General features: G+C 40.3%; 98 protein-coding genes, 1 tRNA gene and 1 other annotated feature. Of the genes, 65 read left to right on the forward strand and 34 right to left on the reverse strand.

Annotation, left to right across the window (positions count from 1 at the left end; all coding sequences use genetic code 11):
- Window positions 1-865: 865 nt before the first annotated feature.
- The 4 genes from idi to PSF42_RS03085 all read right to left on the reverse strand — a co-directional run bounded on the left by idi (window position 866) and on the right by PSF42_RS03085 (window position 5244).
- Entirely contained in the window at window positions 866-1381 is a 516-nt protein-coding gene (gene idi / locus PSF42_RS03070; RefSeq protein ID WP_248467574.1) for an isopentenyl-diphosphate Delta-isomerase, read from the reverse strand.
- Between the two features lie 143 nt (window positions 1382-1524).
- The gene (narL, locus tag PSF42_RS03075) at window positions 1525-2181 is read right to left on the reverse strand and encodes a two-component system response regulator NarL (RefSeq protein WP_125891849.1); all 657 of its coding nucleotides are present in this window, start codon (window positions 2179-2181) and stop codon (window positions 1525-1527) included.
- A gap of 18 nt (window positions 2182-2199) precedes the next feature.
- Window positions 2200-3957, reverse strand: coding sequence for a nitrate/nitrite two-component system sensor histidine kinase NarX (narX, locus tag PSF42_RS03080; protein ID WP_125891850.1), 1758 nt, complete (start codon window positions 3955-3957; stop codon window positions 2200-2202).
- Between the two features lie 372 nt (window positions 3958-4329).
- On the reverse strand, window positions 4330-5244 hold the full coding sequence (locus tag PSF42_RS03085; protein ID WP_125891851.1) for a DUF808 domain-containing protein: 915 nt from the start codon (window positions 5242-5244) through the stop codon (window positions 4330-4332).
- A gap of 318 nt (window positions 5245-5562) precedes the next feature.
- On the opposite strand from PSF42_RS03085, the gene PSF42_RS03090 reads away from it, so the two are divergent.
- On the forward strand, window positions 5563-6549 hold the full coding sequence (locus PSF42_RS03090) for a glycosyltransferase (RefSeq protein WP_272679429.1): 987 nt from the start codon (window positions 5563-5565) through the stop codon (window positions 6547-6549).
- A 44-nt stretch (window positions 6550-6593) separates the two neighbouring features.
- Here PSF42_RS03090 and uriH read toward each other — a convergent pair whose 3' ends face one another.
- Window positions 6594-7538 carry a uridine-preferring nucleoside hydrolase UriH gene (uriH, locus tag PSF42_RS03095; RefSeq protein WP_125891853.1) on the reverse strand — a complete coding sequence of 315 codons (945 nt, stop codon included), beginning with the start codon at window positions 7536-7538 and terminating at the stop codon, window positions 6594-6596.
- Between the two features lie 265 nt (window positions 7539-7803).
- Here uriH and PSF42_RS03100 point away from each other — a divergent pair, with 265 nt between their 5' ends.
- From PSF42_RS03100 to PSF42_RS03115, 4 genes are all read left to right on the forward strand, one after another.
- The gene (locus tag PSF42_RS03100; protein WP_125891854.1) at window positions 7804-8547 is read left to right on the forward strand and encodes a helix-turn-helix transcriptional regulator; all 744 of its coding nucleotides are present in this window, start codon (window positions 7804-7806) and stop codon (window positions 8545-8547) included.
- 323 nt (window positions 8548-8870) lie between these two features.
- Window positions 8871-10175 (forward strand): NAD(P)/FAD-dependent oxidoreductase, encoded by a 1305-nt coding sequence (locus tag PSF42_RS03105; RefSeq protein ID WP_125891855.1) that lies wholly within the window; start codon window positions 8871-8873, stop codon window positions 10173-10175.
- Between the two features lie 49 nt (window positions 10176-10224).
- A complete protein-coding gene (locus PSF42_RS03110) occupies window positions 10225-10593 on the forward strand; it encodes a cupin domain-containing protein (RefSeq protein ID WP_272679430.1) in 369 nt (122 codons plus the stop codon).
- A gap of 28 nt (window positions 10594-10621) precedes the next feature.
- Complete coding sequence (locus PSF42_RS03115; protein WP_213913005.1) at window positions 10622-12115, forward strand: aldehyde dehydrogenase family protein; 1494 nt, start codon at window positions 10622-10624, stop codon at window positions 12113-12115.
- 76 nt (window positions 12116-12191) lie between these two features.
- Here the strand turns inward: PSF42_RS03115 and PSF42_RS03120 are convergent, their stop codons facing one another.
- Window positions 12192-12851, reverse strand: a complete 660-nt coding sequence (locus tag PSF42_RS03120; protein WP_213913004.1) for a helix-turn-helix transcriptional regulator — start codon at window positions 12849-12851, stop codon at window positions 12192-12194.
- 398 nt (window positions 12852-13249) lie between these two features.
- Between PSF42_RS03120 and PSF42_RS03125 the strand changes: the two genes are divergently transcribed.
- From PSF42_RS03125 to PSF42_RS03150, 6 genes are all read left to right on the forward strand, one after another.
- Complete coding sequence (locus PSF42_RS03125; protein WP_272679431.1) at window positions 13250-14740, forward strand: APC family permease; 1491 nt, start codon at window positions 13250-13252, stop codon at window positions 14738-14740.
- The gene (locus PSF42_RS03130) at window positions 14715-15329 is read left to right on the forward strand and encodes a DUF3156 family protein (RefSeq protein ID WP_272679432.1); all 615 of its coding nucleotides are present in this window, start codon (window positions 14715-14717) and stop codon (window positions 15327-15329) included. Before PSF42_RS03125 ends, PSF42_RS03130 begins: the two co-directional genes overlap by 26 nt.
- A 58-nt stretch (window positions 15330-15387) precedes the next feature.
- Window positions 15388-16956, forward strand: coding sequence for an alpha/beta hydrolase-fold protein (locus tag PSF42_RS03135; RefSeq protein ID WP_272679433.1), 1569 nt, complete (start codon window positions 15388-15390; stop codon window positions 16954-16956).
- Window positions 16957-17137: 181 nt separating this feature from the next.
- On the forward strand, window positions 17138-18577 hold the full coding sequence (gene phoA / locus PSF42_RS03140) for an alkaline phosphatase (protein WP_125891859.1): 1440 nt from the start codon (window positions 17138-17140) through the stop codon (window positions 18575-18577).
- Between the two features lie 205 nt (window positions 18578-18782).
- Complete coding sequence (locus PSF42_RS03145; RefSeq protein ID WP_272679434.1) at window positions 18783-19310, forward strand: GNAT family N-acetyltransferase; 528 nt, start codon at window positions 18783-18785, stop codon at window positions 19308-19310.
- Between the two features lie 118 nt (window positions 19311-19428).
- A complete protein-coding gene (locus tag PSF42_RS03150) occupies window positions 19429-19683 on the forward strand; it encodes a DUF1435 family protein (RefSeq protein WP_125891861.1) in 255 nt (84 codons plus the stop codon).
- Window positions 19684-19869: 186 nt separating this feature from the next.
- Here the strand turns inward: PSF42_RS03150 and PSF42_RS03155 are convergent.
- Both PSF42_RS03155 and rsmC read right to left on the reverse strand, forming a co-directional pair.
- Window positions 19870-19955, reverse strand: a tRNA-Leu gene (locus tag PSF42_RS03155).
- Window positions 19956-20148: 193 nt separating this feature from the next.
- Window positions 20149-21162: a 16S rRNA (guanine(1207)-N(2))-methyltransferase RsmC gene (gene rsmC / locus PSF42_RS03160; RefSeq protein ID WP_272679435.1), complete on the reverse strand. Its 1014-nt coding sequence runs from the start codon at window positions 21160-21162 to the stop codon at window positions 20149-20151.
- 134 nt (window positions 21163-21296) lie between these two features.
- On the opposite strand from rsmC, the gene PSF42_RS03165 reads away from it, so the two are divergent.
- Entirely contained in the window at window positions 21297-21707 is a 411-nt protein-coding gene (locus PSF42_RS03165) for a DNA polymerase III subunit psi (protein ID WP_125891863.1), read from the forward strand.
- Window positions 21676-22128, forward strand: coding sequence for a ribosomal protein S18-alanine N-acetyltransferase (rimI, locus tag PSF42_RS03170; protein WP_272679436.1), 453 nt, complete (start codon window positions 21676-21678; stop codon window positions 22126-22128). Before PSF42_RS03165 ends, rimI begins: the two co-directional genes overlap by 32 nt.
- Before the next feature lie 87 nt (window positions 22129-22215).
- Here the strand turns inward: rimI and PSF42_RS03175 are convergent, their stop codons facing one another.
- Window positions 22216-23775 (reverse strand): BCCT family transporter, encoded by a 1560-nt coding sequence (locus PSF42_RS03175; protein ID WP_213913000.1) that lies wholly within the window; start codon window positions 23773-23775, stop codon window positions 22216-22218.
- Window positions 23776-24095: 320 nt separating this feature from the next.
- Between PSF42_RS03175 and PSF42_RS03180 the strand changes: the two genes are divergently transcribed.
- Genes PSF42_RS03180 through PSF42_RS03190 form a run of 3 tightly spaced genes read left to right on the forward strand, consistent with a single transcriptional unit; the run spans window position 24096 to window position 27678 of the window.
- Complete coding sequence (locus PSF42_RS03180) at window positions 24096-25223, forward strand: aromatic ring-hydroxylating oxygenase subunit alpha (RefSeq protein ID WP_213912999.1); 1128 nt, start codon at window positions 24096-24098, stop codon at window positions 25221-25223.
- 36 nt (window positions 25224-25259) lie between these two features.
- Window positions 25260-26708, forward strand: a complete 1449-nt coding sequence (locus tag PSF42_RS03185; RefSeq protein ID WP_272679437.1) for an NAD-dependent succinate-semialdehyde dehydrogenase — start codon at window positions 25260-25262, stop codon at window positions 26706-26708.
- 16 nt (window positions 26709-26724) lie between these two features.
- Entirely contained in the window at window positions 26725-27678 is a 954-nt protein-coding gene (locus PSF42_RS03190) for a PDR/VanB family oxidoreductase (protein WP_272679438.1), read from the forward strand.
- Window positions 27679-27723: 45 nt separating this feature from the next.
- Here PSF42_RS03190 and PSF42_RS03195 read toward each other — a convergent pair whose 3' ends face one another.
- On the reverse strand, window positions 27724-28635 hold the full coding sequence (locus PSF42_RS03195) for a helix-turn-helix domain-containing protein (RefSeq protein WP_125891868.1): 912 nt from the start codon (window positions 28633-28635) through the stop codon (window positions 27724-27726).
- Window positions 28636-28669: 34 nt separating this feature from the next.
- Window positions 28670-29584, reverse strand: coding sequence for a LysR substrate-binding domain-containing protein (locus PSF42_RS03200; protein WP_272679439.1), 915 nt, complete (start codon window positions 29582-29584; stop codon window positions 28670-28672).
- Window positions 29585-29686: 102 nt separating this feature from the next.
- Between PSF42_RS03200 and PSF42_RS03205 the strand changes: the two genes are divergently transcribed.
- The 14 genes from PSF42_RS03205 (at window position 29687) to PSF42_RS03275 (ending at window position 44945) form a co-directional block, all read left to right on the forward strand.
- Entirely contained in the window at window positions 29687-30751 is a 1065-nt protein-coding gene (locus tag PSF42_RS03205; RefSeq protein ID WP_272679440.1) for a tartrate dehydrogenase, read from the forward strand.
- 501 nt (window positions 30752-31252) lie between these two features.
- Window positions 31253-32089, forward strand: coding sequence for a type IV toxin-antitoxin system AbiEi family antitoxin (locus PSF42_RS03210; protein WP_125891871.1), 837 nt, complete (start codon window positions 31253-31255; stop codon window positions 32087-32089).
- 8 nt (window positions 32090-32097) lie between these two features.
- Window positions 32098-33012: a nucleotidyl transferase AbiEii/AbiGii toxin family protein gene (locus PSF42_RS03215; protein ID WP_213912995.1), complete on the forward strand. Its 915-nt coding sequence runs from the start codon at window positions 32098-32100 to the stop codon at window positions 33010-33012.
- 438 nt (window positions 33013-33450) lie between these two features.
- The gene (prfC, locus tag PSF42_RS03225) at window positions 33451-35040 is read left to right on the forward strand and encodes a peptide chain release factor 3 (protein ID WP_125891873.1); all 1590 of its coding nucleotides are present in this window, start codon (window positions 33451-33453) and stop codon (window positions 35038-35040) included.
- A 194-nt stretch (window positions 35041-35234) separates the two neighbouring features.
- Window positions 35235-35645, forward strand: coding sequence for a BON domain-containing protein (locus tag PSF42_RS03230; RefSeq protein WP_125891874.1), 411 nt, complete (start codon window positions 35235-35237; stop codon window positions 35643-35645).
- A 141-nt stretch (window positions 35646-35786) separates the two neighbouring features.
- A complete protein-coding gene (locus tag PSF42_RS03235; RefSeq protein WP_248467630.1) occupies window positions 35787-36884 on the forward strand; it encodes a patatin-like phospholipase family protein in 1098 nt (365 codons plus the stop codon).
- Entirely contained in the window at window positions 36877-37662 is a 786-nt protein-coding gene (locus PSF42_RS03240; RefSeq protein WP_248467632.1) for a TatD family hydrolase, read from the forward strand. Before PSF42_RS03235 ends, PSF42_RS03240 begins: the two co-directional genes overlap by 8 nt.
- 305 nt (window positions 37663-37967) lie before the next feature.
- Window positions 37968-39251 carry a NupC/NupG family nucleoside CNT transporter gene (locus PSF42_RS03245; RefSeq protein ID WP_185746900.1) on the forward strand — a complete coding sequence of 428 codons (1284 nt, stop codon included), beginning with the start codon at window positions 37968-37970 and terminating at the stop codon, window positions 39249-39251.
- A gap of 493 nt (window positions 39252-39744) precedes the next feature.
- Complete coding sequence (gene deoC / locus PSF42_RS03250) at window positions 39745-40524, forward strand: deoxyribose-phosphate aldolase (protein ID WP_094962728.1); 780 nt, start codon at window positions 39745-39747, stop codon at window positions 40522-40524.
- Between the two features lie 48 nt (window positions 40525-40572).
- Window positions 40573-41895: a thymidine phosphorylase gene (gene deoA / locus PSF42_RS03255; protein ID WP_125891879.1), complete on the forward strand. Its 1323-nt coding sequence runs from the start codon at window positions 40573-40575 to the stop codon at window positions 41893-41895.
- A gap of 53 nt (window positions 41896-41948) precedes the next feature.
- Window positions 41949-43172 carry a phosphopentomutase gene (gene deoB / locus PSF42_RS03260; RefSeq protein ID WP_004905728.1) on the forward strand — a complete coding sequence of 408 codons (1224 nt, stop codon included), beginning with the start codon at window positions 41949-41951 and terminating at the stop codon, window positions 43170-43172.
- Between the two features lie 244 nt (window positions 43173-43416).
- A complete protein-coding gene (gene deoD / locus PSF42_RS03265) occupies window positions 43417-44133 on the forward strand; it encodes a purine-nucleoside phosphorylase (protein ID WP_004914779.1) in 717 nt (238 codons plus the stop codon).
- A 135-nt stretch (window positions 44134-44268) separates the two neighbouring features.
- On the forward strand, window positions 44269-44574 hold the full coding sequence (locus PSF42_RS03270) for a type II toxin-antitoxin system HigB family toxin (RefSeq protein ID WP_125891880.1): 306 nt from the start codon (window positions 44269-44271) through the stop codon (window positions 44572-44574).
- Window positions 44575-44576: 2 nt separating this feature from the next.
- On the forward strand, window positions 44577-44945 hold the full coding sequence (locus tag PSF42_RS03275; protein WP_125891881.1) for a helix-turn-helix domain-containing protein: 369 nt from the start codon (window positions 44577-44579) through the stop codon (window positions 44943-44945).
- A 47-nt stretch (window positions 44946-44992) separates the two neighbouring features.
- On the opposite strand, the gene PSF42_RS03280 is transcribed toward PSF42_RS03275, so the two are convergent.
- Window positions 44993-45487 (reverse strand): GNAT family N-acetyltransferase, encoded by a 495-nt coding sequence (locus tag PSF42_RS03280; protein WP_185746901.1) that lies wholly within the window; start codon window positions 45485-45487, stop codon window positions 44993-44995.
- Between the two features lie 366 nt (window positions 45488-45853).
- On the opposite strand from PSF42_RS03280, the gene PSF42_RS03285 reads away from it, so the two are divergent.
- Window positions 45854-47533 (forward strand): hypothetical protein, encoded by a 1680-nt coding sequence (locus PSF42_RS03285; RefSeq protein WP_125891882.1) that lies wholly within the window; start codon window positions 45854-45856, stop codon window positions 47531-47533.
- Window positions 47534-47602: 69 nt separating this feature from the next.
- Here PSF42_RS03285 and PSF42_RS03290 read toward each other — a convergent pair whose 3' ends face one another.
- The 5 genes from PSF42_RS03290 to PSF42_RS03310 all read right to left on the reverse strand — a co-directional run bounded on the left by PSF42_RS03290 (window position 47603) and on the right by PSF42_RS03310 (window position 56551).
- On the reverse strand, window positions 47603-50392 hold the full coding sequence (locus PSF42_RS03290) for a M16 family metallopeptidase (protein WP_272679441.1): 2790 nt from the start codon (window positions 50390-50392) through the stop codon (window positions 47603-47605).
- Window positions 50382-52088 carry an ABC transporter ATP-binding protein/permease gene (locus PSF42_RS03295; protein WP_272679442.1) on the reverse strand — a complete coding sequence of 569 codons (1707 nt, stop codon included), beginning with the start codon at window positions 52086-52088 and terminating at the stop codon, window positions 50382-50384. The genes PSF42_RS03290 and PSF42_RS03295 overlap by 11 nt, the downstream gene beginning before the upstream one ends.
- 69 nt (window positions 52089-52157) lie before the next feature.
- Window positions 52158-54911 (reverse strand): secretin and TonB N-terminal domain-containing protein, encoded by a 2754-nt coding sequence (locus PSF42_RS03300; protein ID WP_272679443.1) that lies wholly within the window; start codon window positions 54909-54911, stop codon window positions 52158-52160.
- A gap of 117 nt (window positions 54912-55028) precedes the next feature.
- Window positions 55029-56015 carry a FecR family protein gene (locus PSF42_RS03305; RefSeq protein WP_272679444.1) on the reverse strand — a complete coding sequence of 329 codons (987 nt, stop codon included), beginning with the start codon at window positions 56013-56015 and terminating at the stop codon, window positions 55029-55031.
- Window positions 56015-56551, reverse strand: coding sequence for an RNA polymerase sigma factor (locus PSF42_RS03310; RefSeq protein ID WP_125891887.1), 537 nt, complete (start codon window positions 56549-56551; stop codon window positions 56015-56017). The genes PSF42_RS03305 and PSF42_RS03310 overlap by 1 nt, the downstream gene beginning before the upstream one ends.
- A gap of 179 nt (window positions 56552-56730) precedes the next feature.
- Between PSF42_RS03310 and PSF42_RS03315 the strand changes: the two genes are divergently transcribed.
- Complete coding sequence (locus PSF42_RS03315) at window positions 56731-57513, forward strand: energy transducer TonB family protein (protein ID WP_272679445.1); 783 nt, start codon at window positions 56731-56733, stop codon at window positions 57511-57513.
- A 26-nt stretch (window positions 57514-57539) separates the two neighbouring features.
- On the opposite strand, the gene PSF42_RS03320 is transcribed toward PSF42_RS03315, so the two are convergent.
- Window positions 57540-58310 (reverse strand): AhpA/YtjB family protein, encoded by a 771-nt coding sequence (locus PSF42_RS03320; protein WP_213912984.1) that lies wholly within the window; start codon window positions 58308-58310, stop codon window positions 57540-57542.
- Between the two features lie 192 nt (window positions 58311-58502).
- Here PSF42_RS03320 and serB point away from each other — a divergent pair, with 192 nt between their 5' ends.
- From serB to nadR, 3 genes are all read left to right on the forward strand, one after another.
- Window positions 58503-59480, forward strand: coding sequence for a phosphoserine phosphatase (gene serB, locus PSF42_RS03325; RefSeq protein WP_213912983.1), 978 nt, complete (start codon window positions 58503-58505; stop codon window positions 59478-59480).
- A gap of 234 nt (window positions 59481-59714) precedes the next feature.
- A complete protein-coding gene (radA, locus tag PSF42_RS03330; protein WP_272679446.1) occupies window positions 59715-61100 on the forward strand; it encodes a DNA repair protein RadA in 1386 nt (461 codons plus the stop codon).
- A 28-nt stretch (window positions 61101-61128) separates the two neighbouring features.
- Window positions 61129-62364 (forward strand): multifunctional transcriptional regulator/nicotinamide-nucleotide adenylyltransferase/ribosylnicotinamide kinase NadR, encoded by a 1236-nt coding sequence (gene nadR, locus PSF42_RS03335; RefSeq protein ID WP_125891891.1) that lies wholly within the window; start codon window positions 61129-61131, stop codon window positions 62362-62364.
- Window positions 62365-62455: 91 nt separating this feature from the next.
- On the opposite strand, the gene ettA is transcribed toward nadR, so the two are convergent.
- A complete protein-coding gene (gene ettA / locus PSF42_RS03340) occupies window positions 62456-64123 on the reverse strand; it encodes an energy-dependent translational throttle protein EttA (protein ID WP_004914750.1) in 1668 nt (555 codons plus the stop codon).
- 457 nt (window positions 64124-64580) lie between these two features.
- On the opposite strand from ettA, the gene sltY reads away from it, so the two are divergent.
- Complete coding sequence (gene sltY / locus PSF42_RS03345) at window positions 64581-66494, forward strand: murein transglycosylase (protein WP_272679447.1); 1914 nt, start codon at window positions 64581-64583, stop codon at window positions 66492-66494.
- Window positions 66495-66718: 224 nt separating this feature from the next.
- Window positions 66719-67036, forward strand: coding sequence for a trp operon repressor (trpR, locus tag PSF42_RS03350; RefSeq protein WP_125891892.1), 318 nt, complete (start codon window positions 66719-66721; stop codon window positions 67034-67036).
- Between the two features lie 329 nt (window positions 67037-67365).
- Here trpR and yjjX read toward each other — a convergent pair whose 3' ends face one another.
- A complete protein-coding gene (yjjX, locus tag PSF42_RS03355; RefSeq protein ID WP_004914743.1) occupies window positions 67366-67902 on the reverse strand; it encodes an inosine/xanthosine triphosphatase in 537 nt (178 codons plus the stop codon).
- A 52-nt stretch (window positions 67903-67954) separates the two neighbouring features.
- On the opposite strand from yjjX, the gene gpmB reads away from it, so the two are divergent.
- Window positions 67955-68602 carry a 2,3-diphosphoglycerate-dependent phosphoglycerate mutase GpmB gene (gene gpmB / locus PSF42_RS03360; protein WP_125891893.1) on the forward strand — a complete coding sequence of 216 codons (648 nt, stop codon included), beginning with the start codon at window positions 67955-67957 and terminating at the stop codon, window positions 68600-68602.
- A gap of 43 nt (window positions 68603-68645) precedes the next feature.
- On the opposite strand, the gene robA is transcribed toward gpmB, so the two are convergent.
- Window positions 68646-69560, reverse strand: a complete 915-nt coding sequence (robA, locus tag PSF42_RS03365) for an MDR efflux pump AcrAB transcriptional activator RobA (protein WP_125891894.1) — start codon at window positions 69558-69560, stop codon at window positions 68646-68648.
- Window positions 69561-69745: 185 nt separating this feature from the next.
- Between robA and creA the strand changes: the two genes are divergently transcribed.
- Window positions 69746-70222 (forward strand): protein CreA, encoded by a 477-nt coding sequence (gene creA, locus PSF42_RS03370; RefSeq protein ID WP_272679448.1) that lies wholly within the window; start codon window positions 69746-69748, stop codon window positions 70220-70222.
- A 62-nt stretch (window positions 70223-70284) separates the two neighbouring features.
- Here the strand turns inward: creA and arcA are convergent, their stop codons facing one another.
- Complete coding sequence (arcA, locus tag PSF42_RS03375) at window positions 70285-71001, reverse strand: two-component system response regulator ArcA (RefSeq protein ID WP_004905684.1); 717 nt, start codon at window positions 70999-71001, stop codon at window positions 70285-70287.
- Window positions 71002-72079: 1078 nt separating this feature from the next.
- Here arcA and thrL point away from each other — a divergent pair.
- The 4 genes from thrL to thrC all read left to right on the forward strand — a co-directional run bounded on the left by thrL (window position 72080) and on the right by thrC (window position 76924).
- Window positions 72080-72148 (forward strand): thr operon leader peptide, encoded by a 69-nt coding sequence (gene thrL / locus PSF42_RS20795; protein WP_071548816.1) that lies wholly within the window; start codon window positions 72080-72082, stop codon window positions 72146-72148.
- Window positions 72087-72208: a sequence feature (Thr leader region), on the forward strand. It overlaps the preceding gene by 62 nt.
- Window positions 72209-72232: 24 nt before the next feature.
- Entirely contained in the window at window positions 72233-74692 is a 2460-nt protein-coding gene (gene thrA / locus PSF42_RS03380) for a bifunctional aspartate kinase/homoserine dehydrogenase I (RefSeq protein ID WP_125891896.1), read from the forward strand.
- 3 nt (window positions 74693-74695) lie between these two features.
- A complete protein-coding gene (gene thrB, locus PSF42_RS03385; protein WP_125891897.1) occupies window positions 74696-75625 on the forward strand; it encodes a homoserine kinase in 930 nt (309 codons plus the stop codon).
- Window positions 75626-75628: 3 nt separating this feature from the next.
- Complete coding sequence (gene thrC, locus PSF42_RS03390) at window positions 75629-76924, forward strand: threonine synthase (protein WP_125891898.1); 1296 nt, start codon at window positions 75629-75631, stop codon at window positions 76922-76924.
- A 126-nt stretch (window positions 76925-77050) separates the two neighbouring features.
- On the opposite strand, the gene PSF42_RS03395 is transcribed toward thrC, so the two are convergent.
- The 6 genes from PSF42_RS03395 to PSF42_RS03420 form a co-directional block, all read right to left on the reverse strand.
- Window positions 77051-77704 (reverse strand): hypothetical protein, encoded by a 654-nt coding sequence (locus tag PSF42_RS03395; RefSeq protein ID WP_248467646.1) that lies wholly within the window; start codon window positions 77702-77704, stop codon window positions 77051-77053.
- 61 nt (window positions 77705-77765) lie between these two features.
- Window positions 77766-77996, reverse strand: a complete 231-nt coding sequence (locus PSF42_RS03400) for a hypothetical protein (protein ID WP_125891900.1) — start codon at window positions 77994-77996, stop codon at window positions 77766-77768.
- A 444-nt stretch (window positions 77997-78440) separates the two neighbouring features.
- Complete coding sequence (locus tag PSF42_RS03405; RefSeq protein ID WP_125891901.1) at window positions 78441-78635, reverse strand: hypothetical protein; 195 nt, start codon at window positions 78633-78635, stop codon at window positions 78441-78443.
- A gap of 199 nt (window positions 78636-78834) precedes the next feature.
- Window positions 78835-79299: a hypothetical protein gene (locus PSF42_RS03410; RefSeq protein ID WP_125891902.1), complete on the reverse strand. Its 465-nt coding sequence runs from the start codon at window positions 79297-79299 to the stop codon at window positions 78835-78837.
- Window positions 79300-79406: 107 nt separating this feature from the next.
- Window positions 79407-80798: a Cu(+)/Ag(+) sensor histidine kinase gene (locus PSF42_RS03415; RefSeq protein ID WP_125891903.1), complete on the reverse strand. Its 1392-nt coding sequence runs from the start codon at window positions 80796-80798 to the stop codon at window positions 79407-79409.
- Entirely contained in the window at window positions 80791-81474 is a 684-nt protein-coding gene (locus PSF42_RS03420) for a heavy metal response regulator transcription factor (RefSeq protein WP_125891904.1), read from the reverse strand. The genes PSF42_RS03415 and PSF42_RS03420 overlap by 8 nt, the downstream gene beginning before the upstream one ends.
- Window positions 81475-81628: 154 nt before the next feature.
- Here PSF42_RS03420 and PSF42_RS03425 point away from each other — a divergent pair, with 154 nt between their 5' ends.
- Genes PSF42_RS03425 through PSF42_RS03445 form a run of 5 tightly spaced genes read left to right on the forward strand, consistent with a single transcriptional unit; the run spans window position 81629 to window position 88268 of the window.
- Window positions 81629-83023 carry an efflux transporter outer membrane subunit gene (locus PSF42_RS03425; RefSeq protein ID WP_125891905.1) on the forward strand — a complete coding sequence of 465 codons (1395 nt, stop codon included), beginning with the start codon at window positions 81629-81631 and terminating at the stop codon, window positions 83021-83023.
- Between the two features lie 8 nt (window positions 83024-83031).
- The gene (locus tag PSF42_RS03430; RefSeq protein ID WP_254879804.1) at window positions 83032-83373 is read left to right on the forward strand and encodes a copper-binding protein; all 342 of its coding nucleotides are present in this window, start codon (window positions 83032-83034) and stop codon (window positions 83371-83373) included.
- Between the two features lie 17 nt (window positions 83374-83390).
- Window positions 83391-84659 carry an efflux RND transporter periplasmic adaptor subunit gene (locus PSF42_RS03435; RefSeq protein WP_125891907.1) on the forward strand — a complete coding sequence of 423 codons (1269 nt, stop codon included), beginning with the start codon at window positions 83391-83393 and terminating at the stop codon, window positions 84657-84659.
- Window positions 84660-84662: 3 nt separating this feature from the next.
- On the forward strand, window positions 84663-87800 hold the full coding sequence (locus PSF42_RS03440) for an efflux RND transporter permease subunit (protein WP_125891908.1): 3138 nt from the start codon (window positions 84663-84665) through the stop codon (window positions 87798-87800).
- Window positions 87801-87845: 45 nt separating this feature from the next.
- Window positions 87846-88268 carry a DUF411 domain-containing protein gene (locus tag PSF42_RS03445; protein ID WP_272679449.1) on the forward strand — a complete coding sequence of 141 codons (423 nt, stop codon included), beginning with the start codon at window positions 87846-87848 and terminating at the stop codon, window positions 88266-88268.
- 48 nt (window positions 88269-88316) lie between these two features.
- Here PSF42_RS03445 and PSF42_RS03450 read toward each other — a convergent pair whose 3' ends face one another.
- The gene (locus PSF42_RS03450) at window positions 88317-89309 is read right to left on the reverse strand and encodes an aldo/keto reductase (RefSeq protein WP_125891910.1); all 993 of its coding nucleotides are present in this window, start codon (window positions 89307-89309) and stop codon (window positions 88317-88319) included.
- A gap of 199 nt (window positions 89310-89508) precedes the next feature.
- Complete coding sequence (gene yaaA / locus PSF42_RS03455; protein WP_272679450.1) at window positions 89509-90285, reverse strand: peroxide stress protein YaaA; 777 nt, start codon at window positions 90283-90285, stop codon at window positions 89509-89511.
- 349 nt (window positions 90286-90634) lie between these two features.
- Here yaaA and tal point away from each other — a divergent pair, with 349 nt between their 5' ends.
- Together tal and mog are read left to right on the forward strand one after the other, a co-directional pair.
- Complete coding sequence (gene tal / locus PSF42_RS03460) at window positions 90635-91588, forward strand: transaldolase (RefSeq protein WP_125891912.1); 954 nt, start codon at window positions 90635-90637, stop codon at window positions 91586-91588.
- 190 nt (window positions 91589-91778) lie between these two features.
- Window positions 91779-92360 carry a molybdopterin adenylyltransferase gene (gene mog, locus PSF42_RS03465; RefSeq protein WP_125891913.1) on the forward strand — a complete coding sequence of 194 codons (582 nt, stop codon included), beginning with the start codon at window positions 91779-91781 and terminating at the stop codon, window positions 92358-92360.
- A gap of 79 nt (window positions 92361-92439) precedes the next feature.
- On the opposite strand, the gene satP is transcribed toward mog, so the two are convergent.
- Window positions 92440-93006: an acetate uptake transporter gene (satP, locus tag PSF42_RS03470; protein WP_272679451.1), complete on the reverse strand. Its 567-nt coding sequence runs from the start codon at window positions 93004-93006 to the stop codon at window positions 92440-92442.
- Between the two features lie 335 nt (window positions 93007-93341).
- Between satP and dnaK the strand changes: the two genes are divergently transcribed.
- Together dnaK and dnaJ are read left to right on the forward strand one after the other, a co-directional pair.
- On the forward strand, window positions 93342-95258 hold the full coding sequence (gene dnaK / locus PSF42_RS03475) for a molecular chaperone DnaK (protein WP_125891915.1): 1917 nt from the start codon (window positions 93342-93344) through the stop codon (window positions 95256-95258).
- A 111-nt stretch (window positions 95259-95369) separates the two neighbouring features.
- Window positions 95370-96506, forward strand: a complete 1137-nt coding sequence (gene dnaJ, locus PSF42_RS03480) for a molecular chaperone DnaJ (RefSeq protein ID WP_112307826.1) — start codon at window positions 95370-95372, stop codon at window positions 96504-96506.
- A gap of 67 nt (window positions 96507-96573) precedes the next feature.
- Here dnaJ and PSF42_RS03485 read toward each other — a convergent pair whose 3' ends face one another.
- Both PSF42_RS03485 and PSF42_RS03490 read right to left on the reverse strand, forming a co-directional pair.
- Window positions 96574-97974, reverse strand: a complete 1401-nt coding sequence (locus tag PSF42_RS03485) for an amidohydrolase (protein ID WP_213912967.1) — start codon at window positions 97972-97974, stop codon at window positions 96574-96576.
- A gap of 115 nt (window positions 97975-98089) precedes the next feature.
- Window positions 98090-98938 (reverse strand): EamA family transporter, encoded by an 849-nt coding sequence (locus tag PSF42_RS03490; protein ID WP_125891917.1) that lies wholly within the window; start codon window positions 98936-98938, stop codon window positions 98090-98092.
- A 388-nt stretch (window positions 98939-99326) separates the two neighbouring features.
- Between PSF42_RS03490 and nhaA the strand changes: the two genes are divergently transcribed.
- Complete coding sequence (nhaA, locus tag PSF42_RS03495) at window positions 99327-100502, forward strand: Na+/H+ antiporter NhaA (protein ID WP_213912965.1); 1176 nt, start codon at window positions 99327-99329, stop codon at window positions 100500-100502.
- 189 nt (window positions 100503-100691) lie between these two features.
- Window positions 100692-101612, forward strand: a complete 921-nt coding sequence (gene nhaR / locus PSF42_RS03500) for a transcriptional activator NhaR (RefSeq protein WP_125891919.1) — start codon at window positions 100692-100694, stop codon at window positions 101610-101612.
- Between the two features lie 55 nt (window positions 101613-101667).
- Here nhaR and rpsT read toward each other — a convergent pair whose 3' ends face one another.
- Window positions 101668-101928, reverse strand: coding sequence for a 30S ribosomal protein S20 (gene rpsT / locus PSF42_RS03505; RefSeq protein WP_004914688.1), 261 nt, complete (start codon window positions 101926-101928; stop codon window positions 101668-101670).
- Between the two features lie 588 nt (window positions 101929-102516).
- Here rpsT and ribF point away from each other — a divergent pair.
- From ribF to PSF42_RS03560, 11 genes are all read left to right on the forward strand, one after another.
- Window positions 102517-103455, forward strand: a complete 939-nt coding sequence (gene ribF / locus PSF42_RS03510) for a bifunctional riboflavin kinase/FAD synthetase (protein ID WP_102138982.1) — start codon at window positions 102517-102519, stop codon at window positions 103453-103455.
- 28 nt (window positions 103456-103483) lie between these two features.
- On the forward strand, window positions 103484-106294 hold the full coding sequence (ileS, locus tag PSF42_RS03515; protein ID WP_272679452.1) for an isoleucine--tRNA ligase: 2811 nt from the start codon (window positions 103484-103486) through the stop codon (window positions 106292-106294).
- The gene (lspA, locus tag PSF42_RS03520; protein ID WP_125891921.1) at window positions 106294-106797 is read left to right on the forward strand and encodes a signal peptidase II; all 504 of its coding nucleotides are present in this window, start codon (window positions 106294-106296) and stop codon (window positions 106795-106797) included. The genes ileS and lspA overlap by 1 nt, the downstream gene beginning before the upstream one ends.
- Before the next feature lie 82 nt (window positions 106798-106879).
- On the forward strand, window positions 106880-107350 hold the full coding sequence (gene fkpB / locus PSF42_RS03525) for an FKBP-type peptidyl-prolyl cis-trans isomerase (RefSeq protein WP_125891922.1): 471 nt from the start codon (window positions 106880-106882) through the stop codon (window positions 107348-107350).
- Complete coding sequence (gene ispH / locus PSF42_RS03530; RefSeq protein WP_272679453.1) at window positions 107331-108284, forward strand: 4-hydroxy-3-methylbut-2-enyl diphosphate reductase; 954 nt, start codon at window positions 107331-107333, stop codon at window positions 108282-108284. Before fkpB ends, ispH begins: the two co-directional genes overlap by 20 nt.
- 1323 nt (window positions 108285-109607) lie before the next feature.
- Window positions 109608-110153 (forward strand): type 1 fimbrial major subunit FimA, encoded by a 546-nt coding sequence (gene fimA / locus PSF42_RS03535; RefSeq protein WP_125891923.1) that lies wholly within the window; start codon window positions 109608-109610, stop codon window positions 110151-110153.
- 77 nt (window positions 110154-110230) lie between these two features.
- The gene (locus PSF42_RS03540; RefSeq protein WP_272679454.1) at window positions 110231-110767 is read left to right on the forward strand and encodes a fimbrial protein; all 537 of its coding nucleotides are present in this window, start codon (window positions 110231-110233) and stop codon (window positions 110765-110767) included.
- A gap of 64 nt (window positions 110768-110831) precedes the next feature.
- On the forward strand, window positions 110832-111530 hold the full coding sequence (locus tag PSF42_RS03545; RefSeq protein WP_125891925.1) for a fimbria/pilus periplasmic chaperone: 699 nt from the start codon (window positions 110832-110834) through the stop codon (window positions 111528-111530).
- Between the two features lie 92 nt (window positions 111531-111622).
- A complete protein-coding gene (locus tag PSF42_RS03550; RefSeq protein ID WP_442959219.1) occupies window positions 111623-114265 on the forward strand; it encodes a fimbrial biogenesis usher protein in 2643 nt (880 codons plus the stop codon).
- A gap of 12 nt (window positions 114266-114277) precedes the next feature.
- Window positions 114278-114817: a fimbrial protein gene (locus tag PSF42_RS03555; RefSeq protein ID WP_413776241.1), complete on the forward strand. Its 540-nt coding sequence runs from the start codon at window positions 114278-114280 to the stop codon at window positions 114815-114817.
- 12 nt (window positions 114818-114829) lie between these two features.
- A complete protein-coding gene (locus PSF42_RS03560) occupies window positions 114830-115342 on the forward strand; it encodes a fimbrial protein (RefSeq protein WP_125891927.1) in 513 nt (170 codons plus the stop codon).
- Window position 115343: the final 1 nt, after the last annotated feature.

The following is a 115343-nucleotide window of genomic DNA, read 5'->3' on the forward strand; positions in this document are numbered from 1 at the left end:
GTATTTTTTAATTAAGTGAATATAACTCAATAAAATGAAATGGATATAGTTTGTTGGTAATTATCTATTACTCCAGAGAATGTAATCACTTGAGCCAAAGTAGTAAGTAACAACTCACGTGTTGAAGAGCGCGCGGAGATAAGTGATGGCTTTGTTTGGGGTAAAAAGAGTTAAGAGAGCTAGGTTAGGCAATCGATAGGTGACTCTTAGTGGTATTAGTTCTGTGAATGAAAATTCTGGATATAAAGTAGTGAGTAACAACTCGCTTGTTGAGGTGTGACGGTGGCTGCTGGCGATGGTGGTGGGGTGATAGGAACTAAAAAGTAATGGAAGAAAAGCGTTTGTATTGGTGTGACGGGTGGATATTTTAGACGCAAAGTAGTGAGTAACAGCTCACTTGTTCCTTAACTAAGTATAGTTAATTTCAATAAAATCAAATAAGTATATTGAGCCGACAATTATCTATTGTTGGGGTGAATGTACTTGCTTGTGGTAAAGCAGTAAGTAACAGCTCACTTGTTATGGAAATATAAAAATATAGCTGGAAGGAAAGTAATAAAATGTAGAAAATAAGGTGGTAGTAATTTTCTAACTGATTAATTGTTATATAAAAACATGAGTCAGATTTATTGATAAAGAGAGTGGGTTAGATAAAAGTTATCAATAATATTTATTATTGAAGATAGGCCGGGAGAGAATATTAATCTAACTTAAACTTAAATCAATACTATTGCTAAGTGGAGTTTAATAATATTACGTTTATTATTTGAGTATTTATAATTTTACAAATAGATATAAATGTTTTTCAAAATTAAAAATGAAGATTAGAAAGTTAAATTATCAATATAAATGTTATAAAACATATTTATTTAAAATCCAATAAAGTAAATTCTTCTAATATTTTTTTGAACCACGGTGTGAAAATATCAGGATTAAGAACGATCTCTTGTTTTAATTGAGGAAGACTTACCCACCTTATAGATGAGACTTCATCTCTATTCGGTTGAATATATTGGTTATAATAACCAATAAAAATATGGTCATACTCATGTTCAATTAAGCCTCCTTGAACGTCAGCCTTATAAATTAAGGAACCTATATGAGTCAATGGAGTGACAAAACCTAATTCCTCTTGAAGCCGACGTTCAGCAGCTTTCTGAGTCTCTTCATTTGGTCTAGGGTGACTACAGCAAGAATTTGCCCATTGTCCTGCTGAATGATATTTATGAAAAGCACGTTGTTGAATTAGTAGCTCATTTTGTTCATTAAAGATAAATACTGAGAATGCTCGATGTAAGTGACCGAGCTGATGTGCCAATAACTTTGGCATAACTCCAATAGGTTGGTCATGCTCATCGACTAAAATTAATTCATCTTCCATTTATATTATTTTCCGTCATTAAATGATTGCTTTAGTTTAGTATAATTAAAAATATAAGTTTGCATATTAGAGCTGTTTAATTATAAATATAATTATTTTTAACTCACAGCTATCATAAGGTGATATGGCTGTGAGAATAAAAATTATTTTTGTTGTAAAACCCAAACCGCAGCTTCAACTCTTGATTTTAAATTGAGTTTTTTTAGTAAATGTTTAACATGTACTTTTACTGTGCTTTCTGCAATATCGAGTTTACGAGCTATCATTTTATTTGATAAACCCTGAGAGATCAGTTCTAAAATATCGGCCTCTCTTGGTGTCAATGAGGCAATATTATTATCATCCTGTGTGGTGTTATCTCTTAGTGATTCAGCAAGCACAGAGGCTAATGTTGGGCTGACAACTAACTTACCGCTTGCAGCTTCTTTAAGGGCTACGATAAGCTCTTCAGGCTCCATATCTTTTAGTAAATAACCATCGGCACCTCTTTTTAGTGCATTGACTAAATCATCACTATAATTAGAAACGGTAAAAAGAATAATTCTACCTGATAGCTCTCGCTTCCTAAGTTCATCGAGAGTTTCAAAACCATTCATGCCTGGCATGTTGAGATCAAGTAAGATAAGGTCAGGATCTTGCTCTTCAGCGATCTGTATGCCAGTTTTACCGTCTCCAGCCTCACCGATAACTTGCAATGAAGACTCCAAACTAATCAATTGTTTGACTCCATTTCTTAGCATCGGATGATCATCAATAAGTAGAATGGTTGATTTTTCGTTCATTATATTTGTGTTTTCCATAGATGATTTTCCGGTATGTTAAGCGTCAGATAAAGGGAAGGTAACTTTTACCTCTGTTCCACCTTGAGGCCTAGGTGTAATACAACAATTTCCATTAAGGCTTAATGCTCTTTCTCTCATAATAATAAGCCCATAATGGTTAAGTTTATCAGTATTTGACGTGATCCCTGAGCCATCGTCAGTCACTGTAATTGTAACAATACCATTATACTGGTTTAATGAAACCTCAGCCCATTTTGCATTAGCGTGTTTTAAAATATTAGTTAATGCCTCTCGGACTATTTGTATTATATGAATAGATTGATGCGGTGAAATACTTTTCGCGGGTAGATCGTAATTTAAGTCTATTGTATACCCTACACGTTCACTAAATTCACTAATGGTACTTTCTAATGAGGGAAGTAAGCCAGGCTCCATTAATTTAAGCCTAAATGTGGTTAATAATTCTCTTAACTGGCTATATGCGGTATTAATCTCGCTACGCATTTCTGTTAACAGTTGCTGAGGTTTTTCTGGTAATGGTTCTGGCTGTAATTGCAGATAGCTAATTTGCATTTTCAGACAGGATAAAGATTGAGCAATAGAGTCATGAAGTTCGCGTGCAATTGCAGAACGTTCATCCATGATAAGCAACTGTTGCTGTTGTTCTATCTGGTGCTCCATGGCTAGCATACCAGAGATTTGTTTAGCTAAAACAGAAACGAGACTGTTTTGCTCATCTGAAAGTATTTGGTTATCTTCAATCTCTCCAATAATAATGCCATAACGATGCATATTGTCTGATAAATCCCACTGTAAACTGAGTGGTTTTTCGATTGAAGCTTGTTGTTCTAGCTGCGTTGTATTCACTTCAGATAACCCGGTTGAATGGCAGCATATTTCGTGAAAATATGTTTCGTTGCTTTCTTCATACAACCGTAAACTGAGATTTTTGAGTATGGTAATATTTTCTAGTTCAATAAGGACTTTTTGTAATCGCAAGTAGAGAGGATCTGATGAATGAAGGATTTGGCTTGATTGATATAAATATGATAACACTTTATTTTTTGTGATTAAGTCTGCAGTTTTCTCAGCAACCCTTTCTTCAAGCTGATGATAACTTAATGCTAATTCATCCGACATTTGGTTAAGTGTTTCTCCGAGCGCATTTAATTCATCTTGCCTATTATTTTTAGGGTAGCGTTGGCTAAAATCTTTTCGTCCAATTGCATTGACCATTGATAATAATTTAACCCATGGATAATAAATTTTTCTGCGCAGGTGCCAGATGGTTCCAGCGAGTAATAAGAATACTAAACTGATAAAAATCAGTTGTGTCATAGCAACATAAGCAATCTTACTTTCCGTTTTTTCATCAATATTATGAACTAATTCATCAAGTTTACTGACAAATGATATAACTTCGTATCTTGCATCATTAGGGGTATTTGCTTTTATTAATGAAGGCTTTAAGACATGTAACCAATAATTGTAAAGCTCATCAAATTGCGGCGTTAAATTTTCGATTTTTACAACTTGAGTCAGTTCAGGGCTGATGAGGTCAGATTCTAATGCATCGAGATAACGCTGATTTTGAGTATTTAAAGGAACGAGAGAAAGTAACCTGTAGCTCTGCATTCGCAGTGAACCTGATTTATTTATTGCATGGGCATTACCTTGCACACTTATAATCATTCGATTGGAAATCGTCATCCCAATAATTCCTAAGATCGCAATAAGTAGCATTAGACCGATCACTTGGTTAATGATTGAAAATCGACGATACAACGTGGGCATGTGTCACTTCCTTAAAGAGTCGTACTAGTGAACTTAAAATGCATATTTCTCGTATTGTTCATAAAGGGTTGAATATTAAATATACTACTTTGGTAGTATATTTGGGGATTTATAACAAAATAGTAAATAGAAAATAAAATTCTTCGTTGAGTTTTATCGTGTTATATATTGATATATAAGATTAAATTTTATTTGACCGTGAGTGAATTTACGTATTATAGCGTAAATTAAAGATGAGTTTCTTTTGATTTAGATCAGTTTAAATATCGAAGTAAGTCAGTGTATAGAATAATACATATCGAAAGTATTTTTGATAATCATATCAATGATAGAAAGAAGGGCAGCCCTAATGGATAGAACTACCTTTTTGTTTTAAACTTTTTTTAATTTTTTGAATAGTGAGATTATCGCAACAAGGATTAGACCTGTTACTAGCCCAAAAAATAAATTAATTATAGTTGGTAGGATAAACTGCATAGTACTACCAATGATCGGTGTTAAGGTCGCAGTAAACGATATTTCTGTAATCCACTCTGAAATATAGCTAATTCCATGCGTTAGAATACCACCACCGACCATAAACATCGCGGCTGTTCCAACAACAGATAATGTTTTCATCAGATAAGGTGTTGAATAAATTAAGGTATTACCGAGTTTCTTTAATAAAGAAGACGTTTTCTTTTGTAAATAAAAGCCTAAGTCATCTAATTTTACAATACCTGCAACTAAGCCATATACACCGATAGTCATCACAAGAGCAATGATTGAGAGTACAGCGACTTGGTTGATAAAAGTGGTAGTGGAAACTATGCCTAATGTGATGGCAATAATTTCAGCTGATAAAACAAAATCAGTACGAATCGCCCCTTTGATTTTTTTACTTTCAAACTCCTTCAGTTGTTCTGCTGATAATTCAAGTTGGTTTTGGGGGATAGAGCCTTCTACGTTAGTAAAGAATAGCTTATGAGTAATTTTTTCTGCGCCTTCAAAGCAAAGGTAGGCCCCACCAATCATGAGCAGTGGTGTGATAGCCCAAGGAATAAATGCACTAATTAGCAATGCTAAGGGCACGAGTATTAATTTATTGATAAATGACCCTTTAGCAACAGCCCAAACAACGGGAATTTCTCTATCCGCGCGAACACCAGTAACTTGCTGGGCGTTTAGTGCGAGGTCATCACCTAAAACTCCAGAGGTTTTTTTGGCGGCCATTTTTGTCATGACGGAAACATCGTCTAGTACAGCGGCAATATCATCAAGTAATGTGAGTAAGCTACTTCCAGCCACAAGAATATCCTCAATATTTTTAAGGTGTCATTAATGTTTATTAGGCCAATTAATGGATAATTAGTTCATTACAATATAAACCATACTTACAAATAAGATGATTCCAATAAGATAATGTCATTGCTGTAGATAAACCTGAATTTTGAATTATTAAATTTTTATGACAATGGAACCAATATGTTTTTTTAGTTTCTAAATTATTAATTTTAGTAAAGTAACATACAGTTATCTACTATTTTATTTTATATTTTTTTTATTTATTTGGTTTAATTATTTGTTTTATGAATAATTTTTAATGGATTGGTATAGGGTTAATACATGTCTTCTCAGCCAGTTTTGAGTATTGTCGTTGCTGTATATAATGGTGAAAAATTTTTACCTCAGTTTTTTGATAGCTTAATCGCTCAAAAGTTAGAAAATTGGGAATTGATTGTTGTTAATGATGGCTCTAAAGATAAAAGTGAAGACATCATTAAGTCTTATGCGGATAAATTTGCACATTTGAAAGTGCTTTACCAAGAGAATCAAGGGGTTTCAGTCGCTCGTAATACGGGGATGGTTGAGGCTACTGGAAAATACATTACATTCCCTGATATTGATGATGAAATTAGTCCGCAAATGTACGGGCGTTTATTAGAAATCGCACTATCAAATGACCTCGATGTTGCAACCTGTAATGGGACTTATGTTTACACTAATGGTGATGCACCAAAAGCAATTTTTCCGCCGAATAAAGTTCCATCAACTGGGGTGATTTCAGGCCCTGAGTGGCTTGAAATTGGCTTAAGTTCACGCAAGTTTTTGCATGTAACTTGGTTGAATTTATATCGTTTAGACATGTTGCGCCAACACAATTTTTTCTTTGAGCCCAAATTACATCACCAAGACATTCCTTGGACGACTGAAGTGTTACTCGTGGCGAACCGCGTACAATTTATTAATGAACAATACTACCGATATTTAATCCATAACCAATCTGTTTCACACTCATTGAGTGGTGATGAACGCGCAGTCCGCAAGATAAAAACCTATCTGAAGATTATTGATATGCTGTTAAATATTTACCAGCGGTATCCTGAGCAAGTAAAACAAGCACCGGCTTGTCTATGGCAGGTAGGAAAAGAAGGCTTAGGGGTGATTCAAGCGCTATTAGCTATCAAATCACCAGATGTACAGAAGGAAATGGTACAACTATTTTTTGATAAGGGTTATTGGGAAATAGTGTGGGCACATGCAACAACAGTAAAATTAAAATGGCGATTAATTAGGCGCTATACGAAGCTAAAAGAAATTATCAAATCATAATTTACTGAAAAGGTAGCTATTTTTATAGGCTACCTTTTTTGTTTCTATTTTTCTAATTGCTTTAGAGAAGCGATGAACATGTCCCATAACAAAGGGTTATTTAACTTTGTAGCGACTTGTGTATGGCATTCTGGTTTAGCGGGGTGGCGGAAGTCAGTCACCGTCATACCCGTTGTTAAAGCGCCTTGCAGTTCGATATCAATCGGAGCTTTAATCGTTTCCATTATGGATGGGTCGATAACATAAGCAACGGCACATAGATCGTGAACAGGAGCATGGTCGGTATAGCCATTACGTCTGCGGTAACCTGCAGTGTAGTAATTTAGGGATTCAACAACAAAATCACTTACAGGTGTGCTTAACGCGGCAATTGTTTCCATTATTTGGTCGTCTGGCCTTGCTTGATGTGTAAGATCTAGTCCAATCATAGTGATAGGCCAAGTTTCATTAAACACAATATGAGCCGCCTCAGGGTCTATAAGGATATTAAATTCAGCGACTGCAGTGCGATTACCGGTATGGTAGCCTCCTCCCATTAATACCACTTCTTTGACTAACTCTACAATTTCAGGTGCTTTTCTTACTGCCAAAGCAATATTTGTAAGCCCTCCAATCGGTACGAGAGTCACCGTTTTAGGGGGGTGTGACTTGAGCGTATCAATAATTAAGTCAACAGCATGGCGTGGATCAATAGGTAGTTTGGGTTCGGGGAGGTGAGTGCCGTCAAGGCCTGTTGTCCCATGAACTTCTGGAGCAGTTTGAATTGTTCTCACAAGTGGTCGAGCGCAACCCGCAGCGATAGGGATATCATTTACACTCGCGAATTCTATAATTGCGCGTGCATTATGGGTGACTTTATCTAAAGTTTGGTTTCCGACGACAGTCGTTACTGCAAGTAATTCTATATTTGAATTGCCTAATGCTAAGAAAATTGCCATTGCATCATCATGGCCAGGGTCACAATCGATAATAATTTTATTTTTAGACATTATTTATCCTTTTCTTAAATTATTCTCCTTTAATTAACATAATATAGGGATAAATTTATTTTTATGTGATGTAAGTTCTATTTTTATGAATGCTAATGTAATGAAATTATTCATCAGGGTAACTAACGAGGAGTGATGTGATTAACATATTAATAACAATCGTGTTGAGTTTATAAAGATAATGTGTTCTTTATGTAGTTTTAAGCAATATAAATGAAACCGCCTAGATGGTTTTTATTAACGAGTTAATGATTGAGGAGGCAGAATGGAGAACTATCTAGAAAGATTACCTGATGTTATTGATTCTGTTGCAACTAATCAGTTTTACCCTAATTTATTATCATGGTTGTCTTCACTTATTGCATTTGATAATGCGATTGTTTACTCCTTTGAAAAAGGATCTCCTCCCCGATTTCTTTCCAAAGTAGAGCGCCGTAATAGCGATAGTATTAACAGAATCTATCAACGAGGTGCTTATTTAATGGACCCATTCTACCAAGAAATCCAAAGAGGGGGGGCTTCCAAAGTGTTAACACTAAAAGAACTCGCGCCTAAAGGATTTTATCATACAGATTATTATCTCAATTTTTATCGTAAAACAGGGTGGTGTGATGAGGCTGGGTTGCTATTAGATATTTCAGATGATAGCCAATTAGGTATTTTTTTTGGTAATGAAAATAGACCTTTTTTCTCGGAAAAATATATGCAGGCACCACTTAAAGATGCTTTCGATATCATTCGTAGTATGGTCAAACTTCATAAAGATGTTTCTCCTTCTTCGGTGTCGAATTACCACCAAAATACAGACATGCAAACACGATTTGGGCTAACACCGAGAGAGTGTGAAGTTGTCGAGTTAATCCTAGCGGGTAAAGGTTCACCACAAATAGCACAGGCACTTTTCATTAGTTTAGGGACAGTGAAAAATCACCGTAAGAATATCTATCAAAAATTGAGTATTAACTCACAGGTTGAATTGTTTAACTTATTAATGAATAGGCTAAGTTAAATGCAATTAATCAATAATATATTGATTTAATAAGGTTTTGTGGGCATTTTCTTTTTTGTTACTATGTTATTTCTTTCGATTTTATCTAAATAGTTTTAGTGAACTAAAATTAATAAATACGATTGTTAATATAAGAATGATTTTTCAATCCATTGATTTTTAATGCTTTTTATATTTTATTGTAAATTTTGTTATTATTTAAATATTCTACTTGGCTCACAATTGTTAACTTTATGTTTCGAATGTCCCTAAAGGGATATGTAATTGTTAATGCAAGGTTAAGATAATCGAGTTATCCAAAGATACTAAATAGGGTATCCATAATGAATAACCAAGTAGAATCATTAACTTACTATGCTGCAACTAAGAAGTATGACTTACGTTTTCCGACGCTAAAGGAAGATCTTGATGTTGATGTGGTGATTATTGGTGGTGGGTTTTCTGGGATCCATACCGCTCTAGAGCTGTGTGAGAAAGGGATCACTAATATCGCTATTTTGGAAGGACGGTATCTTGGTTACGGTGGTTCAGGGCGTAATGGCGGGCAAGTCATGGCAGGCATTGGCCATGACATCGATGCAATTAAAAAATATGTCGGGCCAGAGGGTTTAGAAACGATTTTTAAACTCAGCAATATGGGCGCGGGGATCATGCGTGACCGTATCGCTAAATATGATATTGATGCAGACTTTTGCCGTGGCTATGCATACTTAGGAAGTAATAAGCGCCAAGAAAAGACCTTACGTAGCTGGTTAAAAGACTTCAAATCAGTTGATCCTGAAGAAGAAATTGAATTTTACAGTGGTTCAGAACTAAAACAGATTATTGGTTCTGATGCTTATACCTGTGGGATCAAACACATGGGTGGCGGGCATGTTCATTCATTGAACTTATTATTAGGTGAAGCGAAAGCGATTAGTGAAATATATGGCGCTAAAATATTTGAAAATAGCCAAGTATTAAATGTGGAATATGGTAATACCATCAAAGTTAGAACTGCGATGGGAACTGTTAAAGCACAGAAAATGCTGTGGGCTTGCGATTCATTTTTAAATGGCCTTGAGCCGACGATTTACCCTAAAACGATTAATACTTACGCATATCAATTAATGACGGAAGAGCTGCCTGATGAATTAATCGAGCAAATTAGCCCAATCCGTGGTGCTTATAGTGATATTCGTCCTGTAATAGATTACTACCGGGTGACGAATGAGAATCGCCTATTATTTGGCAGTTCCACTCATTTTCTTGAATACATTCCATCTGACCTTAAAGCATGGAATCGTAACTTAATGCTAAAAGTCTTTCCTTACCTCAAAGATGTCAAAATTGAATTAGCTTGGGGTGGACCAATGGCATGTAGCGCAAATTTATTTCCACAAATTGGCTCATTACCACAACATAAAAATGTGTTTTATGCACAGGGCTATTCAGGTTTCGGTGTTACGCCTAGCCAAATTGTGTGCAAAGTCCTTGCAGAGGGGATGGTAGAAGGTTCTCATCGTTATGATTTAATGAGTTCCATTCCTCACGCCAATATTATCGGCAAAGATAGCATGCGTAATGTGATTGTTTCACTGGCAAAAATAATGCATCAAACATCCGGTTATTGGCAAGGTCGTCGCTAATTCGTTATCCACCTAACTAGTTTATTTAAATCGATTAAAGGTAAAAATTATGATCAGTCCATTATTGTTAAACAAACCACTGCCAGAACTATTAAATATTGGTAGCGTGACAAATTTAGGCTCTGTGGTTGTTGAAGGCGATCCTCAAGCGAGTGTTGCGATGATCCACGGTGAACCAACGGATAATCTAACCTGTGGTATTTTTGCTTGCACTAAAGGTAAGTTCAAAATGGTGTATCCATTTGATGAAATGGCGACAGTCCATGAAGGTTCGGTGAAGTTAACGGATGTGCAAACCGGTGTGACGGTTGAATACCATAAAGGTGATACCTGGTTTGCCGCGAAAGGTACCGAAGTTTTATGGGAAATTGAAACGCCACGCTTCGTAAAACACTACTTAGCTTGTGTAAATGCCTAATTAATTTCTATTTAGTGGAGTGATAACAATGAGTGAGTTAACCCTATTACCAGAAGTCAGTGAGTTTTTGAAGCGCCAGCACGGCCATTTTATCAACGGGTTACCGGTTTCTGGCAAGGGCGATACTTTTTTTGATGTTGTTAACCCTGCCACTGAACAGGTTATTGCTAAAGTAAAAGAAGGGACTTTAGCAGAAGTGGATGCCGCAATGGATGCGGCTCATACCGCATTTAAAGGGGTTTGGGCAAATACCACACCAATGGAAAGAGGGAATTGCTTAAACCGCCTTGCTGATCTACTTGAAAAACACCTTGAAGAATTAGCCCAGCTAGAGACGTTATGTTCAGGTAAAACCATTCAATTATCTCGTTTTCTTGAAGTGGGCTCATCTGCCCAGTTCTTGCGTTATTTTGCCGGTTGGGCGACAAAAATCAGTGGAGAGACATTGAATGTCTCATTGCCTTCTTTTAATGGTGAGAAATATTCTGCATTTACTCAGCGTGAACCCGTTGGCGTTGTCGCCGGTATCATTCCTTGGAATTTTTCGATCATGATTTCCATTTGGAAATTAGCTGCCGCTTTAACATGCGGTTGCACGATTGTGTTGAAACCAAGTGAATTTACGCCACTAACCATGCTCAGAGTGGTGGAATTAGCAAAAGAGGCAGGGATCCCTGACGGTGTCATTAATATCGTGAATGGTGGTGGTCGTGAGGTTGGGCCTGCACTGATCCATCATCCACTTTGTTCTAAAGTGACATTTACGGGGTCTGTACCGACTGGGCTGGCGGTAGGGCGCTCAGCGATGGAAGGTAAATTAACCCGAGTCACACTTGAACTTGGTGGGAAAAACGGCGCTGCATTCTTAGCTGACCTCCCGGTTGAAAAAATTGTTAATGGGATTATTGAAGCGGGATATCTAAATCAAGGGCAAATTTGCGCAGCTGCTGAACGGTTCTATATTCCCTCTAAATTAATGGATGAAGTATTAGCGCAACTCAAAACACGTTTGTCTGCGATGAAAGTGGGTTCTCCATTAGATGAAACAACTGAGATGGGGCCGTTGGCCAATAAAGCGCATTATGAAAAAATCTTAGATTTGTTTGAAAAAGCTCGCCTAGATGGCAGTGAAATTATTTATGGTGGCCAGCCAGTTGCAGGCGCTGGGTATTTTGTGCCACCGACCATCATTCGTGCTAATAGCCCAGATGATGTATTGATGAAAGAGGAAACTTTTGGGCCAATAGGGACTTTCTTGGGCTACGATGATGAAGAAGAACTTATTGAGATGATGAATAGTACTCCGTTTGGTTTAGCGGCGAGTCTATGGACAAATGATCTCAGTAAAGCAATGCGTATGATTTCGCGCATTGAAGCGGGAACGGTATGGGTGAATATGCATACTTTCCTTGACCCCGCCGTGCCATTTGGTGGCGTTAAGTCATCCGGTATTGGTCGTGAATTTGGTAGTGCCTTTATTGAGTATTACACAGAGTTAAAATCTGTCATGGTGCGTTATTAGTGTTCGATTTATATTTAATTAATCCACATTTCCCGGCCATCGTGCCGGGTTTTTTGTATTTTATAGCTAGCGTTGCTTATTCGTGGTGAATGATAAACCCTGATGAAACAAGTTCGGTTCGGTTAGTTACATTCGCTTTAGTGAAAATATTACGTAAGTGAGTTTTTACTGTTGATAGCGAAACCCCCAGTAATAGTGCAATTCGCTTGTTGCTCGCGCCTTCTCGTACTAAGTGGATAATCTCTTGTTCTTTAGGGGTATAAGCCACTAACGAATCGGGGAGTACATCGAATGTCATTAGTTCAGCGACAGGCAAGATAGCATTTAATCGCATGATTTCTTGCTGGCTAAATGGGCTGTCTCGCAGCACCGAAATCCCCGCAATAATTTTATTTTTACGACGAATAAATATTTCTGCCATATCAGTTATGTCATTCGGCTGCATAAAATCATGGAAAAAAGCCTGATTTTGCTGGCGTATTTCAGGATCCATTCTCACTAAGCGTAAGTCATCACTGCGAAAATGCTCAGGGTGCAAGGGATCAAATTGGTGAAAGTAAGCCAGATACTCTTCATGCATTTTGGCCGGGATCCCATGAAGAACATAGTTACCTGGCTGGCAATGATCATTCACGAGGTAATACACCAAAGCAGAAACTGGAATAATATGTGCAATAGTATTTAGGCAGCAATCAATTAATGTTTGTTGATGAGGCTCGAATAATGGTGAAGTCATCATATTCCCTTGCGTATTAATCGAATTATTATCATGCCTCCTAATGAAATTAACATAAAATAAACATATTAATAACGTGAGGTTGATAACAGTATTTAAAATGGATAAAGACGACGCAAATATTGATTAGTGGCTTTTTGGTATCTTTAGAGAGTTATTTGTTAATATATTAATGAGCTAGTTGTTCACTACATGTTGATATTACATTAATTATTTTTCTTTTCTCTCAGTGTGTGGGTACTTTTCGCGAGTTGTATTTTATTTCCCCCTCCCTCTGGGTATCGTTCTTTAGAACGATAGCAGCCTTCTTAGGGTTATTTCTATAGTGACTATGCAGTTACTTGGTATTTACAAAATATTCACATTCATGGCTGGGTAGAGAGTGAGAGGGATGTAAAATGAATTTATCCTCAAAATTGTCGACACATTTAGAAAAAGGGAAAGTTGGCTTTCCGACCACACTGGCAAGTTCTGCCGGCTTGATTATGGCCAGCCCTGTTATTTTAACTGTTACGAGTGGATTCGGTATTGGTGGCGATACATTCGCCCTAGCGGTGTTATTCAGCTTTATTATGATGCAAGCTCAGCTCACCACGTTTTCGGAGGCTGCGGCTATTCTACCAACCTCAGGATCGGTATATGACTATATATCGTGTGGAATGGGGCGTTTTTGGGCGATAACTGGCGCGCTTTCGGCTTATTTGATTGTGCATGTGTTTGCAGGAACTGCCGAGACCATTCTTTCAGGGATCATGGCGCTCGTTAACTTTGAGCATCTCAATACAGTTCTAGAGACCAGTAATTCATCTTGGATGGTCGGTGTTGGGCTGGTTGTCACGTTTGGTATCTTAAATGCATTTGGTATTGAAGCCTTTGGTAAGGTTGAGGTGGTACTGACATTTGCCATGTGGTCAACATTAGTGATTTTTAGTGTGAGCGGTTTGATGTTGCCGTTTCATGTCGATATGGAAGGCTGGTTTGGGCAGCCACTCAATACCGACCCAACATTGATTCTCAGCTTTGTGGGTATGGCGATGTTCATGTTTGTTGGGTGCGAGTTAGTCACGCCAATGGCGCCTGAAATTAAAAATTCCGCTAAGGTGATCCCTCGTGCGATGACAACGGGCCTATTTTGTGTCGCACTCTGTATGGTGTTATTTGGTGCAGCGCTAGCGAACCAAGTAGAAAATGTGGTCGTTGACCCGCAGACAGGCACACGTTTATTGGAAACCCCGATGGCAATCCCTGCATTTGCCGAAATTGTTATGGGCGAGTTTGGTAAATACTGGATAGGTATTGCGCTATTACTCGCGGGTGGGGCGACCATCAATACACTCATGGCAGCGGTTCCCCGTATTCTCTATGGAATGGCGCTTGATGGGGCATTACCACGCATCTTTGCTTATTTACATCCACGCTTCAAAACCCCAGTATTCGGCATTTTAGTGGCCGTGATGATCCCTTGTTTGCACGCTTTTGCTATTCAAGGCGACCTTGACCGTATCATTCCTTTGGTATTGGCGGCGGTGTGTTCTTGGGGAACGGCTTACTTGCTGGTGACCATTTCAGTGGTTTTATTACGTATTCGCCGTCCTGACTTACATCGTGCCTATCGTTCTCCTTTTTTCCCTATACCGCAAATTATTTCGAGTGTCGGGATTATTTTAGCGATTGTGTACATTACACCACCGGGTATGAATAAGTCGGATGTCTATATTCCCTTTGCCATTATGTTAGGTTTAACAGCAGGGTATGCTTTAATTTGGACTGTGTTCGTACAGAAAGTTAACCCATTTAAACCTGTAGATGTTGAATCCGTTTTATCAAATTCCTTTGCTGATGAAGAAATGGAAGGAGGCCAACTTGAGCCATTACGTCACCTCGCCTAAACCGTCTTTGCGGGCAAGGCTCGGTAAGCTGACTCAGCAACGCTTGCCTGCCGGATATCAAGTAGGATTAACACTTAACCGCGTTGAAAAGGACATGGCACCTTATCCATGTGAGTGGGGAGCACCTGGAGTGCTCCTTGTACAACCTCAACCTGAATTAACCATTGAGGTGACAGAGCGGCCAAGAAAGTTGTTTCTCGCTTTTATTGTGTATAGCCGTTTTGCGGTGTCAGGCCAATGTGCAGATAATATCAATGCAAAAATTGAAGTAAAAACCCGTGGAAGTATAAAGAAAAAACATATCCATTTCGCCTCAAAACAAATGGATGGGCAGAAGGTTATTGAATGGCTGAATGAATACCCCATTATTAGACAAACATTAGAAGAGCTGGAATTTAATCATTGCGAGATAGCGTTTAGCCACGGTCGTTGGCGCTGTGAAATTGAGCCTTACACCGCATCAGAAATGGTAAGTCGTATTCCTGCGACTCGCCGTTATTTGAGATTAGTACAAAAACAACGCTATTATTTATTGAGTGCGCTGCAGTTAATTAACCAACTGATGGAAAAACGTGCTGTGAGCCATTGAGTTTAAAAGAGTTTTTTGATAGTAATAATTATTATCAATTGACTCATTGGAATTCGATGTGAAATCTTTGCCTCTTTTAGGTTGTATGTTGTTTTCTTCTACGGTAATGGCAACACACACTGACTGCACGCGTTTATCTGAGCTTTCCTTTGCTGAAGGGGTGCATGATAGTGAGGGTCATAGTTGCTTATCTTTTGAAGCATCACAGCAAGATTTTATAAAACAACGTGGTGAAGGCCTTTCCAAGGTCCTGTTATTGAATTCCAATAAACAGCCAGTGCGTGCATTGCAAGAGTATGGCTCAGTACAAGAACCCCATAGTGCGGATTATGTCGTATCAAAAAATGGGGTTTATTATCTTGCATTGAATGGTGAGCCGGGTAAACCTTGGCAATTAAAGTTTGATGTTAGCCCATACCAGCCTTTAGTCATTAAAAAGGAGAATGAACCCGTTAGCCCCAAGCTACAAAGTTTACTTGATGAACATTACCAAAAAGGGGATACAAGCGCATTTTGGCAAGCTGTCGCCGCGCAAGGCACGCCATTGGTTGAAGATTTTTCAAACAGACAAAAACGGGTGACATTCCTTTGGCGTGGCGCGAAAGCAAATGCTTATATTCTAGGGGCACCATCTGGTAATCACGAAAGAATGGCTCACTTGGCGGGAACGGATATTTGGTATCGCTCTTTTATCATTCCTAATGATACGTTATCGCAATATAAAATTGCACCGGATATTCCTTCAGTGCCTGAAGGCGGTTTTGCTCAACGTAAGGCGATTTTAGTCACTGCGCAGTCTGATCCCTATAATTCACACGTTATTCCTTCTCTGAGCATAGATAAATATAACCGTTTTTCATTGTTATCATTGGTACCGAATATACGCCAATGTCATTTCTCTGATGTAGCAAACTGGCAGGTTAAAGGCCGTTTAGAAACATTTGTGTTAACGAGTGAAGTGCTAAAAAATGAAAGAAAAATAACGGTTTATCGGCCTAATATACCAATGGAAATCCCTGGGTTATTGGTGCTATTGGATGGGCAAATTTACTTGCAAAACTATCAAATGGATAAATTCTTTGATAAGTGGATGGCGCAGGGGAGTTTCCCAGCGATGAATATTGTGTTTGTCGATAGCATCAATTCAGCGCGCCGTGGCGATGAACTTCCTCCTAATGATGCGTTTCCTCAGTTGCTGGCGGATGAACTCATGCCTGAATTAGCGAAAATGGGAATTCAAGCACCAGCAAGCCATACGATTATTGCAGGTTCCAGTTATGGAGGGCTTGGGGCGACATGGAATGCGTTACAGCATCCTGAAATTTTTGGTAATGTTATTAGTATGTCAGGATCTTATTGGTGGGCTCCAAAAGATAAAGACCCCGAGTGGTTGATCCGTGAAATCGAAATCATGCCAACGCAACCGATCCGTTTTTTCCTTGAGGCTGGCTTATTCGAACAACGCGGTAGTTGGGGAGGAATTATTCAAAACCACTATCGGTTATTCGATGTTTTAAAACATAAAAATTATCAAGTTGATGCCATTGAGCTCCCTAGTGGGCACGACTACGTTTCTTGGTGTGAAACACTTTATGAGGGAACAAATCAACTTGTATCACAATGGTAAATCGCCATAACGCTAATTCACAAAAAGCAGCTGATATTTAGCTGCTTTTTCACATTTATGACAAACGTCTTCATTTCGCCATAAAAGCGTCATTCAACTGTCATCTGGCTCCTTTAGCATGCCTGTCATTATTTGAAATACACATTTTCTCTTTTCATTATTGATTGGCAAGGAAACAGTTATGACTGGTAATTTTATGAAATCCCTTTTAGCTGTCACGGTAAGTACTTTAATTTTAGGGAGTACAGTCCCTGCCTATGCAGCTGATAAAAATGATGCAGTGTCAGAAAATCGTGCCGCGCAAGGCGACATCACCAAATTTGGTGGTGCGCGTCGTTTAGCGACAGAACAAACTGATATCATGAAAGCAGCACTTCACAATGGCCAAGCCAAAAATGTGATCCTATTTATTGGTGATGGTATGGGTGACTCTGAGATAACCGTTGCTCGTAACTATGCAGAAGGCGCTTCAGGGTTCTTTAAAGGTATTGATGCCCTGCCAATCACTGGCCAATATACCCATTATGCGTTAGATAAAAAAACACAAAAACCTGACTATGTGACTGATTCTGCCGCATCTGCCACGGCGTGGTCTTCCGGTGTGAAAACCTACAATGGCGCATTGGGGATTGATGTATTTGGTAACGACCATGAAACATTAATTGAGATAGCTAAACGTAATGGTAAAGCGACGGGTAACGTCACGACTTCCGAGATCCAAGATGCAACACCTGCTGCACAGTTTTCGCATGTCAGTGCGCGTAAATGTTATGGCCCAGAGGAAACCGCAGAAAAATGTGCGGCTAACGCGCTAGAAAATGGCGGTCGTGGTTCAATTTCAGAGCAACTGTTGGTAACTCGCCCAGACGTCACACTTGGTGGTGGAGCTAAGAGCTTCAAGCAAGAAGCAAAGGCGGGTGACTACAAAGGTAAAACGTTGGAACAACAGGCAATTGAGCGTGGGTACAATATTGTACGTGATGCGAAGTCATTAGATAGCATTACAGTTGCAAATCAAGATAAACCCGTTCTTGGCTTATTCCATGATGGCAACATGACTGTTGCATGGGAAGGCCCGAAAGCGGTTCATTACGGTAATATCAACAATGCGCCGTTAGAATGTAAACCGAATGCTAAGTTAGACCCGAATGCACCAACATTAGCTCAAATGACGAAAAAAGCGATTGAGCTGTTAGAAGTCAATCCAAATGGTTTCTTCTTACAGGTGGAAAGCGCTTCTATCGATAAGCAAGATCATAAAGCAAACCCATGTGGCCAAATTGGTGAAACAGTTGCTCTCGACCAAGCAGTACAAGTCGGCTTAGATTTCGCTAAAAAGCATGGTGATACATTAGTTATCGTGACTGCTGACCATTCACATTCAAGCCAAATTATACCAGAAGGCACAAAATCAACGGGCTTAACGCAAGCGTTGATTACGAAAGACGGCTCCGTGATGGTCGTGAATTACGGTAACTCTGAAGAAGATGATTCTCAAGAGCACACTGGTGCTCAGTTACGTGTGGCGGCTTATGGCCCACATGCGGCAAACGTAATGGGTCTAACTGACCAAACTGATTTGTTCTTTACCATGCGCGATGCAATGGGATTGAAGCAATAAACCAACCCTGTAGTAAAAATTCTCCGCGATAGGATGTCGCGGGGGATTTTTTTATTTACGGCTCTTTTTCTCCTTATCTTTCAACCATTCTTCAATCAAATTATTAAATATTTGCACTTCTTTTTTTATTCGTTATCTTGAAAACTGATTTATTAGATAACAATAAATGTGCTTATTCATAGGCACAAATAATGAGAGTGACATAATGAGAGAAGTTCGCGAACTGCAACGAGAGGAAATTCCATCTGTTTGGTCTATCGACCGCACTGAATTAATTGAAAACCTTTATCTATATCAAAATGGCGAGTTGGTGCTATCCAAACAACGGTTTGATATGAAAGGTTGGCCAGAAGGTGAGCCTGAAGCCTATACCCCCCATTTGTTGGAAAGTTATGACCAAGGTGCGGTATTTCTTGGGGTTTTTGAGCTGGGCAAGTTAATTGCTGCTGCAAGTTTAGATAATGTGTGGCGGGGAGAGCAAAAAGATTTATTGCAATTATCTTTTTTGCATGTGAGCCACGCGTACCGTGGAGAAGGTTTGGCAGGAATGTTATTCCAACACTGTGTTGAAATGGCGATACAAAAAGGGGCAAAAGGCTTATATATTTCTGCGACGCCTTCAGAAAATACCGTGCATTTTTATCAACATCTAGGCTGTACTTTAATTGCACAACCTGACTCTGAATTATTTGCATTAGAGCCTGAAGATATTCACTTTATTTATCTATTTTAGTAAGTTTTTATTTTGTAAAATAAGTGTTAATTTATAGGGCGGTGGAATAAAAAAGCATTGAAATTTACTAAAAACCAGATATTATTGATAATCATTATCATTTAAGGGTGAGATCACTATGCCAACTAGCATATCAAAAACCACAGGTTTAAAGCGTATAGGCGCTGGCCTTTGGGGTGTCTTTGCTGTGATATTGTTGAGCATTGCTTACGTACTCAATAATATGGGCTTGGATAATATAAAAATCATTATGATTGTCATGATGGTCGCAACCGCAGGGATGTTGTTCAACCGAGGTTCTCGCCGCTTATTGATTATCCCCGCTGTGATTTCGCTCGCATGTTTTCTGATGGCCTTTGTACTACAAAGGTAGCTTTATAATTTAATAATTAAATAGAACAGAAGAAAGTGGTATCGAAAGATATTGATAATTAAAGGTATTCAATATAGCGGTTTATTTAAATGATTTACTATTGTTTTATAGTAAATAGGCAAATAAGACAGCATTAGTAGTACAGGAAAGGCCGAATGGGCAGGATATTATAAAATGACTGACCAGTGGTGCGAAAGGGGGGACTTGAACCCCCACGTCCGAAGGACACTAACACCTGAAGCTAGCGCGTCTACCAATTCCGCCACCCTCGCAATACCTAACTAAACTTTGGCCATCAATGCCTTTCACCAGCAATAATGTGGTGCGGATTTTAGGCTAATTTCGACGAACGTCAATAATTTTTTTATGAAGTATTTTTTGATTGATGAAAAAATGGCCGGTGATGGGTCACTGGCCATTGAGCAGGACGAAAAATTGTATTTTAGTCTAATTTGGATAAGTGAATTAGCGTTTAACTGCTTGGTAAACCTTAAATTTCCCCGTTTTGGCGAGTACTTCATGGCTACCAAATGCTTTATCGAGTAAATCAGGATACGGTAAGAAAGCATTCGCGACTATCCGCAAGCGTCCCCCTTTTTTCAGGTATTTAGGGGCTTGATAAATCATATTTTCAACCGCTCGATAACTGGTGTTTAGGCCATCATGGAATGGTGGGTTAGAAATAATCCAATCAAACTTATCGTTAATATCTGAGTAGGCGTCACTAGCGATGACTTTACCAGTCAGTTTATTGGCTTCAAGAGTGGATGCTGCGGAATCTAGTGCAGACGCACTGACATCACTTAAGGTAAGTTTGATCTCTGGATTTTGTGAGCCGATCACCGCGGCAATCACCCCGTTACCGCAAGCGAGATCAAGCAGATCACCACTCATTGGATCGGTTAATGTTGATAATAGTAGGTCACTACCGATATCAAGCTCATTATGGCTAAATACCCCTGGCAGTGCGTTAATTCTAACATTATCAATCTGATAATGACGCCACCAGCGAGCAATATCAAAGGTTGTCGGTTGTTCTAATTCACCATAGTACAAGCCACAGCGGCGTGCTGAGTCAATTTTTTGTAAGCTAGCGATCCCTCCCATAATGGATTCGGCGCTTTTAACACCACTGCGATTCTCACCGACGATAAAAATTTGGCTACCCGCAGCAAGATGAGTACAAAGGTCATCGAGCTGGAAACAGGCTTCTTGCTTGTTTTTTTGCCAAAAATAAATGAGGGTATCGCAAGGCTGGATAAATTCCGCGGGCGTAGTGGCAGAGAATAACGCCATATCTCCCATTAACGGCTGTAAACGCTGCCAGTGGTGATACTGGTTGGTGATGACACGAACACTAGCCGCTTCTAAGGTTGCAGCGAGCTCATCCTGAATGTCACCGGCCAAAATGACATGACGATCTGTAAAATGTTCGAGATGGCGTTGAATAACTTCGCTGGCAGGTGTCAGTAATGACATATTCTGTCAATCTCCTAAAATAATAAAAAAAACCGATGACATCTTACCAAAGATAAGAGAAATAGCATTGCTCTGTTGGCGCTATTGATCCCCTTTGATAAGATGTGGTTGTAAAATTGCGACTGGAAAATCAAATGACACGACGTGACAGGCTTTTAGAACAACTGGGGATCACTCAATGGATGGTGAGAAATCCTGCCGTGTTACGTGGTGAGCGTGGTGTGAGGATCCCAGCGTCGACTAAGCTTATTATTATTACTGATGAGAACCTTGATTTAAATAGCCAATTGCTAAAAGATATTTTTCTTTCCATGAATATTGCACAGGATGATGTGGTTTGTGTAAATTCAGAGCAATTAGGTTTAATCCCAACACCAATAATAACACCATGTTGGGTATTAGGTGATGAAATTCAGCCTGAAGGTTCAAAAATCATATTTACTTCACCTGTTTTGTCTGAGCTAAGTACAAGCTGTAGCGCTAAACAGGCACTATGGAAACAAATTTATCAATATGATGAAAATTTCAACACTAAAGCAATCTGATCTCGCGACTGCGTACTTAATTGAGAAATTGAGCCATGATTTTCCATGGACTGAGCGAGTTTTTTATGGGAACCAAGGGGAAAAGTACCATAACATAAAAATATCTGTTAATAATCAAATTGTTGGTTATGCAATAACACAGTATGTTCTTGATGAAGCGACCTTATTTAATATTGCCATACATCCTGATTACCAAGGGAAAGGCTATGGCCGCTTGTTGTTAGAACAGCTCATTGAAGAACTCGTAAAGAAAGGCATTCTCACGTTATGGCTAGAGGTTAGGGAATCAAATGCATCTGCTTTGCATCTATATGATAAGCTGGGTTTTCACCAAGTGACGGTACGTAAAGATTACTATCCAGCTAAAAAAGGTAGAGAAGATGCTTTAGTTCTTGCTTTGACGCTATTTTCTAATGAATAAATTTAAGTAACAAATAATTTATTACTAATATAGTTAAAACCCCAATATGCGTCATAACATATTGGGGTTTTGTGTTTTTATGGACGACTATTTTTCAATTTCAGGAAGAATAGGTTTATTCATTATTTTGATATTATCTTTTAACGCTTTTTTTTCCGCAGCTTCTGCATTAACTTCTTCATTGAGCCCTTTATATGTGGAATAACACATAATGAGCATCATGATGGATAGTGGTACTGCCATGGCGACGAGTGCAGATTGCAAACCGGATAATCCACCAGTCATAATTAGCACAATCGCGATTGCCGCAATAATGACTCCCCAAATGGTTTTCGTGACATGAGAAGGATTTGGGTTGCCATTTTCGCTGACCATTCCCAGCACAAATACCGCTGAGTTAGCTGATGTGATAAAGAAAATCAGCACCAAAACAATCGCCAAGACACTAATAAATGTTGATGCAGGGAAATAGTCTAAGAACTTAAATAATGCGGATGTTACATCCGTTTTTACAGCATCGGCTAGTGCTGTTTGGCCGAGATTTTGAATAATATGGATTGCTGATCCACCCATTACCGCAAACCAAGTAAAAGCACTTAATACAGGGATAAACACTGCGCCAATCATAAATTCTTTAATTGTTCTTCCTTTTGATATACGCGCTACAAAGCTACCCACTAATGGTGCCCATGCTATCCACCAGCCAAAGTAAAACAGTGTCCAGTTAGCAATCCAAGTGCCGTCATTATAGGGCTCAGTGCGAAATGACATACTGACAAAATTTTGGACGTAGTCACCAATACCTTGGAATAACACTTTTAAGATAGTTTGGGTTGGGCCAGATAAAAATATAAATGCCATCAATCCTAGGGCAAGTATGATATTTAAGTTTGATAGGTACTTTATCGCCCCTTGTAATCCAGAGATCGTCGAAGCAACATAAACAACGGTAATTATTGCGATCAATCCAACTTGTACATAAATACTAATAGGCAGTCCCCATAAGTAATTCATACCACTGTTAACTTGTAGTGTACCGAAGCCTAATGATGTGGCGATACCAATGACGACAGATAACATCACCAATATATTGATCCACTTCCCGACAGAGCCGTAAATCCGATCCCCGATTAAGGGATAAAAAACCGAGCTGAGTGAGGATGGTAGCTTTTTTCTAAATTGGAAATAGGCTAAAGCCACACCGACGAGTGCATAACATGCCCATGCGGAAACCCCCCAGTGCAGATAGACATATTGCATCGCTGCTTTGGCTGACTGTTCTGTTAAGCCTTGCCCAACGGGTGGGCTGATATAATAGGAAACTGGCTCTGCGACCCCCCAGAACATCAAGCTAATCCCAATCGAGGCACTGAATAACATCGCAATCCAGGTGACCGTGCTGTATTCCGGTTTGTCATTGTCATCGCCGAGGCGTATGTGACCAAATTTGGAAAAACCGAGAAACATACAGAAGCTGAAAAAGATAAAAACGGAACCTAGGATAAACCAACCTAGATTGTTATAGATAAAACTTAAGGCGGAATGTGAAAATGCTTCCAGTTTATCAGGAATAAATGCACCAAAACTGATTAACGCCAGACTAAAGGCTAGCGACACGTAAAATACGGATTTTTTGTGATTCATCATACCTCTTCTCCAGTTGCTCACTTATTTTTTGTTTTATGAGAGTTGGCTTGCAGGGAATACTCGTTGTGTTTTAAGGGTACTTTTTTGTTGGTTGCTACTTTCGGTTTACAGAGAATAGCCATGCAAATATTGTGTAGTCAACAAGTAATTAACCAATTATTAACAGCCGAGATAATTGTTATTTCTGTAACTTCTTGTTATAGATACATTAAATGTTTTTGAATGAATTTTTATCAATATTTCGTTTGATCATTAATGGGATCTGCATTAACATTCTCAAAAAAGATGTTAACTATAAGTTTACATAAGTGAGGGCAATTATGAGCAATGCAGCTAAAGTCATTTCGATTAATGATCACCTTGATATTGATAACGCATGGACAATCCCTGCACGTTATTACACGTCTAATGATATTTTTGAGTATGAAAAAGAAAAAATATTCGCTAACTCATGGGTTTGTGTCGCGCATATCAGTGAAGTAAAAGAAAAAAACTCCTATATCACTCGTGAGCTCATTGGCGAAAGCCTTGTGATTGTTCGTGGTCGTGATGATGTATTACGTGGTTTTTATAATGTATGTCCACACCGTGGACACCAGTTAATTAGCGGTGAAAGTGGCAAAGTCAAAAATGTGATTACTTGTCCTTACCATGCATGGGCATTCAAGTTAGATGGCCAATTAGCACATGCGACTAATTGTGAAAATGTGAACAATTTTGAAGCTGATGCAATGACATTAAGTAGCTTCCATGTTACTGAACATGCAGGGTTTATTTATGTAAATATGACCGTAGGCGAACCGCAACCTATTGAAGAGCAACTTCCAGGTCTAGCGGAAAAAATGCAAGAAGCTTGTGCAGTAATTAGCGACTTAAAATTGGCCGCTCGGTTTGTTAGCCATACACCAGCCAATTGGAAAACTATCGTTGATAACTATATTGAATGCTATCACTGCCCAACCAACCATGTGAGCTTCGCAAGCTCTGTGGATGTCAACGTATACGAACACCAATTATTGGATAATTGGACTGTTCAAATTGGTAAGGCAAAACCTTCCGAGTCCTCCTATCAATTTGATGAATCTGTTTTAGATCCGCGTTTCTTTGGTTTTTGGATTTGGCCTAGCACCATGTTCAATATGCCTCCAGGCGGCGATTTCATGACGGTCATTTATGAGTTTCCTGTGAGCGCAGGGGAAACCTTGCAGCACTATGATATTTATTTTCTCAATGAAGAGTTGACTGAATATCAGAAAAACTTAGTGGAATGGTATCGCACGGTGTTCCGTCCAGAAGATTTACGGTTAGTAGAAAGTGTACAAAAAGGGTTGAGATCGCGTGGTTACCGAGGCCAAGGCCGTATCATGGCTGACAGGCAGCGCAGTGGGATTAGTGAACATGGCGTTGCGCATTTCCATAAAATCATCGCTGGCGCGCACACTGAGTAATTACGTTAACCATAAAAATAAAAGGAGAAGTCACAAATGCATCATTTAACTCACCCTGCACTATTTCGTCAGTCCTGTTACATCAATGGGCAATGGGTTGATTCAGACAATAAAATCCCTGTGACTAATCCTTTTGATCAATCTGTGCTGGGAACGATCCCCAGCCTGTCGGCCACACAAGTGGATGAGGCGATTGAATATGCTCATTCTGCAATGGAAGGTTGGAGTAAGCTGACTGCTAAAGCGCGTTCTATTATTTTACGCCGCTGGTTTGAGTTGATTGAAGCCCATGTTGACGATCTCGGGCGTTTAATGACTCTTGAACAAGGTAAGCCACTGCATGAGGCAAAAGGTGAAATTCGTTATGCCGCGTCATTTATTGAATGGTTTGCGGAAGAGGGAAAACGTGTTTATGGGGAAACCATTCCTCAAACAGTGGGTAGTAACCGCCTTTCGACAATCAAGCAACCCATTGGTGTTTGTAGTGCGATTACCCCGTGGAATTTTCCCGCAGCGATGATCACCCGTAAAGCGGCTCCAGCACTGGCTGCGGGTTGTAGTATTGTTATCAAGCCCGCGACAGAAACGCCTTTTACGGCGCTTGCATTAGCGCAGCTGGCGGATGAAGCCGGTATTCCTGCTGGGATATTCAACGTCATTACTGGGGACTCTCGTGTTCTTGGAGAACGTCTAACTAAACATGCGCTTATCAGTAAATTTTCGTTTACTGGTTCAACACAAGTTGGCCGAATATTGTCCGAGCAGTGCGCATCAACAATTAAGAAAACCTCACTCGAACTGGGGGGGAACGCGCCTTTTATTGTCTTTGATGATGCGGATATTGATAAAGCGGTAAAGAGTGCGGTTCAAGCGAAATTTCGTAATGGTGGGCAAACTTGTGTTTGTGTGAACCGTTTTTATGTTCAAGATGCGGTTTTCGATGAATTTCAGACCAAGTTCGTTGCTGAAGTCGCCAAATTGCAAGTCGGTAATGGTCTTGATGCCAGTACCGACATTGGGCCGATGATCACAACACGTGCTATCGATGGGATGAATGAGTTATTGCAAGATGCATTAGCGAAAGGCGCTCGCCAATTAACCTTAGGGAATGAAGTGGCGGAGTATGGCAATTTCTTTAATCCCAAAGTCCTTGTTGATGTTGATGACTCAATGAAGATTGTTCATGAGGAAATTTTTGGTCCTATTGCAACATTGATTCGTTTTAGTGATGAAAATGAAGTGATTACTCGCGCCAACAATACGATTTATGGCTTAGCGGCTTATTTCTTTTCTCGTGATGTAGGTCGTGTATATCGTGTAGCTGAAAAGCTACAAAGTGGCATGGTCGGTATCAATACAGGCTTGATTTCTAATGAAGTTGCTCCTTTTGGAGGTGTGAAGCAATCAGGTTTAGGAAAAGAAGGCTCTCGATATGGTATTGAGGATTATTTAAGTACTAAGTATCTGTGTTTAGATATTGAATAATAAGAGAGGCACTGTGATGAACCAACAAAAAATTGCAGTCAATATTAGTCGAATTGAGCAAATTAGCCCAAATATTAAAATGTTTGAATTCGTCGCGCAAGATGGTGCTTTTGTGCCTTTTAGTGCAGGTAGCCACGTTACCGTTCACATGGATGGGCAGACTGGTTTACAACGCGCTTATTCGTTAATCAGTGATCCACAGCAGTGTGGCAGTTATTGCATCTCTGTATTGCGTGATGAAAATTCGAAAGGCGGCTCTGCATTTATGCATGAGCAGCTATCGCCAGGGGATAGTTTGTACCTGTCCCCAGCGCAGAATTTTTTCTCGTTGGCACCGGATAACCAATGTAAGCATATTTTGATCGCTGGCGGGATTGGGATCACGCCTTTTCTCTCTTATCTCTATGAATTAGAAGAAAATGGAATGGATTTTGAGCTCCATTACTGTTTTCGTGATAGTGCAACAGCGGCATTTCTTGAACATTTGCAACAGCGTATTGGTTCGCGTTTATTTCTCTATGACGGCAGCCAAGGGCAACGAATGTCTGTTGAACAGCTGGTTCAAGCACAAGCGAGCAATAGCCATCTGTATGTATGTGGTCCCCAATCATTAATTAATGAGGTGATTGAGAAGGGCCATCAGCACCTTGGTGAATCACAGGTTCATTTTGAAAATTTTGGCGAAGTTGCCAGCGAAGGGGATTCATTTGAGGTCTATTTTCAACGTTCAGGCTTTAGTTTGGAAATCGGTAAAGATGAGTCTATTTTGCAGGTAATCGAAGCAGATAAGCGCATTAACGTGGAATGTTTATGCCGTAATGGGGTTTGTGGAACCTGCGAAACGGCAATACTTGAGGGAGAGGCTGATCATCGTGACCACTACCTCGATGATGATGAAAAAGCTGAGCAAAAAACCATGATGTTGTGTGTTTCGCGAGCTAAATCTAAACGGTTAGTCCTTGATTTATAATTAAATTTGCCCCGCTTAGACCACAAGTGGGGCAGAATACCTGTTTTAAATATCGTTTAATTCAAACATTAAAAAAGGCTGTTTTTCATCATTCAAGTGTTGATAAGCGGTAATTTGCTTGTCTTGAAATACGATTTGCCCCCGCCCAGTCCGAAAGACTTCATCTAACCATGGCTTATGGTTGATCACTAATTGATATAATAAACGTTGTAGTTCAAGGTAATCTATTTCTGTCGATTGATTGTGTAAGTTGCTGGCTAATATTTCGCCTGCTTTATCTGTGAATACGACTAAGTGATTGAAATGAGATAATAAAACATCAAAATAGCATTTTATTTTACGCAGGCGCAGTTCAGTATTTTTACGTTCCGTGTTGTCTAAGCTGATCCCAACCAGTTTTGTCACTTTGCCATTAGGGCCTTTGACTCCTGTGGCCCGGGATGTGATCCAACGGTAATCGCCTTCCCAGTTAATTTTAAAATCCATTTCATGGGCACCCCCTTCACGGATAATTTTGGAATATCCATTAACCAACTTTTCCTTGGAGTCATGGCTCATTAAGGCCCAGAAATCTTCATTACTGGTGATTTTGATGCCATATACGGCCTCAACGTTATCGGAGTAGTTCAATTCCCCCGTTAATAAGTCCCACTCCCAGGTCACGATGTCTGCGGATTCTTGAAGATGGACTTCATTGATATTGCGCATGACGCCTGAATGGCTAACAGTGATTTGGTTATTGGTATATTCACCGTATTTCAACCATATCTTGTCGACATCCAATAACGTGGCGAGCTTTTCAAGATTATCTTCATCAATCATGCCGCCTTTCGTCCACTTGTTGACTGCCGTTCGGGAAACACCAAGGGCTTCAGCTGCCTTTAATTGACTCATTTTTTTCTGTTTTAGCAATTTCAACAAACGTTCTTTGAATGTTTCTGTCTCTGTTTCTGCCATCAATTCATGTTTACCTTATAACTTATGGAGTTAACTAAAAGCCATGTGATAAGTGAGTCGCAAGGTATTGCTCTAGATTTTCGATAAAGACTCTAAGATTAGCACTCGTTCGGAGACTTCTCGAATATACAGCATAAACATCCGCGGTTTGATGCCATTGCGGTAATACTCGCACTAATTGGCCAGACTGCAACTCAGGCAGCACACTCCATTGGGAGCGCAATAAGATACCTTCGCCACTTAAGCACCACTGCTTGGCGACTTCACCATTATTGACGGTTAATTTACTATTGGGGGTGACCGTCATACTTTCTTGCTGGTGTTCAACCTTCCATACCGCGGGGGCTTGATTACGTTCTTTAATCGCAATACAAAAGTGCTTTTGTTCCAGTTCTTGTGGATATTTTGGGTAGCCGTGTGTTGCTAAGTAGCTCGGTGAAGCGCACAGGATACGTTGGTTTTGTGCTATCCGCCTAGCGATAAACTGTTCGGCTATCGTACCGCCAATACAGATATCAACATCAATGTTTTCACTAATAATATCGACAGACTTATCGGTTAAAGTGAGGTCAATGCCTAATAAAGGGTAGTTTCCCCGCAATGTCAGTATAAACGGGTTAATATAAGCACTGCCAAACCCTGTGCTGCAGCTGATACGCAGAGAGCCGCGGATCTCTTCGCGACAGGCGTTGAGTTGCTGTTGCATCTGTTCCAACTCAGTTAGCATCACTTCACTGCTACGTAAAATAATTTGCCCTTCATGAGTGAGCTTAATTGCGCGAGCGGTTCTAAAAAATAAAGTTTGTCCTAAATTTTCTTCTAGCAACTTAATGCGTTTAGAAACATAAGCTGGGGATACCAACAGCTGTGAAGCGGCTTGAGAGAAACTCATCAAACGGGCAACCGTGACAAAAACGCGGATATCCTCTAACGAAGGAAGTTTGTTCATAGTTTGTAAACCTAAGGATTACACTTCATATCTATACTTTATCACAGCAACCCCTAAACTGGAGAACAAACAGACATAATTCATTTATCAGAGGTTTTCACAATGTCACAATTTAACATAGCGGTTATTCCTGGTGATGGTATTGGTACCGAAGTGATCCCTGAAGGGTTAAAAGTATTAGAAGCAGCGGCAAATAAGCACGGGATAAAATTGCAGTTTACCCATTTTGATTGGTCGTGCGAAACCTATCACCGCACGGGGCGTATGATGCCTGAAGATGGCTTAGAACAATTGAAAAAATTTGATGCGATTTTCTTAGGCGCAGTAGGGTTCCCGGGTGTTCCTGATCATATTTCATTATGGGGGCTGTTATTACCTATCCGCCGCGCTTTTAACCAATATGTAAATCTGCGCCCTGTCCGTTTGTTTGATGGCATTAAGTGTCCGTTAGCAGATAAAAAACCGGGAGATATTGATTTTTATGTGGTGCGTGAAAACGTAGAAGGGGAATATTCGGCGATTGGCGGTATTCAGTACGAAGGCACTGATGAAGAAATGGTGCTGCAACAAAGTATTTTTACCCGTAAGGGAACCGACCGTATTTTAAAATATGCTTTTGATTTGGCACAGTCGCGTGAGAAAAAACATTTAAGTTCAGCGACGAAATCAAATGGACTATTTCATTCAATGCCTTATTGGGATAGCCGCGTAGCCGAAATGGCGAAGCAATACCCAGATATCAAAGTTGACCAATTCCATATTGATATCTTTGCAGCCAATTTAGTGAGAATGCCAGAGTTCTACGATGTGATTGTCGGGTCAAACCTGTTTGGCGATATTTTGTCTGATTTAGGGCCTGCTTGTACAGGAACGATTGCGATTGCGCCATCAGCCAATATTAACCCAGAAAAGCAATTTCCATCGATGTTTGAGCCGGTTCACGGGTCAGCACCGGATATCGCAGGGCAAAATATTGCCAACCCGATTGGCACGATTTGGGCGGCAGCGATGATGATGCAGCACTTGGGGTGCCCTGAGATGCATGATTCGATTATGTCTGCGGTAGAAACCGCGATTAAACAACGTCAACATTTGACTCGTGATATGGGCGGCAATGCCAGTACGCAGGCGTTGGGGGATGAAATAGCCCGTTTGGTCAGTGCTTAGTTGATGCATAAAGACGCTGTTTATTGAGTCAATTTCGTGAGCCATCGGGGGACTGTTTTGCCTGTTCCTCGATGCTTTGCTTTTCAATGATGTTCAAGCGTGATTTCGGAAAGTGTGTACAAACTTGAGTACAAATTCCGTTTTAGGGGCTTCTGGCGAAATCCCATGACATAAACCGTCTTATATCCCTTGTTATTCATAGGTTTGAGCTAAAAACTTCCATCTTCGGATGGGACTTGTTCTTTTATTACTTGATCTAGTAACTGTACAAAGCAAACACACCAAAACATTGCAGATATTACTCGCGGACTGGGCAAAGTAAGTTTTCTAAGGTTCGGTAGATTGGGTTTAAAAGTTCGAAATAATACGGCGATATTCGCCGTGAATAGAAAGAATAGTAAACCACGCCTTGTTGTGATAGTTTATTAAGGCTAGGTTTTACGGCGATATTCGCCGCGAAATAGCAAAGAGGTAAACTAGAAAAAGGTTTGGTGTTTAAAAATGGTTAGTCATTCCCAGCGCGAAACGGTGAAAGAGTCTTATAAGCAGTCTCTTAAAACTCTTTTACCTTATGGTATGTTAGCGACAAAAAAATGGCTTGCAGAGCAGGGCTTGAGTGCTCATGCGTTGGATAACGCTGTCAAAACCGATACGTTATTGCCGCTAGCTATAGGTGTTTACAGCCAGTATTCTCGAACAGTCACTTGGGAAGGCGTAGTCGCTTCTATGCAGCGTATGATGAACAAAAGTGCAGATGAACAACTTCCGCCTGTCGTAGTCGGTGGGTTGTCAGCGCTTTCCATATCTGGTTTGTCGCAATATTTGTCATTAGGAAGTACCCCTCATATTCATTTATATGCAACGGGAAAGCTGCCTTCCTGGCTTGAGAGGCTGTCATTGCCAATTAAGTTCGAAGGACATAGTACAAGTAAACTTTGGCCTGAGAGCTTATTCAAAGATAGAGCATTTGTTAAAGAGCATGAATGGGGAGAGCAATTACCACCTGTATATTTTTCATGTCCTGAAAAAGCCATATTGGAAGTGTTGGTGGATTTGCCTGAAAGTGTGTCATTTGAACATGCCGATGAGCTAATGCAGGGGTTGGTGAATTTATCTCCAAGAAAACTAGATTCGCTCTTAAAAGCGTGTAAAAGCGTAAAGGCCAAACGATTGTTCTTTTGGCTCGCAAAACGCCAAGCTTATCCTTGGTTTGATAAGTTAAATGTAGAAAATTACGATTTAGGCTCAGGTAAGCGTGTTGTTGCTAAAGGTGGAAAATTGGATACAGAGTATCTAATAACAGTACCCCAGCATATGGTGCTGGCAAGTAAAGGATAAGTTCAGCGATGGATAGAAACAGTATTTATTACAAGCAAGTACAGCTTTTGATACAGGTATTGCCTTTCGTTGCCAAACAGGAATGCTTTGCGCTCAAAGGTGGTACAGCAATCAATTTATTTGTCAGAGACTTTCCTCGTTTATCGGTCGATATTGATTTGGTGTATCTGCCAATGAAGAGCCGTGATGATGCCTTGCAGGAAATCTGTGATGCACTTGATGCTATTAGCGTGGATTTAAAAATAACATTTAAAGATGTCGAGCTAACGGAAGCTTATCGGTCAAAACGCGATGCTCTAAGGTTGATCATTGCTCGCAACGGTGTGCAAATCAAAGTCGAGTTATCACCTGTATTGCGCGGTACTGTTTATGAACCAAAGCTGATGGAAGTTTGCGCAGTCGTAGAAGACGAATTTGGTTATGTTGAAATGCCTGTTATTGATTTAGCTGATCTTTATGCTGGAAAGATATGTGCAGCATTGGATAGACAGCATCCAAGAGACTTATTTGATGTGAAGTTGCTTTTGGAGAATGAAGGGCTAACGGATGAAATTCGTAAAGCATTACTCGTTTATTTATCAAGCCATAATCGGCCAATGGCAGAATTGCTCAGTCCGCAATTTAAGGATATTACTGCCACCTATGAAGGTGAGTTTACTAACATGGCCGAGACGGATGTCCCGTTGGTGGAACTGGAAGCCGTAAGGGGACGCCTAGTAGACCTCATTCACCAAGGACTGACCGATGTTGAAAAGGCTTTTTTGCTATCCTTTAAAAATCGAGAGCCTGACTGGTCTTTACTCGGCCTGAATGGAGTCTGTGAGCTTCCTGCCATCAAATGGAAACAAATCAATTTAGCAAAAATGCCGAATGACAAACATACACAAGCCTTAGAAAAGCTGAAAGATGTTCTCAGTATGTGATTTCTAAAAAATAGATGTTTTGCTGCTTTGAGTTGTTGGTTCGTCACATTGGTATCATACAGCAGCTAATCAGCCAGATTTGCTCTGGTAAATCGACTAGGTCTCGTTACACCATGCAATACCGAACAACGGCAATTGCAGCATTATTGGCGTAGTACGACAAGCTATCATCGATTTTTGGTAGCGAAGGAATTTGTGGTTTAGAGACAGTTGTTTATGGGCTGAAGAAGCAATGATTACAAACAGCTACAACTGAGTATTGGCGCACACTGAGAGTAAATGGTAACAGATTAGATAGCCTTTGATTGTTAATACCCCCAAGATCTGCGAAAATAACCGCCAATTTTGATTAACAAGACGGATTTGCGACGCCAAGAGCCACATTGAGCCTCTTCGAATGCTTATACAAATCTGTATATAAACGAAAAGAACGGTTAAATGACAGATCAGAACTTTCTCCATGAAGTTAGCACACGCAGAACGTTTGCTATCATATCCCACCCCGATGCGGGTAAAACCACAATAACCGAAAAAGTGTTATTGTTTGGGCACGCTATTCAACGTGCAGGTACGGTAAAAGGCCGTGGCTCTAATCAACACGCTAAATCTGACTGGATGGAAATGGAAAAGCAGCGTGGTATTTCGATTACCACCTCTGTCATGCAGTTTCCTTATAATGATTGTCTTGTTAACTTACTGGATACCCCAGGTCACGAAGACTTCTCTGAAGATACTTACCGTACATTAACGGCAGTTGACTGCTGCTTGATGGTGATTGACTCGGGTAAAGGGGTTGAGGACCGGACACGTAAACTGATGGAAGTTACCCGCCTACGTGACACTCCAATCTTAACCTTCATGAATAAGTTGGACCGTGATATTCGTGATCCAATGGAGTTAATGGATGAAGTGGAAAATGAGCTAAAAATTGCTTGTTGTCCAATCACATGGCCTATCGGTTGTGGTAAGTTATTCAAAGGTGTTTATCATTTATTACGTGATGAAACGATCCTATACCAAACAGGTCAAGGGCATACAATTCAAGAAATCCGTATTATTAAAGGGCTAAATAACCCAGATCTCGATGCAGCGGTAGGCGATGAACTCGCTGCGCAGTTACGTGATGAGCTGGAATTGGTTAAAGGGGCATCCCATGAATTTGACCATGAGGCCTTCTTGCAGGGGGAATTAACCCCAGTCTTTTTCGGAACCGCGTTAGGTAACTTTGGTGTTGACCATATGCTAGATGGTTTAGTGGAGTGGGCTCCGCAGCCGCAACCACGCCAAACAGATTTGCGCCAAGTTAATGCGACAGAAGAAAAATTCACTGGCTTCGTGTTTAAAATTCAAGCCAATATGGACCCGAAACACCGTGACCGTGTTGCGTTTATGCGTATTGTTTCAGGTACTTATGAGAAAGGTATGAAACTGCGTCAAGTCCGTATCAAAAAAGACGTGGTAATTTCCGATGCGTTAACCTTTATGGCGGGCGATCGTTCTCAGGTCGAAAATGCCTATGCAGGGGATATCATTGGGTTGCACAACCATGGCACTATCCAAATCGGTGATACCTTCACACAAGGTGAAGAACTCAAATTTACGGGTATTCCAAACTTTGCCCCTGAATTGTTCCGTCGTATTCGTTTACGTGACCCGCTAAAACAAAAACAACTGCTAAAAGGCCTCGTTCAGTTATCTGAAGAGGGGGCGGTACAGGTTTTCCGTCCTTTAACTAACAATGACTTAATTGTTGGTGCGGTAGGGGTGCTGCAGTTTGACGTGGTCGTTTCGCGTTTGAAAAGCGAATATAACGTTGAAGCTATCTATGAAGCTGTTAACGTTTCTACTGCGCGTTGGGTTGAGTGTGATGATGCGAAGAAATTTGAAGAGTTTAAGCGTAAAAATGAGCAAAACTTAGCCCTCGATGGTGGCGATAACTTATCTTATATCGCACCTACAATGGTGAACCTTAACCTCACCAGTGAACGCTACCCTGACGTTAAATTCCGCAAAACACGCGAACACTAATTGTGTTTATGACCCACGGCTAACAGGGTTAGTAGTGGGTCATCTTATTTCGAACTTCATTTAAAGTTACTTTCCCTATTTTTTGGTGCTTCTCATCAAGAATATTCTGTGTTTATTACCTTTCTCTTTATTTTTTATGTTTTTTTACTTAGGCTATATTATTCGTTGTCTATTGCAGTGAAAGGAAGGTTTTTATGAAAAATGCAAAACTATTGAGTTTGTTAGGAGTTATTGGGTTGAGCTGGGCGCTTGCGGCTTGTAGCTCATCATCAGATAGCGCTTTGAAAAAACAAGCCTCAGAAACCTGGGACAGTGCATCTAAGACCGTTGAAATGGCTGGTAAAGATACTGGAAATGCTATTTCGAGTGGTGCTAAAAACACCGGTGATTATATTGATGACTCTGCGATTACGGCGGATGTAAAAGGAAAATTACTGGGTACGAAAGGTATTTCGAGTAACAGTGTATCAGTAAAAACCGTCAATGGTGTTGTTTACTTATCAGGTTTTGTTAAATCAGCCGATCAAATGGATAAAATTACCCAAGTGGCATCGCAAGTTAATGGGGTCAAATCGGTACAAAATGGTTTAGTGATTTCTAACTAAGCAGTAAATAAATGTCTCAATAGCTCGTATTGCTGAGTATTTATTGTACAATGTCGATAGAATGGGCTTTCTAGGGGAGGCTCATTCTGCTTTTGAGCTATTTAAAGTGAATTAAGAGAACTTCTGTTATTCAGAGGCATTATGGGAAAACACGTTTCAGTTACACTCGGCACGATTGAGCCGCTTGCATTCTTTGATAATATCAACTCGGGAAAAACGGCTCTGATATGTGAAGGAGGCGGTCAACGAGGGATTTTTACTGCCGGTGTACTGGATGAGTTTCTTATTTCTGATTTCAATCCTTTTGATCTGATGATTGGTACTTCTGCTGGCGCCCAGAACCTTTCTGCGTATATTTGTGGGCAAGCGGGCTATGCACGTCGCGTGATCACTCGCTATACAACCAATTCAGCATTTTTTAATCCCTTACGCTTTATTCGAGGTGGCCATCTGATTGATTTAGATTGGCTAGTCGAAACCACTGCAAAAGAATTTCCATTACGTATACAAGCAGGGCTCGATTTATTAGATTCAGGCCGTGAATTCTATATGGGAGCAAGCCGCAGTGATGATTTTTCTGCGGCCTTCTTACAGCCTGATGCCGACACTTGGTTGGATATCATTCGTGCGTCCAGCGCTATTCCCGGTTTTTATCGGGAAGGCGTTGATCTCGATGGCACTTTATATCAGGATGGCGGTATTAGTGCTGCGATCCCAGTTGAAGAGGCATACCGCCGCGGTGCTGAGACTATTGTGGTGATCCGTACCGTTCCTTCCCAAATGTATTTTACCCCTGAATGGGTGAAAAGAATGACTCGGTGGCTGGAAGGGGAAAAGAATGGCTTACAACGTATGGCTGCCATGCTTAAAGTTCATCTGAAAAGTTACCGTAGAACACAAGAATTTATTGAAAACCCACCAGAAGATGTACAGGTCTTTGAGATTTATCCACCTGTTCCACTGAAAAGTAGTGCGCTGGGTAGTAAAGTATCTTCGCTTAATCAAGATTACCATACGGGCCGTCGGTGTGGCCGCTATTTTATTGCAGCACTGGGTGGTGCATTTGACCACAATACAAATCGCTTTAGACATACCTTGGCTCAGAAAATTGAGTCGAACCCATTAGACATTCAGCTTGAGCCTCAAGTACCGAGCGAACTCATTCCTGAATTGGTGACTGAGCCTGTCACTTCAGTGCCTTTGGCAGCGATACCAGCAAATGAGACTCGTGATGGCTAAATGTCAATTTATTGATACTCATTGCCATTTTGATTTCCCACCTTTTAGTGACTCTTTGACTGAAAGTTTGCAGCTTGCCCAGCAAAGTGGCGTGAGCGATATTGTCATTCCGACAGTGAGTGTGGATAATTTTGAGCGGGTTTGGCAATTGGCACAGCAGTACCCGCAGCTCCATGCTGCTATGGGGTTTCACCCATTATATTTAAGTCAGTTTCAAGAGCAACATATTGATATATTGACTGATTATCTAACTAAAAAAAATAAAAAATGTGTGGCGATAGGCGAAATTGGGCTTGATCTCTATATGCAAAACCCGCAATTTGAACGCCAGCAAGAGGTGTTGTCTGCACAATTAAAGTTAGCGAAACAGTTTGATTTACCGGTTATTTTACATTCACGAAAAAGCCATGACCCATTAGCTGCAATGCTACGTCGTTTTGAGGTCCCTGCTCGTGGCGTCGTACATGGCTTTGCTGGCAGCCTATCTCAAGCACAAGCCTTTGTTAAACTTGGTTATTATATTGGTGTGGGGGGAACCATTACTTATGAAAGAGCGAATAAAACTCGCCATGTGATATCCCAACTTCCTTTGGCTTCATTATTATTCGAAACGGATGCCCCCGATATGCCTGTTTCAGGTTTCCAAGGCGAGCCAAATCGGCCTGAACGTATTGAGTGGGTTTTTCGTTCATTATGTGAGCTTCGCCACGAATCCCCTGAAGAAATAGCCCAACAACTTTACAACAATAGCTTGTCGTTATTTAATCTCACCAAATAAAACTGCATGCCAATTCATAAATTATATTTATATAATTTCGCAAATTAGCTATTTAAATCTATTTAGTTTTTATTGTGATGAATTGGGTCTTTAGTCCCTTTCCAGATTAAACCGAGTTAATTTTGTGACTTTTATCACATTGTGTGAATTTTTGTTGTTTATTGCACTCAGTATTTGTGATGAGTATTGCGGGTTATTGGTGATGACTAGGTATAATCATAAGATCAAAAATCAAGGTGACTTACACGTTTCCTTATATATCAACCTAAAATAAAGTGAACAGGGATCCTTCCATGCAGCTCATTATGAGTATTATCGGAATGGCGGTACTTATCGGGATAGCTATTCTATTTTCCAGCAATCGCCGAGCTATTAAACTACGCACAGTGGGTGGTGCATTTTTAATACAACTAGCCATTGGCGCGTTTGTTCTTTATGTTCCTGCGGGGCGTAGTGTGCTCCAAGGGATGTCTGATGCAGTTTCTAAAGTTATTGGATATGGCCAAGATGGGATGAATTTCATCTTCGGTGGCCTTGTTTCCGATAAAATGTTTGAACTGTTTGGCGGCGGTGGTTTTATTTTCGCTTTCCGTGTTCTGCCTATTATCGTTTTCTTCTCTTCATTAATTGCGGTGCTTTATTATTTAGGCATTATGCAGTTAGTGATTAAAATTCTTGGTGGTGGCCTGCAAAAAGTATTGGGAACCTCAAGAACCGAATCCTTATCTGCGACAGCGAATATTTTCGTAGGGCAAACAGAGGCCCCTTTGGTTGTTCGCCCTTATATTGCAACAATGACCACATCAGAGCTGTTTGCCATCATGTGTGGTGGTTTAGCCTCTGTTGCGGGATCAGTTTTGGCGGGCTATGCGCAAATGGGCGTGCCAATGGAATACCTGATTGCCGCCTCCTTTATGGCCGCTCCAGGTGGTTTATTATTCGCTAAACTGATGGTTCCAGAAACGGAAGATGTGAACGATCGGGTTGATGCAACCGATTTAGTTGCTGAAGATGAGCGCCCTGCCAACATCATTGATGCAGCAGCCTCTGGTGCATCATCAGGGATGCAACTAGCGCTGAATGTGGGTGCAATGTTATTGGCATTTATCGCATTGATTGCATTGATCAATGGTATCTTAGGTGGTATTGGTGGTTGGTTTGACTATCCACAATTATCACTTGAATTATTATTAGGTTGGTTGTTTGCACCGATTGCCTTCTTAATTGGTGTGCCGTGGAGTGAAGCGACAGTCGCGGGTTCTTTTATCGGCCAAAAAATTGTTGTGAATGAGTTTGTTGCATTCATGAATTTTGGTGAATACATGAAAGCGGATGCTGAAGTACTGGCGGCAGGCAAACAAGTGCTTTCTGACCATACTAAAGCGATTATTTCGTTCGCATTATGTGGGTTTGCTAACTTATCATCCGTCGCGATTTTACTCGGTGGTTTAGGGGGAATGGCCCCAAGTCGTCGTAGTGAGGTTGCTCGTTTAGGTATGAAAGCGGTTATGGCGGGTACACTGTCTAACTTAATGAGTGCAACCATTGCCGGCTTTTTCTTGACGTTAGGCGCAGCCGCAGTCATTTAGTTTATGTGTCTGATGGCTAAATTGATACCATCTCAAATAAGTCAATCGGAAGGGCAATAGTCCTTCCGTTTTCATTTTAATTCGTTATATTCTTTTATGATTTTTTATATTAATCGTAAATTTTCAACTATTCTTAACTTAGTCGATTAATGATGAAGAATATATTGAATTGAAAAGCCATTTGAGAGAAGAATTGATGGTAATTGATGTTATAATTTGAATTGGATCACATTTTTAATTTTAATAATGTAACATTCAGTCGATTAATGTGATTTGTAGCACATAAAAAGGCATCATTCCATGGTCAAATAGGTATTAGTAAGCTGCTATGGAACTGCTAGTTCTCAGAGTCTAGGACTCTAGGGCATGATGCGGTGAGAAGGATCTCAGCTGCTCAGTTCGGAAAGCATCCGACTAGCATCTTTAAGGAACCAAGCCCGCTCGCCAACAAAGAACGTGTCGTTCTGAAGAAATAACAACGTTGGAGAGTTATATGACTGATTTAAAAGCGGCCGCACAACGCGCGCTGTCCCTCATGGATTTAACCACTTTAAATGATGACGATACCGATGCGAAAGTCATTGCATTATGTCATCAGGCGAAAAGCCCAGCAGGCAATACGGCTGCAATCTGTATTTATCCTCGTTTTATTCCAATTGCACGTAAAACATTACGTGAACAAGGCACTCCAGATGTGCGTATTGCAACGGTCACAAATTTCCCACACGGTAACGATGATATTGATATCGCATTAGCTGAAACTAAAGCGGCGATTGCTTACGGTGCCGATGAAGTTGACGTCGTTTTCCCTTATCGCGCACTGATTGCGGGTAATGAGCAAATTGGTTTTGACTTAGTGAAAGCCTGTAAAGACGCTTGTGCAGCTGCTAATGTGTTGTTGAAAGTGATCATTGAAACAGGTGAGTTAAAAGATGCAGCGTTAATCCGTAAAGCGTCTGAAATTTCGATTAAAGCGGGTGCTGATTTTATTAAAACTTCTACGGGTAAAGTGCCTGTTAATGCAACTTTAGAAAGTGCAGAAATCATGATGCAAGTCATCCGTGATATGGGCGTTGAAAAAACAGTCGGTTTTAAACCGGCTGGTGGCGTCCGTACCGCAGAAGAAGCCGCAGAATACTTAGCATTAGCGGGACGAATTTTAGGTGACAATTGGGCTGATAGCCGCCACTTCCGTTTTGGGGCTTCTAGCTTATTAGCCAATTTATTAAATACGCTGGGTTTTGACGTTAAAAAATCAAGCAGCAGCTATTAATTTTCGCAATATTGTTAGCCGATAAATTCGACTTTAAAGGAGCATATTGTGTTTCTGGCACAAGAAATTATCCGTAAAAAACGCGATGGTAAGCCATTAAGTGAAGAAGAAATTCGTTTCTTTATCAATGGAGTTCGTGATAACTCAGTTTCAGAAGGTCAAATTGCTGCATTGGCAATGACTATCTATTTTAATGATATGACCATGCCTGAGCGTGTTGCATTGACATTAGCAATGCGTGATTCAGGAACGGTTCTGAACTGGAAATCACTCAACCTCAACGGCCCATTAGTTGATAAACATTCAACGGGCGGCGTGGGTGATGTGACTTCACTGATGCTTGGTCCAATGGTTGCAGCGTGTGGCGGTTATGTACCGATGATCTCAGGCCGTGGTCTAGGCCACACCGGTGGGACATTAGATAAGCTTGAAGCGATCCCTAATTTCGATATCTTCCCAGATGATGCCCGTTTTCGTGACATTATCAAAGATGTCGGGGTGGCAATTATTGGGCAAACTAATTCATTGGCACCTGCTGATAAACGTTTTTATGCAACTCGTGATATTACTGCGACAGTGGACTCAATTCCGCTAATTACGGCTTCAATTTTAGGTAAAAAACTGGCTGAAGGCCTTGATGCTCTAGTGATGGACGTTAAAGTCGGCTCTGGTGCATTTATGCCAACGTATGAGAAGTCAGAACAGCTAGCAGAGTCTATTGTTAAAGTGGCCAATGGGGCAGGCTGTAAAACGACCGCATTATTGACTGACATGAACGAAGTGTTGGCATCCAGCGCAGGTAACGCAGTTGAAGTTCGTGAAGCCGTTCAATTCTTAACGGGTGAATACCGTAATCCACGTCTTTATGAAGTTACCATGGCATTATGCGTAGAAATGTTAGTGTCTGCTTCATTAGCTGCAAACCGTGAAGAAGCACGCCAAAAATTACAGGCAGTGTTGGATAATGGTAAAGCGGCAGAAGTGTTTGGTCGCATGGTTGCCGCTCAAAAAGGGCCTGTTGATTTTGTTGAAAACTACAACAAATATCTGCCAACAGCGGTGCTGAGCAAAGCTGTTTATGCGCCACAAGACGGTATTATCACGCAAATGGATACACGTGCGCTGGGAATGTCTGTCGTCACTTTAGGTGGTGGTCGCCGTAAAGCAACAGATCCAATTGATTATAGCGTTGGTTTGAGTGATATCGCTGCATTAGGTGCCAAAGTGGATACTCAGACGCCACTGGCCATTATCCATGCAAACAGCGAAAAAGCGTGGGAAGAAGCGGCGAAAGAAGTGCGTGAAGCGATGGTGATTGGCGACAAGGCACCTGAAGCGACACCTATGGTTTATCGCCAAATCAGCGAATAATACAAATAGATTTTAGTGGTATATCGTATTTAAAAATACCGCAGGAGAAAAATATGAAACGCACATTTATTATGGTTTTGGATTCCTTTGGGATCGGAGCTGCACACGATGCACATAAATTCGGTGATGAGGGCTCAAATACGTTGGGTCACATCGCAGATGCTTGCGCACGCGGCGAAGCGGATATTGGCCGTAAAGGGCCTCTGCATTTACCGAATTTAACAAAATTAGGTTTAGGTAAAGCAGGAGAGGAATCAAGCGGTTCATTCCCTGCGGGTCTTGATCCTAATGCAGAAATTATTGGCGCATATGGTTATGCGAGCGAAATTTCTTCGGGCAAAGATACGCCATCAGGCCATTGGGAAATTGCGGGTGTGCCTGTGCTATTCGATTGGGGTTATTTCTCTGATGAAGAAAATAGCTTCCCACAAGAACTGTTGGACACTTTAGTTGAGAAAGCTAACTTACCGGGCTATTTAGGTAACTGCCATTCATCAGGTACAGTTATCCTTGACCAACTGGGTGAAGAGCACATGAAAACAGGGAAACCGATTTTCTATACCTCAGCAGACTCCGTATTCCAAATTGCGTGTCACGAAGAAACTTACGGCTTAGATAAACTGTATGAGTTGTGTGAAATTGCGCGTGAAGAGTTAACTAAAGGCGGCTATAACATTGGTCGTGTTATCGCACGCCCATTCGTCGGTGATAAAGCGGGTAACTTCACACGTACAGGTAACCGCCATGACTTAGCGGTAGAGCCACCAGCACCAACGGTATTGAAAAAATTAGTTGATGAAAAACAAGGTGAAGTCGTTTCTATCGGTAAAATTGCGGATATTTATGCTCACGTTGGTATCACTAAGAAAATCAAAGCGACTGGTATTGATGCCCTATTCGACGCTACAGTTGAAGAAATGAAACTGGCGGGTGATAACACTATCGTTTTCACTAACTTTGTCGATTTTGACTCTGCATACGGCCACCGCCGTGATGTAGCGGGCTATGCCGCGGCGTTAGAATTATTCGACCGCCGTTTACCTGAGCTGATGAAATTAGTTAAAGAAGACGACATTCTAATTTTAACGGCTGACCACGGTTGTGACCCAACTTGGCCAGGTACTGACCATACCCGTGAGCACATCCCAGTATTGATCTATGGTCCAAAAGTGAAACCCGGTTCATTAGGTCATCGTGAAACCTTCGCAGACATTGGGCAAACAGTCGCTAAGTATTTTGATTTGTCGCCGATGGATTATGGTAAACCAATGCTCTAACACCCATTACCCGTCATACTTTGAGCTGTAGCGGTGTTGGCTGCACAAAATCACCCTAATCACATACTTATGTATGCTCATAGGGATGATTTTCTTTGCCGCCTAGCTACAACTCAAATTATTTAGGGTAATGGCGGGGAATTAAAAGTAATGGGCAAGGCTTTGCCGTCATACTTTTTTAATAATAAGGTGGGAAACCACCTTATTAACTTAAAAATATTTAATCGTTTAAAGGGAAATAATCATGGCAACTCCACATATTAATGCAGAAATGGGTGATTTCGCTGATGTCGTTCTGATGCCAGGCGACCCATTACGTGCAAAATACATCGCTGAAACTTTCCTTCAGGATGTTCGCCAAGTGAATAATGTGCGTGGCATGTTAGGTTTTACAGGGACTTATAAAGGTCGTAAGATTTCTGTTATGGGTCACGGTATGGGTATCCCTTCATGCTCAATTTACGCGAAAGAGCTGATCACTGACTTCGGTGTGAAAGTGATTATTCGTGTTGGTTCATGTGGCGCAGTGATGGATGACGTAAAATTGCGTGATGTTGTGATTGGTATGGGCGCTTGTACTGATTCACGTGTTAACCGTCAACGTTTTAAAGAAAATGATTTTGCAGCGATTGCAGACTATGACTTAGTCCATAATGCGGTTGAAGCAGCAAAAGCAAGAAACGTGAATGTTCGTGTGGGTAACCTGTTCTCAGCAGACCTATTCTACTCACCAGATCCTGATATGTTCAAAGTGATGGAAAAATACGGCATTCTGGGTGTTGAAATGGAAGCAGCGGGTATTTATGGTGTTGCGGCTGAGTTTGGTGCGCGTGCATTAACGATTTGTACCGTTTCTGACCATATCAAAACTGGCGAACAAACGACGTCAGAAGAGCGTCAAACGACGTTCAATGAGATGATTGAAATTGCATTGGATTCCGTACTGTTAGGCGACAAATAGTCGTTAGATGTTTTCATGATGCGCTAAAATGCCACCTATTGTGTGGCATTTTTTATGAGAAAATTATAATAATAGTGAGTCCTAAATAGGGACTTGATGATTGACTTAGTCCTAAAATGGGACTAGGCTGAGCTCATGAAAATCATATCCATAAAAACGCTGAAAGACTTTTGGTCAAAATATCCAGAGTCAGAACAACCGTTGAAGGCATGGTTGGATGAAGCTATTAAAGCAACATGGAAAACCCCTTCAGATATCAAAGGAATGTACCGCAGTGCTAGTATTTTAAAAAATAAGCGAGTGGTATTTAATATAAAAGGGAATTGTTATCGATTGATTGTCGCTATTGCGTATCAGCGTGGGTGGATATTCGTTAAATTCATTGGAACTCATGAACAGTATGATCGAGTTGATGCAGAAACGGTGGATTTGGAGCCATGATCATGAAAATTAAACCCATTAGAACAGAACAAGACTATGAAGCGGCTTTATTGGCAGTTTCACCGATGTTTGATAATGAGCCTGCATTAAATACCCCTGAAGGGGATTATTTTGAGGTGATGTGCTTATTGATCGAAGAATACGAAAAAAGGCACTACTCTATTGAAGCGCCAAACCCAATCGAGGCGATTAAATTTCGTATGGAACAACAAGGTCTTACAGTAAAAGACTTAGAGCCCGCAATAGGTAAAGTGAATCGGGTTTATGAAATATTAAATGGTAAACGTAATTTAACGTTACCTATGATACGACGTTTACATTGCCAGTTTGGTATTCCATTACGTAGTTTAGTCGGTGTTGAATGTCCTTAAAATATTAATAAAGTGATATGCCACCTATTGTGTGGCATTTTTTATCGCTATTTTTTGATCCTACTCATCACCACCGCATCAACGTATTCCCCATCACGAAATGCATAATCTCTCATACGGCCTTCTAGTTCAAAGCCAAACTTTTCATATAGGCCAACGCCACTGCCATTTGCTGCAAACACTTCTAGCTCGATACGGCGTACATTCAACCAGTTATCGCAGTAATCCACCATCACTTGCATCAGTTTGGAACCAATACCTTTACCTTGATGAGCTTCACTGACGGTAATACCGAAGGTAGCCACATGGCGGCGGCGTATTTGGCTTGGTTGGTTAATTACAAGTAAGCCCACAACGTCCTTATTGATGGTAGCAACAAATTGAGTGACGAGTGGATCATTTTCCCCAAGGCGAGCTTCCCATGTTTTTTCTGTTGGGTAAGGCAATTGTAAGGTGTTGGCATACGCAGAATAGTCAGCGTGCATTTGGGTGATTGCAGGCACATCGTCCAGCGTTGCTCTGCGGATAGTTACATTGTTCATTACTTTACTCATCATTGTCGTTTCTAGAATATATTAATCACATTAAAAATATATTATGTCAATGAGAAATAAGAGTTATCACATAAAAAACGATGGAATAAATTGAGTATTTTTCAATCGCTATTTGATATAAAAAATAAATAGAAGCTTATACTATTATGAGTAATTTAGTTTAAATTAATTTAGGGGTATGTCTGAATGCGTATTCTAGAATTTAACTTTCAATGTTTATAATTAGCATTTTTTATTGGTTAAATATTAATAAAAATACAAATTATTTAATTGGTAATTATTATATCACAGATGAGATTCATAACTTATTGAGATAAAATGGTTTTATTAACAATTGTAAACTAAGGGGAAGTCATGAGTCTTGAAAAATACGGTTCTGGAAAAATTGATTATTCCCGAAGTGGAATTGATTTAACTAATAAAATAATTGGTTATTGTTCTAGTCATCAATTGATAGGAAGTGCTGATGTGTTGTTGGGGAATTACTTTCATAATAATATCTCAAAAATCATTGTGCAGGTTGATGCTAAAAAATATTATAAATTAATAGGTAATATAAATAAATCGCTTCATAGTGAGAGTATTAAGTCTCAAGGTTTTTGCGATGACATCCGAAGTATTATTATTGAACAGGCAAAAAAATTAAGGCCGAATGATAATAAGGATTACTCGAGTTTAATTAAAAAATCAAAAGATATTAATACCAAAAAACATTCATTATGCGAAGCTATTTCACTCAAAGTGAAAAATAAATCTATTGATGAGAAATCAATTAAAAAGATTGATGAAATAGTGAGGAATGTAAAAAAAGTAATGTTGAATGAAGAATTTAAATCAACATTGCTTGAAGCTCAAGTTTTAGCATTAAGCTGTAGAAGTAAAACCGTTTATGAAATGATAAACAAAGTTTTAGCTCCGCATATCGAAACTAAAGAACAATATCAACATCCTGTGGGTTCAAATACTCAGTTAGTTCAGCAGAATGCTGAAACTTCTCGAGCTGATAAAGACAAGCTCCTAGAGAGTAAAGGAAATATACCAGTAACACCAGAAGAAACAATGATACATAACGAGGTAAGTGACGAAACCAAAAAAGGAGGTACTTTGGAACAAGGGCTTACTTCCTATGTGTACGATAGTGATTTATCTAATCAGGAACTAAAAGAAATTGTGCGAATAGAAAGTAATTCTATAAATAATGAATCTATAGAAAAGATGGAACAAAGAAAAGGGCGGGTTGATAAACTGAATATTGCGGTAGTTAGGGATAAAATAAATAGTATTACCAAGGGGGCAATAAGAAAAAATAAATTAAGTCAGCTTGAACCAAGTGAAGAAGAACCTAAATTTCAAAAAATCCTTTCTAGCCATACGATAGAGGAAGCGATTAAAATTAAAGTGGCTTTTAATGGGATCTCGAAAAAGTCATTAAACTTGATTGAGTCTAAAATTAAGGCGAGATTTAATGAGTTAAAATCAAGTAAAAAACCTGAACTTTTTGAAATGGAAATGCTTAAGACACAGAAAATACTAAAAAAATACGATAATAAATTGGTTTGTGAAAAAATTAATAATATTATTGATAAATATTTGGATAAACATGAGTTATATATTAGAAAGAATAACAGTCCGAATAGCCGAATTTGCTATGCCATAAACTCCGTGTTTGAGTTACAGGATATTACACAACGTAAATTAGATGAATTTAAAATGGCAATTATAGATTGCTTGAAAAAAGAACCAATTGAAGATATTTTGAATTCTTCATCCGATTTAATGCGAAAAGTATCACGTTATACTCATAAAAACATTGCGGATAAGGTTAATGATTTCATAAACGTTTATTCAATGGATAGAGTGAACGAATTGAAGGGAAATGAAAAATTCAGTGTTGCAAGTAAGATAGAGTTATTGGAACCTGAAAAAAATAGAGATATGGAAGAGTTAATGAAGGATATGAGTTTAAAAAAAATAATTTCACATGTATTCAGTCGAATGATTAATAATATACGAAAGCTATTTTCCAAAAATTAATGGTTAATTTTATTTATGTTAGAATAGACAAATTAGCCCGTTGTGTTTACGGGCTAATTTTTTCTTATATCAAGGCGTCATCATAAACACTTTTGAGTTTTGCCCTAAATACTGACGAGCCAAGCGGTTAATATCTTCAACCGTTAACTGGCGAATAATATCTTGTTCTTGGTTTAAACGCTGATATTGCCCATCATCGCTGGCAATCTGTGCTAGAGCCTCAGTCCAATAGCTTGAACTATCAGTGACTTGCGCATTTTCTGTTAGCCAAATATTTTTTGCTTCGGTTAACTCTTTTTCACTCACACCCGTTTGACGAATTTGCCCAATCGTTTTTTGGGCGATTTGCGTCATTTCTTCAGCACGCTCAGGTGAGGTGGTGAAATTCAAGCGAGCGAGGTAATAAGGTTGAGGTTTCTTGGCTAACATTTGAGAGAAACCTAATGCGTAAATGCCGCTGGCTTTTTCACGTAGTTCACCGCGCAAACGCTGACTCACAATGGTATCAATAAGTTGAATCGCTAAGCTGTCTTGCTGGTTCCACACCGCAGGTGAAGCGAATTGAATGCTCACCATACTTTTATCACTGCTACTGATGGGATAAGTTTTATTAAAGCTGGCCATTTTTGGCATGATCCCTTGGTCGCGGGATACTAGTTTTTGGTTACTGTGCGGTAGGGATGCAACCCATTGCTCTAACAGGGGTTTTAGCTCACGGCTATTCATCGCTCCGGTGATCACTAATGTCATGTCTGCTGTTGATGTAAGCAACTGGCGGTTGGCTTGCTGCAACTGCTGAGCAGTAAATTGTTGCCAGCTACCTTGTGGATTAATCACTAGAAATTCACCGTGGGTATAGCTTTCCTGATTAATATTATCGAGAAAAGTGCGTTCTACGGGGGTTTTGGATAAGTTTAAAGCAAAAGATTGTTTTTGTTGCTCTAACTTTGCGCCACTAAACTGAGGCGCTGTTAGCTTCAAGTTGAGTAGCTGTAGCGCTGTTTCGAGGTTATCGACAGGGGCTTTTCCACGAAAACCATGTGTGAGCAATTCACTGTATGGGCGAACGCTAATTTGGTTTTGTTTTGCTAGCAAAGCTAGATCGCGTGCGCTGTAGTTTCCATAACCGCTACTTTCCGGGAGTTTTAACGCCCAGTCGGTTAAACCTGCTGTTTGCGGCGTTTCTAACGAGCGGCCGCCTGGCAATTGCAAATTAAATTGAATATCATCTTTCAGGTTTTTATCTGTTTTAACAATCACCTGAATGCCATTGCTTAATGTCCAATGTTCCGTTTTTTCAACGGGCAGCTTAGATCGCTCAACAATATTGCCTTTAGGAACTTGAGGTAGCTGTAATTGAATCGCTTTGGAGCGCAGTGTAAATGGCCCCGGTGTACTTTGGCGTATTTTTAGCCATTGTTGATTAAATGCCGATTTATCAATTGCCGCGGCATCGGTATCAGGTCCAATTAATGCTAAGCGTGGGGACGCGGTTTGTAGGAACTTAGCGAAATGTTGTTGTAAGTCTTGCGGTTTTACGGATTTCATCAGCTGGTAGCTGTTATCTAACTGTTGGCGTTTATTCCACATTGGCATGTCATATTCAAGCGCCGTCGTCAGTTGCCCTGCTAAATATTCATTACTATAGCGTTGCTCTGAAGCGGCTTGCAGGCTGAATTTTTTCAACATGGCTTGTTTTGCCGTATCAAGTTCTTCTTGGGTAACTGGCTCAGTGGCAAGGCGCTGTAGCTCTGTGAATAAAATCTCGGTGGCACCTTGGTAGTCATTGCCTTTCGGGTGGATGATCATCAACTGCTGCAAGCGTTGGTTATCTAACATTGCCCCTTGTTCGTTGATGCTAATCGACGGTAAAACGCCGTTATCTACCATGACGGAAAAACGTTGGTTCAAAATGGCTAGCCAGAGGTTATCCAGTAAATCGTCGGACTGCCCTAAGCGCGTATTTAGTGGCGCACTAACATCTTTTTGTAAGGCAAATTGCACATAACGCGCCCCTTGCTCTTTATCAAACACACCTTGCACTAACATATTGGTTGAATGGGTAAATTGTTTCCATTGCGGGTTATCTTCTGCCACTTTTTCGGGCTTAGGGAGTGCAAATAAATTATCAACCTGATTGCGTACTGATGAACTATTGAAGTCACCAATAATCAATAGTGACATCCGCTGAGGTTGGTACCAGGTTTGATAATAATCTTTGGCCTGCTCAATCGGGGCATTACGTACCACATCTAATGAACCAATGGGGTTGCGATCGACATAACGGCTACCGTGGTAGCGTAGCTTTTCTAAACTATCATTGATGCGATAGCCCATTCCTTGGCGTAAGCGCCACTCTTCGACAATGACAGGGCGTTCTTTTTCAAAGGCTTCTTGGTCAAATGTCATATTTGAAGCCCAATCAGCCATCACTTGTAAGCCAGTGGCGACTTGTGCTGCTGTCGCTTCAGGGAGTGATAACTTATACAGCGTGGAATTTAAACTCGTAATGGCATTCACATGGCTACCGAGTTTTAGCCCTTGGTGTTCAAGCTGTTTAAACCCAGTCGTTCCCGGAAAATGTTTGGTGCCTTTAAACGCCATATGTTCCGTAAAGTGTGCGAGACCAAGCTGTTGTTCATTTTCTTGTAATGAACCGCTACTGACCAGTAAACGCAGTTCAACCCCGGGTTGATTACGTTGTAGAAGGTAAACTTGCAGTCCATTTTCGAGTTGATAGTGTTGCAGGTCACCGCGTACGGGCAACAGTGAGGTTGAATTTTGGCTCACAGATGTGCTGCCTGCGCAGCCACCGAGCAGAATACCAATCAGTGTGGCGAAGGTAATTTTACGAAGCATATTCAGGCGTTCCTGTATTTAAGGATTTTTCACTCGCAGGCTCTACGAGCAATATGTGTTGTTCCGCAAATTGAGTCACGAAGCTCTGATGACTCACCAAAACAATGGCGCTGTCATGTAATTCAGCTTTCAATAGCGCGAGCAACTCGAGTGCGCTAGTTTCATCGAGGGCTGAGGTCGTTTCGTCTAATAAAAGCAGTTTTGGTCGGTTGAGCAATAAACGCGCAAACATAATGCGCTGCTGTTCCCCGCCAGATAAACGGTTATTCCAATCGGTTTCGAGTGTTAATTGATGATGCAGTTTTTCTAAACCGACTAACGTCAAGGCATATTGAAAATCTTGCTGACTGAATTTTGAGGTCGCTTTAGGGTAAGCCAAAAGGCTATCTAAACGGCTAATGGGCAGGTATAGGCGCTGTGGGATCCACATGACGTTTTCTGTTCGGCGGATAGTCCCGTTGAAAAATGGCCAATGCCCACTTAGCGTGCGTAATAAAGTCGATTTACCAATGCCTGAACGGCCACTAATTAAGGTTAATTCGCCTTGTTTGGTAGTTATATTCACTGAGTGTATCAAGCAACGGTTGTCTGCTGTAGAAACAGATAATTTAGCCGCGAGAGGTGGTGATTTTTCATCGATAGTCACCACGGCTTTGTTATCGTTTTCCAATAAAACCACAAAGTTGTATAAACGGGAGACCGTGGCTTGCCATGCGGCGATTTCTTTATAGGCAAAAATAAACCAACCGAGTGAAGTGGCAACACTGGTAAAGGCTTGGCGCAATTGCATTAAGCCACCTAACATAATTTCACCAGCAAGGAATTTAGGCAGTGCCAGTAATACAGGCGCTAAAGCGGTGACTTGTTGGTAACCCACTGTGTAGAAAGATAAGTTCCGTTCACAGCGGATCAAACGGTTCCAATTGGCGATGATTTCTCCAAATCGTCCCATTAACTCTTTTCTGTCTTGGGTTTCGCCACGTTGCCCCGCAATGGCATCACCGTGTTGGCGACAATTAATTAGCGAGCTACGGTAATCTGCTTCACGACGCTGTTTGTCCATATGCAAGCGACGTAGCGGAAAACCTATCCATTGGGTAAGCGCAATACCAATGAGGGTGTAGATGATACAAGCCCAGAACATATAACCGGGGATGGTCCAGTCGCTATCGGCAAAATTAAACGACAGGCTACCGGAAAGTGTCCAAAGGATGGTCGCAAATGAAATCAGAGTTAACATTGAGTGGAGGAATGTCACCACTAAATTTAATGTCGATTCAATCAGTAAACGAATATCTTCGGCAATACGTTGGTCTGGGTTATCTGGCTCTTGTGATGTCAGCCTTAATAGGTAATGTTTGCTATTTGGCGATAACCAACGGCTAAGTATTTGCTCCGTCATGCCTTTACGCCAGCGGATAATCAGCATTTGTTTTAGGTAATTACCCATAACAACGACAAAAATTAGCCCGCTGACTAAAATCACAAAGTATTGCAATAAGCCATACAGCGCTTGGCCGTCGAGTTTTTGTAGGGCGTTATAAAAATCCCCATTCCACATGTTCATTTTGACGTTGAACCAGACGGATGACAACGTGAGCCCGAGTGAGGCAAACAGCAGTATCCAGCACAAAAGGGCAGCACGCTGCCCCCAAAAAGGTTTTACTAAATAGAAAAATTGTTTCAGTGTCTTCATGACGTTTTATTCATTTGTTGTTTTATTTTAATAGCTTATATTTTTTAAATTGCTCACATTGCTGGTGGATTACAGGTCGTAATTGACTTGTAACCAGAACTGACGGCCCGGGTCGTAAGAGTTAATAACTCGGTTATCGAACATAAATCGGTCAGTAATGTTTTTATTATTCAATACGTTATTTACTTCTACAGAGAAACCGAAACCGTAGGCGAAATCAGGCTTCCAGCCTAGGCGAGTATCCCACGTATATTTACTAGCAAATTTTTGTTTGCTGTATTTACGAATTTGTCCCACTTCAGGATCGGTATAATAGTCATTGTCATAACGAACGGCTTGGTCACGAGCACCCCACCATTGCAGACGGTTATACCAAGTGACATCGTAATCATCCCAAACACTGGTTAGTTCTAAATTAAGTTTAATGGGGGAGTTGAAACTAGTAGATGGTAGCTTGGATGCATCGATCACTTTGCCGTCATACCAAACTTTGTTGAGGTTAACTTTATTGGCTGGGTCGAATGAGTTATAGCCCGAATCTTTTGGCGTATTACTTTCACTTTGCTGCCAAGTAAAGGAGGCATTCATCACGTGAGAGGCTTGTGCCCATTCCCACGGTTGACTATTTTTTACGGATAATGTCACTGTATCGTGAGAACTACGACCACCATTATCATACATACGAATGCTACGTTTATTGGCATCCGTTGAATTGTATTTAGTACGAGTTCTGACTTCATCATAACCTTCACGGTGTACATATTGTAGACGCCATGTGGTTGACATTACTTCTTGTTGTAAGGCAAGCGTTAACTCATCGTTATAGGGGGTTTTAAGTGAATCAACACCCTCATAATCACGTTCATCAGTCCATTCATTGGTGTTAGGATCAATTCCACAGAACATATAACAGTTTTGCATTCCTGCATTTTGAGCACCATACAACGCATAGGTAAGCATTGAGCGGCCGTAGTAGCGGTTAGCCCCTGCAATTAGTAAGGTTTCATTATTACCAAAAACATCATAAGTCCCAGTGATACGAGGGGCGATATTGGTACGATTAACGAAATCATCACGGTCAAGGCGAATCCCTGGGCGTAGGTTTAATTTGCCATACTGTAAATTGTCATCTAAAAAAATTGCATAGCTGGTGTAATCAGCCGAGTGTGTACCAGATTGGAAGCGAGTGATATGATCGGCGGAACCAATCCATTGAATATTGTCTGCTGTGCCGATGAAACGATAGCGATAGTAATCTTTATCGCGCTTATAAGTCCCCTTGGTATAAGAAACCTCAGAACCTAATGTGGGTTGGTGTGTAATACCGAAACCATCTTCCATTGGGTTGAAACGCATTATGGCTTTAGCAGTATGAATATTTTGTTTTGTTGTTAAGTCACCTTGCCCGCCACTACGCAGTGATTGAGGATTTTTCCAATCGCTGTAGTCTAGAAGTTCAACATAATCTTGTTGGTCGTTTTTTCTATCATCTTCTAATGTTTGGGTGCTGGCAGTTAGCTCTAATTTACCGATGTCATAATCATGTTTGAATACACCCGTAAATCCAAGTCCATCATGGGTACTGTCATAGCCTGAATTTAAGACAGAGCTAGCAAATAAATAACTGTTATATTTAGCATAATTAATAGATAGATCTAATGAGCTATGCGGCGATAAATCCGCTGAATATTTTAGGAAAAAATTATCCGAATCTCTTTTTTGTTTACGAGTTCCTTCAGGCGAATAAATCTCTTCCAATTCCCCTGAACTATTCAATGTAACGCCTGTTCCTCCGGTCGCTGTCATCGGGATAGTCGAGCTACGACGTGAGGCCGAGAATACGAGCCCTGAATTTTCACTCACCCCTAATTCAAACCAGCCACCAAAGTCATTTTTATCGTAGCGGTTTTGAAAGCGAGCAGGGTTGGCGGTATCATTTTTTGTGGTATCAATACCTTGTGTGGAGTCATGGAACAAGTTGTTCCAACCGGAGCGAGTTAAGCGGTAATAGGCATGGGCGCTATTTTCCCCTTGCCAGCGACGGCTATTGACTTCAACGGTTCCCCCTGTAAACCCACCAAATTCGACAGGAATGTTATTGTCATACACTGTCATGCTGTCGATCAGACGGCTATCGATGTAGATCCCTTGGTCGCTACTGCTCAGACGGGTCGCTGTTTCACCGAGACCACTGTCTGCGGGGTCAAAATCATTATTAAAACTAACACCATCAAGGCGATAAGCATTTTGATAGCTGCTTGAGCCGTGGATTGAGATGCGGGAAGGCTTGATTTCTCCTTGGTTCATCGAGTTGCTGTCATTGTTAGCAAATTGGACAGCAGGGTTAGTTTTCATCAAGTCGGTGATATTGCCATCACCGGTATTTTTCTGGCTAATCTCTTCAGACGTCACATATTGCGGTGCTGACATAACATCTGTTGCGGGGTGATTCTGAACAACGCCAGAGACTTGAGTTTCCGGTAATACCAATGTGCCTTGGCTTAAATTTTGCTGACGAATAACGAAAACACCATTTTCATTGATTAACTCTAATCCGCTACCGATGAGTATTTTTTGTAATGCGGTTTGTGCGGAGTAGTTGCCAGACAATGCAGGTGCGCGTAAGCCACTTAATTGGCCTTTATCATAGAGCAATTGGATTTGCCCTTGGCGGCTAATTTCAGCGACAGAGGTAGCAAGTGATTGTTCTGGTAATGAAAAATTCATTTCTTGCGCGAAGGCAACTTGACAAGTAATAGCACTACTGACCGCCACAGCAAGGGCGAGCGGCCTTAATCGGCGTTGAGTAAACTGAATAGACATGGATATCCCTTATTCTTAAGCTGCACAAAAAGTGTGCAAAAATAGGTCAGCAAAATGATGACTAATTAAGAAGAGGGTGAAATGAGAATTATCCTCACCTGCAAATGAAAATATTTTTCATTTATTTTTTTTATTTTGGATAATCAATACGTTATTTTTGTCTCGATAGACGACTTGTACGGGAAGTAAAGAGGGAAGGGCCTGAAAAAACTGTTCTGGCTGGTGGGTATTGATGCGACCTGAGATTTTACTCTTCGCCAATTGAGTGGGGGAAAGCTCGATATTTATCGACGAATAGTTTTTAAGTTCGTCGAGTACCTCTGAAAGCGGTTTATCAACAAAAATTAACTCACCAAAGCGCCAACGAGCCACATCTAGCGGGTTGATGTGTTGGCGAGTGATTGGGCTATTTGGTGATTGACTGACTGCGCTGTCTCCGGCAAGTAAGAACACGGGCTGTTTGCTTGCTATATCTTCAAAGCTAACAATGCCTTGGCTGACATTCACGGCAACTTGCTGAGCCACTTTGTTAATTTCAAATTCTGTCCCTACCACTTGGATACGCCGGTTATCAGCTTGAACAACAAAAGGCCGATAAGGGTTGGATTTGACTTTGAAGTAAACATTTCCCTGTTCTAGATACAGGTTACGCACTGGGGTTTCATAGGCAACATGAATGCGTGTATTGCGGTTGAGAAATAGCTGGGAGCCATCAGGCAATGTGACTTCTTTAGGCGTATTCGTTGCCACTAAAGTCATATTATTGAGCAACATTGCAGGCAAGTGGCTGTATGGCAAAAACAAAATAGCCGCAATAAAAAATGCCGCTAAGGTATTGCCCAACGGGCGCCATAAGCGAAAAAAAGGGCGTTTTTCCTTGGGGAGTGTTGTGCTAGCAGGGCGTGGCATGTGATCAAAATCGCGCCATAGCCCAGCGATGGCATCATAAGCTCTTGCATGTTCAGGTGACGCTGCAATCCATTGTTTGAATTGCTCAGTTTCAAGGGCACTGATCCGTTGGCTGTGCATGCGGGTAAACCACAGCGCAGCCTCTTCATCAATGCGACTTTCATCATCTGCTGTTTGCAAAGAGTCGTGTGTCATTACAAATTATTGCCCTGATTATCAAGGTGTTTTTTACAGTGAACAAGTGCTGCTGCAATATGTTTTTCCACCATACTGATTGAAATTTCCATTCGCTCAGCAATCTCACTTTGTGATAAACCATCAAAACGATAAAGCAAAAAAGCTTCTCGTCGACGGGGTGGTAACGTTTCAAGTGCTTCGCTTAGCCGTTGGATCCGTTGCTGATGTTCCAATATTTCACTGGGATCAGCTTGGCTCTGTTCAAAATGAGACTCATGAGTAACATCATCAATGGATGTTTCTGATTTAGTTTGGCGTTGGTTACGTCGCCAATGGTCAATCAAAACATGATTCGCAATTTTAAACAGGTAAGCGCGGCTCTCTTTTACAGGCGTTTGTTCTTTACGGTTTAGCCATAGTGTAAACACATCCTGTGATAAATCATCAGCATCGTTGCTGTTATCTAGCCGATTGCGGAAAAAGCGCACAAGTTGGCTATATGTTGACTGATACGCACCGCTAATTTTACGGGCAAGAGATTTATCAATAGTCATTTTACTGGTGTTAATGTCATAAAAGAGCACAATCGTGCTGATTAATAATCTGCTCAGATTACTTTATTATTTAAATCAATAAGTTGTTTTAATAATTGTGTTTTTACTAATAATAATGAATATCATTTTTGTTTGTATTATGCCTATAATCTGCAAAAAATAAAGTCGTGAGGCAGAATATGAGCAGTATGACGGGTCAGTTAGAGCGCCCGATTTTCCGTCCACTAGGCGGTTTGGTTTTAAGTTGTTTTTTCCATGGAACACTGGCAATCATTTTTATCGGGTGGTTCACCTCTTCAATTCCGAAGACTGGGGTATTACCTCCGGCAATCTCGTTGCAGCTGGGGGTTTATCAGCTTGAACAACAGGTAGAGCCTGAGATTAATCATGCACCGAAACAACAGATGACAACGCGAGAGGAGTCATTGCCTGAAGTTGTTGAAAAGGTAAATAAATTACCTGAGACTGCGATCGTCGATAATGGCACGTTAACAAAAGTTAGCGAGAAAAAACGCCCACCGAAAAAGAAAATTCCGCAAGAGAAAAGAATCATCGAAGAAGCCCCTGTTACCACGCAGGAGTCGACCGTTACTTCAGCCCCTGCATCTGGAAGTGAATCTAGCAGTAGTGCGAATTTTTCCAGTAATGCGTCTGCGGCAGTAAGTGGGCACCAAGGTTGGCAAAGTGAGGTGCATCAGCGGATAGCCAAAACTAAGCGCTACCCGCGTGCAGCACTGCGTTACCGTTCAACAGGGGTCTCTCATATCAAAGTGATTTTGGATAGCCGGGGTGAAGTGATTGCCGCCAGTTTATTGAATTCATCCGGTACAAAAATATTGGATAAAGAAGCATTGGCAACCATCTCACGAGCTGCGCCTTTCCCGATCCCTCCAGAGACATTATTGGTCGATGGCCAAGTTGAGTTTGTCGCGCCAATCGTGTTTGATACAACTTCTATTTAAATTCAATCAAATAGCCCTTTTTAGGGCTATTTATCAGACGAATTTGGTTTGTTTTTTTGTGTCGGCCGCTTAGGGCGATAAGGCCGCTGTTCTTTTTTTCGTTTTAAACGTGCTGGTTTCGTTTTTGGGGACGTTTTGCTTTCTTGGTCGTCTTCATTGCTTTCATCGTCTCCATTATCATCTTGATTTTCCTCTGTATTAACGACGAGCGGTGGGGCTTGCTTATGGCCTTTCTTTTTCTTTAAACGCAGTAATGTATTAGCTAAAACGAAGCCAATACATAAGGCGAGCAGAATAAAGATTCGCAATACATTGGTGCTGTTATCGGCTTGTTGAATTTCAGCGGAAAGAAGCTCTGTATCAATAGTTAAACGCAAATAGCCTTTGGGTTCTTTTGTGCCTTGGATGGGAACGACAAGTTGGTATTGAAAATTTTGCAGTGATGCGTTGTCATCTATCGCAAGCCGTTCTTTTACCGTTGCAGGCTCACCGACTTGAGTGATCAGTGTGCCACTGGCCGTATAGATGCTAGCATCTAAAATATACCTGTCTTTTACCACGTTATTTAAATTGGCATTAATTCGTTCTAAATTAAAATCTTTACTGCCGGGAACAATATAATCAGATAAGCTGAAAGCAACTTGCTTAGCAAGAACATAAGTCAGTTGTTTAAATTGCTCAATTCTGCCTTGGTTTTGGCTATTTCCTAAATAAGAAATACCATGCATAAGTAAGGTTACCAGCGCAACGCAGATAACGATAATGACTGTTTTGTGGAGCTTAAAGGTAAGTTTCATTGCTTTATTGGTGCTCTCGACTTATTTTGAGTATAAAGGTGTCGTTATACTTCAGCGAATATAGGGTTATCTTCCGTTTTAACAGTAAATACATAAGGTCATAAAGCCTTAAAATTTAGTATAGTGGCTTCGTTCGGCTGCTCGCAACTTATCATTATAAAAAAGTTACATCGATTACAGGAGCTAATTTTCATGTCAACGAGCTTGACCTATTGTTACCTACCCGACGAAATCCAAAAATGGCCAGGGTTGCCATTGTCATTAAGTGGTGAAGAAGTGATGCCATTGGATTATCGTGCTGGGGACAGTGGGTGGTTACTATATGGCCGCGGCTTAGATAAAGCGCGGATCAGTAATTTCCAACAGCGATTAGGGATCGCTATCGTAATTGTCTCTTCGTGGCGTATTGATGACTACCAAGTGGTCAGAATCGCTGGGAGTATTACACCTCGAATTAAAAAACTCGCTGACGAATGTTTATTAGATGTCGTGCCATTAGGGCAAATTCCACGTTTGCGTTCACCGGGCCTATTACTGATGGATATGGACTCGACAGCGATTCAAATTGAATGTATCGATGAAATTGCTCGCTTAGCAGGGGTAGGGGAGCAGGTTGCTGAAGTGACTGAGCGAGCTATGCTAGGGGAGCTCGATTTTACGGAAAGTCTACGAGCACGCGTTAGCTTACTTGAAGGTGCCGACGCCGCTATTCTTGACCAAGTGATGGAAACACTGCCTTTGATGCCAGGTTTAACGAACCTTGTGCGCAAGTTACAAGCGATGAATTGGCACATAGCGATAGCATCCGGTGGTTTTACTTTTTTTGCGGATAATTTACGTCAACGGCTCAAACTCGTGGCCGCTGTTGCTAACCAATTAGAAGTTAAGAACGGTAAGTTAACAGGCAAAGTGAAAGGCCCAATTGTGGATGCAAAATATAAAGCACAAACCTTGGTGAAGCTGGCGGAAAAACTGGAAATTCCTATTGAGCAAACTGTTGCCATCGGTGATGGGGCAAATGACCTGAAAATGATCCGTAAAGCAGGGCTGGGTATTGCGTATCATGCGAAGCCAAAGGTGTATGCAAGGGCGAAGGTTGCGATCCGTCATGCAGATCTGATGGGTGTGATGTGTGTGTTGAGTGGTGGCCTCAAACACGAAGAACGCTAATATTCGTCATGGATTGCGCTGTAGCTGTGTTGGCCGCGCTCGCTAACCCTAGTCACATACTTGTGTATGCTCCTAGGGCTTAGCTTTACTTGCCGCCTTGCTACAACACAACCCATTTTGAATATTAATCTAAATTAAATTTAAAGAATTTGTCGTTAATGATTTTCGAGTGTAATTATTGTTTGTGAGATAGCAATAATCTAAAACTAAGTTAATTATCAAGAGGAGTTTGCTGTGGCAAAAGGGGTTAAAAGGGCGTTTGTCTGTAATGATTGCGGGGCGGACTATCCGCGTTGGCAAGGGCAGTGTAGTGCTTGCCATGCATGGAATACGATTACGGAAGTGCGTCTGGCCTCAACAAGCTCTTCATCACGTACTGACCGCTTAACGGGGTATGCAGGGAATGCGGCTGGGGTAAGTAAGGTTCAGAAATTATCTGACATTAGCCTCGAAGAATTGCCTCGTTTTACTACAGGGTTTAAAGAGTTTGACCGTGTACTTGGCGGCGGTGTTGTGCCCGGAAGTGCCATTCTCATTGGGGGGAGCCCGGGAGCCGGTAAAAGTACCTTATTGCTGCAAACCATGTGCTTATTGTCACGTGAAATGAAAACCCTGTACGTCACAGGGGAAGAATCACTTCAACAAGTGGCGATGCGAGCACACCGTTTAGGGCTACCGACTGACTCACTCAATATGCTGTCAGAAACCAGTATTGAGCAAATTTGCTTAACCGCAGAGCAAGAACAACCCAAACTGATGGTGATTGACTCCATCCAAGTGATGCATATGGCTGACATTCAATCATCACCGGGGAGTGTGGCACAAGTGAGGGAAACCGCGGCTTATCTCACTCGCTTCGCAAAAACGCGCGGTGTGGCCATCATAATGGTCGGTCACGTCACCAAAGATGGCTCACTGGCTGGACCAAAAGTCCTCGAACACTGTATTGACTGCTCTATTATGTTAGATGGCGATGCGGATAACCGCTTCCGTACTTTGCGCAGTCATAAAAACCGTTTCGGTGCAGTGAATGAATTAGGCGTGTTTGCAATGACAGAACAAGGGCTTAAAGAAGTGAGTAACCCTTCTGCAATCTTTTTAAGTCGTGGTGATGAAATTACCTCTGGAAGCTCCGTGATGGTAGTTTGGGAAGGAACCCGGCCGTTGCTGGTGGAAATCCAAGCGCTTGTGGATCATTCGATGATGTCGAACCCACGACGTGTTGCGGTTGGGCTTGAACAAAACCGTTTAGCCATTTTATTGGCAGTGCTACATCGCCATGGTGGGCTGCAAATGTCAGACCAAGACGTTTTTGTCAACGTCGTGGGTGGGGTAAAAGTGACTGAAACCAGTGCGGATTTAGCCTTATTGCTTTCTTTGGTTTCCAGTTTTCGTGATCGTCCATTGCCTAGAGATCTGGTCGTATTTGGTGAAGTTGGGCTGGCAGGGGAAATTCGCCCTGTACCGAGTGGGCAGGAACGTATCTCTGAAGCAGCAAAACATGGCTTTAAACGAGCCATTGTACCCCATGCGAATATGCCCAAAAAATCACCGCCAGATATGAAAGTGTATGGCGTAAAAAAATTAGCGGATGCACTAAGTATTTTGGATGAACTATAAGCTTTTAATTTAGGTAAAAGGAAAATACATGGCTGAATTTGACTATCTCAAAAACGCAATCAAACGAGCAGGGTACACGCTACAGCAAGTTGCGGATGCGACAGATATGACCAAAGGCTATCTCAGCCAGTTAATCAATAACAAAATTAAAAGCCCCAGTGCGCAAAAAATTGCCGCTCTTCATCGATTTTTAGGCCTTGAATACCCCAATCAGCAAAAAACTATTGGTGTGGTGTTTGGCAAGTTTTACCCATTGCATACAGGGCATATTTATTTGATTCAACGCGCATGCAGCCAAGTGGATGAACTCCATGTCATTCTTTGCCATGATGAACCTCGCGATAAAGAGTTGTTTGTTAACAGTTCTATGTCTCAGCAACCCACCGTGAGCGACCGCTTACGATGGTTATTACAAACCTTTAAATATCAAAAAAATATTCATATTCACTCGTTTGATGAAAACGGCATTGAGCCTTATCCACACGGTTGGGAAGTGTGGAGTGACGGAATGAAAGGCTTTTTGAAAAAGCATAATATTAATCCGAGTTTTATCTATTCAGGGGAAGCGAATGACGCTCCGCGCTATAAAAAATACTTAGGTATCGAAACCATTTTGATCGACCCTGAACGCACGTTTATGAATATCAGCGGTAACCAAATTCGCCAAGCGCCATTTCGTTATTGGGAATATATCCCCACAGAAGTGAAACCCTTCTTTGTGCGTAAAGTGGCTATTTTAGGCGGTGAATCGAGTGGTAAATCGACGTTAGTCAATAAGTTAGCCAATATTTTTAACACATCCAGTGCGTGGGAGTATGGACGTGACTATGTGTTTAGCCACCTTGGTGGTGATGAGATGGCATTGCAATATTCTGACTACGACAAAATTGCCTTAGGGCATGCACAGTACATTGATTTCGCAGTAAAATATGCCAATAAAGTGGCATTTATTGATACCGATTTTGTCACGACCCAAGCCTTCTGTTTGCGCTATGAAGGTAAAGAACACCCATTTGTTCAGGCTCTGATTGATGAGTATCGATTCGATTTGGTGATAGTTTTGGAAAACAACACCCCTTGGGTGGCTGATGGGTTACGCAGTTTAGGAAGTGATAAAGACAGGAAAGCGTTCCAAAACTTACTTATTGAAATGCTTAAGAAAAATAATATTGAGTTTGTACGCGTCGAATCTTCCGATTACGACACGCGTTTCTTAGAGTGTGTCACCCTCGTTCAACAGCTATTGATGTTAGATGACTTATAAAATTACTCAATAAAAAGCGGCATCTAATGATGCCGCCATGGTGATTCTATCTATATGATATCGTTCCCTGCAATCCGAAGAATGAAGAATATTACTTCGTCATTCTTTTGTATTTCATCCGATGCGGTTGCAACGCTTCTGCACCTAACGTCCGTTTCTTGTAATCTTCATATTCAGAGAAGTTACCTTCGAAGAACGTAATATTACCTTCGTCTTGGTAATCAATAATATGCGTTGCAATACGGTCAAGGAACCAACGGTCATGGGAAATAACCATAGCACAGCCCGGGAACTCTAACAGGGCGTTTTCCAACGCACGTAAAGTTTCAACGTCGAGGTCGTTAGTTGGTTCATCGAGTAACAGGACGTTGCCGCCCACTTGCAGTAGTTTGGCTAAGTGTAAACGGCCGCGTTCACCACCAGATAACTCACCAACACGTTTACCTTGGTCTACGCCTTTAAAGTTAAAGCGACCGACGTAAGCGCGGCTTGGAATTTCAAAGTTACCAATACGCATGATATCTTGGCCGTTGGAAATCTCTTCCCAGACAGTTTTGCTGTCATCCATTGCATCACGGAACTGGTCAACAGAGGCAATTTTCACGGTATCGCCTAATGTGATCGAACCAGAGTCCGGTTGCTCTTGGCCTGAAATCATACGGAACAGGGTAGATTTACCCGCACCGTTAGGACCGATAATCCCAACGATCGCCCCTTTAGGGATCGAGAAATTCAGGTTGTCAATCAGAACGCGGTCACCATAGGATTTACTTAGGTTTTCAACCTCGATAACTTTATCCCCTAAACGCGGTCCAGGTGGAATAAAGAGTTCGCTGGTTTCATTACGTTTTTGATATTCCACGCTATTAAGCTCTTCAAAACGAGCCAAACGCGCTTTACCTTTAGCCTGACGGCCTTTGGGATTTTGGCGGATCCACTCAAGCTCTTTCTCGATAGATTTACGACGAGCGGCTTCTGTAGAGGCTTCTTGCGCCAGACGTTCATCTTTTTGCTCAAGCCAAGAAGAGTAGTTACCTTCCCAAGGAATACCTTCACCACGGTCAAGTTCGAGGATCCAGCCCGCCACGTTATCTAAGAAGTAACGGTCATGCGTGATAGCCACAACAGTCCCTTCGTAATCATGTAAGAAACGCTCTAACCATGCAACAGACTCGGCATCCAAGTGGTTAGTTGGTTCATCGAGCAGTAACATGTCTGGTTTTTCTAATAGCAGACGGCAAATTGCCACACGGCGGCGTTCACCCCCGGAGAGGTTTTCAATTTTAGCATCCCAAGCTGGCAGGCGCAGTGCATCCGCAGCACGCTCCAATTGGTTATCTAAATTATGGCCGTCTTGCGCGGAAATAATTGCTTCTAACTCGCCTTGCTCTTTTGCGAGTTTATCAAAATCTGCACCTTCTTCTGCGTAAGCTGCATAAACTTCGTCTAAGCGCGTTAATGCATTTTTTACTTCGCTAACCGCTTCTTCAACGGCTTCACGCACGGTGTGCTCAAGGTTTAGCTTCGGTTCTTGCGGAAGGTAGCCGATTTTCAAACCCGGTTGTGGACGCGCTTCACCTTCGATATCGGTATCAATACCCGCCATAATACGCAGTAATGTCGATTTACCTGCACCATTAAGACCTAAAACACCGATCTTAGCCCCCGGAAAGAAGCTCAGAGAGATATTTTTTAAAATATGACGTTTCGGTGGAACAATTTTTCCAACCCGATACATACTATAAACGTATTGAGCCAATTTATTTACCTTTTGATTTATAAAGGGAATTTTAGTTTTCTGTTTCTATGCAGTAGGAATACATGATCTACTGCGATTGGATAAACAACAATAAATATTTTGGTATGAACTATACCTGATTGCGTATGTGATGGTCTAGGCTATCTGCGTTAACTCGATAGTAAAAAACTAATAAATATAAAGTAAAAGACTGTAAAGTCGAAAAATTCAAGAACTCTCCGCTGTTACTAAATAAAAACTTTCGGTAGCATTCATAGTATTGATATATGTTTAATATACCCGTAATCCTTCACGTTGCAGCGTTTTTTGTTGAGGTGGCTAGTCGAGTTACATAGTTTATCTATGCTCCTCGTCTATCTTAGCTTGTCGTTTACCTGCAACTCGAATTATTTGGGATATATATAGGTTAAGGGCTTTCTTGTATTTTGACTTTAGTTTAGTGATGGAGCGAGTGAATATGAAAGGTTGGTTAGCGGCAGTACCTGTGACAATGTTGCTGGTTTCCAGCACCGTATGGGCGGAACCCTTACAGGCACAAAGGGAACGTTATCAGGCAATTAAGGTTGCATGGGATGCCAATAAAATGGATGAAGTCGAGCGCTTGCTGCCGACCTTGCATGATTATCCACTTTACCCTTATCTTGCTTATCGTGAGCTGACTCAAGACTTAGATATTATTTCACCTCGTCAAGTTCAGGAGTTTATTAATACCTATCCAACCTTGCCTGTCGCTAAAAACCTGAAAACACGCTTTGTCAACGAACTAGCTCGCCGCCAAGAGTGGAAATCGCTGCTGGAATTTAGCCCTGAAGCGCCAAAACCTGCCGAAGCACAATGTAATTTTTATTTTGCAAATTGGGCGGTGGGAAATAAACAAATTGCTTGGCAAGGGGCAGAAAAAGCCTGGTTAAATGGCCGTTCAATGCCGAGTGCTTGTGATAAATTATTTAATGAATGGGAAAAAGCAGGTTATTTAACCCCTGAGATGACCCTTGAGCGTATTAATTTAGCCATAAAAGAGGGCAATACCTCGATTGCGAGTTATTTAGCTAAACGCTTACCGCCAAGTTATAAAACGATTGGTGATGCGTTAGTGAAATTACAAAATGACCCTGCCTCAGTTGTGACATTCGCCAAAACGATGACACCAACAGATTTTACTCGTCAAGCCACCATCGCGGCTTTTAGCCGTTATGCACGCCAAGCCCCTGATGCGGCTCGTACAGTACTGAATAGCATCAGTTCTGCCCAAAAAATGAATATGGCGGAAAAGCAGTTACTTAAAGACAGTGTTGCTTGGCAATATATGGGAGATGTGACCCCGGAGCAGGCTCAATGGCGCGATGAAACTATTCAAGAAAGCAATTCATCGTCATTGAAAGAGCGTCGTGTTCGTTTAGCATTAGGCGCTGGTGATAAAACGGGTGTCGCGTCATGGCTAAAACGCTTGCCAGCAGATGTCAAAAATAAAGAAGAGTGGCAGTATTGGCAGGCTATCACGTTAATTGATGCAGGCAAAAAAGCAGAAGGAGAGGTATTACTTCGCCAATTAACGGAGAAGCGCGGCTTCTACCCAATGGTGGCCGCACAGGTACTAGAAATTGACTACCCGGTGTATGTAAAAAGCGCGGTTAAGCCTGATTCAAGTATTGATCAATTGCCTGAAGTACAACGTGTTCGTGAGTTAATGTACTGGGAAATGGATAACCTTGCCCGTTCTGAGTGGGTGAGTTTAGTGGCATCGTTGCCAGCAAACCAGCAAGAGCAATTGGCGCGTTATGCGTTTGATCATAAATGGGCCGATCTCAGTGTTCAAGCGACTATCACAGCCAAACTTTGGGATCACCTAGAAGAACGTTTCCCACTAGCGTGGGACAAAGAATTCAATTTATATACTAAGTCGAAAGATATTCAAAAGAGCTATGCAATGGCGATCGCTCGCCAAGAGAGTGCGTGGAATCCGCAGGCTCGTTCACCGGTTGGAGCGACAGGTTTGATGCAGTTGATGCCAGCAACAGCAAAACATACCGCGCAGAAGCAGGGCATTAATTATGTGAACACGAGCCAGTTGACTAACCCGACAACCAATATTGAGCTAGGAACAGCTTATTTGGAGGATGTTTATCAGCAATTTGGTAATAACCGTATTTTAGCCAGTGCGGCTTATAATGCAGGCCCTTCACGTGTGACTCGCTGGTTAGGTAACAGCGGGGGGCGCATTGATGCGGTCGCATTTGTCGAAAGTATCCCGTTCTCAGAAACTCGCGGTTATGTGAAAAATGTGTTGTCGTATGACTTATTCTATCGGCACTTTATGGGGCAGAAAAATAGTAAAATATTGCTTTCTAATGAGTGGAATATGAAATACTAACAAATACTCTTCATATTTCGAATTGTAGGAGTGTTGGCTGCGTTTGCTAACCCTAGTCACATACTTGTGCATGCTCCTAGGGCTATCCTCGCTAGTCGCCTAGCCACAACTCAAACTATTTAGCGTATTAACGCAGTAACTAAATGAAAATGGCGTTTGATTGATGATTTCCAATAAGAGTGTGTTATTATTTGTACTAGTTAAATAGTATGGGTGGATAAACGATGACAGCAAATCAACAACATGACCCGGCACTGACTGCCGATGAAAACGCTGACTGGCTGCGCTTTGTGAACTTATTACAATTGGCATTTGAACAAGATATTCATTTGCCAGTTCTTCAGTTATTACTCACGCCAGATGAGCGCACAGCATTAGCGACTCGCGTTAAAATTGTGCAAGAGTTGATGCGCGGTGAAATGAGCCAAAGAGAACTGAAAAATGAGCTCGGCGTGGGGATAGCAACTATTACCCGGGGTTCGAATAGCTTAAAGTCAGCGCCTATTCCTGTGAAGGAGTGGTTGGAGTCTCAACTTCTCTAAAATACGCGTCATATTTTGCACTGTCGCGGTGTTAGCTTCATGGGTTAGCCTTAGTCACATACTTGTGTATGTTCCTAAGATCTAACCCATTTGCCGCCTTGCGACAGCACAAACTATTTAGCGTATTGGGGAAACATTTATTTCTTTTAATTTTCAGTCCATAAAGACTAGCTTCTTTGATAACAGCTTGTCACAGTACGAATTATTTAGAATATTAATACCCTTCATATTTTGAATTAATAGTCACAAAAAAAGTATGGTTTCCCATACTTTAGTGTGAAAAGCGTGGTGTTTAATCACACATGCAATTTTAATTATTTTAAGTATAATTAATCTTCTACTTGGTTTAGCTCTTTATAAATTTCATGCTTAATGGGAACCAAGGCCAATATCAAGGCTTGTTGGTAAACACTGGTGCGAGTTAATACCCCGTCAGTGAAAAAGCCAATAGCACCACCTTGTTGTTTGATATTATCGATGCCTGTTAAAAAGGCCATTTCATCGCCGAGTTCACGGCCTTCACGAATACCCGCCAGAATTTTTTCTGGGATCATAATACTGGCAGAGCGAGATTCACCACGTATTTGCTTATGTTCAATCACTATCCAAGCAAATGTCATATCGTCTTCGATACCCGCTTCAATACCAACCCAAAAATCCGCTTCAGGGCGAACTTGTCTAGAGGCCATAACACGTTGTCTAGCCCCAGTACGGGTTTCATTATTACCGATAGGTTGCTGTGGAACGCTGCTATCGACATTAATATCTTCAATTTGATAACTGCCAGCCCCAAAAACAGCATCGAAAGCAAGATGGATCGCTTTAATTTTGGCAGGATTAGTCGTTGCAGCTATAACTTGGTACATTAATTATTTTCCTTTGAACACATACTTCGAAAAGTAATAACGGAACACATCTATGTTACAGGTTTATCTTGTTCGCCATGGCGAAACTGAATGGAATTTAGCTCGTCGCATCCAGGGACAATCCGATAGCCCTCTGACCGCCACTGGACGACTGCAAGCAAGGCAGGTGGCTGAGAGGATAAAGTCAGAAGGTATTACCCATATTATCACTAGTGATATGGGACGCACACTGGAAACTGCACAAATAATTGCAAGTGTGTGCGAGTGTGAAATTACCACAGAACCGCGTCTACGTGAACTAAATATGGGTGTTCTTGAACAAAGAGCAATAGAGTCGTTAACGCCAGAGGAAGAACTGTGGCGTAAAAGCTTAATTGATGGAACCCGAGGAGGACGAATTCCAGAGGGTGAATCAATGGAGGAGCTGTATACACGTATGTTTGCAGCACTTAATAGTTGTTTAGATTTGCCTGAAGGTAGCCGCCCACTAATTGTTAGCCATGGGATTGCGTTGAGTACGTTAATTAGCCGTATTATGGGGGTTCCTGCTTACTCAGAACGCCGCCTACGTTTACGTAACTGCTCGCTATCTCGTGTTGATTATCAAAACAGCCCATGGTTAGCGAATGGTTGGATCGTGGAAACAGCAGGCGAAGTAACACACTTATCGCAGCCTGCTCTTGACGAACAGCAAGGCTAACTATTTAGAAAAAGGAGTTTCAATAAACTGAAACTCCTCTTCTTTAAGGGGTTGTGGCCGAACCTGTTTTGATGGGGACATAATAATCAAAGGTATCGATGTGTGTTTTAGGGTCATCATTTTCTGGAGTGATGTGACGTAAATCGATGTCTTTTAATCGATAATGTTCGATGTCATAACCTGGTCGGCGTGTTAAATTCAGCTTAGGCAGATATACACCATAAATTTGGTATAAAAACTCTTGTAATGCATCTCGAGTTGGCGTGCCATTGAACGAAAATTTAACATAATGGCCACTTGGTAGCGTTAAGCTCGTGTATTGGTCAGTATTAAAACTCGCATCTTCAGGTTTTACTGCCGTGGTATAGAATACCGTTTGTTCATCTTCTTTTTCTGGATTATGAATGGCATGGTGCAAGCCAAAAACTTCAGACGCAATCGTCGTCGTATTATCCAAATAGTAGTGCCAAAAAGTTTGGCGCATTTGCGAACAAGCGGTCGACCACTCTTCTAACGCATAAGAACAACTTTGTTCCAAGCCAACTAATTCTTGTGCAGGCATTTGTAGGAACTCATGTTCAATATTCGTGTGATTATCTAAAATAATCGGTGGGCAAATACCTGCCGCACACCACTCTTCACTCCGACGGTAAAAAGCAGGGGTTAGGTTAAACTGCTTTTTAAAGGCTCGAGTAAAAGTTTGTTGCGAATCAAAGCGATACTGCAATGCAATATCAAGAATTGGTCGGCTTGTTAGCCGCAATGCCACAGCCGCACGAGAAAGCCTTCTGGCACGAATATAAGCACCAATCGCTTGGTCAGTCACCTCTTTGAACATTCGTTGTAAATGCCACTTTGAGTAACCCGCTTTTGCGGCAACATTATCCAGCGAGAGTGGTTTATCTAGGTTGTCATCTATCCAGCGAAGCAAGTCGCGAATAATATTAGTTTGATCCATGTATATCCCCAGCCAATGCGACTTATAGAACAGATATAATCTATCAATGAATGGCTATTCTATATCAAGTTATCTTTTTCGGTTATAGTAAATGAGTTGTATTTGATAATTAGTTAAGAAAGTGAATAATAAGTCTTGTTTTACTACGAGGTTTTACCGATTTTTAGTTGAATAGGAAATTCAGTATGCGTTGTTCCAGATTAAAAAATATCGCATTTACAGCATTATTATTAGCGTTACCGAGCATCACATTTGCTGAAGAAATCGGTTCAGTCGATACTGTTTTTAAAATTTTCGGCCCTGATCATAAAATTGTTGTAGAAGCATTTGATGATCCGGATGTTGAGAATGTCACTTGCTATTTAAGTCGTTCGAAAACAGGGGGGATCAAAGGGGGGTTAGGGTTAGCGGAAGACACCTCTGATGCTGCCATTTCATGTCAGCAAGTTGGACCGATTGAGTTAAGCGACCGCGTCAAACGTAAACCAACAAAAGGGCAGGTTGTTTTTCAAAAACGAACGTCTTTAGTCTTCAAAAAATTACAAGTTGTACGTTTTTACGATCCAAAACGTAATGCATTAATCTATTTGACTTATTCAGATAAGATGATCGACGGCTCACCAAAAAATGCGTTAAGTGCAGTACCAATTATGCCTTGGTGATTAATTTAGATGATAAAAAACCGGCTAAATAGCCGGTTTTTTGAATATCAATTCAAAATTGATTATTCGTCTAAATCACCACAGAAACGATAGCCTTCACCGTGGATGGTCGCAATGATTTCTGGTGTGTCAGGCGTTGATTCAAAATGTTTACGAATACGACGGATCGTGACATCAACCGTTCTATCGTGTGGCTTTAATTCACGGCCAGTCATTTTCTTCAGCAGGTCTGCACGAGTCTGAATTTTTCCTGGGTTTTCACAGAAATGCAGCATCGCACGGAATTCACTACGAGGTAATTTGTAGTGCTCACCTGCCGGGCTGACTAATGAACGGCTATTGATGTCTAATTCCCAACCATTAAACTTATAGCTTTCAACTAAACGACGCTCTTCGGTACCGCCCGCTAAATTCATTGTACGGGACAGTAAGTTGCGAGCACGAATAGTCAGTTCGCGTGGGTTAAATGGTTTAGTGATATAGTCATCAGCACCAATTTCAAGGCCAAGGATTTTATCCACTTCGTTATCACGTCCGGTTAGGAACATTAACGCAATGCTTTCTTGCTCACGAAGTTCACGAGCAAGTAATAAACCGTTTTTACCTGGTAAGTTAATATCCATGATGACTAAATTGATGTCATGTTCAGAGAGAACATTATTCATCTCTTCGCCATCAGTTGCCTCATGAACCACATAGCCTTCCGCTTCAAAGATACTTTTCAGCGTATTGCGTGTGACAATTTCATCTTCAACAATCAAAATGTGTGGGGTCTGCATAGTTGCTACCTAAAGTATTAAAATAAGAATACTGAACTCACAATCCGTTTCCAGTTAGGTGGTTATTGATATTGTTCTTCTGGAAAAACACGCTTATGAGTATAAATTTGTTTTGAAATTCAACAGTGCCATCATGTTGCCATTTTAGGCAAAAGACTTTAACAACAAGTCTAAATATAAGCACTTTCCCAATATTGTACTGTTAACAGCAATATAACAGCTAATACTGCATTTACCACCTAAAAAACTAACTTTTGTTGATACATATCAAAATCAATTGTAGCACGTTAACAAAAATTGTTAGGTAGATAATTATATAAATTAATGCAGTATTTAGGAATCGGATAGCGTCTAAAAAAGGGGAGCCGTTGATGCACTGGGGAGCTTTAGCTTGGTATTAATGAATATAATCTTCAATGGGTTAAATATACCATCATAAATAATGTTTAATTTGTGAGTTACCTCCAATTTTGAAAGGTTATTTTGATACACAGAAAGGTGAGTAATCACTCTGGTTAGAGATAACGGGATGCAAATATTCAATTTGTAAGTTTTTGTGTTATTTAATTAGGAAATATACTTATTTTATTTTGATAGTGTCAGTTTTTAACAATCACCTAGCATTTGTTTGTAATTTAAACAGACAAAAAATGTGGATTCAAGTCCTCATACTTACCTTGTCATTTATTGTCATTACCGATTGTAGATTGATGACCATGAATGGTAAATGGCATGAAATATATGCGTTGAATGCATCGGTTGGGTTGCTCACTTTTTCATCTTTATTCTCTTCACAAGAAATGGCTAAAGGCCATCTTTTTTGTCTATTTTATAGGCGATTTTGTTTTTTGTCGGTTAAAAAATTATTCATCTTGAAATTTTAATTATTTTGGTTTTAAAAACCAACATTGGTGTGATGGGGGTCTTTTTGGAAAGGTGTTTTTCGTACTGGTAGATAATTTATCAAGTAAAAAAAGGGTTTTAAAAGGGATGTTTTACAAATAAATTTGACAAAATATAGTAATTGCTTTAACCGTATAGGGAGAAACTTAAAGAATCTAAGAGACAGACAGAATCTATGCGTAATATCAGCCTGACTATTATTATTACCACCACCACCGTAACCACAGGAAACGGGGCGGGCTGACGCATCCAAAAAATAAAAATGAAAAAGCCCGCATACTTAAACGATGCGGGCTTTTTTTTGGTGTTAATTCAGGAGAGAAATACCATGCGTGTGCTTAAATTTGGCGGTACTTCGGTTGCAAATGACGAACGAGTACTGAATGTTGCTGACATCGCTGAAGGCAAATTAGCAGATGGACAAGTGGCTTTGGTGTTATCCGCGCCAGCAAAAATCACTAACCATTTGGTTGCTATGATTGAAAAAACGGTTGCAGGACAAGATGTCATCACGCATGTTAATGATGCTGAAATGATTTTTGCTAACCTTTTAAAAGGATTAAAAGAAAAACAACCCGGTTTTGAATATGACCGGTTAAAAAAACTGACAGAACAAGAATTCGCGCAAATCAAACAAGTACTGCATGGTATTACTCTTCTCGGACAGTGTCCAGACAGCATTAACGCATCAATTATCTGCCGTGGTGAGAAACTCTCTATCGCTATTATGGAGTCAGTGCTAAAAGCTCGCGGCCATAATGTGACCGTCATTAACCCTGTTGAGAGCTTACTTGCGAAAGGCCACTACCTTGAATCTACGGTTGATATAAATGAGTCAACAAAACGCATTTCTGATTTAAATATACCGAAAGATCATTTTGTCTTAATGGCAGGCTTCACTGCAGGTAATGAGAAGGGTGAACTAGTGGTATTAGGCCGTAATGGCTCCGACTATTCAGCAGCAGTGTTAGCGGCTTGCTTACGTGCTGATTGTTGTGAAATTTGGACTGATGTTGATGGGGTCTATACATGTGACCCGCGCTTAGTGCCTGACGCTCGCTTGTTAAAAGGGATGTCATATCAGGAGGCTATGGAGTTATCCTATTTTGGCGCCAAAGTTCTCCATCCTCGTACCATTGCCCCAATTGCTCAATTCCAAATCCCTTGCCTGATAAAAAATACCACCAATTTAAGCGCACCAGGCACTTTAATTGGCGATGGCCAAACTGACGACAGCACACCAGTGAAAGGGATCACCAATCTGAATAATATGGCGATGATCAACGTATCTGGTCCCGGTATGAAGGGAATGGTGGGGATGGCTGCACGCATTTTTTCCGTCATGTCTCGTAAAGGGATCTCGGTTGTTCTGATCACGCAATCCTCATCAGAATACAGTATTAGTTTTTGTGTCCCGCAAAATGAGTTAGTCAGAGCACGCGCTGCACTGGAAGAAGAGTTTTACTTAGAACTAAAAGATGGCGTACTTGAGCCGCTGGATGTGATGGAGCAGTTAGCGATCATTTCTGTGGTAGGTGATGGTATGCGTACTTTGAAAGGCATTTCGGCGCGTTTCTTCTCTGCGTTAACTCGCGGCAACATCAATATTGTGGCTATCGCTCAAGGTTCTTCTGAACGTTCAATTTCTGCGGTAATTGCCAATGAGTCTGCAACAACGGCAGTGCGTTTATGTCACCAAATGCTATTTAATGCAGAACAAGTTATTGAAGCCTTTGTTATCGGTGTGGGTGGTGTTGGTAATGCGTTAATTGAACAAATTCATCGCCAGCAACAATGGCTAAAACAAAAACATATCGACTTACGTGTCTGTGGTATTGCGAATTCACGTGCAATGCTAACGGATATGCAAGGGATCGATTTAGATAATTGGAAAGCGGAACTGGCGGAAGCGAAAGAGCCATTTAGCTTAAGCCGCTTAATTCGTTTAGAGCGTGAATACCATTTCTTGAACCCTGTCATTATCGATTGTACATCAAATCAGGAAATTGCAGAGCAGTACGTCAACTTCTTGAAAGATGGCTTTAATGTGGTCACACCGAATAAAAAAGCCAACACTTTATCGATGGATTATTACCACCAATTACGTGCTGCAAGTGAAACATCGAAACGTAAATTCCTCTATGACACCAACGTAGGGGCGGGTTTACCCGTTATTGAAAACCTACAAAACTTACTGAACGCAGGGGATGAGCTGGTTCACTTTAGCGGAATTTTATCGGGTTCTTTATCATTTATCTTTGGGAAATTAGATGAGGGCATGTCTTTATCGGAAGCCACAACACTGGCTAAAGAAAAAGGTTTTACAGAACCAGACCCTCGAGATGATTTATCCGGTATGGATGTGGCGCGTAAATTATTAATTTTAGCGCGTGAAGCAGGTTATAATTTAGAACTGCAAGATATTGAGATTGAAGCCGTTTTACCTTCTGATTTTGATAGCAGTGGTTCTGTTCCTGAGTTTATGGCTCGTTTACCCCAACTGGATGCACAATTTGCACAGCGTATAAAAGCCGCAGAAGCGGAAGAAAAAGTGTTACGCTATGTTGGGTTGATTGAAGAAGGGCGCTGTCAGGTTAAAATTGTTGCTGTTGATGGTAATGACCCTCTCTTCAAGGTTAAAAATGGCGAAAATGCACTGGCCTTCTATACGCGTTATTACCAGCCAATTCCTTTAGTATTAAGAGGTTATGGTGCGGGTAATGATGTCACTGCCGCAGGTGTGTTTGCAGATATGCTGCGTACCCTTTCATGGAAACTGGGAGTTTAATAAGTGATTAAAGTTTATGCACCGGCTTCAATTGGTAATGTGAGCGTCGGGTTTGATGTTCTTGGAGCGGCAGTTTCTCCAGCAGATGGCTCATTGTTAGGTGATTGTGTAACAGTTGAAGCGGCGGACACTTTTTCGTTGACGAATAAAGGCAAATTCGTAGCTAAACTTCCGAAAAAAAATGAACACAATATTGTTTACCAGTGCTGGCAATTGTTTTGTGAGCGCCTTGGTCGACCATTAAATGTCGCTATGACACTCGAAAAAAATATGCCAATTGGTTCAGGGCTCGGTTCTAGTGCGTGCTCTGTTGTCGCAGCATTGATGGCGCTAAACGAATTTGCAGAGAAACCTTTCGATGATACTCAACTGCTTGGCATGATGGGGGAGCTCGAAGGGCGTATTTCAGGAAGTGTGCACTATGATAACGTCGCCCCGTGCTTTTTAGGTGGTTTACAGCTGATTATCGAACAAAATGGCATTATTTCTCAGCCTGTGCCTGCATTCGAAAACTGGTATTGGGTCATGGCCTATCCTGGCATTAAAGTATCGACAGCGGAAGCGCGTGCGATCCTTCCTAATAGCTATCCCCGCCATGATATTGTAAACCATGGTCGATACCTATCAGGGTTCATTCATGCTTGTCATACAAACCAATCGTTACTTGCAGCAACGATGATCCAAGATGTTGTGGCTGAACCTTATCGTACACAGCTATTACCCGGTTTTGCGGCAGCACGCCAGAATGCAAAAGAAATCGGTGCATTAGCTTGTGGTATTTCTGGCTCTGGGCCAACACTGTTCGCTATTTGCGATGACAAACAAATCGCTGAAAAAATGGCGAGCTACTTGCAACAACATTATATTCAGAATGATGAAGGCTTTGTGCATATCTGCCGTTTGGATCTGGCCGGGGCAAGGACAATAGGGTAAATAATGAAACTGTATAATTTAAAAGATAACAACGAACAAGTAAGTTTTGCGCAAGCAGTTAAGCAAGGTTTAGGCAAGCAACAAGGTCTATTTTTTCCTCAAGACTTACCTGAATTCACTGCGGCTGAAATCGACGAATTATTAAAATTAGATTTTGTCAGTCGTAGCAGCCGTATTTTAAGTGCTTTTATTGGTGATGAGATCCCTCATGAAGAGCTCGCTGCAAGAGTCAAAGCCGCGTTCGCTTTTCCTGCGCCAGTTTCTCAGGTTGAAGATGATGTTGCGACGTTGGAGCTATATCATGGGCCAACACTCGCATTTAAAGATTTCGGTGGCCGCTTTATGGCTCAGGCGTTGGGGCAAGTCGCTGGTGAGCAGCCGGTGACCATTTTGACTGCCACTTCTGGGGATACAGGAGCAGCTGTTGCACACGCATTCTATCGTCTTAAGAACGTGCAGGTTGTTATTCTCTACCCAGAAGGAAAAATTAGCCCGCTGCAAGAAAAACTCTTCTGTACGCTGGGTGAAAATATTCATACGGTTGCAATTAAAGATGACTTCGATGCATGCCAGGCATTAGTAAAGCAATCATTTGATGATGAAGAACTGAAAAAGGCGCTGTATTTAAATTCGGCTAACTCGATCAATATCAGCCGTTTATTAGCGCAAATTTGTTATTACTTTGAAGCTGTCGCACAGATCCCTGCTGAAAAACGCGATCAATTAGTGATCTCGGTTCCGAGTGGTAACTTTGGGGATCTTACAGCGGGTTTATTAGCGAAATCAATGGGCTTACCTGTTAAGCGCTTTATTGCAGCCACTAACGTCAATGATACAGTACCGCGTTATCTCGTTGATGGGCAATGGAAACCAAAACAAACGGTAGCAACCTTATCGAATGCCATGGATGTTAGCCAGCCGAATAATTGGCCTCGTATCGAAGAGTTATTCCGTCGTAAAGGTTGGTCCCTTGATGAATTAGGGCACGGGGCGGTGAGTGACGAAGTGACTAAAGAGACAGTACGTGAATTAGATAAAAAAGGGTATTTATCGGAGCCACATGCTGCGGTGGCTTATCGTGTACTTCGTGACCAGTTGGAAGAAGGTGAATACGGGCTGTTTTTAGGTACGGCACACCCAGCTAAATTTAAAGAAAGTGTTGAAGAAATTCTTAATAAAGCAATACCTTTGCCTAAAGAGTTAGCAGAGCGTGCGGAACTCCCACTACTCTCACACTTTTTACCCTCTGATTTTGCACAATTACGCACATTTTTAATGAAGTTAGCACCTAAACAATAAAGAATACGTGGATACGAAAAACGGAAGCGATAGCTTCCGTTTTTATTGATAAGACCATTTTTTATAAAGATAATTATAGGGTTTCATATTGCCACATCACTTATTCACTTCTAACGGATTTGTTTATCACATGGAGCTAAGGCCATCGTGCCCGTCTCTACCGCCATCAGGTCCACCGCGTCCTCCTTTTCCTCCTTGGCTACCATTACCCCCATTGCCGCCATTACCACTACCAGAGCCGTTGCCTCCATTACCCCCGTTACCGCCATTAGTTCCACCATGCCCTCCATTACCCCCATTGCCATTTACTGTTCCATTACCGCCATTCCCACCGCTACCAGCACCATCTCCATCGCCGCCATTTCCACCATCACCTCCAGTTACACTGCCATTACCCCCATTACCTCCATTGCCATTACTGCCTTTTTCTGCGTTTCCACCATTGCTACCATTACCGTTATTTGATCCCGTTCCGCCATTCCCTCCATTTTGGCCATCACCACCGTGACCACCGTGACCACCGTTGCCACCATGGCCACCTAGACTATCATTTCCAGCTTGACCCGAATTTCCATTTTGTCCATAGCCTACAAAGCTAAAAAATTTAGAAGAGTAATATTGACCATGAAGTCTTGAACATACTTTATTATTTATTTCATTAATATTGAGCTCATTTTTAAATAAACAGTTAGATGGAGTATTTAATAAGGAGTGAGAGTATGCTGAAAATGAGATAGAACTTATTAATAAAACACCAAGTGAAATGTAATTTTTATACATGATAAATTCCTCCGTTCCCTCCTCATTGAATGAGGAGGGAGATATTTAGTGACGAGATATATTATCTACCGTTGCCGCCATTACCGCCGTTACCACCATGGCCGCCATTCCCACCATTTCCTCCATTCCCTCCATTACCACCATGACCGCCATTCCCACCATTTCCTCCATAGTTTTGTTCGTAAGTAATAGAATAAGTAGAAGTATTGTCAGAATGTTCTTTTTGGAAAGAAGTTGCAGATGCTAGAATTGGAAATAATAAAGATACTATGATAATAGATGCTTTATACATATAAAATCCTCTTTTAAAAGTTTAAATTAAAATGAACTGCAATGAAATTGTAAATCATGGTTTTGAATAAGCAATTAATTATTTATCTATGAGTGTAATTAAATTTATTTTACGGTAAATACAAAGTAATATAGTTTGTTTTTATTTTTTGGTTTTATATTAATAACAAATAGTTAATTGTTTATATAACTAATTTGAAAGTTAGTGATTAAATAATTAATTATCAGTTGATAATGAAACCTTTTATTTTAAAGTTAATTTTATAGTTGTGAGGAATAACTCATTGGAAAAAGGGTAAAATGGGATTTTTTTAAATTAGATCCCATTTTACTTGTTATTTAACCGCATATAGCCTATTTTTCCTAGGGCAGTATATTAAATGGAGATAGGACTATACACTATGAGGGAAATATTCTTTAAATTTCATTCGGTATCTTATTACTCTTACTTGATATTCAGCCAGACATCATCATCATCACCATTTTTTACTTGAAACCAAACATCATCATCATCTCCGTTATAGGATATGTTTAAGTCTATACCTAGGATAGGTGGCTCTGGCGGAAAGGGAAGAATAGGGGTAGCGAAAGAGAGCATTGGGAATAATAAAGATGTAAATATGATTGATTTTTTAAACATATAGTTGCCTTTTAAAGTTAATGTTAAAGTGAGAACTGCTTAGAAATAATAATCTATTTCTCTTGATGTTCAATGAATAGTTTAATTTAAACTTTAATAAAAAATGAAAGGGGTTAAATAAAATCATGATTGATAGGGTTAAATTTTTTCAATTAATTTAAAACCATATTATTTTAATAATATGGTTTTAAGGTTTAAATTAATTATCTTTTAAGTTGTCTAGTATTTTACGTTGAATAGATTCCGATGAACTGTTTTTATGGAAACTTAACATCGTGACTGCTTTTTCATTTTCATTCATATCGGAAAATGATTTCGCAATTTTTACTGTCGGTTTTTTATCGTTAGGCGATTGGTTTTGGTGGTAACTGATCATGTTCTGCATCATTGGTGATGTATTGTTTTGTGTAAAACTTAATGCCGCGGCAGCTTGGGCGTGTTCGTCTAACTGAAGGAATGACTGAGTTGAATTGACACTATTATTGGTCGAAATGCCCGCTTTGCTTAAATGGTTATTAATCGATTTTAGGTTGGAATAAGAAGTATTATTTTCAGTGAAACTTAATGCATTTGCAGCATTATAATGTATTTCTTTTTCAGTTTGAGCGGCAGATACATGTGTTGCTATAGCTGCAAGTGTTAAAGCAAAAATAAATTTTTTCATTGTGAATCCTTATTAAGTTAAATCGTTTATCTTGTAACTATAATAAGGGTTTATTTCTGTCTGAATACTGACAACAAAATGACAAAATTGCCATTTGTGGCAGATGTTTAATTTGGTTTTATAGGTAAAAATACAGTAAAGCGTGTTGAAAAATCATCTGATTTTACAGTGATCCTGCCTTTATGCGCCAATATAATTGACTTGACGATAGCTAACCCAATTCCACTTCCTTCATTTTTTCTTTGCCTTGATTTATCCACTCGATAAAATCTATCAAAGAGTTTTTCTAAGTGTTCTTCGGGTATTTTTATACCGGGATTACTAATGGTTAATTCAACACCTTCTTTTACATTTGAAATGTTAATGCTGACAGCATCACCTTTTGGGGTATAGCGGATAGCATTTGATATTAAATTAGTAATCGCTCTTCTCAACATGTCTTTATCGGCACTAATAGGGCTAGCGTCCCCAATTATCTTAAGTTTTATTTCATTCTCTTCAGCGAGATATTCAAAGTAATCAAATATAAGCTCTATTTCATTTTTAATATTAATGATTTTTTTCTCTGGGATAAGGCGGTTATCATCCGCTTGAGCAAGAAAAAGCATATCAGAGATCATTCGTGATAGACGGTTATATTCTTCCAAATTAGAGTATAACACTTCAACGAGTTCTTCTTTACTGCGATTTTTACTCAAAGATATTTGGGTTTCAGTCATTAAATTAGTGATTGGTGTACGCATTTCATGAGCAATATCTGCTGAAAAATTTGTTTGCCTTACGAAAACATCTTCAATTTTGACTAGCATCTGATTAAATGACTTTGTTAATTGCTTCAATTCTTTAGGTACAGAATCAGGATCTAAACGAACGCTTAAATTTTCGGATGTGACATTTTTTATGTCATCGCTCACATCTTTAAGGGGCTTTAATCCCTTAATCACAAGGAAATAGACGATAAGGATAGTAAATAAGCACAGTATAATCGCACTGATAATTAAATTATTTATTAATGAGCTCAGATAATCATGATGAAAATTCAATGATAGTGCAGTAACCAATCGATATTGTTTAGGCTCTGAGGGGGGCCCGACCTGAATAAGACTTTCTGATAGGCGATAATCTCTAAGCTCTACGTTTTGGTTATTTTTATCAGGGTCATAATTTTTTAAGTGGGTAATAAGTTTATCTGTTGCATTGGGAGATACTAATGTATTTCCTTCATTATCAATGAGATAAATACTAACATCTTGATGCTCATTAATAATGGCTTTAATTCGTGCGTATTGCTCACTTTGTGGATCTGTATTGTCATTTAATAAGCTTCGGATCGTTAAATTCAACTGGTTAAGTGTATATTCATCTTGCTGCTTAAAATGCAACATAACCGAGTTGATCATGATCGAGCTAAATAACAGTAAGGCGAGGGAGAGAGTAATACTGATCAAAACAATAAGGCGAATTGAAATAGAGACAGGAGATCGAAATAACTTAATCATTTTCAGGGATCTCAAGTAAATAGCCCATTCCTCTAATAGTATGGATTAACTTAGGTTCATAGTGTTGGTCTATTTTAGCTCTTAACCTTTTAACTGCCACATCAATCACATTGGTATCACTATCAAAATTCATATCCCAAACTTTTGAGGCGATAAGAGAACGAGAGAGCACTTCGCCTTGGTGAAGAATAAAAAATTCCAATAATGAAAATTCTTTACTGGTTAGTATGATTTTATCGTTTTCACGCGTCACACGTCGTTTGATTAGATCAACATGTAAATTAGCAATGGTAAATTGTGTTTTCTGGATGCTGTTGTTGCCTCTACGTAATAAAGTTCTTACTCGGGCAAGTAGCTCAGAAAAATCAAATGGTTTAATAAGATAATCGTCAGCACCTAACTCTAGCCCTTTGACTCGATGTTCAACATTACCTAGGGCTGTAAGCATGAGGATGGGCGTATTTTTTCCTGTATTACGTAAATTTTTAGCAATTTCCCAACCGTTAATATCTGGCAACATCACATCAAGAATAATTAAATCATAGTTTTCAGTTGTCGCCATATGCAGGCCTGTAATGCCATTTTCGATCGCATCAACAATAAACCCGGACTCACTTAAACCTTTAGATAAGTATTCTCTCGTTTTATGTTCATCTTCAACAATAAGTAGTTTCATCTCAGGCCCGGCTGTCAGGAAAACAATGTAGTTATTCTAAGCACTACGGCAATGAAATGTAAAATGACAAATTTGTCATTTTCATGTCATGAATCTAACAGGAGGTCTTTTTTATTATAGTGACAATTTTAATCACTAGAGGCATGGCTATACCATGTATTCCCCTAAAATATTAATAATAGCTTATGCCCTAATTTTAACTGGTTGTGTTTCGCTCGCCCCTGAATATCAACGCCCTAATCTGAATTTGCCTCATCAATTCAGTGGCAATGTTCCTGATATAGTCATGGGGGATAAAACAGAATTAGTCATTCCGAGTTGGTCTCAATTTATTCAAGACCCACAAATGAAAAGCGTGATAGAAATTGCGCTTGAGAAAAACAGCGATTTATATCTTGCGGCCTTAGATGTAGAAGAAGCTCGTGTACGCTTCGGGCTAGCGGGAGCAGAAAAATACCCTCAAGTTAGTTCATCGATGAGTGGCGATTATGGCCAATCATTAGAGTCTGGGTCATCCTTCAATAAGAAATACAGTGCAGGCATTGATATCAGCTATGAACTGGATTTTTTTGGGCGTATTAAAAATTTATCTGATGCCGATAAAGCAAAGTTTATCGCCTCTCAAGAGATGAAGCGTGCGACACAAATTATTACAATCAAAACGGTAGCAGAAGCGTATTTAGATGTGGTGTATAACCAGAAATTATTATTAATTGCACAAGGGACGAAGCAAAGCTACCTCAATAGTCAATCAATTGTAATGCAAAAAGTTGCAGCAGGAAAAGCAGGGATATCAGACCTAGAACAAGCTAAAGGGCAAGTACAGTCTATCTCTATTAATATCGAAAAAATTGAAAGTGAAATTGCAAAAAATGAAAATTTACTGAATTTTTTGACAAATGACTACGCAACAAAAATAAATTCAGGTCTAGGACGCTACGAGCCAAACTATCCTTTAATTACGGCACCTCCAGATATTCCCTCTGAGATATTACTAAAACGCCCAGATATTATGGCAGCAGAGCAAAACATTATTTCTGAGAATGCCAATATAGGTGTCGCAAGGGCCGCTTTCTTTCCTTCTATTTCCTTTAATACAGGAATAGAAAACAGTAATGATTCTTTAACAGGGTTATTTGATTCCTCAAATGGTATTTGGAATTTTATTCCTAAAATTACGCTACCTATTTTTACTGGTGGTACAAATAGCCGAAATTTAGAGTTAGCAAACATTAGAAAAAACAAAGCAATAGCTAATTATGAAAAAAGTATTCAGGTCGCATTTCGTGAAGTAAAAGATGCCCTAGTACTCAAATCGAGCTTAGAAAAACAGCTTATATCTCAAGAGCAATATGTCAAAACGCTGCAAAACGTCTTAATACAGAAACAAGCAAGTTATCGATATGGCGGTTTAAGCTATCTCGATGTGCTTGAAGCACAGCGTAGCTTATTTACCGAACAACAAAATTTATTGATGTTGAAAATAGAACAGCAGAAGAATGAAATAAATTTATTCTCTGCATTAGGTGGCGGATTAATAAAATCATGAGGGTAATAATGAAAAAATTAAATACGGTATTTTTTGCAATTTCAATGGCGATGTTAACAGCAACTAGTTATGCAAATGCTGCGGAACATAGCCACTCTATTTATCCAGAAAAAGTCGCAGAGCCGACAATCAATACTGAAGGAACGCTAATCTCGATTGATAAAGATAATAAAAAGTTAACAATAAATCATAAAGAAATTCAAAGTATTGGCTGGCCGCCAATGACGATGCGTTTTACCTATGAAGATGAAACTATGATCAACGGTTTACAAGAAAATGATGAATTAAAATTTTCATTTGTACAACAAGGCAATCTTTCAATGTTGAAATCCATCGAAAAGATAAACTAAATAGGTAGAGAGATGTTATGTCATTAGTTAACCTGACCAAATTGCTATTGGTAATTATTTTATCGAGCGTTATTTCAATTTTATTTTACCGATATTTTTTCGTTGTAGAAAATAATAGCCAATCAGTTGAAAAACAAGAACGCACCGTATTGTATTGGTATGACCCAATGTATCCCAATACCAAATTTGATCAGCCAGGGAAATCTCCTTTTATGGATATGGATCTTGTTCCTAAATATGCGGATGAAAACTTGGTTTCAGCGAATAGCAAAGGGATAACAATTAACCCAACACAGACACAAAATTTAGGACTTAAAACGGTGGATGTAAAGTGGGGGAAGCTAAGCTATGACTTAATATTTCCAGGCGAAATTGCATTTAATGATCATCAATTCGCTATCGTGCAAGCGCGAGAAAATGGTTTCGTTGAAAAAGTTTACCCATTCACCGTTGGTGAGAGGATCCAAAAAGGCGTTCCTATTGCTGAACTAACGATCCCTGCATGGGTTGAAGCGCAAAGTGAATACCTTGCACTCAAACAAATGAATGCGAGCCGACAAGATCTTAATAGCGTCATTGAACGTTTACGTTTAAATGGAATGCCAGAAGGAGCGCTTTCTCAGTTTATAAAAACAGGAAAAGTCCAATCACGTTTTACGATCCAAGCACCTATTTCAGGGGTAATTACTGCACTTAATCTACGTTTAGGGATGAACGTGTCTAAAGAGGTTGTTATTGCACAAATACAAGGAACAGATCCATTATGGATTAATGCTTCTGTTCCTCAGTCGGTTGCTGAATTACTGAATAAACAAACAGAATTTACAATTTCTATCCCCGCTTATCCTTCACAGTTATTTACTGTAAAAAACTGGCTGATATTACCTAGCGCAGATCAAGCAAGCCGTACAATTAATATTCGTACAGAAATAGCAGACCCTAGCCATTTATTAAAACCGGGTATGACTGCATATTTAAATTTAGTTGCAGAAGGCAATGAAAGTTTATTGATCCCCTCACAAGCCATTGTGGATTCAGGGAAAGAACAACATGTTATTGCTGTTGGTGAGAATGGTGAATTTATTCCGAAAAGAGTACGAGTACTCAATGAATCTCAACAAATGACGGCAATATCTGAAGGATTACAAGTGGGTGAGCATATTGTGACTCAGGGGATTTTCCTGATTGATTCCGAAGCGAATATTGCGGGAGCATTAGCCAAGATGGAAGCGCTTCCTGAGCCTTCAGCGTCATCTAATCATTCATCACATAAATCTCAGGAGTAGAGTATGTTGGAATGGATTATAAGACGCTCGGTCGCTAACCGCTTTCTAGTGCTCATGGGTGTCATGTTTTTAGTTATTGCGGGTATTTGGAGTATCCGCAGTACACCTGTTGATGCATTGCCTGACTTATCTGATGTACAAGTGATTATCAAAACCACTTATCCAGGTCAAGCGCCCCAACTGGTTGAAAACCAAGTTACCTACCCAATAACGACGACGATGCTATCTGTGCCGGGAGCAAAAACAGTGCGGGGGTTTTCTGCATTTGGTGACTCATATGTTTATGTTATTTTTGAAGATAATACAGATTTATACTGGGCTCGTTCGCGCGTTTTAGAATATTTAAATCAAGTGCAAAACCAATTGCCAAAAGGTGCAGTAGCCTCCATTGGCCCTGATGCGACAGGGGTTGGTTGGGTTTTTGAATATGCTTTAGTGGATAAAACCGGAAAGCATAATCTAGCAGAACTGCGTTCATTACAAGATTGGTTTTTGAAATATGAATTGAAGGCTTTGCCTAATGTCTCTGAAGTGGCAACCGTTGGCGGTGTGGTTAAATCTTACCAAATCTTAGTTGATCCGCTCAAGCTCAGCCAATTTTCCGTGACATTACCTGAAATAAAACAGGCAGTCGAAATGGCTAACCAAGAAGCGGGTGGCTCATCGATTGAAATTGCTGAAGCTGAATATATGGTTAGAGCAAGTGGATACCTTCAATCTATTGATGATTTCAATAAAATCTACCTGAAAACCCCCGAAAATGGCGTGCCAATTTACCTGCAAGATGTTGCTCGAATACAGGAAGGCCCTGAAATGCGTCGTGGAGTTGCTGAGCTCAATGGGGAAGGCGAGGTGGTTGGTGGTATTATCTTGCTTCGTTCAGGTGAAAATGCACGTAATGTGATCCATGATGTAAAACAGAAACTTGAAGATTTAAGTGCCAGTTTGCCGGAAGGCATCGAAATAATCACGACTTATGATCGAAGTATTCTTATTGATAATGCGATTGATAATCTAAGTTATAAGTTACTAGAAGAGTTTATTGTTGTCGCATTGGTGTGCGCTATTTTCTTATGGCATTTCCGTTCTGCATTAGTCGCAATTATTTCTTTGCCTCTCGGATTATTTATTGCCTTTATCGTCATGCGCTACCAAGGAATAAATGCAAATATTATGTCGTTAGGGGGCATTGCAATTGCTATCGGGGCAATGGTGGATGCCGCCATTGTAATGATCGAAAATGCGCATAAAAAATTAGAAAAATGGCAACATGAAAATGAAGATAAAGTCATTGATAATGCCCAGCGTTGGAAAGTTATTACGGACTCTGCTGTTGAAGTTGGGCCTGCATTATTTATCAGTTTATTAATTATCACATTGTCTTTTATTCCTATTTTTACGTTGGAAGGACAAGAAGGCCGTTTATTTGGCCCGCTCGCATTCACAAAAACTTATGCCATGGCGGGGGCAGCAGCGTTAGCGTTAATTGTTATTCCAATCCTAATGGGGTATTGGATCCGCGGTAATATTCCAAATGAAAATAAAAATCCACTGAATCGTTGGTTGATTGCTCTCTACAGCCCTATTTTAGTTAAGGTATTAGCGTGGCCGAAGACCACCTTATTAATTGGTTTCTTATCTTTATTTACTGTGATATGGCCATTAAAACATTTAGGGGGTGAATTCCTTCCTGCGATTAATGAAGGTGACTTACTTTATATGCCTTCAACATTACCGGGAGTTTCGCCTGCTCAAGCGGCATTTTTACTGCAAAATACAGATAAGTTAATCAAAACTATTCCTGAGGTAGATACGGTATTCGGTAAAGTCGGTAAAGCTGAAACGGCAACGGACTCTGCTCCTATGGAGATGATCGAAACAACGATACGTTTGAAACCGCAAGCAGAGTGGCGAGAAGGAATGACACTCGAAAAAATTATTGATGAGCTTGATGAAACAGTGCGTTTGCCCGGGGTTGCAAACTTATGGGTTCCACCTATACGTAATCGTATTGATATGTTATCAACAGGAGTCAAAAGCCCTATCGGTATCAAAGTATCAGGCAGAGATCTTGATGAGATCGACGCATTAGCCCAAGAAATTGAAAAGGTGACAAAATCGGTTCCTGGGGTTGTTTCTGTTTTGGCTGAACGATTGGTTGGTGGGCGTTATATTGATGTCAAAATTGATAGAGAAAAAGCGGCTCGTTTTGGCATGAGTATCAGTGATGTACAAGTTTATATTTCAATGGCGACTGGTGGGGAAATGATCGGGGAAACGGTTGAAGGAATCGAGCGCTACCCAATTAGCATAAGATATCCTCAAGATTACCGAAATAGCGTATCTGCGATGAAATTATTACCAATTTTAACGCCGAGCAAACAGCAAATTGTGCTTAGTGATGTTGCTGATGTCTCCGTGAATATGGGCGCTCCAATGTTGAAAACAGAGAACGCACGACCAACAAGCTGGATTTATATTGACGCACGCGATCGCGATATGGTCTCTGTTATTAAAGATATTGATGCCGCAATAAAAGATAACATCCAAATGAAGCCGGGTTTGAGCTATTCCTTTACGGGACAATTTGAATTGCTCGAAAGAGCTAACCAAAAATTAATGTTAATGGTTCCTGCTACCATACTGATTATTTTTGTCCTGCTTTATTTAGCATTCAGACGATTTAGTGAAGCATTACTGATTTTATTAAGCTTACCATTTGCTTTAGTGGGCGCTATTTGGTTCCTTTATTGGATGAACTTTAATTTATCGGTTGCGACAGGGACTGGGTTTATTGCATTGGCAGGTGTCGCCGCTGAATTTGGCGTGGTTATGTTGATTTATTTACGCCATGCAATCGAAGATAAAGAAAAACAGCAAGGAATAAGCAAGTTATCAAACCAAGATTTAGACCATGCATTATATGAAGGTGCTGTTTTACGTGTCCGTCCTAAAGCCATGACAGTTGCTGTAATTTTAGCGGGTTTATTGCCAATATTACTTGGGACGGGAGTCGGTTCGGAAGTCATGAGCCGTATAGCTGCACCGATGATTGGCGGTATGATCACCGCGCCACTATTATCCCTATTTATTATTCCCGCAGCTTATAAATTAATCTGCCAGTTACGTCATAAAAAATAGACACTTTTTAAGTACTCGTCATTATTATTGATAAGGTAAATAGCAATGAAAAAGATAATTTTAGGTGGAATGTTTTTACTGTCATTTTCTGCATTTTCTCAAAACCAGAGCGTGCAATTGTATAAAGATGCAAATTGTGGCTGCTGCCAATTATGGGGAGAAGGGGTTAAAAAAGCAGGGTATGACGTTGTGATCAATGAAATCAGTTATGATGACTTGAACAAACTAAATGATGAGCTGAATGTGCCATACAACTTACGCAGTTGCCACATTGCAAAATATAAAGGCAAAGTGATTGTTGGCCATGTTCCTGTCAGTAGTCTTGATGCGATTGATGCCTTACCCGCGGATGTAGTGGGAATTTCTGTTCCGGGTATGCCAATTGGTAGCCTAGGGATGGAACAACCAGATGGCCGTACTCAGCCTTATTCTGTGGTGCAGTTTAAAGCCAATGGGGAATATCGTTAATTGAGATAAAATTCATTAAGTTGCAGGATGTCCTGCAACTTATGGGGTTTATTCGTTTTCTAATATTAATTCGATGGCTTTGAGTTCATCTTGCGTAAAGTTACGATTTTTTAGGATCCCCATTGCATCATCAATTTGGCTAATACGGCTTGCACCGATGAGGACGGAAGTGATCCTATCATGTCTAAGCAACCAGGCTAATGCCATTTGGTTTAGCTTTTGTCCTCTTTTTATCGCCAATTCATTCAGTTGTTTAACTTTTGATAAAATGGTCGAAGTGAGCCTTTCAGGAGGTAAAGAAGGATTGCCTGCCGCGCGTGAATCAGCAGGAATACCATTAAGGTAGCGATCAGTTAAAAGACCACCGGCTAGCGGGGAATATGCGATAGAGCCCACCCCTTCTTCTTCCAGTAAATCGAGTAAACCCTCTTCAGGAGTACGTTCTAGCATAGAATATTTCGGCTGATGGATCAGGCAAGGGGTTCCCAATTCATTGAGAATACCAATAGCTTCTTTGGCTAAATTCGTTGGGTAATTAGAAATCCCGACATACAGGGCTTTTCCTTGGCGAACAATGAGATCCAACGCTCCCATGGTTTCTTCTAATGGGGTGTTGGGGTCAGGTCGATGATGATAAAAGATATCTACATAATCCAAACCCATTCGTTTCAAGCTCTGGTCTAGGCTTGCCACCAAGTACTTTTTACTTCCCCAGTCACCATAAGGGCCATCCCACATAGTGAAACCCGCTTTTGATGAAATGATCATTTCATCACGATAAGGCAGGAAATCCTGTTGCATGATTTGGCCAAATGTACTTTCGGCAGATCCAGGAGGTGGTCCATAATTATTAGCCAGATCGAAATGGGTGATCCCAAGGTCAAAAGCATGACGAAGCATGGCTTGGCAGTTATCAAAGGGTTTGTTATTGCCAAAGTTATGCCATAACCCTAATGAAATCAGTGGTAACCGTAACCCGCTACGGCCACATAAACGATATTCCATTTCACTATAGCGCTTTGATGATGCAACATAAGGCATACTTCACCTCCAAAGTAGTGGGCAAAACCTCAACTTATACTGTCATAAAGCTAAAAAGTAGTCTGAGGAATCAATGCTAATTTGTTATTGGTTAGAAAGTTTATAAATAAACTGTGATAGAGTTGGAAAAAAGAGTGAAGTATTTTGAAATACGTGGGTATCGGCTGTGCGCCAGTCCCCACGTTTTAGGGATTAAAAATTAAGCTTGTTCTGAACGAGTAAATACTAGCTCGTTACCTTTAGATTGGCTTTCATCAAATTGATAGCCTTCTAAATTAAAATCAGCCAGTTGGTCTGTTGTCGTCAATTTATTTTGGATAATAAAGCGACTCATTAAACCCCGCGCTTTTTTTGCATAAAAACTGATAACTTTATATTTACCATTCTTTTCATCAAGGAAAACAGGTTTGATGATTTGACCATCCAGTTTCTTCGTATTCACGGATTTGAAGTACTCATCAGAAGCTAGGTTGATTAATACTTGGTCTTTTTGTTCTGCTAAGGCGTGATTGAGCTGTTTGGTGATAATGTCTCCCCAAAACTCATATAAATCTTTTCCACGGGTGTTTTTTAAACGAATTCCCATTTCTAAGCGATAAGGTTGCATTAAATCTAGTGGCCTTAAAATACCGTAAAGACCTGATAATATGCGTAAATGGGATTGAGCAAACGCAAAATCGTCTTGTGAAAAAGTCTCTGCTTGCATACCAGTATATACGTCCCCCTTGAATGCGAGGATCGCTTGGCGTGCATTTTCTGGGGTAAAGTCCGCATGCCATTCTTCAAAACGGGCAGCGTTGAGCCCTGCAAGTTTGTCACTAATTTTCATTAAACTGGCAATATCTGAAGGGGTTAACTTACGACAGACATTAATTAATTTTTGAGACTCAGTGAGTAATTCAGGCTGAGTAAATTGCTGCGTCGCAAGTGGGCTTTCGTAGTCTAATGTTTTTGCAGGTGAAATTGTAATAAGCATGACTTGACCCTTTATAAAGAATGATACTGCTTACTTTAGCAAAAATTCTTCCTAATTGGGTAATTGATACGATAAGCCAAACCAATATTATTCTTTATTACAATAAGAGCACAGTATCACTGCTAAAAGGATTCAGTTTCTAATTGGCTAGCGAAACCGATTGCCAATCAAATAGTTGCTTTTGACTAGATTTACTTGCTTGCAGCAATATGGATGCATGATATTATCTGTAGACGGTGCGGCGATAGCCACAATTCCTTTATAATACGCAAAGTAATTCAAGTTGCAGTTTTTTAGCCTATACCGCTACAACTTGAAATATGACGGGTATAACAACGAGATTAAAGAAATGACCGATAAACTAACCTCACTACGTAGTTTGACAACCGTTGTTGCTGATACTGGCGACATCGAAGCGATGAAGCTTTACAAACCACAAGACGCGACCACAAATCCATCGCTGATCTTAAATGCTGCACAAATTCCTGAGTACCGTAAATTAATTGATGAAGCGGTAGAATGGGCACGTAAGCAAAGCAGTAATCGTGAGCAACAAATTGTTGATGCTTGTGACAAACTGGCTGTTAATATCGGTCTGGAAATTCTGAAATTAGTTCCGGGTCGTATTTCTACTGAAGTTGATGCGCGCCTTTCTTATGATGAAGAAGCTTGTATTACTAAAGCGCGTCACTTAATTAAAATGTATAACGATGCAGGCATCAGTAATGACCGTATTCTGATTAAACTAGCTTCGACTTGGCAGGGTATCCGTGCTGCAGAGAAACTGGAAAAAGAAGGCATTAACTGTAACCTGACCTTATTATTCTCTTTTGCTCAAGCGCGTGCTTGCGCAGAAGCAGGTGTATACCTGATTTCTCCATTTGTGGGTCGTATTCTTGACTGGTACAAAGCGAATACAGATAAAAAAGAATTCGCGCCACATGAAGATCCAGGTGTGATTTCTGTTACCGAAATCTACAATTACTACAAAGCTCACGGTTATAAAACTGTGGTTATGGGCGCAAGCTTCCGTAACGTGGGTGAAATCATTGAGTTAGCAGGTTGTGACCGCTTAACTATCTCCCCTGGCTTACTGAAAGAACTGTCTGAGTCACAAGGCGAATTAGACCGTAAATTGATAGATACAGGTAAAACTCAAGAGCCAGGCGCTAAGTTGACTGAAGCTGAGTTCTACTGGCAGCACAACCAAGATCCAATGGCGGTTGATAAACTGTCTGACGGTATCCGTAAGTTTGCAGTAGACCAAGAAAAACTGGAAAAAATGATTGCAGATTTACTGTAATTTATTTCGTTTTTTCTTAAAACCCAGCCAGTTGGTTGGGTTTTTTTATACTCATTTTTCATTGAGTTAGTTCTCAATTTCAAGATATAAAATTGAGGTCGCTGTATGCAAAAGCGCATCATGCTATGATAATGCTCCTGTTTATCCATTAGTAGACAGTTTCTGAATTGATCAATTTTTTGAGGTTTGTATGAATGAATTGCGCATAGGTCTGGTTTCTGTTTCTGATCGTGCTTCGAGTGGTATTTATGAAGACAAAGGCATTCCTGCATTAGAAGAGTGGTTAGCAAAAACGCTGATAACCCCTTTTCGTATCGAAACTCGCCTGATCCCTGATGAGCAAATCATGATAGAGCAAACATTATGTGAGCTGGTGGATGAATTTGCTTGCCATTTAGTCCTCACTACTGGTGGGACAGGGCCCGCTCGTCGCGATGTCACGCCTGATGCAACCCTTGCGATTGCTGACCGTGAGATGCCGGGTTTTGGTGAGCAAATGCGCCAAATTAGCCTAAAATTCGTCCCTACTGCGATATTGTCACGTCAAGTGGGGGTAATACGCAATCAAGCTCTGATTTTAAATTTACCAGGGCAGCCTAAAGCGATTGCGGAAACTCTGGAAGGTTTAAAAGACAAAGAAGGGAATGTGGTAGTTTCTGGTATTTTTGCCAGTGTTCCTTATTGTATTCAATTACTTGATGGCCCCTATGTAGAAACAGACCCTACAATTGTGAAAGCGTTCAGGCCTAAATCGGCTATTCGCCCTGAGTAGTCTTTTAATGTAATCAGGTGAGACTTAACTCACCTGATTAATGATACTTAATGCATAAAATCACATACGTGAGCTAAATTTAACCACGTTGGCCAATCGGTAATACCGTTTTGCCATATTGCTCATTTAATATTTCTGCGACTGCTAAATAAAATGCGCTAGCACCACAGATAATTCCTTCAAAACCAGCAAATTTTAGTAATGCTACATTTCCCGTCATATTACCAATCGCTAATAAAGCGAATAATACCGTTAAGCTACCAAAGACAAATTGCAAAACAAAATTAGCTTTGAAGGTTCCTAAAAACATGAAAAAGGTAAAAATTCCCCAAATAGCGAGGAAAACACCTAAAAACTCAGGTGAAGTTGCTTCGGCTAATCCCATTGAAGGCAAAAATAATAACCCCACTAATGCAATCCAAAACATACCGTAAGAGGTAAATGCAGTTGCACCGAATGTATTGCCTTTTTTGTATTCGATCAGACCCGCAATAAATTGAGCAATACCACCATAAAAAATGCCCATACTTAAAATAACGGATGAAAGAGGGAAAAAACCTGCGTTATGAATATTCAGCAGGATGGTTGTCATACCAAAGCCTAATAAACCAAGTGGGCCTGGATTTGCAAGAGAGCTAGACTGCATATAACCTCTGGTAAAATATAAATAATTCAAATAGATAAAAAACAAAATTTTTTGCCAAAGTGACAGCGGCGGCGCATCATACGCAGTTTTAATTGTTTAAACAATGATCACAAGACAGGTTTTTTTGCAATAAATGCAAATTTTTTTGATTCTCCCCCTTGATGAATGAATTTGTGACCCCATCTTAAAAACATCAACTGATATCAATCCAAATTATTGCGTATTGAAAAATAATTTAGGCTCTGAGTGAAAACTCCCTTGAAAATGAAATATTGAGCCTCATATAGATTGATATCGAAATCATAGTGAAAAGAATTCCTTTGGAGGCGTTTTAGATGGGTAAAATCATTGGTATCGACTTGGGTACAACTAACTCATGCGTTGCAATTATGGATGGTACTACAGCTCGTGTTCTGGAGAACAGCGAAGGTGATAGAACGACTCCTTCCATCATTGCGTACACTCAAGATGGTGAAATTTTAGTTGGTCAGCCAGCGAAACGTCAGGCTGTGACTAACCCAGAAAATACTTTATTCGCAATCAAACGTTTGATTGGTCGTCGTTTCCAAGACGAAGAAGTTCAGCGCGACGTTTCTATCATGCCATATAAAATCATTGCGGCTGATAACGGCGATGCTTGGTTAGATGTGAAAGGCCAAAAAATGGCGCCACCACAAGTTTCAGCTGAAGTTCTGAAAAAAATGAAGAAAACAGCAGAAGACTATTTAGGTGAGCCAGTAACAGAAGCGGTTATTACTGTTCCTGCTTACTTTAACGATGCTCAGCGTCAAGCAACTAAAGATGCTGGTCGTATCGCTGGTCTAGAAGTAAAACGTATCATTAACGAACCAACAGCTGCTGCGTTAGCATATGGTTTGGACCGAGAAGTGGGTAACCGTACTATCGCGGTATATGACTTAGGTGGTGGTACCTTTGACTTATCAATCATCGAAATCGATGAAGTTGATGGCGAAAAAACCTATGAAGTTCTGGCTACCAATGGTGACACTCACTTAGGTGGTGAAGACTTTGATACACGTTTAATCAACTACTTAGTTGAAGAATTTAAGAAAGAACAAGGTGTTGACCTGCGTAACGACCCGTTAGCAATGCAACGTCTGAAAGAAGCTGCAGAAAAAGCGAAAATTGAGCTGTCTTCTGCACAACAAACAGATGTTAACCTGCCGTATATTACAGCAGATGCAACAGGTCCTAAACACATGAATATCAAAGTGACTCGTGCGAAATTAGAGTCACTGGTAGAAGATTTAGTTAAGCGTTCTATGGAGCCAGTTAAAGTTGCTCTGCAAGACGCAGGCTTAAGCGTGAGCGAAATCAACGACGTTATCTTAGTTGGTGGTCAAACACGTATGCCAATGGTTCAAAAAGTTGTTGCTGATTTCTTTGGTAAAGAACCACGTAAAGACGTGAACCCAGACGAAGCAGTTGCAATGGGTGCGGCAGTTCAAGGTGGTGTTTTAGCCGGTGATGTTAAAGACGTTCTGTTACTTGACGTAACTCCTCTGTCTTTAGGTATCGAAACGATGGGTGGCGTGATGACTTCGTTAATCTCGAAGAATACCACTATCCCAACGAAACATAGCCAAGTGTTCTCAACAGCGGAAGATAACCAAGCAGCGGTAACTATCCATGTTCTGCAAGGTGAGCGTAAACGCGCAAGTGACAACAAATCACTGGGGCAGTTTAACTTAGATGGTATTCAACCTGCACCACGTGGTATGCCACAAATTGAAGTAACTTTTGATATCGATGCGGATGGTATCTTGCATGTTTCTGCTAAAGATAAGAATAGCGGACGTGAGCAAAACATCACCATTAAAGCTTCTTCAGGTCTGAATGACGAGGAAATCGAAAAAATGGTACGTGATGCAGAAGCAAACGCTGAAGCAGACCGTAAATTTGAAGAATTAGTTCAGGTTCGTAACCAAGCTGACCAATTAGTTCACGGTACTCGTAAACAAATCGAAGAAGCCGGTGAGAAATTACCAACTGAAGATAAAGCGAATATCGAAAAAGCAACTTCTGAGTTAGAAGCAGCAGCAAAAGGTGAAGACAAAGCAGATATTGAAGCGAAAATCCAAGCTTTAGTCACGGCATCTGCGAAACTTCTGGAAATCGCACAGCAAGAAGCTCAAACGGGCGGTGCAGCTGGCGCTGGTGCAGAAGCGAAAAAAGATGATGATGTTGTTGATGCTGAATTCGAAGAAGTAAATGACAAAGACAAAAAATAATGCCCTTAGCGGGCACAGTAGCTATAGCAAATGACAGTTAATGGTTACTGATACCGGATACGGGCGTCGAGGAAACTCTACGCCCGTTCCGCATGTTAAGGGTAAAATTAAATGGCAAAAAGAGATTTTTATGAGGTATTAGGCCTCGAAAGAAATGCATCGGATAAAGATATTAAGCGTGCTTATAAGCGCTTAGCGATGAAGCATCACCCTGACCGTAATCAGGGTGATAAAGGTTCAGAAGATAAATTTAAAGAGATCAAAGAAGCTTACGAGGTTCTTTCTGACGAGCAAAAACGTGCGGCTTATGACCAGTATGGTCATGCTGCGTTTGAGCAAGGTGGAATGGGCGGAGGCGGTGGCTTCGGTGGTGGTGCAGACTTTAGTGATATTTTTGGTGACGTCTTCGGTGATATTTTTGGAGGTGGCCGCAGACAGCAGCGCCCTAGCCGTGGTTCTGACCTACAGTACAACATGGAACTGACTCTTGAAGAGGCTGTCCGTGGAGTGACCAAAGAAATCCGTATTCCAACCTTGGAAACCTGTGATGTTTGTCATGGTAATGGTGCGAAACCAGGAACCAGTGCGGATACGTGCTCAACATGTCACGGTATGGGCCAAGTCCATATGCGACAAGGCTTTTTCTCTGTACAACAGCCTTGTCCAACGTGTCACGGTCGCGGTAAAGTAATCAAAGACCCATGCAACAAATGTCATGGTCATGGCCGTGTTGAAAGATATAAAACACTGTCAGTTAAAATTCCAGCAGGCGTAGATACGGGGGACCGTGTGCGTTTGTCAGGAGAAGGTGAAGCCGGAGAAAACGGGGCACCAGCAGGAGATTTATTCGTTCAGGTTCATGTACTACCTCATAACATTTTTGAGCGTGATGGTAATAACCTGCACTGCGAGGTTCCAATTAACTTTGCTGATGCAGCATTGGGTGGTGAAATTGAAGTGCCAACCCTTGATGGCCGTGTGAAACTGAAAATCCCAGCAGAAACTCAGACCGGTAAAATTTTCCGCATGAAAGGAAAAGGTGTGAAATCGGTGCGTGGTGGTTTGCAAGGTGATTTAATGTGCCATATTGTTGTTGAAACACCTGTAAAACTGAATGAAAAACAAAAAGAGTTACTCAAAGAATTTGGTGAATCACTAGGTGGAAAGAGCGGTGAGAAGAATAGCCCGCGCTCTAAAAGCTTTTTAGATGGCGTGAAAAAATTCTTTGATGATTTAACTAATAAATAATTAGTTAATAATTGGTAATGTTAGAATGGCTGACTGAGCATATTGCCAAGTCAGCCATTTTTTTATCTTATTTTACGACTTCACCACTCGCAACTACGGTTTCGCGGACTTTGTTAGCAAAGTTTTGAGCTTCTTTAATAATGGTGCCTTCATCTGCGGTCAGCAGCTGGCGGTCTTGCATCAACACCTTGCCATCAACAATAGTATGGCGAACATTCGCGCCATTTGCACCATAGACTAATGCGGCATAGGGGCTATACATAGGAACCATGTTTGGTGATTTAGTATCAATAACAATGATGTCAGCTAATTTCCCCGCTTCGAGAGAGCCTAATTTGTCTTCCATATGTAACACTCGCGCAGAACCCATGGTCGCCATCTCAACAACCGTAATGGGGGGCATCGCCGCTCTATCTTTATTGGCTAGTTTGTGAATTTTCCCCACTAAGTTCAGCTCATTTAATGTTGTTAACGTATTACTCGACATCGGACCATCGGTTCCTAAACCAACTCGAATACCTTTTTGAAGCATGGTCGTGACCGGCGCTACCCCCTTAGCAGATTTCGTGTTTGCACTGATATTATGTGCGACACCCACATCATACTGCTTGAGGAGATCCATATCTTTTTCATCAACCATGATTGCGTGAGCTGCAATAACTTTATTATTCAGCGCTCCAATATCAGCCATATATTGTACAGGGCTTTTCCCTCCCGTACGTTTGGCGATTTCTTCTTGCTCACGATCTGTTTCAGCAAGGTGGATCATCACTGGCACATTAAGTTCTTGAGACAATTTTGCGATTTTCTGTAAGTGCTCTGTGGTATTGGTATACGGTGCATGAGGTGCAAAGGCGGGGGTGATACGAGGGTGATCTTTGTATTGGTTGATAAAATTCACTGCATAATTGATACCTTCATCTGCATTTTTTGCATCAGCGACAGGAAATTGAATAACAGATTCACCAAGGACAGCTCTTAAGCCAATTTTATCAACGGTTTTAGCCACTTCATCTTCAAAATAATACATATCAACGTAAGTTGTGACACCACCTTTAATCATTTCAATATTAGCAAGGTTTGCGCCAACACGTACCATTTCACGAGAGACCATTTTGTTTTCTAATGGGAAGATATAACGGTGTAAACGGTCTGGCACATCATCGGCTAAAGAACGAAAAACGGTCATAGATGCATGTGTATGAGTATTAATTAACCCAGGCATGACAATGTCGCCATCAACATTCAGGATACTAGGTGCTTGATAACTTTGAGCCAGCTCAGGGCCACCAACAGCAATAATTTTATTGCCTTTGATGACAACAGTACCATGGTCAATAACTTGTTTCTGGGCATCCATTGTTAAGATGGTTCCATCTACAATAATGATGTCAGCAGATGTAGCTGCAAAGCTAGAAAAAGAAGCACTAATAATGGAAATAGCCAGTAAAGATTTTAAAAACGACATTTTGGCCTCATATCTGGTGAGAAAATATAAAAATTATGAGTGAAAAAACATTAATACTATTTTTGAGAAAACTAAGTGTATTGCTTACTGATTGAATATTTAAAATAATAATTTTTTAATGGCTTAATTTTGCTAATAAAACACCAAAAACAATAACGACACAGGCAATGACTCGCATCACGTTGAATTTTTCTTTGAGAAACGCAATAGATAGGAACATGGCGAAGAGTACACTCGTTTCTCTAATCGCTGCGACCATGACAATTGGGGCTTGGCTCATCGCCCATATAGCAATGCCATAACTAATGAGCTGCATTAACCCCCCTAGTAACCCTGAACGCCAATATTGTTGAATTCCAACAAGTAAGGTGCCTCGGTATTTGATAAAACCGGGTACAGCTAACACCATGCCATTTAATAAAAATAGCCAGAGAGTATACGTCACGGGATCTTCACTTGCTCTGGCGCCATAGCCATCAGATAAGGTATAACAGGCGGTGAAGAAGGCTGTTGATATGGCAAAAACTAGAGCTTTCCCCTTGATATTTAATGTGAATTTTTTTCCTGCAAACGCAATCAATACGACGCCACTAATAATGAATAAAACACCAATAAGGCCCATCAATGGAATTAACTCATTAAACAGCAAAGCACCTAATAGTGCCGTTATTAATGGTGCGGACCCGCGTGATATTGGATAAATCTGGCTTAAGTCACCGTGTGTATAAGCCTGACTTAAAAAATAGGTATAGCCAATATGAAAAAGTACGGATAAGGCTAACCAGTGAATCGCTTCTGGAGATGGTAGACCTAACCAAAATATTGCGGGTATTGATAAGACGCCAGAAAAAACAGAAATCATGACTAGGCCGAAAAAACGGTCATTGCCAAATTTAACTATGGCGTTCCAGCTTGCATGGCAGAAAGCTGCAAACAGCACAGAAAGTAATACGTAAGTTGTCATTGTTAAATTGTAATCATTAGTATTTTATTAGCAATCCAAACACATTTTTTTGCGAGGCGCTTGGCAGATATCTTGTAGATAGTCTTCCATATTTAAAATTTTTACGAAAGGTATCGAAGAAATAAATATAGGATTTTTTCTTGTGAACATAAAAAATGCAGATTTTTGATACCCAAAAAATTAAATTTATAAAGTCCGTTTATCACAAAATTTATTATTTGTTTTTATAAAAATTGTCTATAGTAAAATTAACGTTTTTTTCTCATTTGCCGTGATCTCTAACCTAAACAGATCGGTAATTTCGAGCATTAAGCGATAAATAAACGATTTTTTACGAATTAATAATTAGCATAGTATTAACATTCAAAAAAACATTGAGGTTAAATATATGACAGCAATTATTCGTAAATTTTTAAGGTTAGAAGCAGCAGGGGGCTTACTTCTGATTATTGCTGCCATAGTCGCTTTAGTGATGGCAAATTCGCCATTGCAGGGGGCTTATCAGCAATTTTTAGATATTCCTATATCAATTAAAATATCAGAATTTGGTTTGGATAAGCCTTTGATATTATGGGTCAATGACTTTCTAATGGCGATTTTCTTTTTGGTGGTTGGCCTTGAAGTAAAACGTGAATTATTAGAAGGATCCCTCGCAGGACGAGACAAAGCAATATTTCCAGCAATTGCAGCATTAGGTGGAATGATTGCTCCCGCATTAATTTATTTATTATTTAATGGAGCAGACACTGTTACCCAACAAGGATGGGCAATACCAGCAGCAACAGATATCGCATTTGCTTTAGGTGTGATGGCGTTACTAGGTAAGCGAGTACCCACAGAGCTAAAAGTGTTCTTATTGGCATTGGCTATCATTGATGATTTAGGCGTTATCGTAATTATTGCATTTTTCTATACCAGCTCAGTTTCCTTGATTGCATTGGGGCTATCAGCATTGTGTATTGCGATCCTCTGTATGATGAATTGGCGTAGAGTAGAGAATACAGCCGCTTACTTAGTTATTGGATTAATATTGTGGGTGTGTATTTTGAAATCTGGTGTTCATGCCACATTAGCTGGGGTAATTGTCGGCTTCTTGATCCCTTTACGTGGTACTAACCAGACTAAACCTTCAGAAGAATTAGAGCACGTCCTACATCCATGGGTTGTTTACTTAATTCTACCTGTTTTTGCATTTGCTAATTCAGGAGTGCAACTTCAAGGTGTGACTTTAGACGGTTTATTGAGCCCATTGCCTTTAGGGGTAGCCGCTGGTTTGATCTTAGGTAAGCCTATTGGGATTTTTCTGTTCAGTTGGGTTTCGGTAAAACTTGGGGTTGCAAAATTACCGGAGTCGATTAACTTAAAACAAGTATTTGCAGTTTCTGTACTGTGTGGGATCGGTTTTACTATGTCTATTTTTATCACTGGTCTCGCATTTGATGGGCTTGATGAAGTGTATAGTACCTATTCACGACTAGGAATTTTGATTGGTTCGACGTTAGCAGCGTTTTTAGGGTATTTTATGTTAAGAGTAGTGTTACCGAAACAAAAAGAATCAATCTAATACAAGATTATTGTGTAATTTTGCAAATTATTAGTAAGAATTTCCGAACTAATAATCTATGATATACCGTAGTGTGTTCATTAATACACTACGGTATTCATTTTAAAGGCCCTGAAAATATAGGGTACAGGTAAATGTGTATGGTCAATAGTAGTTACCATAACTAGCGACGGTACAAAAGGAATCGATATGCGGGTTTCACATCTTAATTTTAACCATCTTTACTATTTCTGGCATGTATGTAAAGAGGGCTCTGTTGTCGGAGCAGCAGAAGCGCTTTACCTGACACCTCAGACAATTACAGGGCAAATAAAAGCGCTAGAAGAGCGCTTAGGTGGCAAGTTGTTTAAAAGGCAGGGGCGAGGTTTAGTGCCATCTGAGCTTGGACAATTAATTTTTCGCTACGCAGATAAAATGTTTATGCTTAGCCAAGAAATGCTCGATATCGTCAATTACAGCCGCGAATCTAACTTACTGTTTGATGTCGGGGTTGCGGATACGCTATCAAAACAGTTAGTAAGTAAAATATTAGAAACTACGGTTGTTGAGCATGAACAAATTCATTTACGTTGTTTTGAATCAACCCATGAATTGTTATTAGAACAGCTCAGTCAACATAAATTGGATATGATTTTATCTGACTGCCCAGTTGACTCATCTCAGCAAGAAGGCTTGTTTTCGGTGAAATTGGGCGAGTGTAATATGAGTTTCTTTTGCCGTCAGCCTATCCCTAAAAAGCCATTTCCTGAATGTTTAGAGGAACGTCGGTTATTGATCCCTGGGCGGCGATATTTATTAGGTAGACATATACTCGCTTGGATCCGCAATAAAAATTTGCAGGTTGAAGTATTAGGTGAATTCGATGATGCCGCACTTATGAAAGCATTCGGTATGCATTATAACGCAATTTTTGTTGCTCCGTCGCAATATACACCTGACCTTTTAGGTGGAGACGATATTGTAGAATTGGGGCGCTTAGAAAGTGTAAAAGAAGAATACTACGTTATTTTTGCAGAGAGAATGATCCAGCACCCAGCAGTACAACGAGTGTGTAATAAAGATTTCTCAGATTTATTTTCAGTTCCGCTTGATAGCCTAGATAAAAAATAATAATAAATAAAAAAACCGGCATAAGCCGGTTTTTTTAGCTAATCAAGAAGCAAGATTACATCGCTTTGATTTGAGCAACTAAGTTAGCTTTATGACGTGCTGCTTTATTTTTGTGGATCAGGCCTTTAGTAGCATGGCGATCAACAATAGGTTGCATGTCATTGAATGCTTTCTGAGCAGCTTCTTTATCGCCAGCAGCGATAGCAAGGTAAACTTTCTTGATAAAAGTACGTACCATAGAGCGACGGCTAGCGTTATGCTGACGACGTTTCTCTGACTGAACGGCACGTTTCTTAGCTGATTTGATATTAGCCAAGGTCCAACTCCCAAATGTATTCTATTGAGGACAATTCAAAGGTCGAGGAATATGCCCTTTCGCCCTTCATTTGTCAATGGATTTGTGCAAATAAACATCGTGTACTTCGATGTCCATGCGCTGTGAATGGTGCAAGATTCTATCAGCAAATATGAGAAGAATACAGATCTTCGCGTGAAAAAATGCGTAATTGATGGCAGAAATTTAAAAAGAGCGAAGATGAAAAAAAATTTTTGGCCTATCAATCAATGGCGAGTATGAAAATAGACCATAAAATGGTTATTTTTTGTTCTTTTTAACCGTTTGGTTATAACCATTGAAGTGTAAAACATAAAAATATAATATTTTTAGAGACCTTGGAACAAATTTGTTGTATTGATAATCCATTGGTTACCCCAAAGTTTTTGATGTTCGAATGCAATAGCTCTGTTTGGGGAGCGTAATAACCCACTAATGGCATAAAATAGTGGGGAATAAATCGTGTAGAGATCAAAAAAATAGGGTTTAATGAAACCTTTTGCGAACTAAGGTTAACCTTATGCGTCGTACAAGGTATAATCCTGCAATTTCCTCGGTATTGAGCCTGTTATGGAGCTAATTCGCGGTATACAGAATATCCGGGCGTGCCATCATGGTTGCGTGCTGACTATCGGTAATTTTGATGGTGTCCATCGTGGGCATCAGGTTTTACTTCAAAATTTGAAACTTAAGGGAGCGCAGTTAGGGTTACCAACTGTTGTGATGATATTTGAGCCACAGCCCCTTGAATTTTTTATTGGTGACAAGGCGCCTGCGCGTTTGACACGCCTGCGAGACAAAGTTAAATATCTCGCAGATAGTGGTATCGATTACCTCTTATGTGTTGAATTTAACCAGCACTTTGCATCATTAACACCCGCTGAGTTTGTTTCTGACTTACTCGTCAATAAGCTTGGTGTAAAGTATCTCGCTATAGGTGATGATTTCCGCTTTGGGAAAAATCGCATGGGGGATTTTGCTTTTTTACAACAAGCGGGTGATGAATTTGGTTTTGAAGTTGCAGATACAGAAAGCTTCTGTGATTCAGGGCTACGTATCAGCAGTACAGCGATACGTAAGGCAATTCAAGAAAATAACCTTGAATTAGCTGAAAGCCTGTTAGGGCATTCTTATCGTATTAGCGGGCGAGTGGTTCATGGTAACCAACTTGGCAGAACAATAGGTTTTCCGACAGCAAACCTACCGTTAAAACGTTTAGTCACACCGGTTACTGGTGTGTATGCTGTGGAAGTTTACGGTTTAGGTGATAAGCCTTTACCGGGTGTGGCAAATATTGGCACACGTCCGACTGTATCTGGAAAAGGAACACAGTTAGAAGTTCATCTGATTGATGCAAATATGGATTTATATGGGCGTCATATCGATGTAGTGTTACGTAAGAAATTACGTGATGAGCAGCGGTTTGCTTCGTTGGAAGCGCTTAAGGAGCAAATTGCTAATGATGTAATTGCAGCGAGAGAGTATCTTACTGCAATAGGAATCAGATAATTTAGCGGAAAATTGGAACTGAGAATCGATGAGTGACTATAAAAATACCCTGAATCTACCAGAAACAGGGTTCCCAATGCGTGGCGACCTCGCTAAACGCGAACCACAGATGTTAGAGCGCTGGTACAAAGAAGGTTTGTATCAGGCAATCCGTAAAGCAAAATCGGGCAAGAAAACGTTTATTCTGCACGATGGCCCTCCGTATGCTAACGGCAGTATTCATATTGGTCACTCAGTTAACAAAATTCTCAAAGACATTATTATTAAGTCCAAAGGGTTGGCGGGTTATGATTCCCCATACATCCCTGGTTGGGACTGCCATGGATTACCGATTGAACATAAAGTTGAACAAATCGTCGGTAAGCCAGGTGAAAAAGTTTCCGCTGCTGAATTTCGTGCACAATGCCGTCAATACGCTAAAGAGCAAATTGAAGGCCAAAAAGCTGATTTCATGCGTCTTGGTGTATTAGGTGAGTGGGATAAACCTTATCTAACAATGGATTTTAAAACCGAAGCTCATATTATTCGAGCATTGGCGAAAACTATTGCAAACGGTCATTTAGTGAAAGGGGCAAAACCTGTCCACTGGTGTACAGCCTGCGGTTCTTCATTAGCGGAAGCTGAAGTTGAATATTATGATAAAACTTCACCATCTATCTATGTTCGCTTCCCTGCTGTAGATGGCAAAGCTGTGTGCGAAAAATTTGGCATTGTTAGCGAAAAAACACCTTCGTTAGTCATCTGGACAACAACGCCTTGGACTTTACCTGCTAACCGTGCGATTTCTTTAAACCCAGAGTTTAAATATAATTTAATCGAAGCAAATGGTGAATTAGTCATTTTAGCTGCCGATCTCGTCGAAGAGGTCATGAAAACGGTAGGTGTTGAAGCATGGGCGGTTTTAGGTGAATGTGAAGGTTCTGCACTTGAACTTTTACGTTTTAATCATCCATTTATGGGCTTTGATGTGCCTGCAATTTTGGGTGACCACGTGACATTAGACGCGGGTACTGGTGCTGTTCATACTGCACCGGGCCATGGTCCTGAAGACTACGTTGTTGGCCAAAAATATGGTTTAGAAACAGCGAACCCTGTGGGGCCAGATGGTTGCTTCTTACCAAATACTTACCCAACATTAGATGGCGTATTTATTTTCAAAGCGAATGACCTTATCGTTGAATTATTGAGCGAAAAAGGCGCATTACTATACAAACAAGCGATTCAACACAGCTACCCATGCTGCTGGCGCCATAAGACTCCGGTTATCTTCCGTGCTACGCCACAGTGGTTTATCGGTATGGATAAAAACGGCTTACGTGAACAATCTCTGAAAGAAATTGATATTGTTCAATGGATCCCGGGTTGGGGGCGCGCACGTATAGAGTCAATGGTTGAAAACCGTCCAGACTGGTGTATTTCTCGTCAACGTACTTGGGGTACCCCAATGTCGTTATTTGTTCATAAAGACACTGAAGAACTGCACCCTCGTACATTAGAATTAATGGAAGAAGTGGCTAAGCGTGTTGAAGTGGATGGCATTCAAGCATGGTGGGATCTTGACCCTGCTGAGCTGTTGGGTGATGAAGCCGAAACATATCGTAAAGTACCTGACACCTTAGACGTATGGTTTGACTCAGGTTCAACGCACTTTGCGGTAGTGGACGCACGCCCTGAATTTCATGGCAATTCAGCGGATATGTACCTTGAAGGTTCAGATCAACACCGCGGCTGGTTTATGTCATCATTGATGTTATCAACGGCAATGAAAGGTAAAGCACCTTATCGCCAAGTATTGACTCATGGCTTCACTGTTGATGGTCAAGGCCGCAAAATGTCTAAATCTTTAGGCAACACAGTGAGTCCACAAGATGTGATGAACAAACTGGGTGCGGATATCTTACGTTTATGGGTTGCATCAACGGATTATACGGGCGAAATTGCGGTTTCAGATGAAATTTTAAAACGTGCGGCAGATTCTTACCGCCGTATCCGTAATACAGCGCGTTTCTTATTGGCTAACCTTAACGGCTTCAACCCAGAAACTGATATGGTGAAGCCAGAAGATATGGTGGTCTTAGATCGATGGGCGGTGAGCCGTGCTTTAGAAGCTCAGCAAGAAATTGCTAAAGCCTATGATGAGTATGACTTCCTATCCGTTATTCAGCGCTTAATGCATTTTTGTTCTATCGAAATGGGTTCATTCTATCTGGATATCATCAAAGACCGTCAGTATACCGCGAAAAGTGATAGCTTAGCGCGTCGTAGCTGCCAAACTGCATTATTCCATATTGTTGAAGCGTTAGTGCGTTGGATGGCTCCGGTTCTGTCGTTTACTTCTGATGAAATTTGGAATGAGTTACCAGGAAAACGAGCTCAATTCGTTCTTACAGAAGAGTGGTATAACGGCTTATTTGGCTTAGACGAGTCAAATGAAATGAACAATAGCTTCTGGACTGAGCTATTAGCGGTTCGTGGTGAAGTAAATAAGGTCTTAGAGCAAGCTCGTACTGATAAGCTTATCGGGGGGTCATTAGAAGCTGCTGTGACTCTGTATGCGGATAAAGCGCTGGCCGAAAAACTGCAAAGTCTTGGTGATGAGTTACGCTTTGTGTTACTGACTTCACAAGCCCATGTCGCTGATATCGCAACAGCGCCTGCAGATGCGCAAGAAAGCGAATTAAAAGGCCTGAAAATTGCGTTCAGTAAAGCTGCGGGTGAAAAATGCCCTCGCTGCTGGCACTACGCAAGTGATATTGGCTCTTCGAGCGAGCAACCAGAAATTTGTGGTCGCTGTGTTACTAACGTAGCCGGTAACGGCGAAACGCGTAAGTTTGCTTAATGAAGACGCCAGTTTGTTCCACCGGTTTGCGTTGGTTATGGTTGACCATTGTGATCATCGTTGCGGATTTAGGCATTAAGCAGTTAGTGCTTAGTGACCTAAATCTGTACGAGCCACATCCGATAATGCCATTTTTCAACATAATGTACGCACAAAATTTTGGAGCGGCATTTAGTTTCTTGGCTGATGAAGGTGGCTGGCAACGTTGGTTCTTTGCAGGTATTGCAATTGGGATATCCATTATCTTAATGGTCATGATGTATCGCCAAAGTGCACAAAAGCGCCTCTCAAACATTGCTTATGCGTTGATTATTGGTGGTGCTATCGGTAATTTAAGCGATCGTTTAGTCCATGGCTTTGTTATTGATTACCTTGATTTTTACGTTGGTAATTGGCATTGGCCGACATTTAACCTAGCGGATATGGCGATATGTATTGGTGCGGCACTTGTCATTTTTGAAGGTTTCCTACCCGATAAATCAAAGCAAGAAAAAGCCAATTAAGATGGTAGTGTACTAGGTTAGAATGTAATAACTCACAGCCCAGATTTTCTGGGCTGAATTTTATGATAAATAGGTTTGGTTTATGTCTACTCAAATACAGGCGCAGAGCTCTGTTTTACTGCATTTCACATTGAAATTGGAAGATGGCTCTACGGCTGACTCCTCGCATGCACAAGGGAAGCCTGCGTTATTTGTTTTAGGGAATGACTCCTTATCGCCAGAACTGGAAGCCCAATTGATTGGCCTTAGTGAAGGTGAAAAGAAAAGTTTTTCACTGCCCGGAGACACGGTTTTTGGGAAACATAATCCTGACTTAGTTCAATATTTTTCATTGCGTGATTTTATAGAAACGGGCATCCCTGAAATTGGTACGATAATGCTATTCACATCGATGAATGGCAGTGAAATGCCAGGTGTAGTAAAATCAATTGAAGGCGAGTCGATTACGATTGATTTTAATCACCCGCTCGCTGAGCAGCAGATTAGTTTTGATATCGAAGTGCTTGAAGTAGATCCGCAATTGGAGAATCATAATGCAAATATTAATGGCTAACCCTCGTGGCTTCTGTGCCGGCGTAGACCGCGCAATTAGCATTGTAGAAAGGGCATTAGAAATCTATGGTGCCCCGATTTATGTTCGTCACGAAGTGGTTCATAACCGTTATGTTGTTGATGATTTACGTCAACGCGGTGCTATCTTTATTGAGGAAATCTCCGAAGTCCCTGATGGGTCAATCTTGATTTTTTCTGCACACGGTGTTTCCCAAGCTATTCGTCAAGAAGCGCGCTCTCGCGATCTAACAATGTTATTTGATGCCACTTGTCCTTTGGTCACAAAAGTTCATATGGAAGTTGCACGAGCGAGCCGTAAAGGCAAAGAAGCCATTTTAATCGGCCACGCTGGGCACCCAGAAGTCGAAGGTACGATGGGGCAATATAGCAACCCTGAGGGTGGGATGTATCTTGTTGAAAGCCCAGAGGATGTTTGGAAACTGAAAGTGAAAGATGAAAATAATCTCTCTTTCATGACGCAAACAACACTTTCTGTAGATGATACTTCCGATGTTATTGATGCGCTGACATCTCGTTTTCCAAGTATTGTAGGGCCTCGTAAAGACGATATTTGTTATGCAACGACGAACCGCCAAGAAGCCGCACGGGAGCTTGCAGAACGTGCTGACATTGTTTTAGTCGTCGGTTCTAAAAACTCATCGAACTCAAACCGTCTTGCGGAGTTAGCTTCGCGTATGCAAAAACCTGCCTATTTAATTGATGGTGCGGAAGATATTAAAACGGAATGGTTAGCGAATAAAAATATTATCGGCTTGACAGCAGGGGCATCTGCGCCAGACATTTTGGTTCGACAAGTTATTGATAGACTTAAAGAGCTGGGGGCTGACTCTGTTGTTGAACTGCAAGGCCGTGAAGAAAATATCGTCTTTGAAGTTCCTAAAGAATTAAGGGTTGAAGTCAAAGAGATTAATTGATCATTTGATTTTAATTATGGAAGCAGCCTTGTTAGCTTTACTTCAAGGCTGTTTTTCATTTTACTACTTGTGAAAAGTATCTCTTCTTTATGTATTGGGCGTAATCATTTACGTTTATAATGCCTTTAATCTCCCCAAATACTGCCATTCATACAAGCTTATCATCATTTAATTAATACTGAGTTTAATGTGCATTTCTAGTCTACGTAATATTGAACTTCATCAGTGCTATGAGTATTGATAATGCTTCCCCCTCTAATTACTTACTAAATTACTTACTAAGAGCTTCGATAGAGCTAAAATCCGCTCACTTAAAGCCTTGATAGAGATGATAGAAGAGTGAATTAGAATCTATCACGTATCGGTAAGTTTTTTCTTTGATTTTTAAAAATTAGGAGTATTGACACTTGTTTTTGGCAAATTCATATTTTTTTCTATTTACTAATTAAAATACTAATGCAGTAAATTTAATTTTATTAATCAAAAGAACAAAATTAATTCAGTGATGTAATGAAATTAAATTACTTTTATACTAACTTAAAATACATGAGTTATAATTTTAATACGAAAACACACGGTTAATAATTAATTGTTACATTTGTTTTTGTTTTTTGGATATTACATATATCACTTAATTGTAACAATGTGAAAATAATACATATATAAATGATAATATAAAAACGATGTCAAGTAATTCTAATTAAAGAATGTGTTTTCCTTTGTTTTTTAATTGATTGATTTAATTGGGTTTTAATTTTAATTTAAATGTGAAGAAAATATTTTGCTTTATTTGATAGGTTTCATCTATCGTATGGCTGTTTATTTAGTGGTAAAAGCAAGTTTGAGTTGTACGCATGTGTCGAGTATCTTTATTGCGGTTGATTAGGTATTCTAAAAACATTATCAATAAAAGTTACTATTTTTATTCGTTAAGTATTTAACAATAAAAATACCAATAACTTTTGGTGTTAAATCTCCTAGGTGCAGAAATGTAAAACTCAATACAGAATGATGATATCGAAAGATGTAACGGGAAATAAAAATTAGATCTTATCTATACCATTGTTCTGATTCACTGATATATGGATGGCTCGGTATTCTAATAGTTTCTGAGACTGCAGATGGATTCATTTTTATTCTCCATGTGAGTTTTATTTAACTGTTGATATGTGATCAACGAAAAATAGTGGTTATTTTTATCTGAAAATATACCTGGTATTGCCATGTGGTTGATACTTTTTTTATTTAACCTATTCGATGAATTTTTTAATTTTCAATAGGGTCTAGTTTAATTTTTCTAATTAATAATATCAAGGAATAGTCATGAAAGTTAAATCGTTAGCATTAGTTGTTATTTCAGCTTTATCTCTGAGTTCTGTAGCTGCAGTTGCTGCAACAACAGTTAATGGCGGTACTGTTCATTTTAAAGGTGAGCTTGTTAACGCAGCTTGTGCAGTAGACGGTGGTTCATCTGACCAAACCGTTACTTTAGGGCAAGTACGCACAGCTAGATTAGCTCAAGCAGGTGATACTAGCGGATCTGTTGGTTTCAACATTAATTTAAATGACTGTGATACTCAAGTTTCTAAAACAGCTAAAGTTGCATTTATCGGAGCTGCTACTGATGCTGCTAACCCAACTGTTTTAGCTATCACTTCAGGTGTTGCAGGTTCAGCTACAAATGTTGGTATCCAAATTTTAGATTCTAAAGGAACTGCTCTAGGCTTAGATGGTAGCACTTTCAGCAGCCCGATTACTCTGAAAGATGGTTCTAACGTTCTGCCATTCCAGGCTCGTTACTTTGCAACTGGCGCAACCACTGCTGGTTCAGCAAATGCAGATGCTACTTTCTCTGTACAGTACGAGTAATTTGTAAACTATGATTAGGGATTAATCATTAAAACCATGGATGGTTTTCAAGAATAGAAAGGGAAAGGCAAAGTGCAATGAAAAAACTAACGATTAGTTTATTAACTCTGTTTTCTTCCTTTGCTTTAGCAGGTAATCAGTGGAAAGTTCAGTTACCTGGTGGAGGGATGAGATTTCAAGGCGAGTTGATCGCAGAAGCGTGTAGCGTTGAAACATCTGAGCGATTTTTAACAGTTAATATGGGACAAGTACGAACGAATATGTTTAAAGAAGCTGGTGATGATTCAGAGCCAACAAGCTTTAATATTTATCTTCGTGATTGTAGTAAAAATGTTAGTGAACATGTGTATATAAATTTTTCAGGGATTGCTGACAAAAATAATCCCCATATTTATTCTGTAAGCAATGGAGTTAATGCTGCAAATGGAGTTGGAATTGCTATATTTGATGCTGGAAATGAATTAATACCTATCAATGATGCACCAAAAAAAATAGCAAAAATAGAATCTAAAGATGTGACTTTACACTTTACTGCCAAATATCGGGCTACCAGCAATAATATTACGGGTGGTACTGCAAATGCCCAAGCACTGTTCTCTTTAACTTATGAATAAAATAAATTTAGGGTTAGTTTTAGTACACAAATAATATTTTTAAATGTATAAGGATTGATTCAAAATGAAATCAATAAAAAAATATAAGTTGTTAACGTCAATATTGGTACTTTTAAGTTCAGTGTTCTTCAACCAAGCTAATGCTGCGGTAGCTTTAGGAGCAACTCGAGTTATTTATGATGAAGGCCAAAAACAAGTACAATTGTCTGTTACAAATAATGATGAGAAAGGTGTTTTTCTTATACAGTCATGGGTTGAAAATACAAATGGACAGAAAGATAAGCAATTTGTAATAACTCCACCATTATTTACAATGAATGGAAAAAAAGAAAATACACTGCGCATAATTGATGCAACAAATAACCAACTTCCTAAAGATAGAGAAAGTCTTTTTTGGTTGAACGTTAAGGCTATTCCTGCGATGGATAAAAGTAAAGCAAATGAAAATACTTTACAATTAGCCATCATTAGCAGAATAAAACTTTATTATCGCCCAAGTAATTTGGATCTTGATCCTTCTAAAGTTCCAGATGAATTACGTTTTAAAATTACGGGTAATAAATTAACTATTATTAATCCAACTCCATATTTTGCAACAGTTACTGACATTACTGTTGGTGCTACAAAACTGGAGAATGTTTTAGTTCCTCCTTTAGATGAAATAGTCACAAATATGCCTTCTAATGCAAAAGGTAATATTACCTTTAGAACAATAAATGATTATGGCGCATTAACACCTGTCGCATCTGGTATTGCTAAATAAATGGATGTAATGCAATTCAGTTAAGTGTAATAGATTTAAATGGCGATTAGACTGGAGGGAACATGCCATACCAAGTATCTGAAAATAAACAAATGAATTATAAAGGAAAAAAAACTTTCGGATACAAGTATCATTCTGATAAATTTTTTCGAGTACTTCCGCTCTCTTTTTTTGTGGGGATGTTGTTATATCCATCGTTAGCAAAATCAGAAGTATATTTTAATCCTCGCTTTTTATCTGATGATGTTGAAAATATTGCTGATTTATCTGTATTCGAAAGTGGTCAAGAAGTTCCTGAAGGTTCATATCGTGTTGATGTATATTTGAATGACGGCTATTTATTTATTAAAGATATCAACTTTAAGCTAGATGAAAAGCAGTCTAAATTAACCCCTTGTTTCACAAAAAGCGACTTAACTAGAATGGGGGTAAATGTCATATCATTACCCGGCCAAGAGGTAGGGAAAGAAAAAACAAAAGAAGGAGAGGAAGGGTCTCTGGATAGCTGTAAATTACTTTCAGAGATAATTAGTGATTCAACATCAACATTTGATGTTGGTTTACAGCGTCTTAGCCTGACTATTCCACAAATATATTTAGCAGATACTGCTCGAGGTTATATTTCACCTGACCTATGGGATCAAGGTATTTCCGCGGGCATTATTAATTACAGTTTGACTGGAAATCAGTCACGCATGCAATCTGGTGAAAACCGGAGCTATACCTATCTTAACTTACAAAGTGGAATTAACTTAGGGGCTTGGCGCTTACGTGATAACTCCACGTGGACTCACACAACAGGCTCTAATAGAAATGAAACCAAATGGGAGCATATCAATACTTTTTTAGAAAGAGGTATTAACCAAATACGCTCGCGTTTAGTCATTGGTGATAGCTATACCGAAGGCTCTATATTCGACAGCTTTAACTTCAGGGGGATCCAACTTTCCTCTGATAGTAATATGTTACCTGATAGTCAAAGAGGATTTGCGCCTGTCATTCGTGGGACGGCTCGGGGAACTGCAGACGTGACTATCAAGCAAAATGGGTATGAAGTTTACCGTAATACATTCCCACCAGGTCCTTTTATCATAGATGACCTCTACGCAAACGGGAATAGTGGTGACTTACATGTCACTATTACAGAAGCTGACGGTAGTACACAAAGCTTTGTTGTACCATTCTCAACAGTCCCTTTATTACAGCGTGAAGGACATTCTGAATACAGTATAACGGCTGGTGAATATCGCTCAGGAAGTAGTTTTCAAAAGAAACAAAATTTCTTCCAAGGTACATTAATGCGTGGATTGTCATACGGTTGGACTATGTATGGTGGTGGACAATTAGCTGATCGTTATCGTTCAGTCAATCTAGGTTTGGGGAAGAATATTGGTGTATTAGGTGCATTGTCACTCGATATTACACAAGCTAACGCTAAGTTACCTGACGATAGTAACCATCAGGGACAATCAGTGCGCTTTCTATATAGTAAGTCCATGAACTCAACAGGAACGACTTTCCAACTTGCTGGGTACCGTTATTCGACGAAAGGTTTCTATACATTTGCAGATACCACGTACAAAAGAATGCAAGGTTACTCTATAGAAACACAGGATGGTACGGTTGAAGTCACTCCGACTTATACCGATTACTTTAATCTTGCTTATAACAAACGTGAAAAGCTGCAATTAAGTATGAGCCAGCAGCTAGGTGATGTCACAACTCTGTACATAACGGGCACCCATGAAAAGTATTGGAACACAAGTCGCGCTGATAAGCAGTTACAGGTAGGTTTGAATACGCTTTTCAAAGGGATCACTTGGGGAATTAACTACAGCTTGTCAAAAAACTCATGGCAAGACGGTAATGATCAGGTAATTGCTTTGAATGCGAATATACCATTGAACCAATGGATGCGCACGGACAGTGATTCTATATGGAAGAATTCAACGGTTAGTTATAACGCTTCACACGACTTCAAAGGAGAGGCTTCTAATACGGCAGGTTTATATGGAACGCTATTAGAAGACAACAATTTAAGTTATAGCGTCCAAGCTGGCTATAAAGGCGGTGGTCAGCAGCAGTCTTCTGGGACAGGGTCTACCTCGTTAAACTACCGTGGAACTTACGGAAATAGTAATGTTGGTTACAGTTATAATAAAAATTCGCGGCAATTTTACTATGGGGTAAGTGGCGGTATTTTAGCCCATGAGAATGGTATTACTCTTAGCCAGCCGATGAATGACACTGTTGTATTGATTAAAGCTCCGGGAGCGGACAACGTAAGAATTGAAAATCAAACGGGCGTTAAAACTGACTGGCGTGGTTATGCCGTCTTACCTTATGCAACGGAATACCGTGAAAATCGTATTGCTTTAGATACTAACACACTAGCAAATAACGTGGATCTTGATGAACCGGTAGTGAGTGTTATTCCTACTAAAGGTGCAATTGTACGTGCCAGTTTTAATCCAAAAGTTGGTGTGAAAGTAATTATGACATTGATGCATAAGGGAAAAGCTGTTCCTTTTGGCGCGATTGTTTCATTAAAAGATAACAATAGCAGTAGTATCGTTGCAGATGAAGGACAAGTTTATTTGACTGGATTACCACTATCAGGTCAGTTGACAGTTCGATGGGGAAATGGCGCTGACTCGCAGTGTGAGGTTAATTACGCCTTACCTGAAAACAGTCAGTCAGAGCTACTTAATTCATATCAAACCGTTTGTCTTTAAAGGAGCTGATTAATGATGAAAAATATAATATATCGTTGTTACCTCATGATATTGATATTCATTTTTTTTGCTTCGAAAAGTTTCGCTGCAGATAGTTCAATTAATATAACGGGGAGCGTTGCAGATAATACATGCGCGGTTTCACCTAGCTCAGATGGCCAAATTGTTGATTTTTTAAATGAAAGCATTAAGTCTTTGAATGCGGTTAATAAAACATCTCTGGCGATCCCTTTTTATATTGAGCTTTTTCCATGTGGTACAGCAGTAACAGGTGTAAAAGTTGGATTTACCGGAATTGCTGATTCGAGTAATACCTCTTTATTAGCATTAGAAAATATTGGAGGTGCTGCATCTGGAGTTGGCATACAAATATTAGATAAAGCGAGAAACCCGCTATCACTCAATGATGATAATCAAAATATACCTTGGACATCATTAACGGCTGGCTCTCGTAATACATTGAACTTTTATGCTCGATTAATGGTAACTGAACTTCCTGTAAATGCAGGTAAAATTCGCGCAACGGCAACATTTACTCTTGAATATCAATAGGATGAGAATGTTATGGTAATAAATAAAAGGATAGTAGCTACCGCATTAACCGTTGCGGGGTTATGTTTATCAACGACATTGAGTTATGCAGCGGACGTAACAATCAATATTTACGGTCAGGTAAAAACAGTGCCTTGTACTGTCGTAACTGCAAATAAGAATGTGGATCTAAATGATCTCAGCACTTTTGACTTCATTAACGCGGGATCAACATCTAAATGGCACCCTATTGAGTTAGAGTTGATTAATTGTCCTACAGGTTCTTCTAACGTAACAGCTAGATTTACAGGGGTATCCGATATTACGGGATACTATAGAAACCAAGGAACAGCACAAAACATCCAGTTGCAACTGCAGGATGATTCAGGCAGAGACCTCAATAATGGTACCCAAGCTGTCATGCAAATTAATAGCAGTACTGCTTCAGCAAATTTTCCTCTGAAAGTTAGAGCGATATCGGTTAACGGAGGAACGACACAGGGAAGTATACAAGCAGCTATTGATGTTACTTATACATACCAGTGAG

The organism is Providencia sp. PROV032, assembly GCF_028484875.1.
Taxonomy (GTDB): Bacteria; Pseudomonadota; Gammaproteobacteria; order Enterobacterales; family Enterobacteriaceae; genus Providencia; species Providencia rettgeri_E.

Excerpts from the sequence above, each read along its gene's own strand:
- idi (WP_248467574.1), bottom strand. The coding sequence starts at position 1,381 with ATGGAAGATGAATTAATTTTAGTCGATGAGCATGACCAACCTATTGGA.
- narL (WP_125891849.1), bottom strand. The coding sequence starts at position 2,181 with ATGGAAAACACAAATATAATGAACGAAAAATCAACCATTCTACTTATT.
- narX (WP_125891850.1), bottom strand. The coding sequence starts at position 3,957 with ATGCCCACGTTGTATCGTCGATTTTCAATCATTAACCAAGTGATCGGT.
- PSF42_RS03090 (WP_272679429.1), top strand. The coding sequence starts at position 5,563 with ATGTCTTCTCAGCCAGTTTTGAGTATTGTCGTTGCTGTATATAATGGT.
- uriH (WP_125891853.1), bottom strand. The coding sequence starts at position 7,538 with ATGTCTAAAAATAAAATTATTATCGATTGTGACCCTGGCCATGATGAT.
- PSF42_RS03100 (WP_125891854.1), top strand. The coding sequence starts at position 7,804 with ATGGAGAACTATCTAGAAAGATTACCTGATGTTATTGATTCTGTTGCA.
- PSF42_RS03105 (WP_125891855.1), top strand. The coding sequence starts at position 8,871 with ATGAATAACCAAGTAGAATCATTAACTTACTATGCTGCAACTAAGAAG.
- PSF42_RS03110 (WP_272679430.1), top strand. The coding sequence starts at position 10,225 with ATGATCAGTCCATTATTGTTAAACAAACCACTGCCAGAACTATTAAAT.
- PSF42_RS03115 (WP_213913005.1), top strand. The coding sequence starts at position 10,622 with ATGAGTGAGTTAACCCTATTACCAGAAGTCAGTGAGTTTTTGAAGCGC.
- PSF42_RS03120 (WP_213913004.1), bottom strand. The coding sequence starts at position 12,851 with ATGACTTCACCATTATTCGAGCCTCATCAACAAACATTAATTGATTGC.
- PSF42_RS03125 (WP_272679431.1), top strand. The coding sequence starts at position 13,250 with ATGAATTTATCCTCAAAATTGTCGACACATTTAGAAAAAGGGAAAGTT.
- phoA (WP_125891859.1), top strand. The coding sequence starts at position 17,138 with ATGACTGGTAATTTTATGAAATCCCTTTTAGCTGTCACGGTAAGTACT.
- PSF42_RS03145 (WP_272679434.1), top strand. The coding sequence starts at position 18,783 with ATGAGAGAAGTTCGCGAACTGCAACGAGAGGAAATTCCATCTGTTTGG.
- PSF42_RS03150 (WP_125891861.1), top strand. The coding sequence starts at position 19,429 with ATGCCAACTAGCATATCAAAAACCACAGGTTTAAAGCGTATAGGCGCT.
- rsmC (WP_272679435.1), bottom strand. The coding sequence starts at position 21,162 with ATGTCATTACTGACACCTGCCAGCGAAGTTATTCAACGCCATCTCGAA.
- PSF42_RS03165 (WP_125891863.1), top strand. The coding sequence starts at position 21,297 with ATGACACGACGTGACAGGCTTTTAGAACAACTGGGGATCACTCAATGG.
- rimI (WP_272679436.1), top strand. The coding sequence starts at position 21,676 with ATGATGAAAATTTCAACACTAAAGCAATCTGATCTCGCGACTGCGTAC.
- PSF42_RS03175 (WP_213913000.1), bottom strand. The coding sequence starts at position 23,775 with ATGATGAATCACAAAAAATCCGTATTTTACGTGTCGCTAGCCTTTAGT.
- PSF42_RS03180 (WP_213912999.1), top strand. The coding sequence starts at position 24,096 with ATGAGCAATGCAGCTAAAGTCATTTCGATTAATGATCACCTTGATATT.
- PSF42_RS03185 (WP_272679437.1), top strand. The coding sequence starts at position 25,260 with ATGCATCATTTAACTCACCCTGCACTATTTCGTCAGTCCTGTTACATC.
- PSF42_RS03190 (WP_272679438.1), top strand. The coding sequence starts at position 26,725 with ATGAACCAACAAAAAATTGCAGTCAATATTAGTCGAATTGAGCAAATT.
- PSF42_RS03195 (WP_125891868.1), bottom strand. The coding sequence starts at position 28,635 with ATGGCAGAAACAGAGACAGAAACATTCAAAGAACGTTTGTTGAAATTG.
- PSF42_RS03200 (WP_272679439.1), bottom strand. The coding sequence starts at position 29,584 with ATGAACAAACTTCCTTCGTTAGAGGATATCCGCGTTTTTGTCACGGTT.
- PSF42_RS03205 (WP_272679440.1), top strand. The coding sequence starts at position 29,687 with ATGTCACAATTTAACATAGCGGTTATTCCTGGTGATGGTATTGGTACC.
- PSF42_RS03210 (WP_125891871.1), top strand. The coding sequence starts at position 31,253 with ATGGTTAGTCATTCCCAGCGCGAAACGGTGAAAGAGTCTTATAAGCAG.
- PSF42_RS03215 (WP_213912995.1), top strand. The coding sequence starts at position 32,098 with ATGGATAGAAACAGTATTTATTACAAGCAAGTACAGCTTTTGATACAG.
- prfC (WP_125891873.1), top strand. The coding sequence starts at position 33,451 with ATGACAGATCAGAACTTTCTCCATGAAGTTAGCACACGCAGAACGTTT.
- PSF42_RS03230 (WP_125891874.1), top strand. The coding sequence starts at position 35,235 with ATGAAAAATGCAAAACTATTGAGTTTGTTAGGAGTTATTGGGTTGAGC.
- PSF42_RS03235 (WP_248467630.1), top strand. The coding sequence starts at position 35,787 with ATGGGAAAACACGTTTCAGTTACACTCGGCACGATTGAGCCGCTTGCA.
- PSF42_RS03240 (WP_248467632.1), top strand. The coding sequence starts at position 36,877 with ATGGCTAAATGTCAATTTATTGATACTCATTGCCATTTTGATTTCCCA.
- PSF42_RS03245 (WP_185746900.1), top strand. The coding sequence starts at position 37,968 with ATGAGTATTATCGGAATGGCGGTACTTATCGGGATAGCTATTCTATTT.
- deoC (WP_094962728.1), top strand. The coding sequence starts at position 39,745 with ATGACTGATTTAAAAGCGGCCGCACAACGCGCGCTGTCCCTCATGGAT.
- deoB (WP_004905728.1), top strand. The coding sequence starts at position 41,949 with ATGAAACGCACATTTATTATGGTTTTGGATTCCTTTGGGATCGGAGCT.
- deoD (WP_004914779.1), top strand. The coding sequence starts at position 43,417 with ATGGCAACTCCACATATTAATGCAGAAATGGGTGATTTCGCTGATGTC.
- PSF42_RS03270 (WP_125891880.1), top strand. The coding sequence starts at position 44,269 with ATGAAAATCATATCCATAAAAACGCTGAAAGACTTTTGGTCAAAATAT.
- PSF42_RS03275 (WP_125891881.1), top strand. The coding sequence starts at position 44,577 with ATGAAAATTAAACCCATTAGAACAGAACAAGACTATGAAGCGGCTTTA.
- PSF42_RS03280 (WP_185746901.1), bottom strand. The coding sequence starts at position 45,487 with ATGAACAATGTAACTATCCGCAGAGCAACGCTGGACGATGTGCCTGCA.
- PSF42_RS03285 (WP_125891882.1), top strand. The coding sequence starts at position 45,854 with ATGAGTCTTGAAAAATACGGTTCTGGAAAAATTGATTATTCCCGAAGT.
- PSF42_RS03290 (WP_272679441.1), bottom strand. The coding sequence starts at position 50,392 with ATGCTTCGTAAAATTACCTTCGCCACACTGATTGGTATTCTGCTCGGT.
- PSF42_RS03295 (WP_272679442.1), bottom strand. The coding sequence starts at position 52,088 with ATGAAGACACTGAAACAATTTTTCTATTTAGTAAAACCTTTTTGGGGG.
- PSF42_RS03300 (WP_272679443.1), bottom strand. The coding sequence starts at position 54,911 with ATGTCTATTCAGTTTACTCAACGCCGATTAAGGCCGCTCGCCCTTGCT.
- PSF42_RS03305 (WP_272679444.1), bottom strand. The coding sequence starts at position 56,015 with ATGACACACGACTCTTTGCAAACAGCAGATGATGAAAGTCGCATTGAT.
- PSF42_RS03310 (WP_125891887.1), bottom strand. The coding sequence starts at position 56,551 with ATGACTATTGATAAATCTCTTGCCCGTAAAATTAGCGGTGCGTATCAG.
- PSF42_RS03315 (WP_272679445.1), top strand. The coding sequence starts at position 56,731 with ATGAGCAGTATGACGGGTCAGTTAGAGCGCCCGATTTTCCGTCCACTA.
- PSF42_RS03320 (WP_213912984.1), bottom strand. The coding sequence starts at position 58,310 with ATGAAACTTACCTTTAAGCTCCACAAAACAGTCATTATCGTTATCTGC.
- serB (WP_213912983.1), top strand. The coding sequence starts at position 58,503 with ATGTCAACGAGCTTGACCTATTGTTACCTACCCGACGAAATCCAAAAA.
- nadR (WP_125891891.1), top strand. The coding sequence starts at position 61,129 with ATGGCTGAATTTGACTATCTCAAAAACGCAATCAAACGAGCAGGGTAC.
- sltY (WP_272679447.1), top strand. The coding sequence starts at position 64,581 with ATGAAAGGTTGGTTAGCGGCAGTACCTGTGACAATGTTGCTGGTTTCC.
- trpR (WP_125891892.1), top strand. The coding sequence starts at position 66,719 with ATGACAGCAAATCAACAACATGACCCGGCACTGACTGCCGATGAAAAC.
- yjjX (WP_004914743.1), bottom strand. The coding sequence starts at position 67,902 with ATGTACCAAGTTATAGCTGCAACGACTAATCCTGCCAAAATTAAAGCG.
- gpmB (WP_125891893.1), top strand. The coding sequence starts at position 67,955 with ATGTTACAGGTTTATCTTGTTCGCCATGGCGAAACTGAATGGAATTTA.
- robA (WP_125891894.1), bottom strand. The coding sequence starts at position 69,560 with ATGGATCAAACTAATATTATTCGCGACTTGCTTCGCTGGATAGATGAC.
- creA (WP_272679448.1), top strand. The coding sequence starts at position 69,746 with ATGCGTTGTTCCAGATTAAAAAATATCGCATTTACAGCATTATTATTA.
- arcA (WP_004905684.1), bottom strand. The coding sequence starts at position 71,001 with ATGCAGACCCCACACATTTTGATTGTTGAAGATGAAATTGTCACACGC.
- thrA (WP_125891896.1), top strand. The coding sequence starts at position 72,233 with ATGCGTGTGCTTAAATTTGGCGGTACTTCGGTTGCAAATGACGAACGA.
- thrC (WP_125891898.1), top strand. The coding sequence starts at position 75,629 with ATGAAACTGTATAATTTAAAAGATAACAACGAACAAGTAAGTTTTGCG.
- PSF42_RS03395 (WP_248467646.1), bottom strand. The coding sequence starts at position 77,704 with ATGTATAAAAATTACATTTCACTTGGTGTTTTATTAATAAGTTCTATC.
- PSF42_RS03400 (WP_125891900.1), bottom strand. The coding sequence starts at position 77,996 with ATGTATAAAGCATCTATTATCATAGTATCTTTATTATTTCCAATTCTA.
- PSF42_RS03405 (WP_125891901.1), bottom strand. The coding sequence starts at position 78,635 with ATGTTTAAAAAATCAATCATATTTACATCTTTATTATTCCCAATGCTC.
- PSF42_RS03410 (WP_125891902.1), bottom strand. The coding sequence starts at position 79,299 with ATGAAAAAATTTATTTTTGCTTTAACACTTGCAGCTATAGCAACACAT.
- PSF42_RS03415 (WP_125891903.1), bottom strand. The coding sequence starts at position 80,798 with ATGATTAAGTTATTTCGATCTCCTGTCTCTATTTCAATTCGCCTTATT.
- PSF42_RS03420 (WP_125891904.1), bottom strand. The coding sequence starts at position 81,474 with ATGAAACTACTTATTGTTGAAGATGAACATAAAACGAGAGAATACTTA.
- PSF42_RS03425 (WP_125891905.1), top strand. The coding sequence starts at position 81,629 with ATGTATTCCCCTAAAATATTAATAATAGCTTATGCCCTAATTTTAACT.
- PSF42_RS03430 (WP_254879804.1), top strand. The coding sequence starts at position 83,032 with ATGAAAAAATTAAATACGGTATTTTTTGCAATTTCAATGGCGATGTTA.
- PSF42_RS03435 (WP_125891907.1), top strand. The coding sequence starts at position 83,391 with ATGTCATTAGTTAACCTGACCAAATTGCTATTGGTAATTATTTTATCG.
- PSF42_RS03440 (WP_125891908.1), top strand. The coding sequence starts at position 84,663 with ATGTTGGAATGGATTATAAGACGCTCGGTCGCTAACCGCTTTCTAGTG.
- PSF42_RS03445 (WP_272679449.1), top strand. The coding sequence starts at position 87,846 with ATGAAAAAGATAATTTTAGGTGGAATGTTTTTACTGTCATTTTCTGCA.
- PSF42_RS03450 (WP_125891910.1), bottom strand. The coding sequence starts at position 89,309 with ATGCCTTATGTTGCATCATCAAAGCGCTATAGTGAAATGGAATATCGT.
- yaaA (WP_272679450.1), bottom strand. The coding sequence starts at position 90,285 with ATGCTTATTACAATTTCACCTGCAAAAACATTAGACTACGAAAGCCCA.
- tal (WP_125891912.1), top strand. The coding sequence starts at position 90,635 with ATGACCGATAAACTAACCTCACTACGTAGTTTGACAACCGTTGTTGCT.
- mog (WP_125891913.1), top strand. The coding sequence starts at position 91,779 with ATGAATGAATTGCGCATAGGTCTGGTTTCTGTTTCTGATCGTGCTTCG.
- satP (WP_272679451.1), bottom strand. The coding sequence starts at position 93,006 with ATGCAGTCTAGCTCTCTTGCAAATCCAGGCCCACTTGGTTTATTAGGC.
- dnaK (WP_125891915.1), top strand. The coding sequence starts at position 93,342 with ATGGGTAAAATCATTGGTATCGACTTGGGTACAACTAACTCATGCGTT.
- dnaJ (WP_112307826.1), top strand. The coding sequence starts at position 95,370 with ATGGCAAAAAGAGATTTTTATGAGGTATTAGGCCTCGAAAGAAATGCA.
- PSF42_RS03485 (WP_213912967.1), bottom strand. The coding sequence starts at position 97,974 with ATGTCGTTTTTAAAATCTTTACTGGCTATTTCCATTATTAGTGCTTCT.
- PSF42_RS03490 (WP_125891917.1), bottom strand. The coding sequence starts at position 98,938 with ATGACAACTTACGTATTACTTTCTGTGCTGTTTGCAGCTTTCTGCCAT.
- nhaA (WP_213912965.1), top strand. The coding sequence starts at position 99,327 with ATGACAGCAATTATTCGTAAATTTTTAAGGTTAGAAGCAGCAGGGGGC.
- nhaR (WP_125891919.1), top strand. The coding sequence starts at position 100,692 with ATGCGGGTTTCACATCTTAATTTTAACCATCTTTACTATTTCTGGCAT.
- ribF (WP_102138982.1), top strand. The coding sequence starts at position 102,517 with ATGGAGCTAATTCGCGGTATACAGAATATCCGGGCGTGCCATCATGGT.
- ileS (WP_272679452.1), top strand. The coding sequence starts at position 103,484 with ATGAGTGACTATAAAAATACCCTGAATCTACCAGAAACAGGGTTCCCA.
- lspA (WP_125891921.1), top strand. The coding sequence starts at position 106,294 with ATGAAGACGCCAGTTTGTTCCACCGGTTTGCGTTGGTTATGGTTGACC.
- fkpB (WP_125891922.1), top strand. The coding sequence starts at position 106,880 with ATGTCTACTCAAATACAGGCGCAGAGCTCTGTTTTACTGCATTTCACA.
- ispH (WP_272679453.1), top strand. The coding sequence starts at position 107,331 with ATGCAAATATTAATGGCTAACCCTCGTGGCTTCTGTGCCGGCGTAGAC.
- fimA (WP_125891923.1), top strand. The coding sequence starts at position 109,608 with ATGAAAGTTAAATCGTTAGCATTAGTTGTTATTTCAGCTTTATCTCTG.
- PSF42_RS03540 (WP_272679454.1), top strand. The coding sequence starts at position 110,231 with ATGAAAAAACTAACGATTAGTTTATTAACTCTGTTTTCTTCCTTTGCT.
- PSF42_RS03545 (WP_125891925.1), top strand. The coding sequence starts at position 110,832 with ATGAAATCAATAAAAAAATATAAGTTGTTAACGTCAATATTGGTACTT.
- PSF42_RS03550 (WP_442959219.1), top strand. The coding sequence starts at position 111,623 with ATGAATTATAAAGGAAAAAAAACTTTCGGATACAAGTATCATTCTGAT.
- PSF42_RS03555 (WP_413776241.1), top strand. The coding sequence starts at position 114,278 with ATGATGAAAAATATAATATATCGTTGTTACCTCATGATATTGATATTC.
- PSF42_RS03560 (WP_125891927.1), top strand. The coding sequence starts at position 114,830 with ATGGTAATAAATAAAAGGATAGTAGCTACCGCATTAACCGTTGCGGGG.